The 98,283-nt window shown below is 69.9% G+C and carries 92 protein-coding genes and 1 pseudogene; 59 read left to right on the forward strand and 34 right to left on the reverse strand.

The window, feature by feature from the left end:
• The first annotated feature begins 192 nt into the window (after positions 1 to 192).
• Positions 193 to 1,644 carry a menaquinone biosynthesis decarboxylase gene (locus tag ABT116_RS00005; protein WP_351625460.1) on the forward strand — a complete coding sequence of 484 codons (1,452 nt, stop codon included), beginning with the start codon at positions 193 to 195 and terminating at the stop codon, positions 1,642 to 1,644.
• Positions 1,641 to 2,543, forward strand: a complete 903-nt coding sequence (gene mqnP, locus ABT116_RS00010) for a menaquinone biosynthesis prenyltransferase MqnP (RefSeq protein ID WP_351625463.1) — start codon at positions 1,641 to 1,643, stop codon at positions 2,541 to 2,543. The genes ABT116_RS00005 and mqnP overlap by 4 nt, the downstream gene beginning before the upstream one ends.
• Here the strand turns inward: mqnP and ABT116_RS00015 are convergent.
• On the reverse strand, positions 2,533 to 3,138 hold the full coding sequence (locus tag ABT116_RS00015) for a rhomboid family intramembrane serine protease (RefSeq protein WP_351625466.1): 606 nt from the start codon (positions 3,136 to 3,138) through the stop codon (positions 2,533 to 2,535). The two genes, mqnP and ABT116_RS00015, sit on opposite strands and share 11 nt — an antisense overlap.
• A gap of 115 nt (positions 3,139 to 3,253) precedes the next feature.
• Here ABT116_RS00015 and ABT116_RS00020 point away from each other — a divergent pair, with 115 nt between their 5' ends.
• From ABT116_RS00020 to ABT116_RS00055, 8 genes are all read left to right on the forward strand, one after another.
• On the forward strand, positions 3,254 to 3,916 hold the full coding sequence (locus tag ABT116_RS00020; protein ID WP_351625469.1) for a UbiX family flavin prenyltransferase: 663 nt from the start codon (positions 3,254 to 3,256) through the stop codon (positions 3,914 to 3,916).
• Between the two features lie 57 nt (positions 3,917 to 3,973).
• Positions 3,974 to 4,429: an Lrp/AsnC family transcriptional regulator gene (locus tag ABT116_RS00025; protein ID WP_031141000.1), complete on the forward strand. Its 456-nt coding sequence runs from the start codon at positions 3,974 to 3,976 to the stop codon at positions 4,427 to 4,429.
• Positions 4,430 to 4,474: 45 nt separating this feature from the next.
• Positions 4,475 to 5,638, forward strand: a complete 1,164-nt coding sequence (mqnE, locus tag ABT116_RS00030; RefSeq protein WP_351625473.1) for an aminofutalosine synthase MqnE — start codon at positions 4,475 to 4,477, stop codon at positions 5,636 to 5,638.
• Between the two features lie 69 nt (positions 5,639 to 5,707).
• Positions 5,708 to 6,358, forward strand: a complete 651-nt coding sequence (locus ABT116_RS00035) for a UdgX family uracil-DNA binding protein (RefSeq protein ID WP_351625476.1) — start codon at positions 5,708 to 5,710, stop codon at positions 6,356 to 6,358.
• A gap of 16 nt (positions 6,359 to 6,374) precedes the next feature.
• The gene (locus ABT116_RS00040; RefSeq protein WP_351625479.1) at positions 6,375 to 6,899 is read left to right on the forward strand and encodes a GNAT family N-acetyltransferase; all 525 of its coding nucleotides are present in this window, start codon (positions 6,375 to 6,377) and stop codon (positions 6,897 to 6,899) included.
• A gap of 102 nt (positions 6,900 to 7,001) precedes the next feature.
• Positions 7,002 to 7,301, forward strand: coding sequence for a DUF4229 domain-containing protein (locus ABT116_RS00045; protein WP_351625482.1), 300 nt, complete (start codon positions 7,002 to 7,004; stop codon positions 7,299 to 7,301).
• Between the two features lie 139 nt (positions 7,302 to 7,440).
• Positions 7,441 to 7,542 carry a putative leader peptide gene (locus ABT116_RS00050; protein WP_349636994.1) on the forward strand — a complete coding sequence of 34 codons (102 nt, stop codon included), beginning with the start codon at positions 7,441 to 7,443 and terminating at the stop codon, positions 7,540 to 7,542.
• Between the two features lie 68 nt (positions 7,543 to 7,610).
• Positions 7,611 to 8,921, forward strand: coding sequence for a dicarboxylate/amino acid:cation symporter (locus ABT116_RS00055; RefSeq protein ID WP_351625485.1), 1,311 nt, complete (start codon positions 7,611 to 7,613; stop codon positions 8,919 to 8,921).
• Positions 8,922 to 8,944: 23 nt separating this feature from the next.
• Here the strand turns inward: ABT116_RS00055 and ABT116_RS00060 are convergent, their stop codons facing one another.
• Positions 8,945 to 9,370, reverse strand: coding sequence for a nuclear transport factor 2 family protein (locus tag ABT116_RS00060; protein ID WP_351625487.1), 426 nt, complete (start codon positions 9,368 to 9,370; stop codon positions 8,945 to 8,947).
• Between the two features lie 113 nt (positions 9,371 to 9,483).
• Between ABT116_RS00060 and ABT116_RS00065 the strand changes: the two genes are divergently transcribed.
• Positions 9,484 to 10,149 carry a TetR/AcrR family transcriptional regulator gene (locus ABT116_RS00065; RefSeq protein ID WP_351625490.1) on the forward strand — a complete coding sequence of 222 codons (666 nt, stop codon included), beginning with the start codon at positions 9,484 to 9,486 and terminating at the stop codon, positions 10,147 to 10,149.
• On the opposite strand, the gene ABT116_RS00070 is transcribed toward ABT116_RS00065, so the two are convergent.
• Together ABT116_RS00070 and ABT116_RS00075 are read right to left on the reverse strand one after the other, a co-directional pair.
• Complete coding sequence (locus tag ABT116_RS00070; protein WP_351625493.1) at positions 10,137 to 10,988, reverse strand: MaoC family dehydratase; 852 nt, start codon at positions 10,986 to 10,988, stop codon at positions 10,137 to 10,139. The genes ABT116_RS00065 and ABT116_RS00070 overlap by 13 nt on opposite strands.
• Positions 10,988 to 12,292, reverse strand: coding sequence for a 3-oxoacyl-ACP reductase (locus ABT116_RS00075; RefSeq protein WP_351625496.1), 1,305 nt, complete (start codon positions 12,290 to 12,292; stop codon positions 10,988 to 10,990). Before ABT116_RS00075 ends, ABT116_RS00070 begins: the two co-directional genes overlap by 1 nt.
• A gap of 103 nt (positions 12,293 to 12,395) precedes the next feature.
• On the opposite strand from ABT116_RS00075, the gene ABT116_RS00080 reads away from it, so the two are divergent.
• The 4 genes from ABT116_RS00080 to kstD all read left to right on the forward strand — a co-directional run bounded on the left by ABT116_RS00080 (position 12,396) and on the right by kstD (position 19,138).
• Positions 12,396 to 13,685: an acetyl-CoA C-acetyltransferase gene (locus ABT116_RS00080; protein ID WP_351625499.1), complete on the forward strand. Its 1,290-nt coding sequence runs from the start codon at positions 12,396 to 12,398 to the stop codon at positions 13,683 to 13,685.
• Between the two features lie 242 nt (positions 13,686 to 13,927).
• Complete coding sequence (locus tag ABT116_RS00085) at positions 13,928 to 15,847, forward strand: AMP-dependent synthetase/ligase (RefSeq protein WP_351625502.1); 1,920 nt, start codon at positions 13,928 to 13,930, stop codon at positions 15,845 to 15,847.
• Positions 15,848 to 15,954: 107 nt separating this feature from the next.
• The gene (locus ABT116_RS00090; RefSeq protein ID WP_351625504.1) at positions 15,955 to 17,076 is read left to right on the forward strand and encodes a sugar ABC transporter substrate-binding protein; all 1,122 of its coding nucleotides are present in this window, start codon (positions 15,955 to 15,957) and stop codon (positions 17,074 to 17,076) included.
• A gap of 289 nt (positions 17,077 to 17,365) precedes the next feature.
• Positions 17,366 to 19,138, forward strand: coding sequence for a 3-oxosteroid 1-dehydrogenase (kstD, locus tag ABT116_RS00095; protein WP_351625507.1), 1,773 nt, complete (start codon positions 17,366 to 17,368; stop codon positions 19,136 to 19,138).
• A gap of 133 nt (positions 19,139 to 19,271) precedes the next feature.
• On the opposite strand, the gene ABT116_RS00100 is transcribed toward kstD, so the two are convergent.
• The 3 genes from ABT116_RS00100 to ABT116_RS00110 all read right to left on the reverse strand — a co-directional run bounded on the left by ABT116_RS00100 (position 19,272) and on the right by ABT116_RS00110 (position 20,629).
• Positions 19,272 to 19,922, reverse strand: coding sequence for a class I SAM-dependent methyltransferase (locus tag ABT116_RS00100; RefSeq protein ID WP_351625509.1), 651 nt, complete (start codon positions 19,920 to 19,922; stop codon positions 19,272 to 19,274).
• Between the two features lie 138 nt (positions 19,923 to 20,060).
• Positions 20,061 to 20,315: a glycine zipper domain-containing protein gene (locus ABT116_RS00105; RefSeq protein ID WP_351625512.1), complete on the reverse strand. Its 255-nt coding sequence runs from the start codon at positions 20,313 to 20,315 to the stop codon at positions 20,061 to 20,063.
• 110 nt (positions 20,316 to 20,425) lie between these two features.
• Positions 20,426 to 20,629 (reverse strand): cold-shock protein, encoded by a 204-nt coding sequence (locus tag ABT116_RS00110; protein WP_003992177.1) that lies wholly within the window; start codon positions 20,627 to 20,629, stop codon positions 20,426 to 20,428.
• Between the two features lie 322 nt (positions 20,630 to 20,951).
• On the opposite strand from ABT116_RS00110, the gene ABT116_RS00115 reads away from it, so the two are divergent.
• Entirely contained in the window at positions 20,952 to 21,800 is an 849-nt protein-coding gene (locus ABT116_RS00115; RefSeq protein ID WP_351625515.1) for a menaquinone biosynthetic enzyme MqnA/MqnD family protein, read from the forward strand.
• 93 nt (positions 21,801 to 21,893) lie between these two features.
• Complete coding sequence (locus ABT116_RS00120; protein ID WP_351625518.1) at positions 21,894 to 23,840, forward strand: serine/threonine-protein kinase; 1,947 nt, start codon at positions 21,894 to 21,896, stop codon at positions 23,838 to 23,840.
• Here the strand turns inward: ABT116_RS00120 and ABT116_RS00125 are convergent.
• Positions 23,755 to 24,423: a hypothetical protein gene (locus tag ABT116_RS00125; protein ID WP_351625520.1), complete on the reverse strand. Its 669-nt coding sequence runs from the start codon at positions 24,421 to 24,423 to the stop codon at positions 23,755 to 23,757. The two genes, ABT116_RS00120 and ABT116_RS00125, sit on opposite strands and share 86 nt — an antisense overlap.
• Positions 24,424 to 24,531: 108 nt before the next feature.
• Here ABT116_RS00125 and ABT116_RS00130 point away from each other — a divergent pair, with 108 nt between their 5' ends.
• Both ABT116_RS00130 and ABT116_RS00135 read left to right on the forward strand, forming a co-directional pair.
• Positions 24,532 to 26,979, forward strand: a complete 2,448-nt coding sequence (locus tag ABT116_RS00130) for a serine/threonine-protein kinase (protein ID WP_351625523.1) — start codon at positions 24,532 to 24,534, stop codon at positions 26,977 to 26,979.
• 98 nt (positions 26,980 to 27,077) lie between these two features.
• The gene (locus ABT116_RS00135; protein ID WP_351625525.1) at positions 27,078 to 31,559 is read left to right on the forward strand and encodes a type VII secretion EssC family protein; all 4,482 of its coding nucleotides are present in this window, start codon (positions 27,078 to 27,080) and stop codon (positions 31,557 to 31,559) included.
• Positions 31,560 to 31,613: 54 nt separating this feature from the next.
• On the opposite strand, the gene ABT116_RS00140 is transcribed toward ABT116_RS00135, so the two are convergent.
• The 3 genes from ABT116_RS00140 to ABT116_RS00150 form a co-directional block, all read right to left on the reverse strand.
• Entirely contained in the window at positions 31,614 to 32,093 is a 480-nt protein-coding gene (locus ABT116_RS00140; protein WP_351625535.1) for a DUF3592 domain-containing protein, read from the reverse strand.
• A 147-nt stretch (positions 32,094 to 32,240) separates the two neighbouring features.
• Positions 32,241 to 33,629 carry a hypothetical protein gene (locus ABT116_RS00145; RefSeq protein ID WP_351625538.1) on the reverse strand — a complete coding sequence of 463 codons (1,389 nt, stop codon included), beginning with the start codon at positions 33,627 to 33,629 and terminating at the stop codon, positions 32,241 to 32,243.
• Between the two features lie 34 nt (positions 33,630 to 33,663).
• Positions 33,664 to 33,996: an SAV_915 family protein gene (locus tag ABT116_RS00150; RefSeq protein WP_351625541.1), complete on the reverse strand. Its 333-nt coding sequence runs from the start codon at positions 33,994 to 33,996 to the stop codon at positions 33,664 to 33,666.
• Positions 33,997 to 34,170: 174 nt separating this feature from the next.
• On the opposite strand from ABT116_RS00150, the gene ABT116_RS00155 reads away from it, so the two are divergent.
• Positions 34,171 to 34,482 (forward strand): hypothetical protein, encoded by a 312-nt coding sequence (locus ABT116_RS00155; RefSeq protein WP_351625544.1) that lies wholly within the window; start codon positions 34,171 to 34,173, stop codon positions 34,480 to 34,482.
• Between the two features lie 162 nt (positions 34,483 to 34,644).
• On the opposite strand, the gene ABT116_RS00160 is transcribed toward ABT116_RS00155, so the two are convergent.
• Positions 34,645 to 34,905 carry a WXG100 family type VII secretion target gene (locus tag ABT116_RS00160; protein WP_097218954.1) on the reverse strand — a complete coding sequence of 87 codons (261 nt, stop codon included), beginning with the start codon at positions 34,903 to 34,905 and terminating at the stop codon, positions 34,645 to 34,647.
• Between the two features lie 204 nt (positions 34,906 to 35,109).
• Here ABT116_RS00160 and ABT116_RS00165 point away from each other — a divergent pair, with 204 nt between their 5' ends.
• Entirely contained in the window at positions 35,110 to 35,370 is a 261-nt protein-coding gene (locus ABT116_RS00165) for a hypothetical protein (RefSeq protein WP_351625547.1), read from the forward strand.
• A 40-nt stretch (positions 35,371 to 35,410) separates the two neighbouring features.
• Positions 35,411 to 36,247 (forward strand): hypothetical protein, encoded by an 837-nt coding sequence (locus tag ABT116_RS00170; protein ID WP_351625550.1) that lies wholly within the window; start codon positions 35,411 to 35,413, stop codon positions 36,245 to 36,247.
• Positions 36,248 to 36,298: 51 nt separating this feature from the next.
• On the opposite strand, the gene ABT116_RS00175 is transcribed toward ABT116_RS00170, so the two are convergent.
• The 6 genes from ABT116_RS00175 to ABT116_RS00200 all read right to left on the reverse strand — a co-directional run bounded on the left by ABT116_RS00175 (position 36,299) and on the right by ABT116_RS00200 (position 41,693).
• On the reverse strand, positions 36,299 to 37,735 hold the full coding sequence (locus ABT116_RS00175; protein ID WP_351625553.1) for a PE-PGRS family protein: 1,437 nt from the start codon (positions 37,733 to 37,735) through the stop codon (positions 36,299 to 36,301).
• A 181-nt stretch (positions 37,736 to 37,916) separates the two neighbouring features.
• Positions 37,917 to 38,594, reverse strand: a complete 678-nt coding sequence (locus ABT116_RS00180; protein ID WP_351625556.1) for a hypothetical protein — start codon at positions 38,592 to 38,594, stop codon at positions 37,917 to 37,919.
• A 137-nt stretch (positions 38,595 to 38,731) separates the two neighbouring features.
• Complete coding sequence (locus ABT116_RS00185) at positions 38,732 to 39,517, reverse strand: hypothetical protein (RefSeq protein ID WP_351625565.1); 786 nt, start codon at positions 39,515 to 39,517, stop codon at positions 38,732 to 38,734.
• Complete coding sequence (locus ABT116_RS00190; protein WP_351625568.1) at positions 39,498 to 39,833, reverse strand: DUF6406 domain-containing protein; 336 nt, start codon at positions 39,831 to 39,833, stop codon at positions 39,498 to 39,500. Before ABT116_RS00190 ends, ABT116_RS00185 begins: the two co-directional genes overlap by 20 nt.
• A 10-nt stretch (positions 39,834 to 39,843) precedes the next feature.
• Positions 39,844 to 41,337, reverse strand: coding sequence for a C2 family cysteine protease (locus tag ABT116_RS00195; protein WP_351625571.1), 1,494 nt, complete (start codon positions 41,335 to 41,337; stop codon positions 39,844 to 39,846).
• Positions 41,337 to 41,693 carry a hypothetical protein gene (locus ABT116_RS00200; protein ID WP_351625574.1) on the reverse strand — a complete coding sequence of 119 codons (357 nt, stop codon included), beginning with the start codon at positions 41,691 to 41,693 and terminating at the stop codon, positions 41,337 to 41,339. The genes ABT116_RS00195 and ABT116_RS00200 overlap by 1 nt, the downstream gene beginning before the upstream one ends.
• 451 nt (positions 41,694 to 42,144) lie before the next feature.
• On the opposite strand from ABT116_RS00200, the gene ABT116_RS00205 reads away from it, so the two are divergent.
• The 3 genes from ABT116_RS00205 to ABT116_RS00215 all read left to right on the forward strand — a co-directional run bounded on the left by ABT116_RS00205 (position 42,145) and on the right by ABT116_RS00215 (position 44,894).
• Positions 42,145 to 42,642 (forward strand): hypothetical protein, encoded by a 498-nt coding sequence (locus tag ABT116_RS00205; RefSeq protein WP_351625577.1) that lies wholly within the window; start codon positions 42,145 to 42,147, stop codon positions 42,640 to 42,642.
• A gap of 125 nt (positions 42,643 to 42,767) precedes the next feature.
• Positions 42,768 to 43,532: a hypothetical protein gene (locus ABT116_RS00210; RefSeq protein WP_351625580.1), complete on the forward strand. Its 765-nt coding sequence runs from the start codon at positions 42,768 to 42,770 to the stop codon at positions 43,530 to 43,532.
• Positions 43,533 to 43,655: 123 nt separating this feature from the next.
• The gene (locus tag ABT116_RS00215) at positions 43,656 to 44,894 is read left to right on the forward strand and encodes a mucin-2 (protein ID WP_351625583.1); all 1,239 of its coding nucleotides are present in this window, start codon (positions 43,656 to 43,658) and stop codon (positions 44,892 to 44,894) included.
• A 134-nt stretch (positions 44,895 to 45,028) separates the two neighbouring features.
• On the opposite strand, the gene ABT116_RS00220 is transcribed toward ABT116_RS00215, so the two are convergent.
• Positions 45,029 to 46,063: a hypothetical protein gene (locus ABT116_RS00220; RefSeq protein ID WP_351625586.1), complete on the reverse strand. Its 1,035-nt coding sequence runs from the start codon at positions 46,061 to 46,063 to the stop codon at positions 45,029 to 45,031.
• The gene (locus ABT116_RS00225; RefSeq protein WP_351625589.1) at positions 46,060 to 46,710 is read right to left on the reverse strand and encodes a hypothetical protein; all 651 of its coding nucleotides are present in this window, start codon (positions 46,708 to 46,710) and stop codon (positions 46,060 to 46,062) included. Before ABT116_RS00225 ends, ABT116_RS00220 begins: the two co-directional genes overlap by 4 nt.
• Positions 46,711 to 47,259: 549 nt before the next feature.
• On the opposite strand from ABT116_RS00225, the gene ABT116_RS00230 reads away from it, so the two are divergent.
• Both ABT116_RS00230 and ABT116_RS00235 read left to right on the forward strand, forming a co-directional pair.
• Positions 47,260 to 47,754: a hypothetical protein gene (locus tag ABT116_RS00230; RefSeq protein ID WP_351625592.1), complete on the forward strand. Its 495-nt coding sequence runs from the start codon at positions 47,260 to 47,262 to the stop codon at positions 47,752 to 47,754.
• A gap of 44 nt (positions 47,755 to 47,798) precedes the next feature.
• A pseudogene (locus ABT116_RS00235) lies at positions 47,799 to 48,089 on the forward strand (LCP family glycopolymer transferase); the annotation flags it as partial.
• 64 nt (positions 48,090 to 48,153) lie between these two features.
• Here ABT116_RS00235 and ABT116_RS00240 read toward each other — a convergent pair.
• On the reverse strand, positions 48,154 to 48,858 hold the full coding sequence (locus ABT116_RS00240) for a hypothetical protein (protein ID WP_351625597.1): 705 nt from the start codon (positions 48,856 to 48,858) through the stop codon (positions 48,154 to 48,156).
• A gap of 717 nt (positions 48,859 to 49,575) precedes the next feature.
• Between ABT116_RS00240 and ABT116_RS00245 the strand changes: the two genes are divergently transcribed.
• The 10 genes from ABT116_RS00245 to ABT116_RS00290 all read left to right on the forward strand — a co-directional run bounded on the left by ABT116_RS00245 (position 49,576) and on the right by ABT116_RS00290 (position 56,706).
• Positions 49,576 to 50,298, forward strand: coding sequence for a hypothetical protein (locus ABT116_RS00245; protein ID WP_351625599.1), 723 nt, complete (start codon positions 49,576 to 49,578; stop codon positions 50,296 to 50,298).
• 17 nt (positions 50,299 to 50,315) lie between these two features.
• The gene (locus ABT116_RS00250; RefSeq protein ID WP_351625600.1) at positions 50,316 to 51,197 is read left to right on the forward strand and encodes a hypothetical protein; all 882 of its coding nucleotides are present in this window, start codon (positions 50,316 to 50,318) and stop codon (positions 51,195 to 51,197) included.
• Positions 51,194 to 52,501 carry a TadA family conjugal transfer-associated ATPase gene (locus ABT116_RS00255; protein WP_351625602.1) on the forward strand — a complete coding sequence of 436 codons (1,308 nt, stop codon included), beginning with the start codon at positions 51,194 to 51,196 and terminating at the stop codon, positions 52,499 to 52,501. Before ABT116_RS00250 ends, ABT116_RS00255 begins: the two co-directional genes overlap by 4 nt.
• A 7-nt stretch (positions 52,502 to 52,508) precedes the next feature.
• Positions 52,509 to 53,498: a type II secretion system F family protein gene (locus ABT116_RS00260; RefSeq protein WP_502983797.1), complete on the forward strand. Its 990-nt coding sequence runs from the start codon at positions 52,509 to 52,511 to the stop codon at positions 53,496 to 53,498.
• On the forward strand, positions 53,498 to 54,421 hold the full coding sequence (locus tag ABT116_RS00265) for a type II secretion system F family protein (protein ID WP_033309076.1): 924 nt from the start codon (positions 53,498 to 53,500) through the stop codon (positions 54,419 to 54,421). The genes ABT116_RS00260 and ABT116_RS00265 overlap by 1 nt, the downstream gene beginning before the upstream one ends.
• Positions 54,422 to 54,510: 89 nt before the next feature.
• On the forward strand, positions 54,511 to 54,762 hold the full coding sequence (locus ABT116_RS00270; RefSeq protein ID WP_010041603.1) for a hypothetical protein: 252 nt from the start codon (positions 54,511 to 54,513) through the stop codon (positions 54,760 to 54,762).
• Between the two features lie 44 nt (positions 54,763 to 54,806).
• On the forward strand, positions 54,807 to 55,268 hold the full coding sequence (locus tag ABT116_RS00275; RefSeq protein ID WP_351625606.1) for a TadE family protein: 462 nt from the start codon (positions 54,807 to 54,809) through the stop codon (positions 55,266 to 55,268).
• Positions 55,269 to 55,697: a TadE/TadG family type IV pilus assembly protein gene (locus ABT116_RS00280; protein ID WP_351625607.1), complete on the forward strand. Its 429-nt coding sequence runs from the start codon at positions 55,269 to 55,271 to the stop codon at positions 55,695 to 55,697. It abuts the gene before it with no gap.
• Positions 55,694 to 56,164 carry a pilus assembly protein TadG-related protein gene (locus ABT116_RS00285; protein WP_351625609.1) on the forward strand — a complete coding sequence of 157 codons (471 nt, stop codon included), beginning with the start codon at positions 55,694 to 55,696 and terminating at the stop codon, positions 56,162 to 56,164. The genes ABT116_RS00280 and ABT116_RS00285 overlap by 4 nt, the downstream gene beginning before the upstream one ends.
• Positions 56,165 to 56,475: 311 nt before the next feature.
• Positions 56,476 to 56,706: a hypothetical protein gene (locus ABT116_RS00290; protein WP_351625611.1), complete on the forward strand. Its 231-nt coding sequence runs from the start codon at positions 56,476 to 56,478 to the stop codon at positions 56,704 to 56,706.
• Between the two features lie 91 nt (positions 56,707 to 56,797).
• On the opposite strand, the gene ABT116_RS00295 is transcribed toward ABT116_RS00290, so the two are convergent.
• Positions 56,798 to 57,766: a hypothetical protein gene (locus ABT116_RS00295; RefSeq protein ID WP_351625686.1), complete on the reverse strand. Its 969-nt coding sequence runs from the start codon at positions 57,764 to 57,766 to the stop codon at positions 56,798 to 56,800.
• A gap of 86 nt (positions 57,767 to 57,852) precedes the next feature.
• Positions 57,853 to 58,500, reverse strand: coding sequence for a hypothetical protein (locus ABT116_RS00300; RefSeq protein WP_351625614.1), 648 nt, complete (start codon positions 58,498 to 58,500; stop codon positions 57,853 to 57,855).
• Positions 58,501 to 59,162: 662 nt separating this feature from the next.
• On the opposite strand from ABT116_RS00300, the gene ABT116_RS00305 reads away from it, so the two are divergent.
• From ABT116_RS00305 to ABT116_RS00325, 5 genes are all read left to right on the forward strand, one after another.
• The gene (locus ABT116_RS00305; RefSeq protein WP_351625616.1) at positions 59,163 to 62,138 is read left to right on the forward strand and encodes a BTAD domain-containing putative transcriptional regulator; all 2,976 of its coding nucleotides are present in this window, start codon (positions 59,163 to 59,165) and stop codon (positions 62,136 to 62,138) included.
• Complete coding sequence (locus ABT116_RS00310) at positions 62,135 to 62,863, forward strand: prepilin peptidase (protein ID WP_351625619.1); 729 nt, start codon at positions 62,135 to 62,137, stop codon at positions 62,861 to 62,863. The genes ABT116_RS00305 and ABT116_RS00310 overlap by 4 nt, the downstream gene beginning before the upstream one ends.
• A 101-nt stretch (positions 62,864 to 62,964) precedes the next feature.
• Positions 62,965 to 63,954, forward strand: coding sequence for a CPBP family intramembrane glutamic endopeptidase (locus tag ABT116_RS00315; protein ID WP_351625622.1), 990 nt, complete (start codon positions 62,965 to 62,967; stop codon positions 63,952 to 63,954).
• A gap of 70 nt (positions 63,955 to 64,024) precedes the next feature.
• Complete coding sequence (gene mqnC / locus ABT116_RS00320; RefSeq protein ID WP_351625624.1) at positions 64,025 to 65,224, forward strand: cyclic dehypoxanthinyl futalosine synthase; 1,200 nt, start codon at positions 64,025 to 64,027, stop codon at positions 65,222 to 65,224.
• Between the two features lie 7 nt (positions 65,225 to 65,231).
• The gene (locus ABT116_RS00325; protein ID WP_351625626.1) at positions 65,232 to 65,954 is read left to right on the forward strand and encodes an imidazolonepropionase-like domain-containing protein; all 723 of its coding nucleotides are present in this window, start codon (positions 65,232 to 65,234) and stop codon (positions 65,952 to 65,954) included.
• A gap of 63 nt (positions 65,955 to 66,017) precedes the next feature.
• Here ABT116_RS00325 and ABT116_RS00330 read toward each other — a convergent pair whose 3' ends face one another.
• Complete coding sequence (locus ABT116_RS00330) at positions 66,018 to 67,034, reverse strand: chitinase (protein WP_351625628.1); 1,017 nt, start codon at positions 67,032 to 67,034, stop codon at positions 66,018 to 66,020.
• Positions 67,035 to 67,282: 248 nt separating this feature from the next.
• Here ABT116_RS00330 and ABT116_RS00335 point away from each other — a divergent pair, with 248 nt between their 5' ends.
• Complete coding sequence (locus ABT116_RS00335; protein WP_351625629.1) at positions 67,283 to 67,978, forward strand: demethylmenaquinone methyltransferase; 696 nt, start codon at positions 67,283 to 67,285, stop codon at positions 67,976 to 67,978.
• On the opposite strand, the gene ABT116_RS00340 is transcribed toward ABT116_RS00335, so the two are convergent.
• Together ABT116_RS00340 and ABT116_RS00345 are read right to left on the reverse strand one after the other, a co-directional pair.
• Positions 67,965 to 68,276 carry a PASTA domain-containing protein gene (locus tag ABT116_RS00340; RefSeq protein ID WP_351625632.1) on the reverse strand — a complete coding sequence of 104 codons (312 nt, stop codon included), beginning with the start codon at positions 68,274 to 68,276 and terminating at the stop codon, positions 67,965 to 67,967. The two genes, ABT116_RS00335 and ABT116_RS00340, sit on opposite strands and share 14 nt — an antisense overlap.
• A 110-nt stretch (positions 68,277 to 68,386) precedes the next feature.
• Positions 68,387 to 68,911 (reverse strand): GNAT family N-acetyltransferase, encoded by a 525-nt coding sequence (locus tag ABT116_RS00345; protein WP_351625635.1) that lies wholly within the window; start codon positions 68,909 to 68,911, stop codon positions 68,387 to 68,389.
• Positions 68,912 to 69,008: 97 nt separating this feature from the next.
• On the opposite strand from ABT116_RS00345, the gene ABT116_RS00350 reads away from it, so the two are divergent.
• Positions 69,009 to 70,301 carry a geranylgeranyl reductase family protein gene (locus ABT116_RS00350; protein WP_053669586.1) on the forward strand — a complete coding sequence of 431 codons (1,293 nt, stop codon included), beginning with the start codon at positions 69,009 to 69,011 and terminating at the stop codon, positions 70,299 to 70,301.
• A 507-nt stretch (positions 70,302 to 70,808) separates the two neighbouring features.
• Here the strand turns inward: ABT116_RS00350 and ABT116_RS00355 are convergent.
• Entirely contained in the window at positions 70,809 to 71,648 is an 840-nt protein-coding gene (locus tag ABT116_RS00355) for a C40 family peptidase (protein ID WP_351625638.1), read from the reverse strand.
• 724 nt (positions 71,649 to 72,372) lie between these two features.
• On the opposite strand from ABT116_RS00355, the gene ABT116_RS00360 reads away from it, so the two are divergent.
• The 15 genes from ABT116_RS00360 (at position 72,373) to recQ (ending at position 90,758) form a co-directional block, all read left to right on the forward strand.
• Positions 72,373 to 72,732 (forward strand): NADH-quinone oxidoreductase subunit A, encoded by a 360-nt coding sequence (locus tag ABT116_RS00360; protein WP_003974383.1) that lies wholly within the window; start codon positions 72,373 to 72,375, stop codon positions 72,730 to 72,732.
• 13 nt (positions 72,733 to 72,745) lie between these two features.
• Complete coding sequence (locus tag ABT116_RS00365) at positions 72,746 to 73,300, forward strand: NuoB/complex I 20 kDa subunit family protein (RefSeq protein ID WP_007383964.1); 555 nt, start codon at positions 72,746 to 72,748, stop codon at positions 73,298 to 73,300.
• Complete coding sequence (locus ABT116_RS00370) at positions 73,297 to 74,037, forward strand: NADH-quinone oxidoreductase subunit C (RefSeq protein WP_351625641.1); 741 nt, start codon at positions 73,297 to 73,299, stop codon at positions 74,035 to 74,037. The genes ABT116_RS00365 and ABT116_RS00370 overlap by 4 nt, the downstream gene beginning before the upstream one ends.
• Positions 74,034 to 75,356, forward strand: coding sequence for an NADH-quinone oxidoreductase subunit D (locus tag ABT116_RS00375; protein WP_053669589.1), 1,323 nt, complete (start codon positions 74,034 to 74,036; stop codon positions 75,354 to 75,356). The genes ABT116_RS00370 and ABT116_RS00375 overlap by 4 nt, the downstream gene beginning before the upstream one ends.
• On the forward strand, positions 75,353 to 76,213 hold the full coding sequence (gene nuoE / locus ABT116_RS00380) for an NADH-quinone oxidoreductase subunit NuoE (RefSeq protein ID WP_351625644.1): 861 nt from the start codon (positions 75,353 to 75,355) through the stop codon (positions 76,211 to 76,213). Before ABT116_RS00375 ends, nuoE begins: the two co-directional genes overlap by 4 nt.
• Positions 76,213 to 77,559: an NADH-quinone oxidoreductase subunit NuoF gene (gene nuoF / locus ABT116_RS00385; protein ID WP_390991821.1), complete on the forward strand. Its 1,347-nt coding sequence runs from the start codon at positions 76,213 to 76,215 to the stop codon at positions 77,557 to 77,559. The genes nuoE and nuoF overlap by 1 nt, the downstream gene beginning before the upstream one ends.
• Positions 77,556 to 80,060 carry an NADH-quinone oxidoreductase subunit G gene (locus tag ABT116_RS00390; protein ID WP_351625648.1) on the forward strand — a complete coding sequence of 835 codons (2,505 nt, stop codon included), beginning with the start codon at positions 77,556 to 77,558 and terminating at the stop codon, positions 80,058 to 80,060. Before nuoF ends, ABT116_RS00390 begins: the two co-directional genes overlap by 4 nt.
• Before the next feature lie 20 nt (positions 80,061 to 80,080).
• Positions 80,081 to 81,457 carry an NADH-quinone oxidoreductase subunit NuoH gene (gene nuoH, locus ABT116_RS00395; RefSeq protein WP_351625688.1) on the forward strand — a complete coding sequence of 459 codons (1,377 nt, stop codon included), beginning with the start codon at positions 80,081 to 80,083 and terminating at the stop codon, positions 81,455 to 81,457.
• Positions 81,450 to 82,115 carry an NADH-quinone oxidoreductase subunit NuoI gene (gene nuoI, locus ABT116_RS00400; RefSeq protein WP_351625651.1) on the forward strand — a complete coding sequence of 222 codons (666 nt, stop codon included), beginning with the start codon at positions 81,450 to 81,452 and terminating at the stop codon, positions 82,113 to 82,115. The genes nuoH and nuoI overlap by 8 nt, the downstream gene beginning before the upstream one ends.
• Entirely contained in the window at positions 82,112 to 82,954 is an 843-nt protein-coding gene (locus ABT116_RS00405; RefSeq protein ID WP_351625654.1) for an NADH-quinone oxidoreductase subunit J, read from the forward strand. Before nuoI ends, ABT116_RS00405 begins: the two co-directional genes overlap by 4 nt.
• Complete coding sequence (gene nuoK / locus ABT116_RS00410; RefSeq protein ID WP_003992252.1) at positions 82,951 to 83,250, forward strand: NADH-quinone oxidoreductase subunit NuoK; 300 nt, start codon at positions 82,951 to 82,953, stop codon at positions 83,248 to 83,250. The genes ABT116_RS00405 and nuoK overlap by 4 nt, the downstream gene beginning before the upstream one ends.
• A 15-nt stretch (positions 83,251 to 83,265) precedes the next feature.
• Positions 83,266 to 85,230 (forward strand): NADH-quinone oxidoreductase subunit L, encoded by a 1,965-nt coding sequence (gene nuoL, locus ABT116_RS00415; RefSeq protein WP_351625656.1) that lies wholly within the window; start codon positions 83,266 to 83,268, stop codon positions 85,228 to 85,230.
• Positions 85,231 to 85,235: 5 nt separating this feature from the next.
• Positions 85,236 to 86,807: an NADH-quinone oxidoreductase subunit M gene (locus tag ABT116_RS00420; protein ID WP_351625658.1), complete on the forward strand. Its 1,572-nt coding sequence runs from the start codon at positions 85,236 to 85,238 to the stop codon at positions 86,805 to 86,807.
• Positions 86,804 to 88,453 carry an NADH-quinone oxidoreductase subunit NuoN gene (nuoN, locus tag ABT116_RS00425; protein WP_351625661.1) on the forward strand — a complete coding sequence of 550 codons (1,650 nt, stop codon included), beginning with the start codon at positions 86,804 to 86,806 and terminating at the stop codon, positions 88,451 to 88,453. Before ABT116_RS00420 ends, nuoN begins: the two co-directional genes overlap by 4 nt.
• 205 nt (positions 88,454 to 88,658) lie before the next feature.
• Positions 88,659 to 90,758 carry a DNA helicase RecQ gene (gene recQ, locus ABT116_RS00430; RefSeq protein ID WP_351625664.1) on the forward strand — a complete coding sequence of 700 codons (2,100 nt, stop codon included), beginning with the start codon at positions 88,659 to 88,661 and terminating at the stop codon, positions 90,756 to 90,758.
• Between the two features lie 44 nt (positions 90,759 to 90,802).
• Here the strand turns inward: recQ and ABT116_RS00435 are convergent, their stop codons facing one another.
• The 7 genes from ABT116_RS00435 to ABT116_RS00465 form a co-directional block, all read right to left on the reverse strand.
• Positions 90,803 to 93,619, reverse strand: a complete 2,817-nt coding sequence (locus tag ABT116_RS00435) for a fumarate reductase/succinate dehydrogenase flavoprotein subunit (protein WP_502983798.1) — start codon at positions 93,617 to 93,619, stop codon at positions 90,803 to 90,805.
• 11 nt (positions 93,620 to 93,630) lie between these two features.
• Entirely contained in the window at positions 93,631 to 94,524 is an 894-nt protein-coding gene (locus ABT116_RS00440) for an ABC transporter ATP-binding protein (protein WP_351625673.1), read from the reverse strand.
• Positions 94,508 to 95,386 (reverse strand): ABC transporter permease, encoded by an 879-nt coding sequence (locus ABT116_RS00445; RefSeq protein ID WP_351625676.1) that lies wholly within the window; start codon positions 95,384 to 95,386, stop codon positions 94,508 to 94,510. The genes ABT116_RS00440 and ABT116_RS00445 overlap by 17 nt, the downstream gene beginning before the upstream one ends.
• Entirely contained in the window at positions 95,383 to 96,729 is a 1,347-nt protein-coding gene (locus ABT116_RS00450; RefSeq protein WP_351625678.1) for an ABC transporter substrate-binding protein, read from the reverse strand. Before ABT116_RS00450 ends, ABT116_RS00445 begins: the two co-directional genes overlap by 4 nt.
• 15 nt (positions 96,730 to 96,744) lie before the next feature.
• Positions 96,745 to 96,972 carry a 4Fe-4S dicluster domain-containing protein gene (locus ABT116_RS00455; protein ID WP_003992261.1) on the reverse strand — a complete coding sequence of 76 codons (228 nt, stop codon included), beginning with the start codon at positions 96,970 to 96,972 and terminating at the stop codon, positions 96,745 to 96,747.
• A 33-nt stretch (positions 96,973 to 97,005) separates the two neighbouring features.
• Positions 97,006 to 97,794 carry a GntR family transcriptional regulator gene (locus tag ABT116_RS00460; RefSeq protein ID WP_170320979.1) on the reverse strand — a complete coding sequence of 263 codons (789 nt, stop codon included), beginning with the start codon at positions 97,792 to 97,794 and terminating at the stop codon, positions 97,006 to 97,008.
• Between the two features lie 140 nt (positions 97,795 to 97,934).
• Positions 97,935 to 98,283 (reverse strand): M48 family metalloprotease (locus tag ABT116_RS00465; RefSeq protein ID WP_502983799.1); only part of this gene is annotated, 349 nt, incomplete at its 5' end.

The raw sequence follows: 98,283 nt of genomic DNA on the forward strand, positions 1-98,283 counted from the left end.
AGGACAAGGAGCGCCCACAGCGGCTTGGGCATGTGGCGGATCTCGTCGTCCTTCGTGCTGATGCAGTCGATGAACGCGTACACGCTGAGCGCCAGCGGCACGAGGAACATCAGTACCCGGAGCATGCGGCCTCTCAGCGGAAGCGGGTGGGTGGTTCCAGGCCAGGGTAGCGGCTCGGGGATACTGGACCCCATGGCTTACGACGATCTTCGCTCCCTGCTCAGGGCGCTGGAGCGCGAGGGCGACCTCAAGCGCATCAAGGCCGAGGTGGACCCGTATCTGGAGGTCGGGGAGATCGTCGACCGGGTGCAGAAGTCCGGCGGCCCCGCCCTGCTCTTCGAGAACGTGCGCGGGTCGAGCATGCCGCTGGCGATGAACGTGTTCGGCACGGACCGGCGGCTGCTGAAGGCCCTGGGCCTGAAGTCGTACGCAGAGATCTCCGAGCGGATCGGCGGGCTGCTGAAGCCTGAGCTGCCGCACGGCTTCGTCGGCGTCCGGGAGGCCTTCGGCAAGCTCGGCGCGATGACGCACGTACCGCCGAAGAAGGTGAAGGACGGACCGGTGCAGGACGTCGTTCTGACCGGGGACGACGTCGACCTCGACCAGCTGCCCGCCCTCTTCACCTGGCCGAAGGACGGCGGGTCGTTCTTCAACCTGGGGCTGACCCACACCAAGGACCCGGAGAGCGGCGTCCGCAATCTCGGGCTGTACCGGCTCCAGCGGCACGACAAGCGCACCATCGGCATGCACTGGCAGATCCACAAGGACAGCCGGAACCACTACCAGGTGGCCGCGCGCAGGGGCGAGCGGCTGCCCGTCGCGATCGCCTTCGGGTGTCCGCCCGCCGTGACGTACGCCTCCACCGCCCCGCTGCCGGGGGACATCGACGAGTACCTGTTCGCCGGGTTCCTCGCGGGCAAGCGGATCGAGATGGTCGACTGCAAGACCGTGCCGCTCCAGGTGCCGGCGCAGGCCGAGGTCGTGATCGAGGGCTGGCTGGAGCCGGGCGAGATGCTGCCCGAGGGGCCGTTCGGCGACCACACCGGCTTCTACACGCCGCAGGAGCCCTTCCCGGCACTGAAGATCGACTGCATCACGATGCGGAAGCGGCCGCTGCTCCAGTCGATCGTCGTCGGCCGCCCGCCGACGGAGGACGGGCCCCTGGGCCGGGCGACGGAACGCTTCTTCCTGCCGCTGCTGAAGATCATCGTGCCGGACATCGTGGACTACCACCTGCCGGAGGCGGGCGGCTTCCACAACTGCGCGATCGTCTCGATCGACAAGAAGTACCCCAAGCACGCGCAGAAGGTCATGCACGCGATCTGGGGCGCGCACATGATGTCGCTGACCAAGCTGATCGTGGTCGTCGACTCCGACTGCGACGTGCACGATCTGCACGAGGTCGCCTGGCGGGCGCTCGGCAACACGGACTACGCCCGGGACCTGAGCATCGTCGAGGGCCCGGTCGACCATCTGGACCACGCCTCCTACCAGCAGTTCTGGGGCGGCAAGGCCGGTATCGACGCGACGAAGAAGTGGCCCGAGGAGGGCTACACCCGCGACGGCGGCTGGCCGGACATGGTCGAGTCGGACCCGGAGACGGCGGCGAAGGTGGACCGCCGCTGGAAGGAGTACGGCCTGTGACCTCCGCTTCCGCCGCGATCCCGCAGCCGGGACGCACCAAGGCGTTCCTCCGGCTGGTGATGATCGAGCACTCGGTCTTCGCGCTGCCCTTCGCCTACATCGCCGCGCTCACGGCGATGTTCCAGTGGGACAAGAACATCCACTGGGTCAGGCTGCTGCTGGTCACCGTCTGCATGGTGGGGCTGCGCACCTTCGCGATGGCGGTCAACCGGATCATCGACCGGGAGATCGACGCGCGAAACCCGCGCACGGCGCAGCGCGAGCTGGTGACCGGCGCGATGTCGGTGAAGCACGCCTGGACGGGTGCGCTGATCGCCCTGGCCGTCTTCCTGGGTGCCGCCGCCCTGCTGAACCCCCTGTGCCTGGCGCTGGCCCCCATCGCGGTGATCCCGATGGTGGTCTACCCGTACGGCAAGCGGTTCACGAACTTCCCGCAGGCCATCCTCGGCCTCGCCCAGGCCATGGGGCCGGTGGGCGGCTGGCTGGCGATCTCGGGCCAGTGGTCCTGGGACGCGGTGATCCTCGGGCTCGCCGTCGGCATCTGGATCGGCGGCTTCGACCTGATCTACGCCTGCCAGGACGTGGAGACCGACCGCGAGATCGGCGTCCTGTCCGTCCCGGCCCGCTTCGGCATCCCGGCGGCGATCTGGGGCGCCCGGGTCTGCCACACCCTCACCACGGCCCTCTTCGTCTGGTACGCCCTCGCCACCGGCGCCGGTGCCTTCTTCTGGCTGGGCCTGCTGATCGTCGCCGGAGCGTTCCTCTACGAACACTCGATCGTGCGCCCCCACGACCTCTCCCGAGTGAACCGCGCCTTCTTCAGCGTCAACGGTTTCATCGGCATCGCCCTGTTCGTGTGCGCGCTGCTGGATCTGCTGGTGCGTGGCCTCACGGTGTGAGCGCGGGCGGTGCCGCCGGGGCGCGGCGGAACACGAACGCCGCCGCCACCCCCGCCAGCAGGCCCAGCAGGTGGCCCTGCCAACTGACGCCCGTCTGGGTCGGGGCGAGGCCCGCCAGGATCGAGCCGCCCCAGATCGCGGCGATCAGGACGCCCGCCAGGACGCCCCAGGGGCGGCGCTCGACGAAGCCGCTGACCAGGAGGAAGCCGAACAGGCCGAAGATCACGCCGGAGGCGCCCGCGGTGTTGGTGCGGTCCGGGGCTATGAGCCAGACGCCCAGGCCGTCGACGACGATGATCAGCGCGCAGACGAGCAGGAACCGGCGCAGGCCGGCGAGCGCGGCGAGGAAGCCGAGGACCAGCAGCGGCACGGTGTTCGCCGCCAGATGGGCGAAGCCGAAGTGGATCAAGGACGAGGGGACGACATCGACCAGCTCGGACGGGTCGCGTGGGGTGACGCCGAAGCCGTCCAGCGCGTGGCCCGTGGCCACGTCGACCACTTCCAGCACCCACAGCAGCACGACCCAGGCGAGCATCAGCTTGCCCGCGGCCAGCGCACGGTCGCCGTTCGACCACCCGGCTTGCGGACCCGACATGGCGACCCCCAGTGCTCGCTCGTCCTCTCCGTGCAACGGCCCGCACCCCTTGGCCGGTTCCCACCCTGCGGCGCCGGATAGGCTCGGTGTTGTGAACCCAGTCAAGCCAGGCGAGATGCCGCGTACGCCTTGGATCGTAGGGGTGTCCGGGGCCTCCGGCACCCCGTATGCCGCTGCCGTGCTGCGGGCCCTTCTCGCTGCCGGCGAGAGCGTCGATCTCGTGGTGTCCCGGGCCTCCCGGCTCACCCTGCTGGACGAGACCGGGATCTCCTTCCGGGACGCCCACTGGCAGACCGACCTGCGGGAATGGCTGTCCCGGGGTGCCGACGGCAAGCCGGGCACCTTCTCCGTCGACATCGACGCCGTACGACACTGGAGCGCCGGTGACCTGGCCGCCGGGCCCTCCTCGGGGTCGTACCCCACCAAGGGCATGCTCATCGTGCCCGCCTCGACGGCGAGCGTGGCAGGGGTCGCGCTCGGGCTGTCGAAGGACCTGCTGCAACGGGCGGCGAGCGTGACCCTCAAGGAGGGCCGCAAGCTGATCGTGGCCGTGCGGGAGACCCCGCTGAACGGCCAGACCCTGCGGCATCTGGTCACCCTCGACGACGCGGGCGCGACGGTCGTGCCCGCCTCACCCGCCTTCTACGCGGGCGCGACGCACATCCAGGACCTGGTGGACTTCGTCGCCGGACGCGTACTCGACGCGGCGGGCGTGCCGCACCGGCTCTACCGCCGTTGGCAGGGTGAACTCGGCGGCGGTGCGCACCGCGACGGCTGAGCGGTACCGGAACCTCATCGGACTCAACGACAACTTCAGCGGAAGGCTTCGATCGCAATGGACGCGGTGGACAGGCAGCTCATCCAGGCCCTGAGGGAGAACGGCCGGGCCTCCTACGCGGAGCTGGGACGCCTCGTCGGACTGTCGGGACCCAGTGTCACCGACCGCATCAACCGGCTGGAGGCGGCCGGGGTCATCACCGGCTACCGGGCCACCGTCGACGCCGCCTCGCTCGGCCTCGGCGTCACCGCCCTCATCGGCATCTCGCTCTCCGACGCCACCGACCACGAGGACGTGGCGCAGCGGCTGAAGGACCTCTCGGAGATCGAGGACTGCTGGTTCATCGCGGGCGAGGACTCGTACATGCTCAAGGTGCGGGCGGCGGATGTCGACGGCCTGGAGAAGATGATCCGGCGGCTCAGCGGCATCGAGGGCGTCTCGCGGACGCGTACGACGATCGTGCTCTCCACGAAGTGGGAGAACCGGGTCGGGGAGCTGCCCGAAGAGGAGTAGAGCGGTAGCCGTACGGTTGGGACGTTGTCGTAGAAAGGTGTGGGCATGGATCTCGGGCTCAAGCGCGAGCTGGAGGAGAAGGTCAGGGCGGGTGTCCGTCTGAGCCGTGAGGACGGCATCGCGCTGTACGAGTCGGACGACCTGGCCTGGCTCGGCGGCCTCGCGCACGAGGTGCGGACGCGCAAGAACGGCGACGTCGTGCACTTCAACGTCAACCGGCACCTCAACATGACGAACGTGTGCACGGCCTCCTGCGCGTACTGCTCCTTCCAGCGCAAGCCAGGGGAGAAGGACGCGTACACGATGCGCATCGAGGAGGCCGTCAAGCTCGCGAAGGCGATGGAGTCGGACAACCTCACCGAGCTGCACATCGTCAACGGGCTGCACCCGAACCTGCCGTGGCGGTACTACCCGCGGTCGCTGCGCGAGCTGAAGGCGGCGCTGCCGGACGTCTCGCTGAAGGCGTTCACGGCCACGGAGATCCACCACTTCGAGACCATCTCGGGGATGTCGGCGTCGGAGATCCTCGACGAGCTCATCGACGCCGGCCTGGAGTCCCTCACCGGTGGTGGCGCCGAGATCTTCGACTGGGAGGTCCGGCAGCACATCGTGGACCACCGCACCCACTGGGAGGACTGGTCCCGGATCCACCGGCTCGCGCACGAGAAGGGTCTGAAGACCCCGTGCACGATGCTGTACGGGCACATCGAGGAGCCGCGTCACCGGGTGGACCACGTGCTGCGGCTGCGTGAGCTGCAGGACGAGACCGGCGGCTTCCAGGTCTTCATTCCGCTGCGGTACCAGCACGACTTCGTCGACATGCAGGACGGCAAGGTGCGCAATCGCCTCCAGGCGCGGACGCAGATGGCGACGGGTGCCGAGGCGTTGAAGACCTTCGCGGTGTCGCGGTTGCTGTTCGACAACGTGCCGCACGTGAAGGTGTTCTGGGTGATGCACGGGGTGCAGACGGCGCAGCTCGCGTTGCAGCACGGTGCGGATGACATGGACGGGTCGGTCGTCGAGTACAAGATCACTCATGACGCGGACAACTACGGGACGCCGAACAAGCTGACGCGTGAGGATCTGCTGGATCTGATTCGTGATGCCGGGTTCCGGCCGGTGGAGCGGAACACGCGGTACGAGATCATTCGGGAGTATGAGGGGCCGGACCCTGAGCGACGCGAATCGCCGCAGCCTATGCGGGTGTGATCGCGGCTTTCCGTGCGTGGGGGTTGCTCGCGCAGTTCCCCGCGCCCCTAAGTCGGGTACCCGGGGGGCATGGTCAGGACCAAGGCGTCTGAGGATGCCTATACCGCTGAACCCTTCCTTCCTGAGCGCGGTGGGCTTCCCGCTCTGCGGGAGGCCGCTGCCGACTGTCGGGGATGTCCGCTGCACCGGGACGCCACCCAGACCGTGTTCGGGGCCGGGCACCAGGACGCCCGGGTCATGCTCGTGGGGGAGCAGCCCGGGGATCAGGAGGACCGGCAGGGGAAGCCGTTCGTCGGGCCTGCCGGGAAGCTGCTGGACCGGGCCCTGGAGGAGGCCGGCATCGATCCCTCCGAGGCCTATGTCACCAACGCCGTGAAGCACTTCAAGTTCACGCAGGCCGAGCCCCGGAAGCGGAGGATCCACAAGGCTCCGAACCTGCGGGAGATGACCGCGTGCGGGCCCTGGCTGGCGGCGGAGCTCGCGGTCGTGGAGCCGGAGCTGATCGTCGTGCTGGGGGCCACGGCCGGGAAGGCGCTGCTGGGGTCCTCGTTCCGGGTCACGCAGGTGCGCGGGACGGTGCTGGAGGAGGAGATCCACGGGCGGCCGGAGCGGCTGGTGCCGACCGTGCATCCGTCGTCGGTGCTGCGGTCCGACGACAGGGAGGCGGCCTACCGGGGGCTGGTGTCGGACCTGAAGGTGGCGGCCGACGCGCTGTCGTAATAGCTACAATCCAGTCATGCCCCTTACCTTCACGCTCGGTCCCTCCATCACCCCCGAGTTGCGTGACGGTCTGCTCGACCTGTGGACCGATGTCTCCAACGCCGGAGGGGCCGTCGGGTACGTGCCGCCGGTGACGCGGGAGGAGATCCGCCCCGCGCTCGTGCAGCACTTCGCGTCGATGGCGGACGGGCGGGCCAAACTGCTCGTCGGGCACGACGAGGAGGGACGGGTCGCGGCGACCGCGTTCCTGACCTTCAACACGCACCATCTGATGACGCACTGGCTGTGGCTGTACACGGTGATGGTGCACCCGAGGCATCACGGCAAGGGCTGGGGGCGGGACCTGCTGGGCGCCGCCGCGGACGCGGCCCGGGCGATGGACGGGATCGAGGCGATCCGGCTGACCTGCCGGGGCGGACTCGGTCTTGAGCGGTTCTACGAGGCCTGCGGCTACAAGGAGGTCGGGCGGATCCCCGGAGCGATCCGGGTGGCGCCGGGGGAGGACCGTGACGACGTCGTCATGTTGCTGCCCCTCGCCTGACCGTCGAAGACCCCCCTGCAAGATCGGCCGCTCGGCGTGCTTCACTGGGCGGTGCCCCTTTGGGTGCGTTCCGACCGTTCGAAACCGGAAGAGTGGATTGAGATGCTCCGCTACACGCTGATGCGCCTCGGAATCTTCGTGGGCTGCCTCGTGGTCGTCTGGGGCGCTGTCTACTCCGGCATCGCCCCGCGCGGGCTCGGCAACAGCAACGGGCTGTGGATCGTGGCCCTGGCCCTGCTCATCTCCGCGCCGATCAGCCTGGTCGCGCTGCGCAAGGAGCGGGACCGGGCGTCCGTGCAGGTCGCGCAGCGGGTCGACCGGATGAAGGCCAACCTGGACGCGAACCGCAGCCAGGAGGACGTGGCCGACGACACGGCCCGCACCCAGGGGCAGACCTCGTAGGGACCCCCGCACGCTCAGAGCGCCCCGTTTCCGTACATGCTCGGAAACGGGGCGCATTGCGTTGTATGGGCGTGTGTGCGTCGTCACCTTCCAAAGGAAGGCTTTGGGGTCCTCAAAGTTCAGGTGTTAAGGTCGTGGTATGAAGTCAGCAGTCGCGCCCCATTCGCCCCTGAGCGTTCCGCTCGTGGCGCGGCTGCACGTGGATCTCTGTCGGTGCGCGTCCGCTTTCTGTCGTTCCTGACGTAACGCAACCCCCCGCCGTCCCTCCCACGTCAGCTCCCCTACGCGTCCCCCCAACGGAGTCAGTCCGTGTCCTCACACACGAAGTCCTTCAAGGTGCCCTTCTGGGCCCAGATACTCGCCGGTCTCGTCCTGGGTGTGCTGCTCGGCTGGCTCGCCCGCAACCAGGACCTGTCCTGGCTGACCACGACACTGGAAAAGGTCGGCGACACCTTCATCGGGCTGCTGAAGCTCGCGGTCGCCCCGCTCGTCTTCTTCGCGATCCTGGTCTCGATCACCAACCTGCGGAAGGTGAACAACGCGGCCCGCCTGGCCTCGCGCACCCTCCTCTGGTTCATGATCACCTCGCTGATCGCGGTCAGCATCGGCCTGATCATCGGCCTGCTGACCAACCCCGGCGCCGGCACCGGCCTCACGCCCAAGGACGGCGGGAAGCCCGAGACCACCGGTTCCTGGATCGACTTCCTGACCGGCATCGTCCCGACCGACGTCATCACGCCGTTCACCGAGCTGAACGTGCTGCAGATCGTCTTCATGGCCGCCGTCGCCGGTATCGCCGCCCTCCAGCTCGGCGAGAAGGCCCAGCCGATTCTCACTCTGAGCGAGTCCGTCCTCAGCCTGCTCCAGAAGGCGCTGTGGTGGGTCATCCGGCTCGCCCCGATCGGCACCGTCGGTCTCATCGGCCACGCCATCGCCACCTACGGCTGGGACCTGATCGGCAAGTACGCGACGTTCACCGCCGACATCTACATCGGCTGCCTCATCGTGATGTTCGGCGTCTACCCGACGCTGCTCGCGACCGTCGCCAAGGCCAACCCGGTCCAGTTCTTCAAGGGCGCCTGGCCCGCGATCCAGCTGGCCTTCGTCTCCCGCTCCTCCGTCGGCACCATGCCGCTGACGCAGAAGGTCACCGAGCGGCTCGGCGTGCCGAAGGAGTACGCCTCCTTCGCCGTGCCGTTCGGCGCGACGACCAAGATGGACGGCTGCGCCGCGATCTACCCGGCCATCGCCGCGATCTTCGTCGCCCAGATCTTCGACATCCAGCTGGGCGTCGGCGACTACCTGCTGATCGCGTTCGTCTCGGTGGTCGGCTCCGCCGCCACCGCCGGTCTCACCGGTGCGACGGTCATGCTGACCCTCACCCTCTCCACCCTCGGCCTGCCGATGGAGGGCGTCGGTCTGCTCCTCGCGATCGACCCGATCCTGGACATGATCCGCACCGCGACCAACGTCGCCGGGCAGGCACTGATCCCGGTCCTGGTCTCGGCCCGCGAGAACCTGCTCGACCGCACGGCGTACGCCACGGCCGACGGCTCCTCCCTGGACGAGCCGCTCGACGAGCCCCGCGACAAGGCCGAGCCGGTCCCCGCGACCGCCTGACGTACCACCGGGGGCATCGCCTGCTACTGCGGCAACTCGCCGAAGAGCAAGCGATGCCCCTTTGGTGTGTCCATGTACTCGCGCACCCGGTGGATCAGCCCGCCCCGGAGTTCGAAGACGAAGCAGTAGTCGTTGGCGTAAGGGCTGCCGTCGGCCAGTGTCGCTGTCATGGTCTCCTCGACGACCACCCGCTCGCCGTCCACGTGGAACCCGTGGAAGGTGACGGTGACGTCCCGCGTGAACAGGCGGGGGAAGTCCTCGGTGAGGAACCGCACGATCGCCTCCCGTCCGACCATGTGGCTGGGGGCGTCCAGCGCGACGGCTGTGGCGTTGCCCGCCGGCGCGAGCCATTCCGCGTCCTCGGTGAGGACCGCGGAGATCCGGTCGGCGTCGTGGCTGGCGAAGGCCCTCCAGGCGTTCTGGACGACGCTGCGGCTCTGCGGTGACATGCTCGCGACCCTAGGCCACCGCAGTCGTATGGGCTGGCGAGATTCCGGCAGCACCCCCCGGCCTCTCGGATCACCGCGGGGCGATGACCCGCTCGGCCCGTACGCTAAGCGTCATGGGTGCCGTGAAGACCAAGCGGATGCCGCGCGCGGTCCGTGAACAGCAGATGCTGGACGCCGCCGTGCGGATCTTCGGCCAGCGGGGCTACATGGCCGCGTCGATGGACGAGATCGCCGAACTGGCCGGTGTGTCAAAACCGTTGGTCTACCTGTACCTCAACTCGAAGGAAGACCTCTTCACCACCTGCATCCGCCGCGAGGCGGGAGCCCTCGTCGAGGCGGTACGGGCCGGGGTCCGCCGCGACCTGCCCGCCGACCGGCAACTGTGGGAGGGGCTCGGCGCCTTCTTCGCGCACACCGGCGAGAACCCGGACGCGTGGTCGGTCCTGCACCTCCAGGCCCGGACCCACGGCGAGCCGTTCGCCGCCGAGGTCACCGCGATGCGCGAGGAGATCGTCGCGTTCGTGACCCAGCTGATCCTCGCCGGGGCCCGCGAGGCCCACCGCGACCCGAACCTGCCCGAGCGCGAGGTCGCAGGGCTCGCCGAGGCGCTGGTCGGCGCCGCCGAGTCGCTCGCCGCCTGGGCCAACGCCACCCCGGGCGTCACGGCCCGCCAGGCCGCGGCCACGCTGATGAACTTCGCCTGGGCGGGACTCGGCGACCTGATGGAGGGGCGGCCCTGGGCGCCTCCGGAGGAGCCGCCGGGCCCTCACGTCGGGTAGACGTCCCCCGTCACATGGATGCGGTCCTCACGGCCGCGCAGCTCGAACCGGCCGTCCTGCGCCGCGTACGTCACCGTCCCGGGCAGCAGGACCGGGGCCCGGAACTCCGCGCGCAGATGGCAGGACTGGGGGACGTCCTGCGCGGCGAGGCAGCGGGCCACGGTCCACATGCCGTGCGCGATGGCCCGGGGGAAGCCGAACAGCCGGGCCGTGAGCGGATGCAGATGGATCGGGTTGCGGTCCCCGGAGGCGGCCCCGTAGCGGCGCCCGACATCACCGGCGAGCCGCCACTCGTCGACCCGGGGCAGCGGCCCCCGCGGCTCCGGCTCCCGGGGGACCGCGGTCAGCCGGTGCGTGCGGTGCCGGGCCAGGTACGTGCTGCTCGACTCCCATACGACGGCACCACCGCGGCGCGCCTCGGTGACGACCGTGGCCTCCGTGCCGCGCCGGTGCGGGGCCAACCCCTCGACGTGCACGGAGAGTTCGTACAAGCCGCCGGGCGCCATCCGCTCGTGCCGGGTGACGGTGATCGACGTGTGGACGAGTCCGAGCAGCGGCAGCGGGAAGCCCCGGCCGCTCATCAGCCGCATGGCCAGGGGGAACCCCAGCACGTGCGGATACGTCACCGGCAGCGCGTCCTCCCCGATGGGGAAACCGCAGACCCGCTCGTACGCCGCGAGCCGCGCGAGGTCGATGCGCACGCCGGGCAGGACGAGCCGGGTGCGGGGGAACTCCGCGTCCGGGCCCGGGCGTTTGGAGGGGGACAGGAGGGCGCCGCGGGCCAGGAGCGGGGCGAGGGAGGGGGACCGGGTGAGGGTGAGAGCGGGGGAGTCGGCCATCACGCCCCCAGCAGGCTCTGGCCGCAGACGCGGACGACCTGGCCGTTGACCGCGCCCGAGGCCGGGTGGGCCAGCCAGGCGGTGGTCTCGGCGACGTCGACCGGAAGGCCGCCCTGGGCGAGGGAGTTCATACGGCGGCCCGCCTCGCGGATGAACAGCGGGACGGCCGCCGTCATCTTGGTCTCGATGAAGCCGGGGGCGACCGCGTTGACCGTCACGCCGTGCTGGTCGAGCGCGCGCGGCGCGAGGGAGCGGACCAGGCCGACGACGCCCGCCTTGCTCGCTCCGTAGTTGGTCTGGCCGGCGTTGCCGGCGATCCCCGCGATCGAGGCGGTGGCGACGATCCGGCCGCCGCGCTTCAGCGTGCCCTCCTTCAGCAGGGCGTCGGTGGTGCGCAGCACGCTCGCCAGGTTCACGTCCAGCACGGAGGCCCAGCGTTCGGCGGGCATGTTCACCAGGCGCCGGTCGCGGGTGATGCCCGCGTTGTGGATCAGCACGTCCAGGCCGTCGGGCAGGGCCTCGGCGATCCGGGCGCCCGCGTCGGCGGCCGTCATGTCGAGCAGCAGCGCCGTGCCGCCGAGCCGCTCGGCGACCCGCCGGGCGTCCTGCCCGGCCTGCGGCACATCGAGCACCACGACCCGGGCACCGTCCCGCGCGAGGGTCTCGGCGACCGCCTCGCCGATGCCCCGGGCGGCGCCGGTGACCAGGGCGGTGCGGCCGGCCAGGGGGCGGTCCCCGTCGGGGGGAGCGGTCTCGTGGGGTGCTCCCACCTCGATCACCTGCCCGCTGACGTAGGCCGACTTGGGCGACAGCAGGAAGCGCAGAGTGGACTCCGCGGCGGAGGCGTCCGTGAGCCGGACCAGGTTCACCGTCCTGCCACGGCCGATCTCCTTGCCGAGGGAGCGGGTGAACCCCTCCAGGGCCTGTTGGGCCGCTGCCTGGTGATGGTCGGCGGGGTCGAGGGGCGCGCCGAGCAGGACCACGCGTCCGCTCGCCGCCACCGACCGGACGACCGGGTGCAGGGCCGCGTGCACCTCGGCCAGGCCCTCGACGTCCCGCACGCCGGTCGCGTCCAGGACGACGGCCGCCGCACGGCCTGAGCCGGCCGAGCCGATCCCCGTACGGGCCAGGACCGGCGCCAGGTCCAGGGCGGACCGGCCCGCGGTGAGGTGCAGCAGACCGCCGTCCAGGGCGGGCCGCTCCGCGGACCAGCGGGTCAGCGCCGCGGGCTGCGGCAGCCCGAGCCGGCGGGTGAGGAAGCGGCCGGGCGCGGTACCCGTGAAACGTAGATAGCGGTCGGCCATTCCAACTCCTGGTTCCGGCGAAGCAGTGGCGGGGGCAAGCGTGCTTACTCTGGAGTAAGGTTACCGGAGGTAAGGCTATGGCACGGACGAGGAGAAGGTCGAGATGAGCCCCCAGCAGCTGTCGCCGTCGGTGCGGCGCGTGGCGATCGTCGGCGGAGCGCGCATCCCCTTCGCCCGTTCCGACGGCCCCTACGCCACCGCCTCCAACCAGCAGATGCTCACCGCCGCCCTCGACGGCCTCGTCGAGCGGTACGGGCTGCGGGAGCCGGGCGCCGTCGGCGAGTTCGTCGCCGGGGCCGTGCTCAAGCACGCCCGCGACTTCAACCTCGCCCGCGAGACCGTCCTCGGCTCGCAACTCCACCCGCGCACCCCCGCCTACGACATCCAGCAGGCCTGCGGCACCGGACTCCAGGCCGTCATCGCCGCCGCGAACAAGATCGCCCTCGGCCAGACCGAGTCGGCCGTGGCGGGCGGCGCCGACACGGCCAGCGACGCACCTCTCGGCGTCAACGACTCCCTGCGGCGCATCCTCCTGGAGGTCCGCCGGGCGAAGTCGCCGGGCGCCCGCCTCAAGGCCCTGGCGAAGGTGCGCCCGGGCCACCTCGTCCCCGACATCCCGCGCAACGCCGAGCCGCGCACCGGCCTGTCCATGGGCGAGCACGCCGCCGTCACCGCCCGCGCCCGGGGCATCCCCCGCGAGGCGCAGGACGAACTCGCGGCCACCAGCCACCGGCGACTGGCGGCGGCGTACGAACGCGGCTTCTTCCAGGACCTGGTGGTCCCCTACCGCGGCCTGGCCCGCGACCAGAACCTGCGCCCCGGCTCCACGGTGGAGAAACTGGCCTCCCTGAAGCCGGTGTTCGGGCTCGATCACCCCGATCCGACCATGACAGCCGGGAACTCCACCCCGCTGACGGATGGCGCCGCCACCGTCCTGCTCGCGAGCGAGGACTGGGCCCGCGAGCGCGGGCTGGAGCCGCTGGCGTACCTCACCGCGTACGAGACGGCGGCCGTCGACTTCGTCGGCGGTGACGTGGCCGGCGGTGAGGACGGACTGCTCATGGCGCCCGCCTACGCGGTCCCGCGCATGCTGGAGCGGGCCGGGCTGGGCCTGGACGACTTCGACCTCGTCGAGATCCACGAGGCGTTCGCCTCCCAGGTGCTGGCCACGCTGGCCGCCTGGGAGAAGCGGGGCCTCGGCACGGTGGACCGCGCCCGCCTGAACGTCGCCGGCTCCTCCCTCGCCACCGGCCACCCCTTCGCCGCCACCGGTGCCCGGATCGTCGCCACCCTGGCCAAGCTCCTCACCGAACGGGACGCCCCCGCCCGCGGGCTGATCTCCGTCTGCGCGGCGGGCGGGCAGGGGGTGACCGCGATCCTGGAGCGGGCCTGACCACGAGGGGCCCGCAGAACCTGACAGGCCCTCACGTAACCCCCGACATTGCACAGGCCCGGCTCCGGACCATCCCCGAACCCGCACAAACCCGCCACGTGAGCGCCGTACGATCCCGTTCCTACCGTCAGTAACCCCTTAAGGACCTCTCAGGGGGGATTGAGCCGGTTGAGCGCCTCGGCGTGCGAGGCACGTACGTCATGCAGCAAGCAGTCCCTCGCTGCACGCCCCAGGAGCCGCCCGTGTCCACTGCGTATCCCTCCTCCGCCTACGGCGACGCGTACGGAGGGCCGAGGCTCGTCGAGCCCGAGGTGCGGCGGCTGGACGGGGCGGTACGGGAGGCCTCCGTCCCGCCGCTGGCCCCGCCGTGGGCCCACGGGTCGCTCGCCGACCTGCCGTTCGACAACGCGAGCGCGCACCCGGATGCCGTGGCACTCAGCCGCAAGGGCGCCGACGGCACCTGGGGCGACGTCACGGCGGCGCAGTTCGCCGACCAGGTGAGGGCCGTGGCGAAGGGCCTGATCGCCGAGGGCCTGATGCCGGGCGACCGGATCGCCGTGATGGCCCGCACCATCTACGAGTGGACCGTCCTGGACTTCGCCGCCTGGGCGGCCGGACTGGTCACCGTCCCCGTCTACCCCACCTCCTCCGTCTTCCAGGCCCGCTGGATCCTCCAGGACTCCGGCGCGGTCGCCCTGGTCACCGAGACCGCCGCACAGGCCGCCGCCCTCGGCCCCGAGCGGGAGCGGCTGCCCGACCTCCAGCACATGTGGGTCGTGGAGAAGGGCCACGTGAACCGGCTCGCGGAAGCCGGGGCACACCTGCCCGACCAGGAGGTCGAGGTGCGCCGCGGCATGCTCGGCCCCGACACCCTCGCCACCCTCGTCTACACCTCGGGCACCACGGGCCGCCCCAAGGGCTGCGCGCTCACCCACGGCAACTTCTTCGCCGAGGTCGACAACGCCATCGAGCTGCTCTACCCCGTCTTCCGGGCCAAGACCAGCGAAGAGGCCTCCGTCCTGCTGTTCCTGCCGATGTCCCACATCTTCGGCCGCATGGTGGCCATCGCCTGCATCCGGGCCCGCGTCCGGCTCGGCCACGCGCCGAGCATCAAGGCCGACCGCCTGCTGCCGGACCTGGCCGGCTTCCGGCCGACCTGCCTGATCGCCATCCCGTACATGCTGGAGAAGGTCTTCAACTCGGCCCGCGCCAAAGCCGAGGCGGGCGGCCGGGCCTCGTCGTTCGACCGCGCGGCGGCCGTGGCGCAGCGCTACGGAGAGGCCCTGGAGGCCCAGCAGACGGGCACCGGACCCGGCCCCTCCCGGGCCCTCAAGGCCGCCCGCGCCTTCTACGACCCCTTGGTCTACCGCCGCCTCCGCAACGCCATGGGCGGCAGAGTCCGCTACGCCATCTGCGGCGGCTCCCCGCTCGGCCGCCGCCTCGCCGCGTTCTACGCCGGTGCCGGCATCGAGATCTTCGAGGGCTACGGCCTGACGGAGACCACCGGCGCGAGCACCGTCACCCCGCCCCTGAAACCCCGGCTCGGCACCGTCGGCTGGCCGCTGCCCGGCACCCGCGTCCGCATCGCCACCGACGGGGAGATCCTCGTCGGCGGCGGCCACGTCCTGCGCGGCTACTGGGACCCGCAGGCCGGCGGCGTCGTCCCCGCCGCCCCCGACGGCTGGCTCGCCACCGGCGACCTCGGCGAACTGGACGACGAGGGCTACCTGACGATCACCGGCCGCAAGAAGGAACTGCTGATCACCGCCGGCGGCAAGTCCGTCGCCCCGGCCCCGCTGGAGAACTGGCTGCGCTCGCACCCGCTGATCTCCCAGTGCCTGGTCCTGGGCGACGGCCGGCCCTTCGTCTCGGCCCTGATCACCCTCGACCCGGAGGGCATCACCCACTGGCGCCAGATGAACGGCAAACACCCCGTACCGGCCACCCTCCTCGTCGACGACGAGGAGCTGCGGGCCGTCCTGCAACGCGCCGTCGACGAGGCCAACAAGATGGTCTCCCGCCCGGAGTCGATCCGCCGCTTCGTCATCCTCCCCGAGGACTTCACGGAGGAGGCGGGCCATCTGACCCCGTCGATGAAGCTCCGCCGGGAGGCCGTGCTGCGCGCGTTCGCCTCGGAAGTGGAGGGTCTGTACACCCGGTGAGTCACCTTTGCGATGTCTTCACACGTGGTTCTTGACGACGCACGGCGTGTGCCCGTTGGCTTTCGACCACCTCGTCACGATGCTCCCCCCATCGGAAGGCACCACCAGTGATACCGCGTAACACCCGTCAGGCCGCCGTGCGGCGCGTCTCCATCGCCCTGGCGGTCTCCCTGTCGGCCCTGTCCCTCGCCGCCTGCGGCGGCGGCGGGAGTGACGACGCCGCCGCCAAGAAGGGCAACGACATCACGGTGGGCCTCCTGCTGCCCGACCGGGACACGGCACGCTTCGAGAAGTTCGACTACCCGCTGATCAAGCAGGAGGTCGCGTCCCTCACGGAGAACAAGGGCACGGTCCGCTACGCCAACGCCGAGGCCAGCGTGGCCAGACAGAGCGAGCAGTTCCGGAAGATGATCGCCGACAAGGTGGACGTCATCCTCGTCGACGCGCTGAACTCCAAGAGCATCGCCACCGACGTGCAGAAGGCCAAGGACGCCGGCATCCCGGTCATCGCCTACGACCGGCTCGCCGAGGGCCCCATCGACGCCTACGTCTCCCACGACAACGAACTCGTCGGCCAGGTGCAGGGCCGCGCCATCGTCGGGGAACTCGGCGACAAGGCCGAGAAGAGCAAGGTCGTCATGATGAACGGCGATCCCGGCGACCCGAACACGGCACGGTTCAAGGAGGGCGCGCTGGGCGAACTCCAGGGCCAGGTGAACATCGTCGCGCAGTACGACACCAAGGAGTGGAAGCCCGCGATCGCCAAGGCCAACATGAAGAAGGCGATCCAGAAGGTCGGGCTGAACGACATCGCCGCCGTCTACTCGGCCAACGACGGCATGGCGGGCGCCGTCATCGAGGCGTTGCAGGAGGCCGGGGCCACCAAGATGCCGCCGGTCACCGGGCAGGACGCCAACCTCGACGCGGTGCAGCGGGTCGTCTCCGGCGAGCAGTACATGACCGTGTACAAGTCCTTCCTGCTGGAGGCGACCAACGCCGCGAAGATCGCCGTGGCCAAGGTCCAGGGCCGGGACATCGAGTTCGCCGCGCTGACCCGGGAGACGGTCGACAGCCCGACGCAGAAGAACATCCCGGCGATGCTGGTGCCGGTGGTCGCCCTCACCAAGGACAACATCAAGGAAACGGTGATCACCGACGGCGTGTACACCGTCAAGGACATCTGCACCTCCGAGTACAAGGCGGACTGCGCGGCCATCGGCCTCGAGTAGCGGACGCAACGCGTGTGGCCGTCGGCTTCGGGTGCCGGGCGCGTGTGGTCGTCGGATCCGGGTTGCGGGTTCCTCCTCGTCGGCGGCTGCGGGCTGCCGGTGGCTGATCGCGCAGTTCCCCGCGCCCCTGAAAGAAGGCGTTGCCCCGCCGCAGGGTTCGGGTGGTGGCGGCGCGTGGCCTCGGCTCCGGGTGGCGGACCCGTAGTGGGTGACGCGTGGGTCTTGACTTCGTGAGAGCGCCGCGCGACATTCCCCACCCCTTTCGCGTTCTCGTCGGGCTGGAGCGGCCATGACCACACGCACGGACACCCCGGGCACCGCCGGAGCCCCGTCCCGAAGACGACTGCTGGCCGGAGCGGCCGGTGCCGGTCTCGCGGTCGCCGCGGGAGTTCAACCAGGCGCCCGGGCGGCCGACTTACCCCCGCTCGGCACGTACGACGTCGTCGTCGTCGGCTCCGGCGCCGCCGGCATGACCGCGGCGCTGACGGCCGCCCGCCAGGGCCTGAGCTGCGTCGTCGTGGAGAAGGCCCCGACCTTCGGCGGCTCGGCCGCCCGCTCCGGTGCCGGGATCTGGATCCCCAACAACTCCGTGATCCTCGCGGCCGGGGTCCCGGACACCCCGGCGAAGGCCGCCGCCTACCTCGCCGCGGTCGTCGGCCCGGACGTCCCCGCGGACCGGCAGCGCGCCTTCCTGACCCACGGCCCGGCCACGATCTCCTTCGTCATGGCGAACAGCCCCCTCCGGTTCCGCTGGATGGAGGGCTACAGCGACTACTACCCCGAGCTGCCCGGCGGCCTGCCGAACGGCCGCTCCATCGAGCCCGACCAGCTCGACGGCAACCTCCTGGGCGCCGAGCTCGCGCACCTCAACCCGCCGTACATGGACGTCCCCGCCGGCATGGTCGTCTTCAGCGCCGACTACAAGTGGGTCGCCCTGGCCGCCGTGAACGCCCGGGGCGCGGCGGTCGCCGCCCAGTGTCTCGCCCGCGGCGCGAAGGCGGCGACGCTCGGGCAGAAGCCCCTGACGATGGGCCAGGCGCTGGCGGCGGGCCTGCGGGCGGGCCTGCGCTCGGCCGGGGTCCCGGTCTGGCTGAACACGCCGCTGACGGACCTGCACGTCGAGAACGGCAGGGTGACGGGCGCCGTCGTCACCCGCGACGGCGCCCCCGGACTGCTCCGCGCCCGCCGGGGCGTGATCGTCGGCTCGGGCGGCTTCGAGCACAACGCGGCGATGCGGCAGCGCTTCCAGCGGCAGCCCATCGGCACGGAGTGGACCGTCGGGGCGAAGGAGAACACCGGCGACGGCATCCGCGCGGGGGAGCGGCTGGGCGCCGCGCTCGACCTGATGGACGACGCCTGGTGGGGCCCGGCGATCCCGATCCCCGGACAGCCCTACTTCTGCCTCGCCGAACGCACCCTGCCCGGCGGGCTGCTGGTGAACGGCGCCGGCCGGCGCTTCGTCAACGAGGCCGCGCCCTACAGCGACGTCGTGCACACCATGTACGACGAGCACGAGGCGATCCCGTCCTGGCTGATCACCGACCAGAACTACCGCAACCGGTACCTCTTCAAGGACGTCCTGCCGACCCTGCCCTTCCCCGACGCCTGGTACGACTCCGGGGCCGCGCACAAGGAGTGGACCCTGGACGCGCTGGCGGCCTCGATCGGCGTCCCGGCGGCGGCCCTGCGCACCAGCGTGAACCGCTTCAACGCCCAGGCGCTCCAAGGCGAGGACCCCGACTTCCACCGGGGCGACAGCGCCTACGACCACTACTACACGGACCCGTCGGTCCTGCCCAACTCGTGTCTGGCGCCCCTCTGGCTCCCCCCGTACCACGCCTTCCGCATCGTCCCCGGCGACCTCGGCACCAAGGGCGGCCTCCGCACGGACGCCCGGGCCCGGGTGCTGCGGGAGGACGGCTCGGTGATCCCGGGCCTGTACGCGGCGGGAAACGCGAGCGCGGCCGTGATGGGCCACAGCTACGCGGGCGCGGGGTCGACGATCGGCCCGGCGATGACGTTCGGGTACATCGCGGCGAGGGATGCCGCGGGGGTGCTCTAGTCCGTGCGGTTTCCGGTCGGAGGGCGGTCCGAGGGCTGAGCGTTAGCCGGTCGCGGTGCGCCTGGGGGCATCCGTGGCCGGTGGCGGGGCTCCGGGGCATCGCGCGTGGGGTCACGGCGACGCCCCGGGCGGCTCACTCCGCCGGCTTGCGGGCCACGAGGCTCGCCTGGGCGACCGGCTCGCCCTGTGCCTCGTCCGGCTCCCTCACCGTCGTGGCGCGGACGGTGAAGCCGGCGGTGCCCAGCAGGGCGGCGACGTGCTCCGGCCGGCGCCGGCGGAAGGTCAGGGAGACCGGGTGGCCGAAGGCCTCCTCGTAGCGGCGGGGCTCGTCACCGCACTGGAAGCCGAGCAGCAGATGGCCGCCGGGGCGCAGGACGCGGTGGAAACCGGCGAAGAGGGCGGGCAGGTGCTCCTCGGGCGTGTGGATGATCGAGTACCAGGACACGACACCGTCGAGCGAGCCGTCCGGCAGGTCCAGCTCCAGCATCGAGCCCCGCACGAACCGCAGGCCCGGGTGCTCGCGGCGGGCGATCGCGAGCATCGACTCCGACAGGTCGAGCCCGAACACCGACAGTCCCCGGGACGCCAGGTACGCCGTCACCCGCCCGGGCCCGCACCCCAGGTCCGCGACCTCGCCACCCTCACCCACGAGCTCCGCGAAGCCGTACAGCACGCCCCGGTCCAAGGGCGTCCCCGGGCGCAGGCCGGCGAAGTGGACGGCGTACTCCTCGGCGACGGTGTCGTAGAAGGTGCGGGTCTCGGTCACGAAGTCGGCGTCGGTCATGGCCGCAGACACTAGCGCGGCGTCTGCTTCGGGGGGTGGGGCGGCGCCGGGCCTTCGGGCCGGCCCGGCCCGGTGTCGTCCTTCGGGGGCGGGGCGGGGCGCGGCGTTGTCCTTGGGGAGCGGCCCGGGGCGGTGTCGTCAGGGAGTGGCCCGGGGCGGTGTCGTCGTCCCTCGGGGGCGGCCCCGCCCGGCGCCCATACCCGCCCCCGCTCCGATCGCCGTGCCGAAGCCGAGGCCCAGGGCCAGGCCCAGGGCGAGGTTGTCGAAGACGGTCATGCCGAGCACAAGACCTATGGCCGTGCCCAGGGACAGGCCGACCGACAGGCTCGTGGCGAGGGACTTGTCGGCGGGAGCACCGCCGGCCCCCGCACTGTTCTCCTGATCTTTCCGCATCGGCCCAGCGTCCCACGGCCGGAATTCGCCGGGAATTCATCGGACGGAAGGGGCCGGAAAGGGCAGGAGCCCCGTCGCCTTGCGGCGCGGGGCTCCTTGGGTACTACAAATCAGACCGGCGTGACGTTCTCAGCCTGCGGGCCCTTCGGACCCTGCGTGACGTCGAAAGACACCTGCTGGTTCTCCTCGAGCGAGCGGAAGCCACTCGCGTTGATCGCGGAGTAGTGGACGAAGACGTCGGGGCCGCCGCCCTCCTGGGCGATGAAACCAAAGCCCTTTTCGGCGTTGAACCACTTCACGGTTCCGGTAGCCATAAGCCCTCCTTGGGCTTCAAAAGGGTTGCCCTGCTCCAGAACCAGCAAGTGTGAAGATGAATTCCGCACAAGTGCATATGTCTGAGAATGACGAGAGCCCGCGGTCACATGCTCCGCAGGCTCTGTACTGCAAGGGAAACCAAACTGCAACTTGCGACGAGCCTAGCACGCAGGCCCCGGAATGCAATAGGGGTCAAGATCACGTCACCCGAATGTTTGAACAACCCTCCGCCGACTGGCGGAGAGGGCGCCCGCAACGGGCTCGCACCCCGAGGGCGGGGTCGCGCGCCGGTCCGTACGCCGTGAGGGCTAGCCTCACGATGTGGACAATCCTCGCACCCGGCCGCGTGTCGGCCACATCCAGTTCCTGAACTGCCTGCCCTTGTACTGGGGGCTCGCGAGAACGGGCACGCTCCTCGACTTCGAGCTCTCCAAGGACACCCCGGAGAAGCTCAGCGAGAAGCTGGTGCAGGGCGAACTCGACATCGGTCCGATCACCCTCGTCGAGTTCCTCCGGCACGCCGACGATCTGGTCGCCTTCCCCGACATCGCCGTCGGCTGCGACGGCCCGGTCATGTCCTGCGTGATCGTCTCGCAGGTCCCGCTGGACCGTCTGGACGGCGCCCGCGTCGCCCTCGGGTCGACCTCCCGCACCTCCGTCCGCCTCGCCCAGCTGCTCCTCGCCGAGCGCTACGGCGTCCAGCCGGACTACTACACCTGCCCGCCCGACCTCAGCCTGATGATGCGGGAGGCCGACGCCGCCGTCCTCATCGGCGACGCGGCACTGCGGGCGAACATGCTCGACGGGCCGCGTTTCGGCCTGGAGGTGCACGACCTCGGCGCGCTGTGGAAGGAGTGGACGGGCCTGCCGTTCGTCTTCGCGGTCTGGGCGGCCCGCCGCGACTACCTGGAGCGCGAGCCGGTCATCACCCGCCGGGTGCACGAGGCCTTCCTCGACTCCCGCAACCTCTCCCTGGAGGAGGTCGGCAAGGTCGCCGAGCAGGCCGCCCGCTGGGAGGCCTTCGACGAGGAGACCCTGGCCCGCTACTTCACCACCCTCGACTTCCGTTTCGGCGACCCGCAGCTGGCCGCGGTCGCCGAGTTCGCGCGACGGGTCGGCCCGACGACCGGTTTCCCCGCCGACGTGAAGGTGGACCTGCTCCAGCCGTGAGCGGGACGGTGCTCCCGCACTACTCTGCTGGAGAGTGCAGGCGCACCGGGACCGGGGACGTCCCCGCTTGCCTTCGGGGGAGGGGTGACGCCCATGCGGCCGCTCGACGTCGACGAACCCACCGTCGTCGGGCCCTACCGGCTGCTGGGCCGGCTGGGCTCCGGCGGCATGGGCCGGGTCTACCTGGGCCGCAGCGCCGGCGGCCGTACGGTCGCCGTGAAGATGGTGCACCCGCACTTCGCGCTGGACGAGGAGTTCCGGGCCCGTTTCCGCCGCGAGGTCGAGGCCGCGCGCCGGGTGGGCGGCGCCTGGACGGCACCCGTCCTCGACGCCGACCCGGGGGCGCGGGTGCCGTGGGTGGCGACGGCGTACGCGGCCGGTCCGTCGCTGTCGGCCGCGATCGCCGACGGCGGACCCCTGCCGGCCCACACCGTACGGGCCCTCGGGGCGGGACTGGCCGAGGCGCTGGCGGCGGTGCACGAGCTGGGGCTGGTGCACCGGGACGTGAAGCCGTCGAACGTGCTGCTGACCCTCGACGGCCCCCTGCTGATCGACTTCGGGATCGCCCGGGCCACGAATGGCACCGCGTCCCTCACCTCCACCGGCGTGTCCATCGGCTCGCCCGGCTACATGTCCCCCGAGCAGATCCTGGGCAAGGGCGTCACGGGCGCGGCCGACGTCTTCTCCCTGGGCGCGGTCCTCGCGTACGCGGCGACCGGCGAACCGCCCTTCCCCGGCGACTCCTCCGCCGCCCTGCTCTACAAGGTCGTCCACGAGGAGCCGGAACTCGGTCTGCTGGAGGGCGAGTTGCGGCGCCTGACGGCGGCGTGCCTCGCAAAGGACCCGGGCGCCCGCCCCGCCCCCGCGGAGCTGGCCCGCCGCCTGGCCCCCGAGGGCGCGGTCCGGCTGGTGACGGGCGGGTGGCTGCCCGGGGCGCTGGTGGAGCAGGTGAGCCGCAGTGCCGTGCAGTTGCTGAATCTGGAGGTGACGGGGGCGGGAGAGGGAGCGGGGCCGGGAGCCGGGGGACCGTCGGGGCCGGTCGGCTTCAGCAGCCCTTCGGTGGGGGAGCGGGAAGGGGCAGGGGGACAGGCGCTCGGGACGTTCGGACCACCGCCGCCGATGCAGTCGCCCGCCCCGCCGGCGCCCCCTGTTCCGCCCGCCACCTCTGTGACGGCAGGGGCGCGGGGAGCGCTGCGGGCACTGGCACCCGAAGACGCCGCGGAAGCCGATGCGGCGGCAAGCGCACAGGGAGTGCTGCGGGCGGAATTGGGCGATCGCAACCCCGACGCGATGGAGGCCGCCGTCGCCCGGCACGCACCGGCACCCCAGGACTCGGCCGTACCCGAGCCCCGGGACGGCGACCACCCGCAGGACACGGGGCTGCCGGCCCGCACGGCGAACGACGAGCCGTTCACGGAGGATGCCGCCGCCACCCCGACCTCCGGGCGCCGCCCGGGCAAGGTCACGGTCTCCGTCGCGGCGACCTCCACGCCGGAGGGCGGCGGGCGGGTGCGGAGGCTCAGCTGCTCCGTGGCCCTGGCGGTCGCGGGGGCTATGGCGGCCGTGACGATCGGGTCGGTGTTCGTGTTCGACCTGCTGCCGGACCGGGGTGGCGACCACGACGACGCGGGCTCGAGCAGTGGCTCCGACTCGCCCCCGGCGGCGGAGGCGAGCTCCGCCCCGTCCGGTGCGGTGCCCGCGGCGTACCTCGGCACCTGGGAGGGCCAGGGCGTCGCCCTCGACGGCAGGCTCCCCCTCGGCACGTTCCGCATCACGGTCGAACAGGCCACCGTAGGAAAGGAGTTGGGCAAGCTCCGCCAGACCGACCCGATCGGCGGGGTCTGCGTCGACGTACTCACCCTGAAGCAGGTGACGAAGAAGGAGATCGTCGCGACGTCGGTCGGAGCGAAGACCAACCACAGCGGCTGCAACCCCGCGAAGACGACCGTGCACCTCAAGCCGGTGGGAGATGACCTCCAGTACCGGTCGCAGAGCGAGGAGTCGGGGCGGCCGCAGGCTCGGATGTCGAGGGTTCGATAGAGCCCGACCGGCCGCCGTACTTCAGGAACAGGGTGATCAACAAGGCGGCCGCGCTGAGGGTGGCCATGAGGCCGACGGCCCACAGCCACGGGTAGTGCGCGTGCACCCAGCAGGGGCCGCCCTCGCTGAAGCAGTCACCGTCCCAGTTCCGACGCCGCTTGGGCCGTACGGTCGTCGCGATCACCCCGGCGACCAGGTACCCCGCCGCCAGTCCGGGCAGAGACGCGGCCGCCCAGGCCAGCGAACGGCCCTTGCCGGCCTTCCACTTCATCCGGGTCAACGGCCACACCCAGGCGAGGAAGACCAGGGGTACCAGGACACCGACAAAGGCGGCGAAGGCGTACGCCCCGCCGGGCCACTTGGAAGCGAAGTCGCCCCAGAGCTCGTGGCCCCAGTACATGTCGAAGAGGACCAGTGGCATGATCAGCACGACGAAGCCGGGCAGCACCATGCAGCCGAACAGACGGTCTCCGACACTGGTCTTCACCCGGCTGCGGGACGGCGGACGCCCTGGCCTGTGCTCGTACCGCAGGGCGGGCCCGGCCGCCTTCCTCCGCTTCGGTTTCGCCGACGTTCCGCTCATGGCCCCTAGCCCTCCACCCTGTTCAGGCGCTCACTACTGTGTCTGCGATAGCGAACACCATCAGACGCGACTGACGCGCCACATCGCGTAACGCTGGAAAGGCCCACCATGGAGACACTGCAGCCGGACGATCCAGTGGAGTTGGGCACTTACCGGCTTCTGCGAAGACTCGGTGTCGGCGGCATGGGCCGTGTGTACCTCGCCCGTTCACCCGGTGGCCGTACCGTCGCAGTGAAGGTCGTACGTCCTGATCTCGCCGCGGACGGCGACTTCCGCGACCGCTTCCGGCACGAAGTCGAGATAGCCAAGGCCGTCTCCGGCCGCTTCACCGCCCCGGTCGTGGACGCCGACCCGGACGCGCCGCTGCCCTGGCTGGCGACGTCGTACGTGCTCGGCCCGGACCTCACGGACGTGGTCGCCGCGCACGGCGCGCTGCCGGAGCACACCGTCCGGGCGCTGGCCGCCGGCCTCGCCGCTGCCCTCCAAGAGGTGCACGCGGCCGGACTGATCCACCGCGACATGAAGCCGTCGAACGTCCTGCTGGCGGCAGACGGTCCGCGCGTCATCGACTTCGGAATCGCGCGGGCGGTGGACGGAAACCGTATGACGCAGACGGGAGTCGTGGTCGGCTCACCCGGCTACATGTCACCGGAGCAGGCGCTGGGCGGGGACATCGGCACGGCGAGTGATGTCTTCTCGCTGGGCGCCGTACTCGCGTTCGCCGCGACCGGCCGGGGCACCTTCGGCCATGGAGCCGTCTCGCACGCCTCGTTGCTGTATCAGGTCGTGCACGGCGAACCCGATCTCGAGGGCGTACCGCAGCAACTGCTGGGCCTTGTCCGCGCATGCCTCGCGAAGGACCCGGCGGATCGGCCGGTACCGCCCGAGATCGTGGCGGCACTCGCCCCGCAAGGCGTCGAGGGCGTCCTCAGCGACTGGCTGCCGTCGGCGGTGGCCTCGACGATCGCCACGCATGCGGCCGGCATCCTGGACCTGGAGGCACCGCAGCAGGCTCAGCCCGCGGCCGCCGCGTCCTTCGGGCCCGCACCGGCGATGACGAACGGGACACCGCAGTCACCAGGTACACCGACCCCGGGTTACGGGTATCCGCAGGCTCCGGGATACGGGGGCACCCCCGCGGCTGCCGCCCAGGGAACGCCGGTCCCCGGCTACGCCACACCACCCGGTGGCCTTCCCACCCCCGGGTACGGAACGCTCCCCGGCTACGCCACACCGCCGGGCGGCCTTCCCACTCCCGGGTACGGAACACCCCCGCCGGGCCACGGCGCTCACGGACAGCCCGTTGACTCGGGGCCGGCCTCCACCGTTTCCACCGCCACCGGCCCCGCCCGCCGCCGCGTCCTCGGTCTCGCGCTCGGCGGTGCCGGCGCCGTGGCGCTGGCGGGCGGCGCCGCCGCCTGGTGGCTCGGCCGGGACGGCGACACCACGGACGGGGCGACCGGCACGAACGGCGCCGGTTCCGCCCGGCCCGTCGAGGAGAACTTCACCACCCCGCCGGCGGGAGTCGCCCCCCAACCCCTGTGGCACGAGACAGCGGCGGAGGACAGCACCACCACTGACGTACCGCTCCTCATCCATGACGGCCTGCTCCTGATCAGCGGCGACCCTCTGGTGGCGTACGACGTGAAGACCAGTGAAGCCCGCTGGTCGAAGCCCGACGTCTGCGCCCCCGGCTCCCCGCTTCTGTTCCACGACGGCAACGTGTTCCTCGCCGACAGCGGCGTCGAGGGAGTCCTCGTCGCGCGGGACGTGAAGACCGGCGAGGAGGTTTGGCGCAGCCGCCTCGGCAAGAAACTCGGCATCGAGAGCACCATCGCCATCGACGACAAGAACGTGTACGTCACGGCAACCGACTACGCACAGGCCAAGAGCGCCACCGACTACCGCACCGCCATCGCCGCGATCAGCCACAGCACCGGGAAGCAGGTGTGGCTGCAGCACCGCGACTGGGGCACGAGGGACTACGACGTCCAGGGCACCGTCTCCGGCAAGTACCTCGTCTACGCGGACTCCAACCACAACCTCACCGTGCGCGACACCGCGACCGGTGACCAGTTGTGGACGCAGAAGATCGGTGACGACTGGGCCTGGCAGCCCACGGTCGCGAACGGCCTCGTCTTCCTGCCCGGCGAGAAGCTGACGGCGGTCGACGCGGAGACCGGCCGCACCCGCTGGACGCTCTCCCCCGCGGGCCGCCGCGGCTTCAACAACCCGGCCGTCATCGACGGTGTGCTCTACGTCAGCGACTACGACCGCGGGATCTGGGCCGTCGACGTCAAGACGCACCGGCGGATCTGGCTCTGCGAGGACCAGAACCGCGGCGGGCCAGGGACGTTCGTGAGGGTCGGCACGACGCTGTACTGCGCCGCCGGGCCACTGTCAGGAGGCGTCATCGCCCTCGAGGCCAAGACCGGCACGGTGCGTTGGACCTGGACGGACGACAAGGACTCCGGTGCCCCGTGGCAGTTGGCAACGGCAGGAAACCGACTGTTGGTGACGAACGGGCCGGAGATCTACGCGATGCCGGCGGTGTGACGCCGGGGCGCTGAGGTGCGATGCCGGGGGCTGCCATAGTCTCCGTTAGCTGAAGTTAACGAACGTGGCCACAGGGGCCGACGGGGAGGATGACCATCATGCGGATGCTGGTCACGGTCGTACGCGAAGGCGGTGAGCCGGAGGACGTCGTCGTCACCGCCGACGACACCGCCACGGCAGGCGATGTCGCGGAGGTGCTGGCGCAGGCCGTCGGACGAACCGTCGACCCGCAGGCTGTGGGGTCAGGGAACGTCGTGGCCATGCCCGGGACCTCACTGTCTTCGCTACCCGGCTACGGAACGGCGGTTGCCGGTGCGCCGGCTCTGTGGGCAGACGGTGAGCTGTGCGATCCCGCGGCACCGGCGGCCGGCGTCCTGCGGGACGGCATGCGCGTCTCCGTCGACCGCTCGATAGGCCCGCTGCTGCGCAAGGGCGAGCCGGTCGGGCAGTACGAACTGCGGGTGGCGGGCGGTCCCGGCTCGGGGCGCGTGGTCCGGCTGGGCGTCGGCGCGGCCACCGCCGGATCGGCGCCGACCTGTTCCCTCCCCCTGCCGGACACCTCACTGCCGCCGGTCGCCCTCCGGCTGACCATCGACCTCCAGGGCAACGTCACCCTCACCTCGGAAGCCGGGGCCGGTGTCCAGCTGAACGACGACGCGGTGACGGCCGGGGCACCCTGGCCGCTCGGCGGTGTCGTACGGGTGGGTGACTCGCTGCTGGTCCTCGACAAAGTGGCCGAGCCGGACGCGCACCTGTCCCTGATGAGCGAAGGCGGCCTCGCCTACAACCGCCCCCCTCGGCTGTCGCCGCTGCGGCCTCGGCGGCGGCTGGCCGTGCCGGTACCGCCCAGCAAGGGGGAACGGGCTCGTTTCCAGTTCATCATGGCGTTCATGCCCATGCTGTTCGGGCTGGCCATGTACTTCTTCACCAAGCAGATCTACATGCTGCTGTTCTGCCTGATGAGCCCGCTCATGATGCTGGGCCAGTGGATCAGTGAGAACCGCGAGGGGAAGAAGAAGCACAAGACGTCCCTCAAGCAGTACAGGAAGGACCTCGCGGCTCACGAGTCCGAACTCGTCACCCTCAGCAAGGAAGAGCAGCGCGCCCGCCGCGAGGACAACCCCGACCCGGCAGAGATCCTGCTCTTCGCGACCGGCCCCCGCCGGCGTCTCTGGGAACGCCGGCTCACCGACCCGGACGCGATGCAGCTGCGTATCGGTCTCGGCGCCCTGCCCTCCGACGTCGAACTCGTCTTCGCGCGTGGCGGCTCGTCGCACGACGAGGAGCCCCCGGAGCCCCCGGTCCTTCCCGACGTCCCTGTCACCCTGCCCTTCGCCCGGCTCGGAGTGGTCGGCATCGCGGGCGACCGAGCCCGTGCCCTCGCCACCGCTCGCTGGCTGAGCGTGCAGGCCGCCGTGTTGCACAGCCCCCGCGACCTGTCACTGGTTTCCCTTGCCGCTACGCCCGCCGCCGGCGCCGAGTGGCACTGGGCGCACTGGCTGCCGCACACCAACCCTGACGAGGGGCAGGACTGCGTCGCCCTGGTCGGTTTCGACTCGGAGGGCATCAGCCGCCGGGTCAACGAACTTCTCAACGAGCTGGCTCGACGCAAGGCGGCCCGTGAGCAGCACAACATGACGGGCCAGCTGTATCCGGACGCCAACGTGCTCCTGGTCCTCGACGGGGCACGGCTGCTGCGTCGCGTACCCGGCGTCCCGCAACTCCTCACCGAGGGACCGCAGTACGGCATCTTCGCCCTCTGCATCGACGAGGACGAGCGGCTGCTCCCCGAGGAGTGCAAGGCCGTCGTGGCGTGGTCGCCGGACGCGGCCCACCATGTCCGGGTGCGTGGCTACGGCCTGGAGGCCATCGGTGATGTCCTGGCCGACCAGGTTCCGTACGAATGGTGCGAACTCCTGGCCCGCTCCCTCGCCCCCGTCCGCGATGTCAGTCGCGACGACGCCGATTCCGCACTGCCCACCTCGGCCCGGCTGCTGAACCTGCTGAACATGCCCAACCCGGCGGGCACCGACGTGGAACGCATCTGGCAGGCGGGCGGTTCGACGACGTCCGCACCCATCGGCCTCGCCGCCGACGGCGCTTTCGTCCTGGACATCCGCCGGGACGGGCCGCACGCGCTGGTCGCCGGTACGACGGGTGCCGGCAAGTCGGAACTCCTGCAGACGATCATCGCCTCGCTGGCAGTGGCGAACCGTCCCGACGCCCTCAACTACGTCCTCATCGACTACAAGGGCGGCAGCGCGTTCATGGACTGCGCCCGCCTGCCGCACACCGTCGGCATGGTCAGCGACCTCGACGCCCACCTGACCGAGCGGGCCCTCGCCTCTCTCGCGGCCGAGCTGCACCGCCGGGAACGGATCCTCTTCGACGCCGCCGCCAAAGACATCGAGGACTACAACGACACCCGCAAGCTTCGTCCCGAACTGGAGCCGATGCCACGGCTGGTCCTCGTCATCGACGAGTTCGCCTCCCTCGTGGCGGAACTGCCGGACTTCATCGCGGGACTCGTCGACATCGCACGCCGAGGGCGCTCCCTCGGTGTGCACCTGATCCTCGCGACGCAGCGTCCCGCGGGTGTGGTGAGCGCGGACATCCGCGCCAACACCAACCTCCGCATCGCCCTGCGAGTGACGGACGCCTCCGAGTCGATGGACGTCATCGACGCTCCGGACTCGGGCGCGATCGCCAAGTCGACGCCAGGTCGGATGTACGTCCGTTCGGGTGCCCAGTCCCTGGTCGGAGTGCAGTCGGCCCGTATCGGTGGCCGCCGCCCCGCCACGGGCCGGACGGGCCCGAAGGCCACGCTGATCCCGCTGCCCTGGAACGCCTACGCCCGCCCGCTGCCCAAGCGGGAGGAGGCCGAGGACGACGGCACGATGGTCACCGACCTGGCGGTCCTCGTCGACGCCGTACGCGAAGGCGCGCAGCGGATGGGATTCGGTGAGCAGCGCAGCCCGTGGCTGCCGCCGCTGGCGGAGTCCGTCACGCTCGACGAACTGTCCGGGTACGGCGACACACCGGTCGCCACCCCGGGCGACGACGTGGCCCCGATCCCGTACGGCCTGGTCGACCTGCCGGCGAAGCAGAGCCGTATGCCGGTGTCCCTGGACTTGGTGCACGGCGAGCACACCCTGCTGCTCGGCGGTGCGCGCTCCGGCCGCTCGACGGCGCTGCGTACCCTTGCCGGCTCACTGGCCCGCAACACCTCCCCGCTCGACGTGCACGTCTACGCCATCGACTGCGGCTCGAACGCCCTGCTGCCTCTGGTCCGCCTTCCCCACGTGGGCGCCGTCGTGACCCGAGACGAGCCGGACCGCGTGCGCCGGCTGATTCAGCGCCTGCAGGTGGAGGTCGCCCGTCGCCAGCAACTCCTGGCGATGGAGGGCGCGTCGAGCGCGGCGGAACAGCGCGCTGGAGCTGACCCCGAGGAGCGCCTGCCCTGGATGGTCCTCCTCCTGGACAGCTGGGAGGGCTTCGCGTCGACCTTCGAGAACTACAACTACGGTCAGCTGCTGGAAGCGGCCCAGAGACTCTTCCGCGAGGGTTCGGCAGCGGGCCTGAAGGTCGTCATGACGGCCGACCGCAGTGGCCTCAGCGGTCACGTCTCCTCGGCCTTCTCCGACCGCCTCGTCATGCGCTTCGCCGACCCGAACGACTACTCCACAGCAGGTCTGCAGGCCCGCGAGGTTCCGAAGAACATGCCGCCCGGACGCGCCCTGCGCATCACGGACACGGGCGTGGACGAGACCCAGATCGGTCTGCTGGCGCAGGACCCCGCCGGCCAGGCCCAGGTCCGTGCGCTCCGCGAGATCGCGGAAGAGGCGCGAACCCGCCATGGCCGCGTACCGGCGGGCCGCCGCCCCCTGCGGGTCGACGCCCTGCCGACACGCATCACTGCACCGGAGGCAATGGCTCTGGACCCGGACTTCGTCCCGCCGTCGCCTCTGTGGGCGCTGCTCGCCGTGGGCGGCGACGAACTCCACCCCATCGGTGTCGACCTGGAGGAGAACGGCCCCGGCTTCGTCATCGCGGGCCCGCCGAAGTCCGGCCGCTCGACGGCACTGCTGTGCGCTGCCGAGTCGCTCTTGCAAGCAGGAACGCCCCTTGTGGTCATCACGCCTCGCCGGTCCCCGCTACGGGACCTTGAGGGGCGAGAGGGTGTTCTCGGCATGCTCAATGCCGATAGCTCGGGTGACGACCTGGAGGAGATCCAGGACCAGCTGGACGGACGGCCGTACGTCGTTGTGGTCGACGACGCCGAACTCCTCTACGACGCACCGCTGGACGAGCCGCTGGAAGGGGTCATCCGCAAGGGAGCCGACGGCGGCGTGGGCCTGCTCGCCGCCGGCACGACGGACTCACTGTCCGGCCAGTACCGTGGCTTCGCGGTCGAGGCCCGCAAGTCCCGAAACGGCCTGCTGCTGACGCCGCAGAGCTCCTCGGACGGAGAGCTGTTCGGCATCCGACTTCCTGCGAACAGCGGTGGTGGGGCAGCGGGGAGCGGGTTGTTCGTGGCGGGCGGGGCGTTTGTGCCGGTGCAGGCTGTGATGAACGCGTAGACCGCTTGGGGGCTCCCGCTCAGTGAGCGTTGAGCCCCCACAGCGTCGATTGGGCTAGGGCTTCGGGTCGCGAACGGCCTTGTCACCCGGCTTTGCGCCAACCGTCGACGAGGCGGGCGGTTCCTCCGGTCCGAACGTACGGAGGATCCAGAGACGACGCCAGACCACCGCCGTGGTGAGGCCGAGGAAGACAACGGCCAGAGCCGAAGTGCCGTAGGCCGGCACGTTGGCCGGCGGGTCCTCCACCCAACTTCTGGCGAGGATTCGGGAAGGGTCCTCCGGGTCATACATCACGATGATGGAAGCGCCCGCTTGCGTTTCGGGAAGCATCCCGGCGTAGTCCCAGAGCTTGACCTCGGTGCCTGTTTTGGGACCGCTTACAAGACGAACCTTCACGTACTTCGGCTTCGAGTCGACACCGACGACCGTGGCAGCGGCACTCACCCCACGGGAACGCAGGTCCTGAACCAGGGAACGCGACGGGAGCACGAGGGCGAGAACCATCCCGACGCACAGCAAGAACAGGAAGAACACGGCCAAAACCACGCGGAGTTGAGGGAGCTGCGGCTGCGGCTTCCAGGACCTTGCCTTGGCGGCTTCCTGGCGTGACCTGACATGAGGCGGAAGTTGGTACTGCTCCGCAGGGCGTCTCCTTCTTTTCCTAGTCATGCTTCCGTAGTCCTACGAGAACCATCCGCCCACCGTATTCTTGACACTTGACGCGGTTCCAGTAACTGCGTTGACGGCCTTCCTGCCAGTCTCCGTCTTGATGATATAGGAGGAGGCGTAGCCGACGCCGAATCCCGCTACGACACCTGCTGCGATTCCCCAGCCGACCGGGCCTCCACAGAGTGCAACTGCTACCGTGCCACCCCACGTTCCAGCCATTCCGGCCGCCATGCCGCCGACATTTGCCGCGACGGCGACGTCTTTCTCCTCACCGTTGTTGATGTCCCAGCCGATGGCGCCAATAGTGAGGAGGCTTCCGGCCAGAGGTAGCTTCCCGCCTGTTCGGAGGGTGCGGCCCCAGAGGGAAGTTGTGCTGGGCGGCTCGAGGCCCGGAACCTTGTTGATCAACCAGCTTCCGCCGTCAGCAACCGAGGCCTCCATGAGTCGGGAGAACGAGCCCATGCCGTACTTCGCAAGGATGCGTTCCGCCTCCCGCGCAGACTTGGCCGAAGTCCTTGCGGCCCGACTGGTGGCGTTCTTGAGTTCTCGCTTCTGAGCCTTGCTCATGGCATCAAGGCGCTGCTGCTTCAAGTTAGCTGCTTCACCAGAGAATCTCTGCGCCTTCTCCCAGAAGTGGCTGGCGTACTTCGACTGCACACCGATCACGCTGGCGAGCAGACCGGCACTGTCGGACCACGTGTCTGCCGGGTCGAGCAGCTTCCTCGCGGCGATCTGCGTGTGCTTCCAGGCGAGGTCCCAGAGATCCGGGTCGTCTCCCTGCATGAGTGCCCGGTTGAAGACGGCCGTGGGCTCGTCCTTCGTGAACTGTCCATGGAAGAGCGCGGCCTTCTTGTCGAAGCCCGGTGCGGGTGTTTCAGCATTGACCGCCGTGGTGAACGCGGACCCGAAGACCTTCACGTCGTCCTTGGCTGATGGGGCGTTCGCCGCCGCGACTGTCACCGGCAGGTTCTTGACGAGGTCTGGTTCCATCTTGGCGTAGAACGCCGAAGCAAAGTCGGGATCACCCTTGTGCTTCGCCAGTTCCTCGGCGAGGCGGTGGAATTCAGGCCCTGCTTTGCTCCGATCCAGCTGAGCCGCCTTGTTCACGTCCTCCGCGAGCTTCTTTCCAGCACTGCGCGCCTCACCTATCGTCGCGATGGGCTCGCGAAGCTGCACCATGGTGCCGAGCTTCTGAATCCCCTTTTGATCCAACTCCATCGCCGCGGCGAGCGCCTGACGGCGTCGAAGCATGGGCAACTCGTCATCAACCCATCCAGCGATCTTTCCGATTTCCGTCAGATGGGTTGTTTCGAGTCCGAATTTCTGGAGTCTGCCGGCATAGGAAGATTTGGCACCATGGAGCTTCTTACTGCTGGACTCAAGGTGCTTGATCGTCTTCATGAGGTTGTCCGGATTGATTCCGGAGAAGTTAGGGTCAACCACTGGCGGAACCCCCATCCGTGCTATCGGCCAGTTGAGGGTCGATCAGTACTGCTACAGCGCCCGACCCGCTGAGTGTCTCCCGTACCTGCCGAGTGGGGATGATGACCCAGGGTTGCTTTTCTCCTATGGCCTCGACCAGCGCGGGGACGGATGTGAAAGCCAGAGCCACGAGCTGCTCCTCGCCCCCTTCACCTGCCATGGGTACGAGGACGACGTCCGCGGTGCCGTCGCTGAGCGGTGTCCCGTCAGGGCCCTGAGTCACCTCGGTCATGGTGGGCAATACGAGGGCCTCGGGGGCGTTCTGTGCCGTTTCGGTTGAGGGCATAGCCGCAGATTATGAGCTGATGGAGTGACCGAGCAAAAGTGACCTCCTAGCGGATTAAAAGGGTGCACGGAGTTGACGTTTCCGGCCCGTCACCTCGCGGAGGATTCACTACAGCATGGTCGGAGATCGCTGGTACCGTGAGCATTCGTCGGCCAGAAATTGATGAAAGAGGGAATGAGTATCGTGGCAGATTCGGAGGCCAAGGTCCCCAATCCCCGGAAGGCGGACCTCGAACGGCTGCGGAGCGACCTGGCCAAGGAGGTGGAAAGTCTCAGGAAGGCGCTCAAGGACCCGACCGAAGAGATCGGCGGCGACAGGGTTTGGGTCGGGAAGAACGCGCGAGCATGGCACAGGGAACTGGAGGGACGGCACAGGAAGCTGGGTGAGCAGGTCGACAGGCTGCTCCCCGTCATCGACGCGGCCATCCGCAGCGAACCCGAGAAGGTTTCGCCGAGTGAGGCGAGGGCGTACAACAAGGGCACATGAGCTTCGGATGCGCGGGCTGGACCGCAGGGCCAGCCTCCTGGAGGCTTCCGCCGTCTTCCCCTTGGGGGCCGCCCAAACGCCGCCGGGGGCACCCCGTCCGAGGTTCGATGACCTCGAAGGAATGCCCCGGCAGGCTCCGATGTCCGCGCGATCGGCGTCGGCTCAGGTGGCGCGCTCGATGTTGTCCGCGCTGGTGTTGGCCGACTTGCTGGCGTCGTTCAGCGTGTCGACCCACTTGTCGAACGTCGGCTTGATGTCGTGCCAGTCGTTCCGGAAGCGGTCGGCCTTGGGGCCCTTCCAGTAACCAGAGCTGTGGCTGGTGGCAGACTCCAGCGCCTTGATGAGGCCCTGGAGGTCGGTGGCCTTCTTGCCGAAGAGCTTGGACAGCTCCCGAAGCTGAGTGAGATCTGCACCGCGATCCATGGCGATCCTCCCCGTGTCACACACGTAAACGGACTATCCGTTTGCAACAACGGACGCTACCGCACCAGATGTAGCTGCCGTCCAGCACCTTCGGAGATGGGGGTTTCATGTGAACAAGTGGTGTTGGCCTGCGCCTGGATCCCCGGGAAGGTCTACACGCAGCGCCAGTATGCTGGGGCCCCTGGGACAGCGGGGGAGGCTGCTATGGCAAATCCAGACATTCAGGAACTCAACCAGCGGGCCAGCCAATTGCGGTCGCTGGCCGACCATATCGACTCACTCGTCGATGCGGCCAAGAAGCACAGCACCACCGGTATGAAGACCTGGTCGGGACCGAATGCGGACGACGTGCGCGGGCGCCTCAAGAGCTGGCACACGACGTGCGGCACCGTCGCCAAGGCGCTGCGCGACGAAGCGCACAAGTGCGCGCAGGACGCCAAGGACCTGAAGGACGAGAAGAAGTAGCAGGGGCTGCCCCCTGCTGCAGCGAGAGGAATGCGCGCCAGTGCCCTCGTACGACAGCTCCCGAGCTCGCTTCCGGCTGGCTGACCGTCACATCGCCGTGTTCGCACACCTCCTGGACGGTGAGACGCCCCCTGAGGAGCTGTGGGAGTCACTGGTCGAGCTCCAGCGCATCGGCCTGGTCGGCGAGGAGGGAGAGCTGGCGCCGGTTCTCCGCGAGCCGCTGGGCGCCCTGGCCGACCCGATGGTCATGATTCAGGTGGAGATCACGGGCGAACACGGCGCGGTCAACCACGGGGTGATCGTGGGCCAGGAGGCAGTCATCTCTCATGATGGCTGGCCGGGGGAGGAGGAGTCCGAGTACGTCTCCATCGAGCCGAACACCCTCGTGTGGGAACTCGCCCGCAAGGTCAACCTCCACCGGACGGAGAAGCCGGCAGAAGGCACTCCGGAAGTTCGTGTCGAGACGACCATGGGTGCTTTGGACGCAGCGTTCGTCGCCCTGGAAGAGTCCGGTGCCGACGAGGAGGTGACCCGCGATCTCGTGCGCAAGGCACTGGTCGACGCGGACACCGACCTCGAGGACCCGGCTCTGGGCCAGTTCCTGGACCTGGTCGTCTCCCTGAACGCCACGTGGCGCATCACCACCGCCTGGGACGGTGAACACGAGGGCCGGCGCTCAACGATGATCCGCGCCCTGGCCGCCTGGGACTGTGGTCCCCTCGGCTACTGGATCCGCGAACAGCCCGAAGAGCCCATCATGCCGGGTCAGGTCGGCCCCGACAGTGCACTCGTCCTGGTGAAGTCCAACTCCGCCGAAGTGTGGGAGAAGATCACGGACCTGCTGCCGGACAAGGAAGAGTTGCTGGTCGCGGACTAGTAAGCCATGGGGCGCGGAGTAGTGCGACCCGGTGTATCCGCCCGGGGCCCCTCAGAACCAGTTCATGGGATTCGCCTTGGACTTGGCGATGCTCTTCCCCAAGTCCTTGGCCTTGTCACCGACCCAGCCCGCCGCCCTGCCCGCGCCTTCCTTGATGTCGTCCCAGTGCTGGACGACCTTCGCACCGCCGTAAATGAGACCTGTCCCGACCGCGAGGCCGATGGTGACCGGGTTCGGAGCGACCATGGCCGCCGTGAGGGAGGCGTTGAAACCGACCTCGGCGACGTCGGCGACGTATGCCGCGCCCTTCTTCTTGAAGGCGTCGACGGGGTTGCCCTGCGAAATGACGTTGGCGGCGCTGAAGCCGGTCGACAGGACACCGCCCACGATGCCGGCGCCGCGCAGGAACCCTGCGGTCTTGGCGGCGGCGCCGAGGCCGGTGCGCAGTGCCCCCGCGCCCCGCGCGGCGTTGGTGGCCTCCGCTACGGAGTTGGCGAACCGCTGGCTGTTCGCGGCCTTGGTGAACACCTTGATCAGGCTCGCGTTGCCGGCGCGGGCGACCGCTTGGCCGGAGTGCGTGAAACCGCCGTACATCTTGGCCGCCTGGTCGGAACCGACCAGGAAGTCGATGATCCCGTTGGCGCGGAGCGTGTTCATCAAGGGCGTGGCGCGCACCCAGTTGTAGCCCTGGCCGATCAAGTCTCCCCGGAGACCGCTCGTCAAAGGGATGCGGGAGAGGCTCTGATAGGTGCTGCTCCGCCCGAAGAGGGAGCCGAGTTGTCCGGGCAGCCAACTGCCCGGAGCGCTCAACGACCTGATCTTCGGTGCCCACTTGATCAGACCGTTGCCGGCGGACCGGATGAGGCCGCTCTCGGAGCCCCGCAGGACGACGCCGAGCCGCGTCTTCCAGGTGCGCAGAGCACCTGCCTTCAGGGAGTTGCCCAGCAGCACCTTGGTAAGTGACGTGCCCTGCATGGTGACGACAGCCGTGGCGGCGGTCACGGATCCCCAGTCGCCGTAGAGGCCGATCATGGTGGCGATCGTCTCTTCGTGCGGCTGGAGCTCGGGTATCTGGGCTATGGCATGAGCTTCCAGCCGTTGTATCCAGTCCGCCAGCGACTCATCCGGTTGCCGCTTGAACTCATTGGCGCTCGGATCGTCGCTGGCAGCCACGGAGTTGGCCAGCACAAGGGCGTCGGGGCCGAGGCCTTCGCTCTTGTACTTCTCGATCTCCTTGGGGCTGAATCCAGCCCACATGAGTCCGGCCTGCGGGTCACCGCTTTCCAGTCGTGCGAAGACGGCCCGTTTGCGCAAGTCCGGTGCGGTGTCCTTGACCCAGCCGCGCAGGGGCTTGAGCGTGGTCAACTTGCTTGTCACGCCGAGCCTGGACGCTCTGGTGAATGCTTCATCCACTTTGTCCTGGACCCCGCCGCGCCCGTCGAGCAGCTTCGCGAGCTGGTCCAGATCGTCCGGATTCACATTCCGCATGCCCACGTTTCAAATCCCCAGAGTGTGTGTTCCGGCACCAGCCGGTCAAGGCTGTGGAGTCGCTCACTGATTTTACGGACGAGGGTTCACGCGAGACCGTTGGATCACCGGCTCTTTACCATGTGCAAACGCACTCTTGAGGAAGATCGCCGCGTCGCCGCCGCACGCTCCGGGGTCGTGCTCAACCCGTACGCAGGAGTGCGTATGCGAAGACCAGCCGTCGGTCCAGCCACGCGGCCCGAACCAGGAACCTGACGTCGCCCTCGGAGGTCAGGACGAGTTCGTCGCCGGCTTTCCATTCGAGGACCCGAGACTTGGCCGGTTGGTCACCGCCCTCCGCGCCCATGTCGGCGACGGCCTGAACGACGCCGAGCAGCAGCTTTCCGGCACCGCGCTGGACCATCTCCCTGGGGCCGCCCTTCGCCCACTCCGCGCTGCTGACGATCTCGGGGTGCCCCGGCTGGACGATGCGCCACGTCGGCTTCAAGGCGTGCTTCAGCGGAGCGATGCGCTGAATCGTGCCGATCGCCTCTCCCCGCGCGTCGCGCACCTCGTAGTGGCGCCTGCCCTCGAGGTCCTGAGGCTCGTCGAGGGAGCAGAGCAGCCTGCTGCCCTCGGCGTCCTCGTACAGGCGACGGGCGGCCGGATCCGACGGCTGCGGCGGGAAGAAGGCACACGGGGCGTTGACGCGTTGACCTCCCGAACTCTGCGGGACCCTGAACGCACGGACGCCGAGTGCGGCATGTTTGCGCTGTCCGACGGCAGGCCGTTCCTCGTCGGTGATGGCGAACTCCCAGGCGTCCGTCCACGGGAGGAGGGGGATGGGAGGTTCGTCGACGTGCCTTTTCCTGCCGAACACGGTGTGCCTCTCCGGGTCACTTCGGGGATGGGCTCCGACCATAACCCCAGCCGGTGAAGAGGGCGTGAGGGCGGCCTGGCCGTCGATGCTCGGCCCACGGAACACGGGCTTTCGAAGGGCAGGGCCGCTCCTGCGCGTTACTCGCTCGTCCGGGTGAGGCGTACCGCCTGCTCCGTAAGCCCCGACACTTTGAACTGCACCCCCGAGAATTCGACTGTGTCGCCGACCCTCACGTCTTTGTAGAGGGCCACCGGAACCCCGGCACAGTTCGCGCCGAGGCCGGCCGTGCCCGCCGCGGTGTCGACGTACGAAACCGTGAGGGACGGACCCGTGGGCAGTTGCTTCACGCCGCCGTTGTCGAGGAGGGACAGCGTTTGTCCCTTGGCCGGGAAGCTCTTTGCCGCGGCGGCCAGGACGGCGCGGTTGGTGGTGAAGCACAGGGTGTTGTCGGCGGCGCCGCCCGCGAAATCCATGGACTTGGGAGCAGCGGCGAGAGCGGCCTTGTCCTTGGTGTCCTTCGGTTCCAGGACGACACGGTAGGAGCAGACCTGCCGCACGGTGTAGGCGTGGCCGGAGACGGTGACCCGGGACCCCGGCTTCGCGGTCCACTGCTGTTGCCCCGACGCGTAACCGGCCCCGTCGCGCAGTGTCGCAGTACGCGACGTTCCGTCAGCGCTCGCGGCCGCGTACTGCACGCCTCCACCGCCGGGCAGCCGGAACCCGCCTCCGCGCAGGACGTGCACGCCGTCCGCCGGGGCTTCACCGACGCATTGCGGGCCCTTGTCCTTCGTCACCGCCCTGGTGGTCGTGGGTGCGGTCGTCGGGTCGTCACCGCGGCCGCCGGCCGACCCACCGCAAGCGGTCAGCGCCCACAGGGCCAGGGTGGCGCCCGCGATGCCGTACCTACTCGCCGGCCTGAACACCGGTGTCCTCCTTGCAGCCGTCGATCACGTGCTCCAGCACGATGCGGGTGCGGTAGTCGATCTCCACCACCCGCCACCTGTCCCCGGTGATCTCCAGCGCGTCACCCAGATGCAATCCGTCGAACTCTCCGGCGGGGCGGCCTTCGCAGCCGATCCGGATACGTCCGTGCACGGAGGGTTCGGCGAAGACGGTCGCCAAGACCTGGTACGTCCGGCCGTCGTGTTCGACGGTGTAGGGAGTCTGGTGACGGAGCGCCCAGCGGCCGTCGAACGCGAAGGGGTACTTCACCTGCTCGCCTTCGGACACACTGCTCATCTCCCGGGCGTCATGGGGCATCGAAGGCCTCCGCTCCGCCGAAGTACTTGTTGAACTGCTCCTGCGACACGGTAATCGGCGGATAGCCGGAGACGCCCCAGGGGTTTCCGAGGATGACCTTGCCGTCGTCGGTGAATCCCCGGACGTAGTACGCGTGGTTGCTGTGATACGCGTTGCCCCATTCGGCCGGGTGGTTCTTGTCCAGCTCCTCGTCGGCCGGGGTGGAGACGGTGACGACCTTCCCGGAGCCGTAGGCCTCCTTCAGCGATTCCAGGCTCTTGTCCTCGTGTTCGCCGATGCCCAGGAAGCCGCCGGCGGTCAGGTCCTCGCCTTCCTTGCCGGTCAGGTAGGGAGCGGACTTCTTGGGGTCGTCCCCCTCGATCCCGCCGTATCCACGCTCGTCGTCACCGTCGTCCGAGTAGACCATCGCGAAGGCCTTCTCGTAGTACGCGGGCCAGCTCTCCCCGTTGCCGTATGTGCCGATGGGGTTGCCGTTCTGGTCGGACGGCAGGTCGGCCGTCATCGTCACCCAGTGGTAGTTGCCCTCTTTGTCCCAGACGCGGACGCTTACCGTGCCGTTCGGGTTCTGCTTGATGCCCTCCTGCACGAAGGCGGGGTCCTTCTGCGCCAGGCCGGCCAGCGATGCGACGTACCAGCAGTCGCCGAACTGGCGTTGATTGACGTCATCGGCGGACACCCCGTCCTGGAACAGCGGGTCCGGAGGCGGTGCCCAGTGAATGCCGTTGTTGGTCTGGCCGTTCTGGCTGTTGCCGCCCGCCTCGTACGCGGCGGTGTTCGTAAACGTGGGCTGCACGCCCGGGAAGGCCGCCGTGAACTTGCCTACGTTCTCCGGGCTCACCTTGGACAGCATCAGGCTCATCGTGTCCCGGCGCTTGTCCTCGGGCAGGCCGTTGTCGTCGAACGGGTTCCAGCCGGAGTCGTCGGTGTTGGTGAGCAGCTGGTTGTAGAAGGCCAGGTCCTTGGGCGAGGCCTTCGTCACCAAGGAGTCCAGTTCGGCGGCGGTCAGTCCGTCGAGCTCGCCGGAGATCTGCTCCAGTTCGTCGCGGTTGCCGTCGGTGCCGAAGTCCTTGCCCCGCAGCACGTGGAGATGACGCAGGGCATCGTCGATCTTCTTCGCGTCGGGTGCCTTCTCGTCGAGGAAGACGCTGCTGTCGCTCACGGGGTATCCCCGCTTCTCCAGCTCCTGCAGTCCCTCGATCTGCCTGATGCGGCGTTTCATCGAAAACTGCATGTCGCCGAGTTCGCCGCCGAGGGAACCGGGCAGACGCGGGCGACGGAAGAACGACGGCATCGGGACGACATCGCCGACGAGGTCCTGGAGGTCGGGGTTGCGGGAGGCGTTCTGCCCCGACGGCAGGTTCTGCTGGGCGGTGGTGAGTACGGCGGCCAGCTGTGAATGGAGCTTTCCGGAGTTCTGAGCGAGGGTGTCCAGCCGGCCGGCGAGAGTTGTCAGCTTGGCGGCGTCGAAGCCTCTGAAGCCCATCAGTTGCCACCCGTTCCGGCCTGGGCCTTGTCCTTCTCCCCGGCCTGCCGGTCCAATTCGTCGGCCTGGCTCTCCCAGCGGGTGGCGTCCCCCAGCAGTGCGGTGCCCATGCTGTTCAGCGAGCGCTGTCGTTGCTGGAGTTTGACCGTGCATTCATCGGCGAACGGGCCCTGCCAGATGGCGCCCTCGTCGCCGCCGGTTCGGAAGGCTGCGGCACGCGGGGTGGCCTTCTTCACCGCGTCGTCGAGGTACGGCCCCAGCCTGCGGGCCAGTGCCCTGGCTTCCCGTGCGCAATCCCGCAGCCGGTCGGCCCGCTTCTTCAACTCGGCTGCGCCATCACCCGAGGTGGGCCCCACGTTTGTTTCCTCCCCCGTTTGCTGCTGGTGCCTGCCGCGCCTCACGCATGGATCCACGGCATCGCTGGGGAAGCATACGGGGGTGGTGTTCGGCCATTCGAAGGCCTGAGAAATCTCCCCGAACGACACATGGTCGCCACAATCCCTACGCCCTCTCATTGCAAACACCCGCTGGTCGCCCCAGCAGTGATTGCACCCGCTTGGATCCAAGAACCTCCGCTATGCCCGATAGTCCCTTTATGGCGCCAATGGTCGCCGGGTAACTTGTCTCCAGGCGTTGCGATTGCCTTTGCTTTACAGTGGCTTTGCGTGCGCCCCGTGCGCCGCTCCGGTCGGCCAGGGCAGAAGATCGAGGGAAAGGGGCAGGCGTATGGGTGGGCTCACATTTGAGCTGCAGCGGGCGGCGTCCGTACGAGGCGCCCGTGGTGACGTTCACCTCTGGGCAGGCCGAGTGGACGGCCTCGGCCGTATCGAGCTCGCCTTCCCGACGGAGCACAGCGACTATCCGTCGGAATACTGTGAGGTTGCGGTGAGCGGCGAGGGCTTCCCACTCGTCACCTACCTCGGGCTCCGGTACCTCCGGCGGCCGCTCCTGGCCAGGGGTGAACTGCGGGTGGACTGGGATCCCGCGGATCTCTCCCGAAACGTGTGGTGGCCGGGGAAGAGCGGTCGTGCCCTTCGCATCAGGGTCAAGGGACGGACGTACACGTATGCCGAGCGGGGTGGCAAGCGGCGTCATGAGCTGGTCCGCCCGGGCGCCGAAGTACGCATAACTCGATCGAGTTGGCGGAATCCCAGCACCCTTTCCGGTACTTGGAGCGGCGAGGCGGATGCCCTCGACATCAGTATCGCGCTCGTCCTCGAGGGTGTGTACACACGGAACCTGTCGTTGCCCGGCGCGTTGGTGTCGTTGCCCGGGCGCTTTCTCAATCGGTTCAACGATCTCTAACCGGTTCGACTGTTTTCTCGTCAGCTCAGCAAGATCTGATTCAGTGATTTCCGAATTTCAGGGGGAAAAGAAGAATGCCTTCCGTGGATGCGGCTCGGCGTCGGCTGCGGTTGTCCGATGCCCACGTGAGTGTGCTGGGGCTACTCGTGGAAGAGGGCCAGGTTCCGGACGAGTTGACGGGTGCGCATACCGAGCTCCGGGAGGCGGGCATCCTTGACGTCGACGGCAAGATAATCGCCGACCTCTACCCACTCGTTTCCACGCTCATGGAGCCGCGTGTCATCGCCCGGGTCGAGACCACCGGACCTCAGGGCCTCACGCAGAGTGGGGCCGTCGTGGGTGACGACTTCATCTTCACCCACGAGAACTGGCCCGGCGAGTCCGAGTCCGAGTACGTCCCCGCGGAGCCCGAGACGCTCGTCTGGGCTCTGGCGAGGATGGTGGACCTGCACCGCGACTTCACCTCCGAGGGCGATTCCGGTGAGGTGATCGTCTCGACGATGGGCACGCTCGACCAGGTGCTCGTCTGCATGGAGAACGGCGAGTTCGAAGAGCCTGAGGCCGTTGCGGAGGCGGCCGGTGGCCCGGTGCGGTTGGCCGAGGTGCTGTCCCAGCTGAACTGCATGTGGCGGATGACCGTCGTGTGGAAGGGAGCTGAGGAGCAGCAGGGCGAGGACGGGCTTGGCGTCTCCGCTCTGTCGGTCTGGGACTGCGGCCTGGAGGGGTACTGGTTGCGTGAGATGCCCGCCGAGCCGATCCGCGACGGCCAAGTGGACGCTGACAGCGAGCTCAGGGTCCGGCGCACCTCGGCCAAGGAGCTTTGGCAGCTGATCACTCAACTGCTCCCGGACGGAGCGCAGCTCGCCTCCGCTGAGGCGCAGTCCCGCTGACAGCTGCTCGCGTCCCGAGACACGAGACCCGAGAGACCTGGGCCGGCGCCCAGTGTCCTGCCGGCGCCTTTTCGCCGTCCGGCATGTAGTCCCACCCAGCGCAGCGATCGATCACGGGGAAAAATGAGCGACAGTTCCAAGCGCATGGCCAATCCGGACAGCCTCGAACACCTGGCCAAGCTGTTCGACGGCAGAGGGAATCTGCGGGATCGGCTGGATGAGGCATTCACCCGGGCCTCCCGTCTCGGTGTGACCGACAAGCTTAGCTCGCTGAAGCCGCTGCGGGGTTGGACCGATGACACGGCGGTCGACCTGCGGCGGCGCGCGGCCGTGCTGCGGGCCGAAAACGGGGATCCCAAGGCTGCGGCGCTCTACGCGGGCTTCAAGCCGGAGGAACTCAAAGGCGGGGAGCTGCCGCCGGACGCCATGCTGATCGCCAATGCCGCGGTCGCCAACGGCAGCCAGTTCGACCCTGGTTGGCTCAAGCGCAAGCCGGGCGAGACCTACCAGGACTGGTTGCAGCGCATACCCGGGGACGCTGCTGCAAAGGTCAGTGGCAATGAGAACATCGGTGAAGTCGTCGGCGATTACATCGAGTTGACCGCACTGGCTTCGACCGTCCCGGGCGCCTTCAAGATGGCGGCCGCGGGAACGATGCACCTGATCAAGTACTTCAAGAACGGCACGTTCCTCAAGGCGCCGGGCACGACACTCGCTCAGATCCTCAAGGGACGGCCGCCTTCCTACATTCCGGCGCGCATCGCCCAGTTGGGCGCGCAGATCGGTAGGACTACCCCGACCGCTGTCCTGGACGTCCTGACCGGGTCCGACAAACTTGCCCAGATTCATGGCGGAAAGCTGTGGGCCTGGGAGGCCAATCTCCTCAAGACCGGCAAGAACGCCGGCACAGCCGCGCGGGTGGCCGGGGCGAGTCGTCTGGGTGCCTTCGCCTCCGGGGCCGGGACAGCTCTGCGCACGGCCGGTTGGTGGCGTGCGGCCGGCGTCGGCGGGAGCGCCGTGGCAACGGTGGTCGGTGCTGTCGACGTCATTCAGGAAGGCAACCCCGTTGATGCCTTCAAGCGGGACAAGGCGGGATACGTAGCAAAGGTGTCCGGTGTGGCCTTCAACGCCTCGCTCACCGCCGCCATGGTCGCGCCCAACCCCGTGACGATCGGTGCCGCCGTTGTCACGGGCGCGGTCTACGGCGTCGCAACGATCGTCGACAACTGGGACACCGTGAGGCAGTTCCCCGGCAAGGTGGCCGACGCCGGACGCTGGGCAGGGAAGAAGATCGGCGAGGGGGCGGGGAAGCTCGTCGACGGGGCGAAGCAGCTGGGAAGTGCCCTCAATCCCTTCGACTAGAGGGAGTGGTCACGGGCGGCGGCACGGACGGTTCCGGAGAGGATGCATCGACTGCTGCGTACGGGCAGGCCGCTCCAGTAAGTCGTTGGGGCGTGGCCGTGCCTCCCACGCCCCTTTGCCTCACGTCCGCTCCGTCACCTGTTGACGGCTTGGATCTCCTCGACGGTTACGTTCTGCTCAGTTCCGAAGGTCCCATTGGGGAGGTCCCCGCCGGCGCCGCCCGTCCCAGTCCAGGACACTTCCCACGTGATGGTCGCTCGCAGTTTGAACGAGCCGTCACCGGAAGAACGCAGGTACCTGATTCCGCAAGGCGGCGTCCGGTCGGCTTTTCCCTTTGCGTATGGTTCACCGATCGAACCGTCGTCGTTGAAGGTGCACTCGCCCGAGGAGGGGTACACCTCGGCGTCCGACGTCCCTGGCTCCAGCTTGAGCGCGATGGGCTTGGCGGTGGTTGTGGCCTGGAGGTTCACACCGCCGACGTCCAGTGAGGCGGTGACTGAGACGTCCTGGAACTTGGCCCGGTCGAGCCAGGCCCAAGTGGGAAGGTTGACCTTGGTGGTGTTCGCCGGGGCGAGGGTTACCTCGGTGTCGGGCACCTTGATGCGGCTGTAGGCGAGATCAGCGAGAATCTTCGGGGTCACGGCGTTCTCCACCGTAGGGGTCTCGCCGTTCTCCACCCAGAATGTCTTCGTGTCGCAGGAAAAGGCGGCCGGGTCTCCCGATTCCTCTCGGCTCTTGTCCCGAACCGCGTCCCACCACAGGCCCTTGCCCGTTTCGGACTTGTTGAAGTCCTTGTACGGTTCCCCGTTGACGTAGTAGTCCTTGGACAAGGCGTAGGCCTCTCCCACACCACTGGCGTGCGGGATGTTCCATTGCTTCTGAAATTCCTTGGAGAATTCGGCGGGAGTCCACTTCGGCTCGTACCAGCAAGCCGGTGGAGTCCAGTCGCCGACGGGCTTGAACTGCCCGGTTTCCTTCGCCCCAGTTTTGCCGGTAGATCCACGGAAGACGATCCGCGACTCGAGAGTCTGGCCACTGTCCGTCTCGTTACTCCCCGAGACGTCGAACTGAGATCCGCCGGGATCCTTGGCGAAGGCTGCGCTGGACGTCAGAAGTGTGCAGGCGATCACGAGCGTACCTACTGCGGCAGCGGAACCGACCTTGGTCACTGAACGCATCCCTTGCTCCCGCGCACGGACGTCCCACTGGTCGTCTGCCACACTCCCTGAGTGGTCCGCTCCAAGCGGGTGTTGTACAGCACGTAGGAATCGTCCGAGGCCGGGGACCTGTCGATCTTTCCTGACTTTCGGTCCTTGTTGTATGCCTTGGTCTCATCGGCGCAGAAGGAGACTCCTGCGGACGTGTCGTTGAACAACTCGATCCTGGGGTTGTAGTACCGGGTGGTGCCCGTGTACGTCAGTCCGGCGTCCACCCACTTCTGGACCCACTTCACGGACGTCGTGAGGGCCTCGCCCTGGTAGTAGAAGGTGAGGCCGGGGGTGTCCGTCTTGCCCTTGAGGATGGCGTCATTGATCGCGGTCTGTGCTCGCGCGGCGTCCGCCAGCACTGCGTCCTTCGTGGCGTTGCCCGTCTCCCAGCCCTCGAAGACGTCTTCCACGCCGCCGGTCAGCTTGATGTCGGGCCGCCCGGCGGAGTCCGACGCGCTTGGGCTCGAAGTCGCCTCCTGGGATCCGGTGTCGGAGCCCGCGATCTTGTCGTTGTCCTTCGAGCCGGCATCACTGCTACCGCACGCGGTGAGCAGTAGGGCTGTGGACGCAGCGAGCGCGACAGCAACGGGCAAAGAGCGGCGCTTCACAGTGGACTCCCCGTGAGACATGAGATCAGTCAAGTGCACTGAAGCTATCGGGGAAGTTGCAGTTTTCGCCAGAGCGAACTTGCATAAGAACTGGGTCAATTCGGGCGAACGATGCTTGCTGGTGTGAGGTTGTGTCCTGCTCGTGCTCAGGTGGGCGGCGTCCGCGGAGGCAGGTTCACTGCCCTCTCGGACCGTAGATTCCTCAGGGATTTCGTTAGCCCCGCGTTACATGTCGGGCAGTCGCTTGGCGGGTATATCGGGGGTCGGCCCTTCAAGTGATTGACTTGGCCGACCCAGAGGCCCATCGCAGCCGCCGCCGGACGGGTTGTCCAGTCGAGCAGTCGTGACCGTAGCGGAGGCCAAGGCCGTGAACCGCGCGTGTGGGGGAGTGCATGTATGAGGGCCTTCTGCGGACAAGACGAAGGGGTCAAGGCGTGATGGCGCACCGACTTGGCCCGGTGGGCGGTGTTCAGCTCCTTGTGCACAGGCGGTTCGCTGGGGCTCGCCTGGCTCAGTCCCGTCGTGCCGTTGTGGAGCCCGGTTCGTGGGGTGGCCCTGCTCCTCGCCTGGATCGTGCTGCCGCTGGCATCGGTTCTCGTGCCGGTGCTGATGTTGCGGAGGGTTCCTCGCAAGCAGAGGAAAGTCGCCTGGCAATCTGTCGTGCCCGTCGTCGCGGGGGTCGCGTTGGGCATGTTCGGTAACGGGGGCGGTGATCAGGTTGCCCTGGCGGAGCGGGGTGAGTGGGCCGACGTCGAGGTCGTGCGCAAGGACAGCGCCAAGACCAATTCCTGTGACCTGCGGACAGTCGGCGGTCGTGTGATCTCACCCTCGCTCAGGGAAGGCGGAGGGTGCAGGAACCCGGTGGAGGTGGGCGACACGCTGCGTGTCCGGTTCGACCCGGCAGGAGTTGCCAGCCCGACCAGCGATGTGGAGCAGAGCTCAAACGCCGTCTTCCTCGCGGTTCTCTTCGTCCTCGCCGTCGCGATGGGCACCTGGGGAGGTGTGCGGCAGAGCCGGTGGGACAGGGAATACATCCCTGGGTGAGTGGACGGACGTGCTCAGAACATCGCTTCCTTCGGCACATCTGTGACCTGTGCCTGGACAAGGCCGCACGGGACGAGACTCCGGCTCGAACCTGTCCGCCGGCTGCCAGCGCCTCGACGGTGCCGAGGCGCTGGCCTTCGTACGGCAGCGCAAGCAGGAGTGCACAGGGCGATCTGGGCCGCCCCCGCAACCAGCAGAGATTCCTCGCCGCTCTCGCCCGCAAGGCAGCCGCCCCGTCCGACCTGCGCACCTCCAAGGGCAGCGCCGTGAAGTGGGACGAGCGGCGGGCCCGCGCCCTGTTCACGGCCCTGCGGGAGGACCGGTCACCTGGCTGATCAGGGGGGGGGCGGCGCGGGCCCCGCGGGCGACCCTGGGTTCACCGCTCCGGTGAATCCCGGCTCACTTCGCGAGCTTGGAGTTCTGCGCCCTCACCACGTTCGCGGGCATCTTGGCGTCGCTGGGCCGCGTGCTGTCGGCGATGGCGAAGCCGTTCACCGAGAAGTAGACGGCGAGCACGTCGCCGTTGCGGACGGCTTCGGTGTGCAGGGTGTGGGTGATGCCCTGGAACGTCATCGTGGAGCGGAAGGCGACGGCGCCGGTCGTCGTGCCCTTCTCGGCGGTGACCGACTCGTAGACCGTGGTGTTCTTGCCCGCCTTCGCGGTGAACCCGTCCGCGCACTCCGGTACGGCCTTCGCCAACTCTGCCAGCGCCGACTCGGCCTCGGCCGCCGGCTCGTACAAGGCGAGAGTGATGTACGTGCTCGCCTTGCCGTAGCCCGCCCCGGCACTGCGTGTGAGGTCGGCCTGCGGTTCGCCGAGCGGGAGTTGGTTCATCGCGTAGGCCAGCGGAGCGCAGCCGGACCTGTCGACCGTGACCTCGTCCGAGGACTTGGCGAAGGCGTACTCGGCTTCCGGCTCGGACACGTTGTGGCCGGGCAGGTCGCCCTTCGTCACGATGACCTTCGCCAGCCGCTGTGCCGGAGTGATCTGCTTGGCTTTCGGCGCCGACGGCGAAGCAGAAGGCGTGGCCTCACCGCCCGAGCAGGCGGTCAGTGCGGAGGTCAGGGCCAGGACGGAGACGACGGCCAGGGCGGCGCGCTTCAATGGGGGGCTCCTCGGTCGCTGATTCGAGCGAAGATCATGGCATGGCGGCTCGGGGGGCTGGGTCGCGCGCTACGGGAGCCGGTCGTGACCGTTCCCGCCAGTACGGCGGAGTCGCCGTCGAGGGCGTCGCCTTGGTGAGGGGCGTCCGCGACGCGCTGCCCGGCGCTCGGGGCATCGCCGTCCGCGGCGGTGGCGGGGCAGCCCGGGCGAATGGCGAATCACCCCGCAGACTCCCCCCACTACGTCGCCTGATCTCGGTACCCCCAAGAGTGCGGCGACGCTCAAGGCCATCACCCTCGCGAGGGCATGACCGTGGGGCGTCTCACTCCGACTTCGTGAGTGAATCGTGCAGGCATCATGGCCGGTAGGTGACGAACCCGGCGGTCGGCCCGGGCTGTTGGGGGTGGTGGCGATTCGCTGGCGCACAGGTGAGGGTGCCATGTGGGGTCGGTCCCAGCCGGGTTGAGCGGGGGCGACGTTGCAGATGGATAACAGGCCGCAGCCTGCGGCCCATGGGGCCGGACGCGCCTTGAGGGGCTTATGTGCGGCTGATACGGTGCGATGGCTTGACACTCACCCCCAGTGCTGGCTATTCGCCCAGGTCGGGCGAGTACGTCCGGCCCGTCCCGTACCTTTCCGTGCGGGTCGACGCGGGTGAAGTGTCCGAATTTGAAGGCACATGACAGACATCTTCTTGGGTGTACGGGGAGCGGTTGCGTGAAGATCCAAGAGCGTACGGGGGCGGGCGCAGGTCGTTCTGCCGCTCCGGCTCAGCCGTCGATCGGCGACCGGCTTCCCACCCCGCCTCGCGAGCGCAAACCGGCACTGGCCGCACTCGCCGTGCTGCTCATCCTGGTGGGTGCGCTGGGCGCGACCATGCTCGTTCTGCAGGCTGGTGACCGCATCGAGGTCGTCAAGGTGACGAAGGAGATCCAGGCCGGGGAGGCCGTCACCAAAGACAACGCGACGTCGGTGATGGTCGCCGCCGATGACAGCATCAACTACGTCAAGTGGTCCCAGCTGGACACGCTCAAGACGCTCAAGGCCAAAACGACGATCTACCCCGACACGGTAGTGATGGGCCAGATGTTCGCCAAGAAGGCGAGCCTGCCCGCCGGCAAGGCCGCCGTCGGACTCGCCCTCAAGGAGGGCACGTACCCCGCGGACATCAAGGCCGGCGACATCGTGTCCGCCTACCGCGTCGGCTCCACCGGCTCCGGTTCGAGCAACTCCGAGGGCAACAGCGCTTCCAGCGGCACCTCCTCCGGTGGCGCCCTCGTCGACAACGCGCGCGTGAACGGCGTCGAGGCGGACGACGACGCCACCGTGAGCACGGGCAACCTGTCGCTCACCCTCCTCGTCGATCAGGCCGACGCGGCCGCGCTCGCCTCCGCGGCGGCCGCGAACGAAGTCGCCATCGTGCACGTCCCCGGCAACTAGAAGGCGGCACCCGACCCATGGCGCTCATCGCTCTCGCCGCCGACAAGGGTTCCCCCGGCGTCACCACCGCGGCCGTCGCCCTCGCGGCGGTCTGGCCGCGGCGTGTCCTGCTCGCCGAGGCGGACCCGGCGGGCGGTGACCTCGTCTACCGCAGTGCCGCCGCGCACGGCGGACCGCTCAACCCCAACACCGGCATGCTGTCCATCGCCGCCACCGCACGCCGCGGCCTCGTGCCCGACCAGCTCTGGGACCACGTACAGCCGCTGAGCGGCGGGCTCGAGGTCCTCGTCGGGCTCGGGATCGCCGAACAGGCCGCCGGGCTGGCGGGGTTGTGGCCGACCCTCGGGCACGCTTTCAACTCCCTCGCCGACTCCCCGCACGCCGCCGCCGACGTCATAGCCGACTGCGGACGCATCAGTGGCGACACCCCGGCCGTCGAACTCTTCCCGCACGCCGCGCTCGTGCTGCTCGTCTCGCGCACCGAGCCCGAGGCCATCGCCCGTGTCCGTGACCGCGCCGCCGCCCTCGCGGGCAAGCTGCACGGCGGATCGCGTGGCGTCGCGAGTCTCGGCACTCCGATGATCGGCGTCGTCCTGATCGCCGACACCGGCACCGCCGGCAAGCTCGCCTCGCAGGTCAACGACATGCTGGTGCACGCCCAGACCGGTGCCCGCGTGGTCGGGACCATCGCCGACGACCCGGCCGGCGCCGACCAGCTGGCCGGCCGTAAGCGCGGCCGTCTCGACAAGTCGCTGCTGATCCGCTCGGCCCGCAAGGTCGCCGCCGACCTCTACCAGCAGTACGGCGCCGCCTGGGCCGCCTCGGCGCAGGCCGACCAGGCCCGCCACGCCCCGCACGGTCCGGGCCAGATGCAGGGCCACGCGGGGGCCGGCGCATGACCGCTGTCGACCACCAGTTGGTCAAGCGGTTCCGCCAGGACGCCGGCGACCGCATCGCCGAGCAGCGCCGGCAGGACCAGGTCGCGGGCGTCACGCCGATGTCCGCGGAGGACGAACGGCAGTACGCCCGTGCCGTCATAGCCCAGATCCTGGAGGAGTACGCCCGCGCCGAGATCAACGCGGGCCGTACGCCGCTGGACGCCGAGACCGAGGAGCAGTACGCGGCCGCCGTGCACGCCGCGCTGTTCGGCGTCGGCCGGCTCCAGCCGCTGCTGGACAACCCCGAGGTCGAGAACATCGACATCAACGGCTGCGACCAGGTGTTCATCGGGTACGCCGACGGCCGCGAGGTGCAGGGCGACCCCGTCGCCGAGACCGACGAGGAGCTCATCGAGCTCATCCAGGTGCTGGGTGCCTACTCGGGTCTGTCCTCGCGTCCCTTCGACTCCGCCAACCCGCAGCTCGACCTGCGCCTGCCCGACGGTTCGCGTCTGTCGGCCGTCATGGACGTCACCCGGCGCCCCGCGCTGTCCATCCGCCGGGCGCGCATGGGCAAGGTGTTCATCTCCGACCTCGTCGGCAACGGCACACTGTCGCCCGAGGTCGCCCACTTCATGGCCTGCGCGGTCCGCGCCCGCAAGAACATCATGATCGCCGGCGCGACCAACGCCGGTAAGACCACGCTCCTTCGGGCCCTCGCCAACGAGATTCCGCCGCACGAGCGCCTCATCACCGTCGAACGGGCCCTGGAGCTCGGCCTCGACACCTTCCCCGACCTGCACCCCAACGTCGTCGCGTTCGAGGAGCGCCTGCCCAACTCCGAGGGCCAGGGCACCATTTCGATGGCGGAACTGGTGCGACGCTCGCTGCGTATGAACCCCTCCCGCGTCATCGTGGGTGAGGTCCTCGGCGACGAGATCGTCACCATGCTCAACGCGATGTCACAGGGCAACGACGGCTCCCTGTCCACGATCCACGCCAACAGCTCGCACGAGGTCTTCAACCGTATTTCCACCTACGCGCTGCAGGCCACGGAACGGCTGCCCATCGAGGCCAGCCAGATGCTGATCGCGGGCGCGGTCAACTTCGTCGTCTTCATCCAGCGACGCAACAACTACGGCAACGGCGGCCGCCTCCAGCGCATGGTCACCTCGGTCCGCGAGGTCAACGGCGTCGACGGACGCGTGCTGTCGAGCGAGGTGTTCGCGGAGGCCCCCGACGGCCGGATCGTGCCGCACGCCCCCATAGCCTGCCTGGAGGAACTGATGGCACACGGCTACCGGCCGACCGGGACCTGGGGGTGAGCCGGGGATGACCACGAATCTCGCGGCAATCGGCTCGCTCGGCGCCATGGGCGGCCTGTTCTCCACCACCGTCCTGTACTCGATAGGCAGCGGTGTCGCCGTCGGAGGCGGGCTCGCCCTGCTCCTCATCGCGATCCGCGGGCTGCCCGCCAAGCCCGACCACGAGAAGCAGAAGGCCGCCGAGCGGGCGAGCGAACTGATCCGCTTCGCCGGGCAACGCGGCTCGCTCGCCGCCATCGTCGGCCTGGTCGTCCTCGTCCTGACCCGCTGGGCCGTCGCGGGCATCGCGGCCGGTGTCCTCGTCTTCTTCTGGGACCGCCTGTTCGGCGGGGCCGGCGAGGAGCGGGCCGCCATGCGCCGCGTGGAGGCCCTGGCCTCCTGGACGGAGTCCCTGCGCGACACCATCGCCGGCGCCGTGGGCCTGGAGCAGGCCATCCCGGCCTCCGCCCGCGCCGCGGCCCCCGTCCTGCGGCCCCACCTCGACGCCCTCGTCGACCGGCTGCGCGCCCGCACCCCGCTGCCCGAGGCGCTCCAGCAGCTCGCCGACGAGATCGACGACGCGTCCGCCGACATCATCGTCGCGGCCCTCATCCTCAACGCCCGGCTGCGCGGCCCGGGTCTGCGCCAAGTGCTGGGCGCCCTGGCCAAGTCGGCCCGCGAGGAGGTCGACATGCGCCAGCGGGTCATGGCCCAGCGCGCCTCGACCCGCAGGTCGGTTCAGATCGTCGTCGCGGTCTCCATCGCCTTCGTGCTCGGCCTGTCCATCTTCAACCGCGACTTCGTGGCGCCGTACGGAACGGCCGTCGGGCAGCTCGTCCTGGCCTGTGTCTGCGGCCTGTTCGCGCTCGGCTTCTGGTGGCTGCGCAAGCTGTCCACCATCGAGACGCCCGAGCGCTTCCTCGTCCGCGACGAGGCATCCGTCCAGTTCGTCCGCCCGAGGACGCCGTCGGGGGCGCAGTCGCAGCAGCGGCTGCCGCAGGAAGAGGGGGCACGCTGATGGATCTCACGATGCCGCTCGTCGTGGGCGCCGTCATCGGCCTGGGCATCTACGCCCTCGTCCGTGCCCTCATGCCCAGCAAGCGCAGCGCGATCTCGCAGGTCGCGCGGATCGACGCGATGCGCGCCCGCGGCTCGGCCTACGAGTCGGCCCGGGTCGAGCGGGAGAAGGGCCGCCTGGGCGCGCTGCGCGCGGAAGTGGGCCTGCGCGTCTCGGAGTTCTACCTCCAGCAGGGCTGGGAGCAGCGCTCGCTGCGCGCGGATCTGGCGGTGCTGGACCGCAGCTGGGAGAAGTTCCTGGCGACGAAGGTGCTGCTGGGTGTGGCCGGCCTGTTCTTCGGTCCGTTCCTGTTCGCCATCGTCTACACCCTGGGCTTCGGCAGGAGCCCGATCATCCCGGTCTGGCTGGCGCTGCTCTTCGCGGTCGTCTTCTTCTTCCTGCCCGACCTGGAGGTACGGCGGGACGCCGCCGAGAAGCGGCGCGACCTGCGGCGCGTGATCGGTGCCTACCTCGACCTGGTGTCGATGAGCCTCGCCGGCGGACGCGGGCTGCCCGAGGCGCTGATGGCCGCGGCCGAGGTCTCCGACGGCTGGGCCAACCAGCGCATCCGCAACGCCCTGTCCGACGCCCGCATCACCGGCGTCAGCCAGTGGCAGGCACTCGGCGCGCTCGGCGAGGAGATCGGCGTTGAGGAGCTGAAGGACCTCTCCGCCTCCCTGGCCCTGGTCGCGGACGACGGTGCCAAGGTCCGCGAGTCCCTCGCCTCCCGCGCCGAGACCATGCGCCACCGTGAACTCGCCGAGATCGAGGGCAGCGCGGGCGAGAAGTCCCAGTCGATGCTCGTGGCGCAGCTGCTGCTGTGCGCCGGGTTCCTGGTGTTCCTGATCTTTCCGGCGGCGATGCGGGTGTTCCAGGTGCAGTGAGCCGTGCATGAGCCTTGCGTTGAGCTCGCAGTGAGCGACCTTCACAACTCCAGAACCTCCGTGACCTGATTTCGAAAGGACAAGACGTCATGAACGGACGTAACTTCCACACCGGCATTCCCGCCGTGGACTTCCTCGTCACCTTCCTCCAGGCGCGCACCGAGCGGGCCCGCTCGGGCGAGCTGGACCGCGGTGCCTCCGCGGTCGAGTGGGTCATCATCTCCGCGGTCGTCGTGGCGATCGTGGGTGTCGTGGCCGCCATCATCAACGCCGCGCTCAGCGAGGGCGCCAACAAGGTCGGCGACTGCATCAAGGGTGCGGACGCGGGCAAGACCTGCTGATCGCCTCAAGAGCATCTGGAGCAGGAGCAACGGGGTTCACGGGGATGCCGGCAGACGTCAGCAGACGGGTACGCCGCTGGGCGCGGGCCGCACGGGAACGGGCGGCCACCCGCGGCGATTCAGGCATGACCGCGATCGAGTTCGTGCTGCTCACCCCGGTCCTGTTCTTCATGATCTTCGCTACGGTGCAGTTCGCCCTGTACTTCTTCGCGGATCACGTCGCCCAGGCGGCGGCCCAGGCCGGAGCCCGCAAGGCCCGTGCCACGGCCGACGAACAGCCGGGCGCGTGGCGGGGCGAGGCGCGGGACGTGGTGGACAGCTACATCCAGCAGCTGGGACCGCAGTTGGTGCTGTCCCCGGACGTGACGATGCTGCAGCCGGAGCAGAACACCGTGGGCGTGGAGATCGCGGCCCGGGTCCCGACGGTGTTTCCCGGGCTGGATCTGACGGTGCACGCCCAGTCGGCGGGGCCGGTGGAGCGTTTCGTGCAGGAAGAGGGCAACTGAATGTCCGTCCCTTCCCTCCCCGAGGACCGCTGGTCCGCGGACGACAGTGGCCTGTCCACCGTCGAAGTCGTGATCCTCGCACCGGTGATGATCCTGTTCATCCTGGTCCTGGTGGCCTTCGGCCAGCTCGTGGACGGCCGGGGAGCGCTCGACGGCGCGGCCAGGGACGCGGCCCGCGCGGGTTCGATCCAGAAGGACCACGCGACGGCCATGGCCGAGGCCAAGAAGGCCGCCGAGGCCAACCTGGCGGACGTCTGCTCGGGACCGGTGAACGTCACGCAGACCAGCCAGGGCTTCGAACCGGACACCATCTTCACGGTAGAGGTGAGCTGCCAGGTGCGGGGTCTGGCCATGCTCGGCCTCGACGTTCCGACGACGCTGTCGGCGAGCTTCAGCTCCCCGCTCGACCCGTTCCGGAGGTCGGTGTGAGGCACCTCCGGTGCTCCTGGCTGTCGTGGTGGACGGCCCGTGGCGCGCGTCTGGACGACCGCGGCTCCGGTGCCGGCGCGGTCATCATCTTCACGCTGGTCTTCCTCTCGCTGTCCGCGTTCGTCATCGACGGCGGCCTGTCCATCTCCAAGCGGGAACGCGCCGCCGACATCGCCGAACAGGCCGCCCGCTACGCGGCCCAGGACATCGACCGCGACGCCCTCTACGAGAACGAGGGCGGCCCCGCCCCCATCAACTTCGAGAACTGCAACGCCCGCGTGAAGGCGTTCGCCCGCGAGATGGACATGACGGGCGCGGACATCGGCGCGACCCACTGCGTGGCGGCGAACGCCGAGCAGGTCGAGGTCGAGGTGCAGCTCACGTACTCCCCGGTCTTCACGGGAATGTTCTACGGCGGTGACGTGGTGGTCCACGGGCAGGCGGTGGCGGAGAACGAGGTCGGCTGAGCCGATCCCGATCCCGAACATCCCGCGAATCTGCACACCGTTCACTGTGAGGCCGGGATGGAGTGGGGAAGCAGCCCGGCCCGAACCGTTTTCCGTGCCGCGGACCGCATTCCTGTATCGCGAAACGGCAGAAGGTGTGAAGGCCGCGAGGCCCCCGGTGACCGAATGGTCACACCGATGAATTCACTCCCTCCTTTCCGTCCGCTTTCCCATCCGCGGACTGGGCACTGACTGGCCGCCCCTACTCCGGCGTGCTTTGATCGGTCGCGCTCGAGCAATTGAAGTGAATGAAACGAAGGGAACCGCCCCCCATGGCCTTCACCCCGCAGATCGAGACCGCCCAGATGTCCGACGCCGAGCTGGACACCATCGCCGGCGGCCAGGCGGGCGGTGCCACCGCGGGTGCCGGCGCCGCTGCCGGTCTCTACGTCGAGACCACGGCCGCGGGCCTCACCACCGGCGTCGGCGGCGGCGTGGGCCTCTCCGTCTCGCCGCAGGGCATCGCGGCGGACCTGCACCTCAACGCGGCCGTCGCTCACTGACGAACGCATGAAAAGGCCCCGGGACTTCGAACCCGGGGCCTTTTCACTGACGGCCTGCGCCTGACGATCATGGGCACGAGCGTGCGGTGCGTCAGCGGTTGATCGACTGGATCTCCTGGACGTTCATGTCCTGGGTGGTCTCGAAGGTGCCGTCGGGGAGGTCGCCGTCGGTGCCGTCGGATCCTTGCCAGGTGATCTTCCAGGTGATGCTGGCGGAGAGCTGGTAGGGGGTGCCGTCGGTGGCGCGCAGGTAGCGGATGCCGCACGGTGGGGTCGTGTCGGCGTTGTCCTTGGCGTACGGCGTGCCGATGGAACCGTCGTCGTTGATCGCGCAGTCGCCGGAGGCGGGGAAGATCTCGGCGTCCTCGGTGCCCGGGTCCAGGTGGAGCGCGACCGGCTTGGCGGTGGTCTCCGCCCACAGGCCCGTACCGGGGAGTTCCGCGCGGACCTTGACCTCCTTGAAGGTGCCCTTGTCGAGCCAGGCCCAGGTCGGGAGGTTCACCGTCGACCTGGCCGCCGGTTTCAGCTCCACCTCGGTCTCGGGGACCTTGACCTTGTCGTAGGCGTACTCGGCGAGGATCTTCGGGGTGGGTGCCTTCGGCACGTCGGGGATCTCGCCCGCGTCCTGCCAGAACATCAGCCGGCTGCACAGGGACGTGTCGTCGAGTCCGGTCACGTTGGGCGCGACTCCTCGCCAGAAGTAGCCCTTCTTGCCGAGGTTGTAGTTCTTGTACCCCTTCACGGTCGCCGGCTTCGTGAAGATGGTGGTGGCGTCCTTCTCGTCCCGGAAGTGGTCGGTCCAGAGCTTCGACCCGTACCAGCCGTCACGCAGACCGACATCGCCGCTGCCGTCGTTCTCCGAGAAGTTCTTCAGCTGCTCAGGGGTGAAGACGGGCTCGTACCAGCACGGCGGCGGCTTCCAGTTCACGTCCGTCGAAGCGACGGTGCCCTGCTTGCCGCCGGTGGGGCCGCTGGTCTGGGTGACCTTGATGCGGGAGTGCGAGGCTGAGGCGGACAGTTCACCGCTGTCGTTGGAGCCGCCTCGCACGCCGCTTCCCATGCCTCCGAACGCGCCGGCCGGCGACGAGCTCAGAAGTGCCACGACAAGGGACGTGGTGATCAGGGGTATTGCTCGGTACGGCGCCCTCACCTGGAGCACTTCCCTCGTTCGCCGCGCACCGACGAGTTCTGCCACACGCCCTGCTCGCTCTTCGCCAGGGAGACCGAGTAGCGGACGTAGGGGTTGGTGCCCGCAGGATTCCCCTCGACCTTGTTGGTCTTGCGGTTCCTGGTCTTCGCGTCGGTCTCGTCCGTGCAGTAGGTGAGCGAGGCTCCCCTGCCGTTCTCGGCCATGACGAGCTTGGGGTCGAAGGCGGGCAGCTCACCGATGACGGTGAGGTCCTTGTCCGTGTAGGACTTGATCCACTCCTTGGTCAGCCCGCGGATTCCTTTGGTGTCGTAGAAGGTCACGGCTGCGCTGTCCGGGTCGTTCGCGATGATCGCCGCGTATCCGGCCCGGACCTCTTCCTTGGCGTCGTCGAGCACGGCCTGCTCCTCGGGATCGCTGCTCGTCCAGTTCTCGAAGGTCAGCTGGAAGCTGCTGGGGAGCTTGATGACCGGGCGCTTCACGCCGGGTGTCGTGGACGACTTCGAGGCCGTTGGGCTGGGTGAGCTGTTGTCCGCGCCCTTGATGTCGTCCGATGCCGAGTCGTCGCCCCCGCCACAGGCGGTCAGAAGCAGCGCCGCCGCCGTGGCGAACGCTGCGGCAGTCGTGGTCAGTGCGCGGCGGGCCACAGTTGATCTCCCCGTTGTTTCGGTGTACGCGACAGGGAACGAAGCTATCAGGGGTGGATCACGGCTCCATGGGAGGCAGTGGGGGATTGTGTGGGGAAGGTGAGGAGTGTGGCGTGGCGGTTGCGAACAGTGCGTTTCACGCCTGGGGAGCGGTGAAGTCGCTGCCTGCGTCGAGGGGGCTTCGGCTGAGCAGGGCGACGATCCTCCGCGCACCGGACGGCGAACTGGCCCGACGAGTAGAACTGGAAGGCGGGATCGTCCGGGGCCTGCTTGGTGATGCCGTGGTTCAGCGCGCGAATGCAGTTGGTGGCGTCCTCGAGGGCTGCCGCGCTGTCCTGGTCCGATGGCTTCTCCCCCGAAGCTCGACGTGTGCGACGGGGAACGAAGCTGTCAGGGGGGCGTGTTGGGCCCTCGGCCCACCTTGGGTGATTGTGTGGAGAGTGTGAGGGGCGGGGGTGGCGCTCGCGAAGAAGAGTGATCGTTGCGTTCGGCCGCCGGGTCGACGCCCGTGGCTACAAGGGCAAATCGGACGGCAGTGAGGTTCCTTGCCGCTGCCCTTCGACGACCCCGATAAGAGTCCATAAGATCTCTGTAGGCTCAGCACACCCCCACCCCACAGCTCAGCCCCACCCCACTCCACACACGACCCCAGGACACCCGCCATGCCGCGACGCCGCACCTCAAGCTCGTCAAGCTCGACGGGAGCGACGGGAGCCACGGCCGCCCCCAGGAACCGGACCCCGCAGCCGGTGAGGATCCGGCGGCGGTCGTTCGGGGACTTCGTCAAGGCGTTCTTCGCCTTCGTCGCCCTGGCCGTGCTGCTCGTCGGCGTGCCGGGCGCACTGGCCACGCAGATCGGGTGGCCGCTGCCGAGCGGGGTGCCCAGTTTCGACTGGCTGCAGCAAGAGATCACCGTTCACACGTTCCTGAACATCCTCACCGTCATCGTGTGGCTGGCGTGGGCGCAGTTCACGGCGTGCGTGCTCGTGGAGATGAAGGCCGCGCTGTCGGGTGTCGGCGTGCCGGGGCGGGTGCCCGGCGCAGGGCCGAGTCAGCTGCTCGCACGTCAGCTCGTCGCCGCGCTGCTGCTCGTCGGCGCCACCGCCGCCAGCTTCACGCCGGGCCTGTCGCAGCTCGGGAACGGCTACGACGCCAACCAGAAGCCGACCGTCGCCGCCGCCCAGGCCACCCCGGGCATCTTCGCCCAGCAGCAGGAGCAGGCCTCCGGCGCCGCGGCCGCCCTCGCCGAGCAGGCCTCGCACGCCGCCGCCCACGCCGACGCCGGCGGCAGCACCGCCAAGCAGGGCGACACGAAGTACTACCGGATCCAGCCGCCCGAGGGCCGTCACCACGACTCCCTCTGGGAGATAGCCCAGCGTCACCTCGGCGACGGGCGCCGCTACAAGGAGATCTTCGAGCTCAACAAGGACCGCGTGCAGCCGGACGGGTCCAAGCTCTCCGAGGCCAGCCTCATCCGGCCCGGCTGGATCATGGAGATGCCGGGCGACGCCCGCGGCGGCGACCTCGTCGAGATGCCCGACGAGGCACCCAGCGTGTCGCCCGACGTGCAGCAGCAGATCAGCGACTACGCCCGGACCGGCGACCACGCCCAGGGCGGAGGCGGCGCCCAGGGCGGAAGCGACCAGGCACACGGCGGCGGCGCCACCCAGGTGTCCGTACCCGACCAGCAGCGGCCCGCCCACGACACCGGGCACCAGCAGGCCACCGCCGTCGGCGCCGAGTCCGACAGCTCCTTCGGCCTCCCCGAAGCCCTCCTCACCGCGCCCCTCCTCGCCGCCGGTCTCCTCGGCGCCCTGGGGCGGCGGCGCCGGCAGGCCCTGTGGCAGTCGGCGTTCGGCTCCATCGGCGGGCGGCGCGGCATGGAGCCGCCCACGCCGAGCGGTGACGCGCAGGACGTCCAGGACGCGCTGCTCGTCGGCGCCGACCCCGAGGGCGTACGGCTGCTCGACCGGTCCCTGCGCGGTCTCGCCGCCTCCCTTGCCGAGGAGTCACGCGCGCTGCCGGTCGTCTACGCGGCCTGGCTCAGCAACGGCGACCTGCACCTCCAGCTCGCCCAGCCCGCCGGGAAGCCCCCGACCCCCTGGCAGCAGGGGCAGGACCAGACGTTCTGGATGCTCTCCCGCACCGACGCCGAGCGCTACGAGGATGTCGACACGGCCGCGCCCTACCCCGGCCTGGTCAGCCTCGGCACCATGGACGACTCGCGGCTGCTGCTCAACCTGGAGGCCGTGCCCGGCATCGTCTCGCTGAGCGGCCGGGAGGCCGACCGGGCCGCCGTCTTCGCGTCCGTGGCCGCCGAGTTGGCGACCAACGGCTGGTCGGACCGCATGACCATCACCCTCGTCGGCTTCGGTGAGGACCTCACGCCCCTCGCCCCGAACCGGATCCGGCACCTGGACGACATCGAGGCCCTCGTCGAGACCATGGAGGCCGAGACGCGGCAGCGGCGCGGAGCGCTGGGCGCCGCCGGGCACGACTCCGTCCTCACCGGGCGCACCGGGCCCGCCCAGCACACCCGCTGGGCCCCGCACCTGGTCCTGCTCGCCGCCCAGCCGTCCGCCGAGGACGCCGTCAAGCTCGCCGAACTCGCCGCCGACGCGAGCCGTCTCGGCATCGGCTACCTCGTCGGCACCGAGACCGGCGATCTGCCGGGCGCCGCCTGGGAGATGGAGATCACCGGCCAGGGCAAGCTGCTCGCGCCCCTCCTCGGGCTCGAACTCGACGCCCAGTTGCTGCCCGTCGCACAGCAGCGGGCCGTGGTCGAGCTGTTCGTCGAGGCCGACCCGGAGCGCGAGACCGACGGGCCGGCGACCGCTCCGCCGTTCCTCGTCGACATCAGCGAGCAGGGGCGGCCGGCGGTGTACGCCCGGCTCGTTGGGCCGTACGAGATCATCGGGCTGGACAACCCGGACGGGGAGCGCAGCGCGCTGCTGCACGAGGCGCTCGCCCTGCTGCTCCTGCACCGCGAGGGCGTGCATCCGCGCGTGCTGTCCTCGGCGCTGTGGCCGCGGGGTGTCACCGACGACGTGCGCAGCGCGCTGCTCGACCGGCTGCGCGACTGGCTCGGCACCGACCCCGACGGCACGCCCCGCCTCGCCACCGACGGCTCCGGCCGGCTCACGCTCGCCAAGACGGTCGTCTCCGACCTGGACGTGCTGCGGTCCCTGTACCACGAGGCCACGCAGGGCCGGGGCGTCGGCAGCCGGGCCGTGCGCGGGCGACTGCTCACCGACGCGCTGGTGCTGGTGCGCGGGCCGCTGCTCGCCGACCGGCCCGAGGGCCGTTACCAGTGGCTCTCCCACGAGATCGTCGACGCCCAGCTGCCGCTGCTCGTCGCGGACACGGGGCTCGCGCTGTGTGCGTTCCACATGGAGAAGGACCGCGCGGAGAAGGCCATCGAGGCGCTCGACGCGGCCCTGCGCACCGCTCCGGCGGACGAGCGCCTGTGGCACGAGCTGCTGCGCGCCACCCACGCCACCGGTGACACGGAACGGCTGACCGGACTCGCCACCGACCTCATCGGCCGCAGCGGTGCCCGCGGGCTGCCGCCGCGCACCGAGGCACTGCTCGACGAGCTGCTGCCGACGTGGCGTGACGCGATCGCCGCGGTGGGATGAGCACCGGGCTGCTGGTCCTCGTCGCCGCGCTGTGGGGCGCGGCGGCGGGAGCGTTGCTGCCGCGCGCGGCCTACCGGTTCTCGGCGCCGTCGGGGGAGGAGTGGCGCAAGGAGTGTCCCGGCGGGCACCCCGTCGAGGGCTGGCTGGGGCGGGCGGCATGCCCGGAGTGTGCGGAGCCCGGATACGGACCGCGTACGACGCCCCTGGTGATCGCCACCGCCCTGGTCTGCGCGGTCCTCGCCGCCGCGACCGGCACCCGCCCCGAGCTCGGGGTCTGGCTGCTGCTCGCCCCGGCCGGCGTGCTGCTCACGGTCGTCGACTTCCGGGTACGGCGTCTGCCCGACCCGCTCACCCTCCCCTTCGCCGCGGCCGCCTTGGCCCTGCTCGGCCTCACCGCTCTCGTCCCCGAACACGCGGGCCACTGGACGACCGCCCTGCTCGGCTCCCTCGCCCTGGGCGGCGGCTACTTCGTCCTGTTCCTCGTCAACCCCGCCGGCATGGGCTTCGGCGACGTCAAACTCGCCCTCGGTACCGGCGCCGCCCTCGGCTGGTACGGCTGGCCGACGGTCATGCTCGGCACGTTCGCCGGTTTCCTCCTGGGCGCGCTGTACGGCGCCGCCCTGGTGATCACCCGCCGAGCCACCCGCAAAACGGCCATCCCCTTCGGCCCGTTCCTGATCGCGGGCGCGTTCCTGGGCCTTCTGGTGGGCGCGTACACGGCCTGACAGCGGGCGGCGCGTACCCGCTCACCCGGCACGCGGACACGCGCCCGAGAGCCCGCCGAACGCCTGTGATCCACGCAACCGGCGCTGTCATGATGCTGATCATGACAAACGCAACTCCCTACCCTGCCTATCCGACCGCGCACCCCGTCGGGCCGTTCCCGGACCCCGGCCCTCACCCGTACCACCGCATGGACCGCACCACCGGTCGTCACCGCTGGTGGCGGCCGGTGGTCGGCACGGTGCTGTTGGCCTTCGCCTATTTCGTGATCCTGCTCGTGCTGCTGGCCGTCTCCTACGGGCTCGGCACGGCGCTCGGTGCCCCCGAACTGACCGACGGCGGTGCCGACTTAGGGCCGCTCGGGAACACCGCGATGGATCTCGTGTCCCTCGCGATAGCCCTGCCCCTGGTGCTGCTGGCCACGCTGTGGCCGGCGAGACGGGCCGCCGGGACCGTCACGTCGGTCACCGGGCGGCTGCGGATCGGCTGGTTCGGGTGGTGCCTGCTGGCCGGGCTGCCGCCCATCCTCATGCTCACGGTGATCTCCTTCTTCCTGCCGGGCGACTCGGGCGAGTCCGACACCTGGGTGGGCTGGCGCTCCTTCCTCGCGGCGCTGGCCGTGCTGGCCGTCCTCGTCCCGCTGCAGGCCGCGGCCGAGGAGTACGTCTTCCGCGGCTGGCTGCTTCAGGCGGTCGGGGCGTTCCTGCGCTCCCCGTGGCTCGCCGTGATCCCGCAGGCCGTACTGTTCGCCGCGGCCCACGGCTGGGGGACCAGGTGGGGCTTCCTCGGGCTGCTGGTGAACGGTCTTGTGATGGGTCTGCTCACGATTCGCACCGGCGGACTCGAAGCGGCCATCGTCCTGCACGTGCTGAACAACCTGCTGGCCTTCGGTGTCTCCGCCGCGGTCGTCGGCGGACTGTCGTCGGACGAGACCGCGGCCGACGCGCCCTGGCCGCTCGCCCTCACCGCCATGGCCACCGACCTGCTCTACGCCGCGCTCGTGCTGTGGCTCGCCCGGCGTCGCGAGCCGCAGCGCCTCTCGGCACCGAGCACCCCGCCCGCCCCCGCCCCGCACCCCGCCCGCACGGCCTGACGTCCAGTCGACCGAACCCCTGGCGTACGCTGGGCTGGTCCGTCCACAACCCTTACGAAAGGGACGCCCGGTGACCGAGAAGGCCGACCTTCAGCCCATCCTCGACCGTGCAGCCGCCGGTGGGCGGATCACCCCGGACGAGGCGCTCGTGCTGTACCGGGACGCCCCGCTGCACGCCCTGGGCGCCGCCGCCGACGCCGTACGCCGCCGCCGGTACGCGGGGACCGAGCACATCGCGACGTACATCATCGAGCGCAACATCAACTACACGAACGTCTGCGTCACGGCGTGCCGCTTCTGCGCGTTCTACGCCGCCCCCAAGGACACCGCCAAGGGCTGGACCCGGGACCTGGACGACATCCTGCGCAGGTGCGCGGAGACCGTCGAGCTCGGCGGCACGCAGATCATGTTCCAGGGCGGACACCACCCGGACTACGGCGTCGAGTACTACGAGAAGCACTTCAAGGCGATCAAGGACGCGTTCCCGCAGCTGGTGATCCACTCGCTGGGCGCGTCCGAGGTCGAGCACATGGCCCGGATCTCCAAGGTGAGCGTGGAGGAGGCCATCCAGCGCATCCACGCCGCCGGCCTCGACTCCTTCGCCGGTGCCGGCGCCGAACTGCTGCCCGAGCGGCCCCGCAAGGCCATCGCCCCGCTGAAGGAGTCCGGCGAGCGCTGGCTGGAGATCATGGAGATCGCGCACAACCTGGGCGTGGAGTCCACCTCCACCATGCTCATGGGCACCGGCGAGACCAACGCCGAGCGCATCGAGCACCTGCGGATGATCCGGGACGTCCAGGACCGCACGGGCGGCTTCCGCGCCTTCATCCCGTACACCTACCAGCCGGAGAACAACCATCTGAAGGGCCGCACGCAGGCGACGCTCTTCGAGTACCTGCGGATGATCGCCATCGCGCGGCTGTTCATGGACAACATCGCCCACATCCAGGGCTCCTGGCTGACCACGGGCAAGGAGGTCGGCCAGCTCTCCCTGCACTACGGAGCCGACGACCTCGGCTCGATCATGCTGGAGGAGAACGTGGTGTCGTCGGCCGGTGCCAAGCACCGGTCCAACCGGATGGAGATCATCGATCTGATCCGGAAGGCGGGCCGGGTGCCCGCCCAGCGCGCCACCACCTACGAGCACCTCGTCGTCCACGACGACCCGGCGAACGACCCGGTCGACGACCGCGTGGTCTCGCACATCTCCTCCACGGCCATCGCGGGCGGCACGGCTCACCCCGAGCTGAAGCTGCTGGCCCCCAACTGACCCCACCGTGCTGACGATCCACGCCGCCCCGCTGGTCCTCCCGGCGGGCGCGGCACCCGGCATGGACGCACCCGGCGCGGACGTACCCGGCACGGACGCGCCCGCCATGGACGCGACCGTCGCGGACGGAGCCGTCCTGGTGGACGGCGACCGGATCGCGGCTGTCGGGCCGTACGAGGACCTCGTCGAAGAGGCACCGGGCGCGCGGGTGCGGCGCTGGCCGGGCGTGCTCACCCCCGGGCTGCGCCAGTGGCACCCGCTGTGGCTGCTGCGCCACTGCTACCACCCCGACCCGCGCGAAGCCGACGAGCTGGGCGAAGAGCCCTTGTGGGGCGAGGAGTTGGCCGCCCTGGGCGACCTCACCGAGACCCGCTGGTCGGGCAGCGTACGGCGCGGAGTGCAGCGGATGCTGCGGTACGGCACCACGGCCGTCGCCTCACCCGGTGCCCGTTTCCGCGATCCGCTGGTGGCCACGGCCGTCGCCCGGTCCGGGCTGACCGTCGTGGGGACCACGGGGGCTCCCGGCACGCTCCTCGGTGAGCGGCCCGACCTCGACCCGTTCGCGGAGGGGTACGACCTGCGCGGCACGGTCCACGCCCCGCTGTCCGTCGGCGGCCGGGCCGACCTGGCCGTGTTCGACGTACCCGACGAGACGGTCCTGCGCGAGCGCGGCGCGGTGACCTGCGTGGCGACCGTGCTGGCCGGCCGCCTGGTGTACCGGGCCCGCTGACCCCGGCGCTGCCCGGCGGCCGAGGACCGTGTCGCCGGTGAGGACCGCCCCGGTCGGCCGTCGTCAGCCCGCGAACGCCTTCCCGAACGCCCCGGGGTCCTGTGCCACCCCGCTGCAATCGGTCGCCGCCTCGGCCTGCCCGGCACCGTCCGGGCACTGCCGGTCCCGGGCCGTCGACCACATCGACACCCAGGCGATGCCCTTCTCCTCGGCGAACGCGCGGACCTCGGCGGCGTCCGCGAGCGTGAACGTCTCGCCCTCGACGTCGTTGACGCCGATCATCGAGGTGAGCGCCATGCCCCGCCAGGCGGTCGCGTCCGAGGTGCCGAACATCTTCCGCAGCTGGGCGTGCGCGGCCTCGGCGGCCGTGAGGGCGTAGCCGCCCATGTCACCGTCGTACGACGGGCCGTAGTTCATCGTCATGAGGTTGACGGTGGAGACCTGCACAGCGTGGTCGTTGGCGGAGGCGAGGAGCGCCAGGCTGTCCTTGACGAGACCCGAGGGCATCACCGGCAGGGTGAACGAGACCTCCAGGCCGGGCCGTTCCTTCTGCAACTGCGCGATCGCCTTCGAACGCACGGCGACGGACGCGGAGTCGCCCAGCTCGTCGCCCTCGATGTCGAAGTCGGCGAGGGCCGTACCGGCCGCGTCGAGCGCCTTGCCGTAGGCCGCTGCCAATTCCGGCGCGCTGTCGCAGCTCGCCGCGAGTTCCTTGCCGGAGGCGCCGCCGAAGGAGACCCGGACCCGGCCGCCGTCCTCCTTGAGCTTCGCGATACGGGACACGACCCCCGCGTCGCCGATGGCGTGGGAGCCGTCCCACCGGGGGACGCAGTCGTCGCCGTCGGCTATGACGAACGCGAGGTTGTACGTCGTGGGGGAGCCGGCCGAGTCGGTGGCGGCGGGCTCCCCGGCGATGACGTACGGGGCGTACGAGGTGCCCCTCCCCGCAGGGGCCGAGGTGTCGGGCGCCGCTGTCACGGAGGGTGCCGCGCGGTCCGGTCCGCCCTGGCCCGAACAGCCCGTTGCTGCGAAGGCGATCAGACATCCGATCCCGGCGGCCGGCCTCCGCAAACTCCTCATGACGTGCGCTCCCGTTCTCGCAAGAGGTCAGGGGTCAAGCCGATACGTTTCCCGGCCGCAAACGCGTTCGTTCCCGAAAACTCTCAGAGAAGAGACAGCCTGGGTCGTTTCTCATGGGTCTTTCACATCAAAACCCCAGTTTAAGTCACATAAAGGCGCTCTACTGTCCGAGACGTACCTGGCCCCGGCCAGCCAGTGGGGAAGCAGCCGCGGCCCCTGCCCGGAGGGCGTGCTGCAAGAATGGGCCCGTGACCCGCGCATCCCTGGACAAGCAGCCGCACGAAGTCGCCTCGATGTTCGACGACGTGGCGGAACGGTACGACCTGACCAACGACGTGCTGTCCCTCGGCCAGGACCGGCGATGGCGCAAGGAGGTCGCCAAGGCGGTCGACGCGCGCCCCGCGCAGAAGATCCTCGACCTCGCGGCGGGCACCGGCACCTCCTCGCTGCCCTTCGCCCGCACCGGCGCCTACGTCGTCCCGTGCGACTTCTCCCAGGGCATGCTCCAGGTCGGCAAGCAGCGGCAGCCCTGGCTGCCGTACACCGCCGGCGACGCGACGAGGCTCCCCTTCAAGGACGACACCTTCGACGCCGTCACCATCTCCTTCGGCCTGCGCAACGTGCAGGACACGGACGCCGGCCTGCGCGAGATGCTCCGGGTGACCCGGCCCGGCGGGCGGATCGTGATCTGCGAGTTCTCGCACCCGACCTGGGCGCCGTTCCGCACGGTCTACACCGAGTACCTGATGCGCGCCCTGCCGCCGGTCGCCCGGGCCGTGTCCTCCAGCCCCGACGCCTACGTCTACCTCGCCGAGTCCATCCGCGTCTGGCCCGACCAGCCCGCGCTGGCCGAGCGGCTGGGCAAGGCCGGCTGGTCGCGGGTGGCCTGGCGCAACCTGAGCGGCGGGATCGTCGCCCTGCACCGGGGCTTCAAGGCGAGCTGAGGACCATGCAGGGGTCGCCCGGCTCGTCCAGCTCGCGCTGGAGACCGCCCCGGGGCGGACGCGGGACCCGCGGTTCGTGCACACCCCCACCGCCCTCACCGGGTCCGAAGTCGAACCACACGTAGACCATCGAGTCCCGCGGCACCTCGGCACCGGGCTGCGGGTACTGGCGTACGACGTAGTCGACGACGGCGAGCGGGGGCGCGGGCCGGTCCGGCGTGGTGAGGAGGAGACCCTGCGCCCGGGCCGTCTCCCGCGCGTCCACGGCCATCAGGCCGACCAGACGCGGTACACGCACATCGGGTGTCTTGCGGGATATGTGCACAGATGTCACCCCCAGCGGTACAGGAAGGGTAACTCCCGCTCCGTACCGGCCGGAAGCGACAGGTGTCGTGCTGTGACAGTCGACTACTCTCCGTCAACGGCCCCGAGTTCGAGCCGGTAGCAGTGCCCCGCCCGCCGCGAGGCCCGAGTCGTGAAGGTCTCGGCGAGGCGCATGCCTAGTCGCTGCGTCACGGCGATGGACCGGCTGTTGCGGGCGTCGACCATCGCGACCACAGCCGGCACGCCGGCCGCCCGCACCCGGGCCAGCGTCTGCCGCGCGGCCGCCGTCACATAGCCCTTGCCCCAGTGCTCCCGGCCCAGCCGCCAGCCGATCTCGATCATGCCGACCGGGCCCCAGTCCCGCTCCCACGGCTGGGCGCCGGTGAAGCCGATGACCTGCCCCGACTCGTCCAGCACGGTCCACAGGCAGAAGCCGAGCTCGGCGTCGTGCCGGCGCTGGCGGGCGGTGAGCTCCTCGTAGACCGAGAGTTCCGCGGCCCTGCCGCCCTGGAACTCCATGACGTCCGGGTCGTCGAAGAGCCCGTGCCAGGCGAACGCGTCCTCGTGGGTGGGGACTCGCAGCCGCACGGCGGGGAGAACTCGGTTCACGGGCAGCCCTTCAGCCGGGTGATCAACGCCGCTGCATAGACTGCCCATGTCCCGTGCCGGTCGGCACGTCAATTCCGAACCTTGGGGAGATCCCGCCGTGAGTGTCGTGACCGAGCCCCTCTCGGAGAACACCGCCGATGTGATCGTCGTGGGCGCGGGGCCGGCGGGCTCCACCACCGCCTACCACCTCGCCAAGGCGGGGCTCGACGTCCTCCTGCTGGAAAAGACCGCGTTCCCGCGCGAGAAGGTCTGCGGCGACGGCCTCACCCCGCGTGCCGTCAAGCAGCTGGTGGCCATGGGCATCGACATCTCGGAGGAAGCCGGCTGGCTGCGCAACAAGGGCCTGCGCATCATCGGCGGCGGCGTGCGGCTCCAGCTCGACTGGCCGGATCTCGCCTCCTTCCCCGACTACGGTCTCGTCCGCAAGCGCGACGACTTCGACGAGCAGCTCGCCCGGCAGGCCCAGAAGGCCGGAGCCCGGCTCTTCGAGCGGTGCAACGTGGGCGCGCCGATCGTCGACGACCGCACGGGCCGCATCACGGGGGTGCACGCCAAGCTCGGTGAGGAGAAGCGTGAGGTCACCTTCCACGCGCCGCTCGTCGTCGCCGCCGACGGCAACTCCACCCGGCTGTCCCTCGCGATGGGGCTGCACCGCCGCGAGGACCGGCCGATGGGGGTGGCGGTGCGCACGTACTTCACCAGCCCGCGCCACGAGGACGACTACCTGGAGTCCTGGCTGGAGCTGTGGGACCGCCGCGGCGCCGAGGACCGCCTCCTGCCCGGCTACGGCTGGATCTTCGGGATGGGTGACGGCACCTCGAACGTGGGCCTGGGCGTGCTCAACACCTCCGACTCCTTCAAGGAGCTGGACTGGCGCGAGGTCCTGAAGGCATGGTGCGCGTCGATGCCGGAGGACTGGGGTTACACGCCGGACAACATGACCGGCCCGATCCGGGGCGCCGCCCTGCCGATGGCCTTCAACCGCCAACCGCACTACACCAAGGGCCTGCTGCTCGTCGGTGACGCCGGCGGCCTGGTCAACCCCTTCAACGGCGAGGGCATCGCCTACGCCATGGAGTCCGGCCAGATCGCCGCCGACGTCATCGTCCAGGCCCACGCCCGGCCGACGCCCGCGAGCCGCGAACTGGCCCTCCAGCGCTACCCGCGCGTCCTGAAGGACACCTACGGCGGCTACTACACGCTCGGCCGCGCCTTCGTGAAGCTCATCGGCAACCCGAAGGTCATGCAGATCGCGGCCCAGCGCGGTCTGACGCACCCGATGCTGATGAAGTTCACGCTGAAGCTCCTCGCGAACCTCACCGACCCCACGGGCGGCGACGCCATGGACCGCATCATCAACGGACTGAGCCGGGTGGCACCCAAGGCCTGAGCGGACGGACGGCATGTGGCCCCGGCGACGGACACCGTCGCCGGGGCCGTCGTGCCGTCAGGTGCGATGGAGGCCGGTCCGGCGCAACGCCTCGATGTCGACCGAATCCGGTGACGTCCCGGCACGGCTTGTGCAAAGCGGAACACCCGGGCCGGTCCCGGGAGCAGTCCGGCCACACGCGGCCATCGGGACGGTTCATTTCGGGGCGTACGGGACTTCCGGTTCGTCAGGGGGGCGAGGGTGCCGACGCCGTCGCACGAGTCGGCGTCAACACCCTGTCAGATTGGGACAATTCGGACGCGCGATGCGGGAGTGGCGGAAGCGCATGGGCGGGCCGCGATGACGGGTGCCCCTCAGAACGACCCTGAGGGCCCCTGGAGCGCCCCGGGGGGCGGGGTGAGGGTGCCGGGAAGCCAGGCGGCCCCGGACAGGCCGGGAGGGCCGTCGCCTTGGAGCGGCAACGGCCCTCGAGCCCGTATGTGCGGAGGTTTCGGTCGGCGAGCGACGTCAGAGGACGCGCACGGCGCCCGACGCCGGGTAGCCCGACAGGTCCTGGATGACGACGCCCTTGGACGGGTTGGCCGCGTCCAGGTACTGGCCGTTCCCGATGTAGACACCCACGTGGTACGCGGAGCCCTTGCCGCCCCAGTACAGGATGTCGCCGACCTGGACGCTGGACAGCGGGACGTCCGTGCCGGCCATCGACTGGTCCTGCGAGACGCGCGGCAGGTCCACACCAACCTGCTTGTAAGCGGCCTGCACGAGGGAGGAGCAGTCCCAGGCGTTGGGACCGGTGGCGCCCATGACGTAGGCGTCGCCCACCTGGGCCTTGAGGAACGCGATGACCGTCGCGACGCTGCCGCTGGAGGGCGCCGACACGGACGTGGAGGCGGACGTGGACGCGGACGCGGAGAGGGTGGCGCGCTCGGTGCTGCGGTTGGCGCGCTCGGCGGCGGCCTTGCGGGCGGCCTCGGCGGCCTTCTTCTTGGCCTCCGCCTTCTCCTTCGCCTCGGCGAGGTCCTTCTTGGCCTCCGCGGCGGCCTCGGCGGCGGCGGCGTCACGCTCGGCGCGCAGCTCGTAGTTCGCTGCGGCCTGCTGGGTGGCGGCGGCGGACTGGGCGACCTGGGCGGACATGTCGGCCGTCAGGGTGGGCAGTTCGATGGTCTGCGTCACCGGCTCGGCGGCGTTCGCCGAAGCCGACGCACCCGCCGCTGTCATGCTGAGAACGCCACCGGCAACGCCGGCGCGCAGGGCGATCGAAGAGGTCGCGCTGCGGCGGGGTTTCCGGTGGCTGCGTATGTGAGCGGTGTGGGACATGGGAATAACCGGTACCAGGGGCTCCTTCATATCTTCAAGAAACGTGTGCTGCGCCACAGTTACTCAACCGGGCCCGTAAAAACCCCGAACGAGACCCTTTATTGACGCCGTAACGGACATTGCGGGCGCCCCGTGACCGGCCTGTGATCACGGTGTTTGATCAATACGCCCGAATTGCCCCGCGCCTACCATCGGTTGGCTTGATTGGCCAAGCCCCGTTCTCATGGACCTCTCATCAATGTGATGGAGGTCACGGAACGGCCGTCCCGCCGGTCGCGTCCCGGCGCGTAGATCACGGCGGTGTCACGACCTCGCGAAGATCGTGAACGCGTGCACGCGTCCACATCTCACCCCGAGTGCCCCCTGACGTGTGAACGCGCCTCTACCAAGAGATCAAGTCCATCGCGAATTTGCATGCAAGAGAACCCTCTTGATATTGAGACGACCCCTCCGGCCTGCGCTGACGAGCCAAAATGTCACCTCTCGTGATCACACGGACGCTTCGCGTGTGAAGATCACCGCTCATCCGACTTCATGATCGATCGTCAGGTGGTGGAGATCACAAAGCTTGTGCAATACCCCGTGTCGCAGATCACAGAGCGTCGGGCATAAGATGCACGCGGTTGGGCTTGTGACCTGCTTCACATGTTCCCGATCTTCGCCGGGGCGGGCGGGGTTCGAGGAACGGGTGGGGCGGATGTGAGCCCGACGCAATCCGCCAGCAGTCAGTGCCGACTGAGAGGAGCGAGGAGCGGTGAACGCTTATGCGCCCATCCTCGTACTGGGAGCCCTCGGGGCAGGCTTTGCGATCTTCTCCGTGGTCATGGCCACGTTGATCGGGCCCAAGCGGTACAACCGAGCCAAGCTCGAGGCCTACGAGTGCGGCATCGAGCCGACCCCCACGCCGGCCGGCGGCGGGCGCTTCCCGATCAAGTACTACCTGACGGCGATGCTCTTCATCATCTTCGATATCGAGATCGTCTTCCTTTACCCCTGGGCCGTCACCTTCGACGCCCTGGGGATCTTCGGGCTCGTGGAGATGCTGCTCTTCGTGCTCACCGTCTTCGTCGCGTACGCGTACGTATGGCGGCGCGGCGGCCTGGAATGGGACTGAGGGGCCACACGTCATGGGACTCGAAGAAAAGCTGCCGAGCGGCTTCCTGCTGACCACCGTCGAGCAGGCCGCGGGCTGGGTGCGCAAGGCCTCGGTCTTCCCCGCCACCTTCGGCCTCGCCTGCTGTGCCATCGAGATGATGACCACCGGCGCCGGCCGCTACGACCTGGCGCGCTTCGGCATGGAGGTCTTCCGCGGTTCGCCCCGCCAGGCGGACCTGATGATCGTCGCCGGCCGGGTCAGCCAGAAGATGGCGCCGGTGCTCCGGCAGGTCTACGACCAGATGCCGAACCCCAAGTGGGTGATCTCCATGGGGGTCTGCGCCTCCTCGGGCGGCATGTTCAACAACTACGCCATCGTCCAGGGCGTCGACCACATCGTGCCGGTCGACATCTACCTCCCCGGCTGCCCGCCCCGGCCGGAGATGCTGATGGACGCGATCCTCAAGCTCCACCAGAAGATCCAGAGCTCCAAGCTCGGCGTGAACGCCGAGGAAGCGGCCCGCGAGGCGGAGGAAGCGGCGCTCAAGGCGCTGCCCACCATCGAGATGAAGGGGCTGCTGCGGTGAGCGACGCGAACGGCAACGGTGCCAACCCCGAGAAGGACCTCAGCGCGTCCAACCTCCCCGGGCAGCGCGGCCAGGGCGGCGAGGAGATCCGCGTCCAGCGCGGCATGTTCGGCGCGAACAACGGCGGCGACACCACCGGCTACGGCGGCCTGGTCCGCTCGGTCCGGCTCCCGGGACCGGCGACCCGCCCCTACGGCGGGTGGTTCGACGAGGTCGCCGACGAGCTGGAGGGCGCCCTGGAGGAACAGGGCCTGCTCCCGGACAACGCCATCGAGAGGACGGTCGTCGACCGGGACGAGCTGACCTTCCACATCGAACGCGAGCACCTCGTCCTCGTCGCCCGCACCCTGCGCGACGACCCGGCCCTGCGCTTCGAGCTGTGCACCGGCGTCAGCGGCGTGCACTACCCGAACGACAAGGGCCGCGAGCTGCACGCCGTCTACCACCTGCGCTCGATCACCCACAACCGGGTGATCCGCCTGGAGGTCAGCGCCCCCGACAGCGACCCGCACATCCCGTCGCTGTTCTCCGTCTACCCGACGAACGACTGGCACGAGCGCGAGACGTACGACTTCTTCGGAATCGTCTTCGACGGCCACCCGGCCCTGACGCGGATCATGATGCCGGACGACTGGCAGGGCTTTCCGCAGCGCAAGGACTATCCCCTCGGCGGCATCCCCGTCGAGTACAAGGGCGCCCAGATCCCGGCTCCGGACCAGCGGAGGTCGTACTCATGAGCACTTCGCACGCCTCCCCTCGCGAGACCACCGAGGGCACCGTCTACACGGTCACCGGCGGCGACTGGGACGAGGTCGTCGAGACCGCGGCCCGCGCCGACGACGAGCGCATCGTCGTCAACATGGGCCCGCAGCACCCGTCCACCCACGGTGTGCTCCGCCTGATCCTGGAGATCGACGGCGAGACCGTCACCGAAGCCCGCTGCGGAATCGGTTATCTGCACACCGGCATCGAGAAGAACCTCGAGTACCGGACGTGGACGCAGGGCACCACGTTCGTGACGCGCATGGACTACCTGACGCCGTTCTTCAACGAGACGGCGTACTGCCTCGGCGTCGAGAAGCTCCTCGGCATCGAGGACCAGATCCCGGACCGCGCCTCGATCATCCGCGTGCTCCTGATGGAGCTGAACCGGCTCTCCTCGCACCTGGTGTGCATCGCCACCGGCGGCATGGAGCTGGGCGCGACCACGATCATGATCTACGGCTTTCGTGATCGTGAACTCATTCTCGATATCTACGAGCTGATCACCGGCCTGCGGATGAACCACGCGTACATCCGCCCCGGTGGACTCGCCCAGGACCTGCCGCCCGGCGCGGTGGACCAGATCCGCGAGTTCGTGAAGAAGATGAAGAAGAACCTCCCGGAGTACGACAAGCTCGCCACCGGGAACCCCATCTTCAAGGCCCGTATGCAGGACGTCGGCTACCTCGACCTGGCCGGCTGCATGGCCCTCGGCGCGACGGGCCCGATCCTGCGCTCCACCGGCCTGCCGCACGACCTGCGCAAGGCCCAGCCGTACTGCGGCTACGAGACCTACGACTTCGAGATCCCGACCGCCGACACCTGCGACTCCTACGGCCGCTTCCTCATCCGGCTGGAGGAGATGCGCCAGTCCCTGAGGATCGTGGAGCAGTGCCTGGACCGGCTCCAGCCCGGCCCGGTCATGGTCGCCGACAAGAAGATCGCCTGGCCCGCGCAGCTCGCGCTGGGCCCCGACGGCCTCGGCAACTCCCTCGACCACATCAAGAAGATCATGGGCACCTCCATGGAGGCCCTGATCCACCACTTCAAGCTGGTCACCGAGGGCTTCCGCGTCCCGCCGGGACAGGCCTACGCGGCGGTCGAGTCGCCCAAGGGCGAACTCGGGGTGCACGTCGTCTCCGACGGCGGCACCCGCCCCTACCGGGTCCACTTCCGGGACCCGTCCTTCACCAACCTGCAGGCCATGGCGGCGATGTGCGAGGGCGGCCAGGTCGCCGACGTCATCGTCGCGGTGGCGTCCATCGACCCCGTGATGGGAGGCGTCGACCGGTGACCACATCGTCTTCCGAGCGGGGCGTCAGCCTGGGCATGCCCGAACTGCCCGCACCCGCCTACCCGGACGACGTCCGGGCCCGTCTGGAGACGGACGCGCGCGAGGTCATCGCCCGCTACCCGGACTCCCGGTCCGCCCTGCTGCCGCTGCTGCACCTCGTGCAGTCCGAGGAGGGTCATGTCACGCGCACCGGCATGCGGTTCTGCGCGGACGTACTCGGCCTGACCACGGCCGAGGTCACCGCCGTCGCCACCTTCTACACCATGTACCGCCGCCGCCCCAGCGGTGACTACCAGGTCGGGGTGTGCACCAACACCCTGTGCGCCGTGATGGGCGGGGACGCGATCTTCGAGGAACTCCAGGAGCACCTCGGCGTCGGCAACGGCGAGACCACCGGCGACGGCAAGGTCACCCTGGAGCACATCGAGTGCAACGCGGCCTGCGACTTCGCGCCGGTCGTGATGGTCAACTGGGAGTTCTTCGACAACCAGACCCCGGACAGCGCCAAGAGCCTCGTCGACGACCTGCGCGCCGGGCGGCCGGTGACGCCCACCCGCGGGGCCCGCATGTGCACCTTCAAGGAGACCGCCCGGGTCCTGGCCGGCTTCCCCGACGAGCGGGAGGGGGCCGTGGAGTCCGGGGGGAGCGCGGGGCCCGCCTCCCTGGTCGGCCTGAAGCTCGCCAAGGGCGAGGCGTCCTCCGCGCGCGTGGTGCACCCGCGCGGCGAGGCGGCCCGCACCGGCGCACCGCACGAGCCGTCGCCGACGGAGCACTTGAGCTCGCACGACGCGCCGCAGGACACATCGGCCTCCGACCCGGCCCACCCGGCCGGGCCCACCGCCGAGGAGGGGGAGTGATGACCTTGGCACCCGAGCTGAAAGACACGAGCCCCGAGAAGCTGCTCGCACCGGTGCTGTCGGCCTTCTGGGACGAGGACAGGTCCTGGACGCTGGACGTGTACCGGCGGCACGACGGCTACGAGGGGCTGCGCAAGGCGCTCGCCATGTCGCCGGACGACCTGATCGCGTACGTCAAGGACTCCGGTCTGCGCGGGCGCGGCGGCGCGGGATTCCCCACCGGGATGAAGTGGCAGTTCATTCCCCAGGGGGACGGCAAGCCGCACTATCTTGTTGTCAACGCCGACGAGTCGGAGCCGGGGACGTGCAAGGACATCCCGCTCCTCTTCGCGAACCCGCACAGCCTCATCGAGGGCATGATCATCGCGTGTTACGCCATCAGGTCGTCGCACGCCTTCATCTATCTGCGTGGTGAAGTCGTCCCCGTGCTGCGGCGGTTGCACTCCGCCGTGCGCGAGGCGTACGAGGCCGGCTTCCTCGGCGAGAACATCCTGGACAGCGGACTCGACCTCGACATCACCGTGCACGCGGGCGCGGGCGCGTACATCTGCGGTGAGGAGACCGCACTGCTCGACTCGCTCGAAGGCCGCCGGGGCCAGCCGCGGCTTCGTCCCCCCTTCCCTGCCGTCGCGGGCCTCTATGCGTGCCCGACTGTGGTGAACAACGTCGAATCGATCGCGTCGGTTCCCGCGATCCTGCAGCGGGGCAAGGAATGGTTCCGGTCGATGGGGAGTGAGAAGTCGCCCGGCTTCACGCTCTACTCCCTGTCCGGCCATGTCGCCAGCCCCGGCCAGTACGAGGCGCCGCTCGGGATCACGCTCCGCCAGCTGCTCGACATGAGCGGCGGGATGCGCCCCGGGCACCGCCTCAAGTTCTGGACGCCGGGCGGCTCCTCGACCCCGATGTTCACCGACGAGCATCTCGACGTCCCCCTTGATTACGAAGGAGTGGGCGCCGCGGGTTCCATGCTCGGCACCAAAGCCCTCCAGTGCTTCGACGAGACGACCTGCGTGGTCCGTGCCGTCACCCGCTGGACGGAGTTCTACGCCCACGAGTCCTGCGGCAAATGCACGCCCTGCCGCGAAGGGACCTACTGGCTCGTGCAGTTGCTGCGCGACATCGAGGCCGGCAAGGGACAGATGTCCGACCTCGACAAGCTGAACGACATCGCCGACAACATCAACGGCAAGTCCTTCTGCGCCCTCGGCGACGGCGCCGCCTCGCCGATCTTCTCCTCGCTCAAGTACTTCCGCGAGGAGTACGAGCAGCACATCACGGGCCGGGGATGCCCCTTCGACCCGGCCAAGTCGACGGCCTGGGCCGACCGCACGGAGGTGAACGCATGACCGTGACCACCAGCTCTCCCTCCGGCGGGGGAGCGGCGGCGGTCCCGCCGGAGGACCTCGTGTCACTGACGATCGACGGCGCCGAGATCAGCGTGCCCAAGGGCACCCTGGTCATCCGTGCCGCCGAACAGCTCGGCATCGAGATCCCCCGGTTCTGCGACCACCCCCTGCTCGACCCGGCCGGCGCCTGCCGCCAGTGCATCGTCGAGGTCGAGGGCCAGCGCAAGCCCATGGCGTCCTGCACCATCACCTGCACCGACGGGATGGTGGTGAAGACCCACCTCACCTCCCCGGTCGCCGAGAAGGCCCAGAAGGGTGTGATGGAGCTCCTGCTCATCAACCACCCGCTGGACTGCCCGGTCTGCGACAAGGGCGGCGAGTGCCCGCTGCAGAACCAGGCCATGTCGCACGGCGACGCCGACTCCCGCTTCGAGGGCCGCAAGCGGACCTACGAGAAGCCCGTCCCGATCTCCACGCAGGTGCTGCTCGACCGCGAGCGGTGCGTGCTGTGCGCCCGCTGCACCCGGTTCTCCAACCAGGTCGCGGGCGACCCGATGATCGAGCTGGTGGAGCGGGGCGCGCTCCAGCAGGTCGGCACCGGCGAGGGCGACCCGTTCGAGTCGTACTTCTCCGGCAACACCATCCAGATCTGCCCGGTCGGCGCGCTGACCTCGGCGGCGTACCGATTCCGCTCCCGCCCCTTCGACCTGGTCTCCTCCCCGTCGGTGTGCGAGCACTGCTCCGGCGGCTGTGCCACGCGCACCGACCACCGGCGCGGCAAGGTCATGCGGCGGCTCGCCGCCGAGGACCCGGAGGTCAACGAGGAGTGGATCTGCGACAAGGGGCGGTTCGGGTTCCGGTACGCGCAGCAGCGCGACCGGCTCGACACGCCGCTCGTGCGCAACGCCGAGGGTGAGCTGGAACCGGCTTCCTGGCCGGAGGCGCTGCAGATCGCGGCCCAGGGGCTGCTGGCCTCCCGGGGCCGCACCGGTGTCCTGACCGGCGGCCGCCTCACCGTCGAGGACGCCTACGCCTACAGCAAGTTCACGCGCGTGGCGCTCGACACCAACGACATCGACTTCCGCGCCCGGGTGCACAGCAGCGAGGAGGCCGACTTCCTCGCCGCGCAGATCGCCGGGCGGGGCCGGGACCTCGACGGCACGGGTGTCACGTACACCGCGCTGGAGAAGGCCCCGGCTGTCCTGTTGGTCGGGTTCGAGGCGGAGGAGGAGGCGCCCGGCGTCTTCCTGCGGCTGCGCAAGGCCTGGCGTAAGCACGGGCAGAAGGTCTACTCCCTGGCCACGCACGCCACGCGCGGTCTGGAGAAGGCCGGCGGCACGCTGCTGCCGGCGGCCCCCGGCACCGAGACCGAGTGGCTGGACGCGCTCGCGAGCGGTGCCGGCCTGGAGGACGACGGTGCGCTCGCCGCCGATGCGTTGCGCGCCGAGGGCGCGGTGATCGTCGTCGGCGAGCGGCTGGCGGCCGTGGCCGGCGGGCTCACCGCCGCCGCCCGTACGGCCTCCGCGACCGGTGCCCGGCTGGTGTGGATCCCGCGCCGGGCCGGGGAACGGGGTGCGATCGAGGCGGGCGCGCTGCCGTCGCTGCTGCCGGGCGGGCGCCCGGCGACCGACCCGCGCGCGCGGGACGAGGTCGCCGCCGTCTGGGGCGTCGCGGGGCTTCCGCACCGCTACGGCCGTGACACCGGCCAGATCGTGGAAGCAGCCGCGACCGGCGAACTCCAGGCCCTGCTGGTGGCGGGCGTGGAGATCGCCGACCTGCCCGACCCGGCACGCGCGCGTGCGGCGCTGGACGAGGTGGGCTTCCTGGTCTCGCTGGAACTGCGGCCGAGCGAGATCAGCCGCAAGGCCGACGTCGTCCTGCCCGTCGCGGCGGTCGCCGAGAAGGCCGGCACCTTCCTCAACTGGGAAGGCCGGATCCGCTTCTTCGAGGCGGCGCTCAAGCCCGACCAGATGACCCGCCGCTCCGCGCCCACCGACGCGCGCGTGCTGCAGATGCTGGCCGACGCCATGGACGTCCACCTCGGACTGCCGGACCTGCGCACCGTGCGCGGCGAGATCGACCGGCTCGGCGCCTGGGACGGACCGCGGGCCGGCGAACCCCTGGAGACCGCGGCCGCGCTGCCGCGGCCGGCCGCCGGGGAAGCCGTACTCGCGGGGCACCGGCTGCTCCTCGACCAGGGCCTCCTCCAGCAGGGCGACGAGGCGCTCGCCGGAACCCGGCACGCCGCACGCGCGCGCGTGTCGGCCCCGACGGCCGCCGAGGCGGGCGTCAAGGACGGCGACCTGCTCGCGGTGACCGGTCCGCGAGGAGTCGTGGAACTCCCGCTCCAGATCAGTGACATGCCCGACCGGGTGGTGTGGCTGCCGCTCAACTCCACCGGCGGCGGCGTCGCCTCCGACACCGGGGCGCGGCCCGGCTCCCTCGTCCGCATCGGCCCGGCGACGCTCGCCGGCGAGGCCCCCAAGGAGGTGGAGGCATGAGCCCCCAAGGAGGCGGCGGCATGAGCCCGTACCTCGCCGCTGAAGACCTCTCGATGTTCGGCACCGACCCCTGGTGGCTGGTCGTCATCAAGGCGGTGTTCTGCTTCGCCTTCCTGATGGTGACCGTGCTGGTCTCCATCGTCATGGAGCGCAAGGTCGTCGCCTGGATGCAGTTGCGCATCGGCCCCAACCGGCACGGCCCCTGGGGCATGCTCCAGTCGCTCGCCGACGGCATCAAGCTGATGCTGAAGGAAGACGTGATCGTCAAGCGCGCGGACAAGGCGGTGTACGTCCTCGCGCCGGTCATCGCGGCGATCCCGGCCTTCATGGCGATCGCGGTGATCCCCTTCGGCCCGGCCGGCAACGAGATCTCGATCTTCGGCCAGCGCACCACGATGCAGCTCACCGACCTGCCGATCGCGATGCTCTACATCCTCGCGGTCGCCTCGGTCGGCATCTACGGCATCGTCCTGGCGGGCTGGAGCTCCGGCTCGACCTACCCGCTGCTGGGCGGCCTGCGCTCCTGTGCGCAGATGATCTCCTACGAGATCGCGATGGGCGCCGCCTTCGCCTCCGTCTTCCTCTACTCGGGGTCGATGTCGACGTCGACGATCGTCGAGCAGCAGGCCGACCGCTGGTACATCGTGCTGCTGCCGGTCTCGTTCATCATCTACATCGTGACGATGGTCGGCGAGACCAACCGCGCCCCCTTCGACATGCCGGAGTCCGAGGGCGACCTGGTCGGCGGCTTCAACACCGAGTACTCGTCGATCAAGTTCGCGATGTTCATGCTCGCCGAGTACGTCAACATGGTCACCGTCTCGGCCGTCGCCACCACGCTGTTCCTCGGCGGCTGGCGCGCCCCCTGGCCGATCAGCACCTTCTGGGAGGGCGCCAACCACGGCTGGTGGCCGCTGCTCTGGTTCACGGTCAAGGTCCAGCTGCTGCTGTTCATGTTCATCTGGATCCGCGGCACCCTCCCGCGCGTCCGCTACGACCAGCTGATGAAGCTCGGCTGGAAGGTCCTCATCCCGGTCTCGCTGGTGTGGCTGATGCTCGTCGCGAGTGTGCGGGCCTTCCGGAACGAGGGCTACGACTTCGCCGACATCGCCCTGTACGTGGGCGGCGGCGTCCTCGCCCTGCTGCTGCTCTCCTTCGTCGCCGACATGTTCCGCGAGAAGGCCAAGAAGGCCGAAGTGCCGGCCGAGACCCCGGCCGCCTTCGACCCGATGGCGGGCGGATTCCCCGTACCGCCGCTGCCCGGACAGGAACTACCGCCGGTCCCGCGCCGCCGCTCGCGCCGTGAGCGGGAGCTGATTGTCAGTGGCGGGCCCGATACTCACAGTGACGGATCTGTGGGCGGATCTACGGATGGAAAGGAGGCGTCCGATGGCTGAGGAACTCGAGCGTTCGAAGGCTGAGGAACCGAAGGACACCAAGCCCGGTTTCCAGAACCCCGTGGCCGGCTTCGGCGTGACCTTCAAGGCCATGTTCAAGAAGCGGCTGACCGAGCAGTACCCGGAGCAGCAGAAGACCACGGCTCCGCGCTTCCACGGCCGGCACCAGCTCAACCGCCATCCGGACGGCCTGGAGAAGTGCGTCGGCTGTGAACTGTGCGCCTGGGCCTGCCCCGCCGACGCGATCTACGTGGAGGGCGCGGACAACACCGACGAGGAGCGCTACTCGCCGGGCGAGCGGTACGGCCGCGTCTACCAGATCAACTACGCCCGCTGCATCCTGTGCGGCCTGTGCATCGAGGCCTGCCCCACCCGGGCGCTCACGATGACCAACGAGTTCGAGCTGGCCGACTCCAGCCGGGCCAACCTCATCTATACCAAGGAGCAGCTGCTCGCCGGTCTCGAGGACGGCATGGTCGACTCGCCCCACGCCATCTACCCGGGTACGGACGAACAGGACTACTACCGGGGTCTGGTGACGGAGGCCGCGCCCGGCACCGAGCGGCAGGTCGCCCACTCCAAGGGCGAGGTCGTGCAGGAGGCCGACTCGACCTTCGGCGGGGCGGAACCGGCGTCGGAGGGAGTGATCGGCCGATGACCGCCCAGCTCGCCGCCTACTCCACCTCCACCGGAGAGGCCGTCCAGTTCTGGATCCTCGGCACCGTCGCGGTGATCGGCGCCCTGTGCACCATCCTGATGAAGAGGGCCGTGCACAGCGCGCTCTGCCTCGCCGGGACCATGATCATCCTGGCGGTGTTCTACCTCGCCAACGGCGCCTACTTCCTGGGCGTCGTCCAGATCGTCGTCTACACCGGCGCGATCATGATGCTGTTCCTGTTCGTGGTGATGCTCGTCGGCGTCACGGCGGCGGACTCCCTGAAGGAGACCATCAAGGGCCAGCGCTGGCTGGCCGCCCTGTGCGGGCTCGGCTTCGGTGTCCTGCTGATCGGCGGCATCGGCAACGCGTCCCTGACGGAGTTCAACGGCATTGGCCAGGCGAACGCCGGGGGCAACGTGGAGGGCCTCGCCGCCCTTCTCTTCACCAAGTACGTCTTCGCGTTCGAGATCACCGGCGCCCTGCTCATCACGGCCGCCGTCGGCGCCATGGTGCTCACCCACCGCGAGCGCACCGAGCGGGCCAAGACGCAGCGGGAGCTCGCCGAGGAGCGCGTGCGCGAGGGCAAGTACCTGCCGCCGCTGCCGGCGCCCGGTGTGTACGCCCGGCACAACGCGGTCGACATCGCGGGCCTGCTGCCCGACGGCACCCCGTCCGACCTCACCGTCAGCAAGACCCTGCGCGAGCGCGGCCAGATCCGCGACGTGTCGCGGGAGGCGCTCAACGACCTCAAGGCCCTGGAGCAGCGGTCCGAGGAGCGTCTCGAGCGCAGGGCGGTCGGGCCGGCGAAGTTCCAGCGGTCCGAGGAGGCGTCGAAGTGAACCCCGTCAACTACCTGTACCTCGCGGCCCTGTTGTTCACGATCGGCGCCACCGGCGTGCTGATCAGGCGCAACGCGATCGTCGTGTTCATGTGCATCGAGCTCATGCTCAACGCCTGCAACCTCGCGTTCGTCGCCTTCTCCCGGATGCACGGCAACCTCGACGGCCAGATCATCGCCTTCTTCACGATGGTCGTCGCCGCCGCCGAGGTCGTGGTCGGGCTCGCGATCATCGTGTCCCTGTTCCGTGCCCGCCACTCGGCCTCGGTCGACGACGCCAGCCTGATGAAGCTGTAAGGGGTCGGAAGAATCGTGGAGAACCTCATTGCGCTGCTGGTGGCGGCGCCCCTGCTCGGAGCGGCGGTCCTGCTGTGCGGCGGGCGGCGGCTGGACGCCGTCGGCCACTGGCTCGGCACCGCGCTCGCGGCCGTCTCCTTCGTGCTCGGCCTGGTGCTGTTCACCGACATGCTGGGCCGGGACGCCGAGAGCCGCGTCCTGAGCCAGCACCTGTTCAGCTGGATCCCGGTCGAGGGCTTCCAGGCGGACGTCGCCTTCCAGCTCGACCAGCTGTCCATGACGTTCGTGCTGCTGATCACGGGCGTCGGATCGCTGATCCACCTGTACTCCGTCGGGTACATGGAGCACGACGAGCGGCGCCGCCGCTTCTTCGGCTATCTGAACCTGTTCCTCGCGGCGATGCTGATCCTCGTCCTCGCCGACAACTACCTGCTGCTGTACGTCGGCTGGGAGGGCGTCGGTCTCGCCTCCTACCTGCTGATCGGCTTCTGGCAGCACAAGCCCAGCGCCGCCACGGCCGCGAAGAAGGCCTTCCTGGTCAACCGCGTCGGCGACATGGGCCTGTCCATCGCGATCATGCTGATGTTCCTGTGGTTCGGCTCCTTCGCCTTCGGGCCGGTGCTCGGCAGCCACGGTGAGGCCGGGCTCGCCGGTGCCGCCGGTGAGGACAAGCTGACCGCGATCGCGCTGATGCTGCTCCTCGCCGCCTGCGGCAAGTCCGCCCAGGTGCCGCTGCAGTCCTGGCTCGGGGACGCGATGGAGGGCCCGACCCCGGTCTCGGCCCTCATCCACGCCGCGACGATGGTGACGGCGGGCGTCTATCTGATCGTCCGCTCCGCAGCCGTCTTCAACGGCGCCCCGGACGCGCAGCTGGTCGTCACCATCGTCGGCGCGGTCACGCTGCTGTTCGGTGCGATCGTCGGTTGCGCGAAGGACGACATCAAGAAGGCCCTGGCCGGCTCGACCATGTCGCAGATCGGCTACATGATCCTCGCCGCCGGCCTCGGCCCCATCGGCTACGTCTTCGCGATCATGCACCTGGTGACGCACGGCTTCTTCAAGGCCGGGCTGTTCCTCGGCGCCGGCTCGGTCATGCACGGCATGAACGACGAGGTCGACATGCGCCGCTACGGCGGACTGCGCAAGTACATGCCGGTCACCTTCGTCACCTTCGGCCTCGGCTACCTGGCGATCATCGGCTTCCCGGGCCTGTCCGGGTTCTTCTCCAAGGACAAGATCATCGAGGCGGCGTTCGCCAAGGGCGGCACCGAGGGCTGGATCCTCGGCGCCTGCGCCCTGCTCGGCGCGGCCATCACCGCGTTCTACATGACGCGCGTGATGCTGATGACGTTCTTCGGCGAGGAGCGCTGGCGCAACGCCCCGACGCCGTCCCCGGCCACGCCGGACGTGGAGCCCGCCGCCGAGACGCGCGGCGAGTACACCCCGCCGCATCCGCACGAGTCGCCGAAGGTCATGACGGTCCCGATGATCGTGCTGGCCGTCGGGTCGGTGGCCGGAGGCGCGTTCTTCAGCATCGGCGACCGGTTCATGCACTGGCTGGAGCCGATCACCGGACACAGCCACGGCAACCCGCCGATCAGCGCGGGCGTGGTCACCGGCGCGACCGTCGCCTGCATGATCATCGGCGTGGCCATCGCCTGGGCCCAGTACGGCCGCCGCCCGGTCCCGGCCGTCGCCCCACGCGGCTCGCTGCTCACCCGGGCCGCCCGGCGCGACCTGCTCCAGGACGACTTCAACCACGTCGTCCTGGTCCGCGGCGGCGAGCACCTCACGCGGTCCCTGGTCTACGTCGACCACACCCTGGTCGACGGCGTCGTCAACGGCACGGCGGCCTCGGTCGGCGGCCTCTCCGGGCGGATGCGCAGGCTGCAGAACGGCTTCGCCCGCTCCTACGCGGTCTCGATGTTCGGGGGTGCGGCGGTCATCGTCGCCGCGACCCTGCTGATGAGGGCGGTCTGATACCGATGTCCTTTCCTCTGCTGACAGTGACAGCGGCACTCCCGGCCGTCGGGGCGATCGCCACCGCCGCCGTACCGGCCGCGAAGCGCACCGCGGCCAAGTGGCTGGCGCTGATCTTCTCGCTCGCCACGCTCGCCCTGGCGGTCACCGTCCTGGTGCGCTTCGACCCGGGCGGCGACCGCTACCAGCTCACCGAGTCCCACGCCTGGATCGCCGACTTCGGCGTCCGCTACGAACTGGGTGTGGACGGCATCGGGGTGGCGCTGATCGCGCTGACCGCCCTGCTGATCCCGTTCATCATCCTCGCGGGCTGGCACGACGCCGACCCCTTGGAGACCGGCAGCAGCCGGTGGCGGCCGACGCAGGGCTTCTTCGCCCTGATCCTGGCCGTCGAGGCGATGGTGATCCTCTCCTTCGAGGCCACCGACGTCTTCCTCTTCTACATCTTCTTCGAAGCCATGCTGATCCCGATGTACTTCCTCATCGGCGGCTTCGGGGACCGTGCCCACGAGCACGGCGAGAAGGCGGCGGCGACACAACGCTCGTACGCGGCCGTCAAGTTCCTCCTCTACAACCTGGTCGGCGGTCTGATCATGCTGGCCGCGGTGATCGGCCTGTACGTGGTCGCCGGGAACTTCTCGCTCCAGGAGATCGCCGAGGCCCGCGCCAACGGCACGCTCGACATGGCGACCAACACCGAACGCTGGCTGTTCCTCGGCTTCTTCTTCGCCTTCGCGGTGAAGGCGCCGCTGTGGCCGCTGCACACCTGGCTGCCCAACGCCATGCAGGAGTCCACCGCACCGGTCGCCGTGCTCATCACGGCGGTCGTCGACAAGGTCGGCACCTTCGCGATGCTCCGCTTCTGCCTCCAGCTCTTCCCGGAGGCCAGCAAGTGGGCCACGCCCGCGATCCTCGTCCTCGCCCTGATCAGCATCATCTACGGGGCGCTGCTCGCGGTCGGCCAGCGGGACATCAAGCGGCTGGTGGCGTACGCGTCGATCTCCCACTTCGGCTTCATCATCATGGGCATCTTCGCGATGACCAGCCAGGGCCAGTCCGGCGCGACGCTCTACATGATCAACCACGGCATCTCGACGGCCGCGCTGATGCTGGTGGCGGGCTTCCTGATCTCCCGGCGCGGCTCGCGGCTCATCGCCGACTACGGCGGAGTGCAGAAGGTCGCCCCGGTGCTCGCCGGCACGTTCCTGATCGGCAGCCTCGCGACGCTGTCGCTGCCGGGGCTGGCGCCGTTCGTCAGTGAGTTCCTGGTCCTGGTCGGCACCTTCACGCGCTATCCGGTGATCGGCATCATCGCCACCTTCGGCATCGTCCTCGCCGCGCTCTACACCCTCGTCCTCTACCAGCGGACGATGACGGGCCCGGTGAAACCGGAGGTCTCCGCGATGCCGGACCTGCGGGTCCGTGAGCTCGTGGTCGTCGCCCCGCTGGTCGTCCTGCTGATCTTCCTGGGCGTCTACCCGAAGCCCGTCACGGAGATCATCGATCCGGCGGTCAAACAGACCATGTCCGACGTACAGAAGAAGGACCCCCAGCCCGAGGTGGAGGCGGCCAAGTGAGCGCAACAGCCGTCCACAGCCTGTGGACAACCGCGGCCGATCCGATCACCAAGATCGACGCACCGAAGTTCGAGTACGGCCAGCTGTCGCCGACCCTGATCGTCGTCGGTGCGGCGATCATCGGCATCCTCATCGAGGCGTTCGTCCCGCGGAAATCGCGCTACTACGCCCAGATGTTCGTGTCCGTCGTCGCCCTCGTGGCCGCCTTCGCCGCGGTCGTGGCGCTCGCGGCCGACGGGTACGGCACGACCAAGGCGCGCATCGCGGCCATGGGCGCGATCGCCGTCGACGGACCCGCCTTGTTCCTCCAGGGCACGATCCTGCTCGCGGCCCTGGTGGGCCTGTTCACCTTCGCCGAGCGGCGCCTGGACCCGGAGGCGCACGGCAACCGCGTCGACTCCTTCGCCGCGCAGGCCGCGTCCGTGCCGGGCAGCGACAGCGAGAAGGCCGCGGTCAAGGCCGGGTTCACCACCACCGAGGTGTTCCCGCTGCTGATGTTCGCGGTCGCCGGCATGCTGATCTTCCCGGCGGCCAACGACCTGCTGACGCTGTTCGTGGCGCTGGAGGTCCTCTCCCTCCCGCTGTACCTGCTGTGCGCGCTGGCCCGCCGCAAGCGGCTCATGTCACAGGAGGCGGCGGTCAAGTACTTCCTGCTCGGCGCCTTCGCCTCCGCGTTCACCCTGTTCGGCATCGCGCTGCTCTACGGCTACGCGGGCTCGATGTCGTACGCGACGATCGCGCAGGTCGTCGACGGCACCGTGCAGGACGTCAACCCGGCGCTCGCCGGCACCATGGGCAACGACGCGCTGCTGCTGATCGGCGCCGCCCTGCTGGTGATGGGCCTGCTGTTCAAGGTGGGCGCGGTGCCGTTCCACATGTGGACGCCGGACGTGTACCAGGGCGCTCCCACGCCGGTGACCGGCTTCATGGCGGCGGCGACGAAGGTGGCGGCGTTCGGCGCGCTGCTGCGGCTGCTCTACGTCGTCCTGCCGGGCCTGCGCTGGGACTGGCGGCCGGTCATGTGGGCCGTGGCCATCGTCACCATGCTGGGCGGCGCGATCGTCGCCATCACGCAGACCGACATCAAGCGGCTGCTGGCGTACTCGTCGATCGCGCACGCCGGGTTCATCCTCGCCGGTGTCATCGCGACCACGCCCGACGGTGTCTCGTCCGTCCTCTTCTACCTGGCCGCGTACTCGTTCGTGACGATCGGTGCCTTCGCGGTGGTGACCCTGGTCCGTGACGCGGGGGGCGAGGCGACGCACCTGTCCAAGTGGGCGGGGCTCGGGCGCAGGTCCCCGCTGGTGGCGGCGGTGTTCGCGGTGTTCCTGCTGGCCTTCGCGGGCATTCCGCTGACGTCCGGCTTCGCCGGGAAGTTCGCCGTGTTCAAGGCGGCGGCGGAGGGCGGGGCCGCCCCGCTCGTCGTCATCGGTGTGATCTCGTCGGCGATCGCGGCGTTCTTCTACATCCGCGTCATCGTGCTGATGTTCTTCAGCGAGCCTCGGCCGGAGGGACCGACGGTGGCGGTGCCGTCGCCCCTGACGATGACGGCGATCGGGGTCGGCGTGGCCGTCACGCTGGTGCTCGGTGTGGCGCCGCAGTACTTCCTGGATCTGGCGGGGCAGGCGGGGGTGTTCGTGCGCTGACCGCCCCGTAACGCCTGGGTGGGACCCGGTCTCCTTCGGGAGCCGGGTCCCACGGCGTTTCCGGGCGGGCTGCCACCGGGCTCAGTCGAACGCATGTCTGGGTGTCGTATCCGTCGGGCGGGACCTGTGGATAACTCCGGGGCTGTCGGTGCGGGCGCCTATGGTGGACGCAGTGGTCGAGGCGCGACGCACGGGGGACGCAACGATGGGCGCTACGGGCGGGACGGGTGTGATGACGGAACTGGACGCGGTGACCGGAGCCGGGGTGACCGGGGCCGGGATCGGCGCGGGCGGCGGCCCCGCCGGGCCCCTCGGCGCCGACGCGAGCGAGGCGCTGGCCGCGCTGCACCGGGTCTTCGGTTACGACGCCTTCCGTGACGAGCAGGAAGCCGTCATCGACCATGTCGTGGCGGGCGGCGACGCCGTCGTGCTCATGCCGACCGGTGGCGGCAAGTCGCTGTGCTATCAGATCCCGTCCCTGGTCAGGCCGGGTACGGGTGTGGTCGTCTCCCCGCTGATCGCCCTGATGCAGGACCAGGTGGACGCGCTGCGGGCGCTCGGCGTGCGGGCCGGGTTCATGAACTCCACGCAGGACTTCGACGAGCGGCGGATGGTCGAGGCCGAGTTCCTCGCCGGTGAGCTGGACCTGCTGTACCTGGCACCGGAGCGGCTGCGGCTGGAGAGCATGCTCGATCTGCTCTCCCGCGGCAAGATCTCCCTCTTCGCGATCGACGAGGCGCACTGCGTCTCCCAGTGGGGCCACGACTTCCGGCCCGACTACCTGGCGCTGTCCCTGCTCGGCGAGCGCTGGCCGGACGTGCCGCGGATCGCGCTGACGGCGACGGCCACGCACGCGACACACCAGGAGATCACCCAGCGGCTGAACATGCCGACGGCCCGCCACTTCGTGGCGAGCTTCGACCGGCCCAACATCCAGTACCGGATCGTGCCCAAGGCGGATCCGAAGAAGCAGCTGCTGAGCTTCCTGCGCGAGGAGCACGCGGGCGACGCGGGCATCGTCTACTGCCTGTCGCGCAACTCGGTCGAGAAGACCGCCGAGTTCCTCAGCCGCAACGGCATCGAGGCGGTGCCGTACCACGCGGGCCTGGACGCGGGCACGCGTGCGGCCCACCAGTCCCGCTTCCTGCGCGAGGAGGGCCTGGTCGTGGTGGCGACCATCGCCTTCGGCATGGGCATCGACAAGCCGGACGTCCGCTTCGTCGCCCACCTCGACCTGCCCAAGTCGGTCGAGGGCTACTACCAGGAGACGGGCCGGGCCGGCCGCGACGGGCTGCCCTCGACGGCCTGGATGGCCTACGGGCTGAACGACGTCATCCAGCAGCGCAAGCTGATCCAGTCCGGCGAGGGCGACGAGGCCTTCCGGCGCCGGGCCCAGGCCCACCTGGACTCGATGCTGGCGCTGTGCGAGACGGCCCAGTGCCGCCGGGGCCAGCTCCTCGCCTACTTCGGCCAGGACCCGGACGCGTCCGGCTGCGGCAACTGCGACACGTGCCTGACCCCGCCGGAGACCTGGGACGGCACGATCGCGGCGCAGAAGGCCCTGTCGACGGTCGTCCGGCTGCAGCGGGAGCGCGGACAGAAGTTCGGCGCGGTGCAGATCGTCGACATCCTGCTGGGGAAGCGGACCGGCAAGGTCATCCAGTTCGACCACGACCAGCTGTCCGTGTTCGGCATCGGCGAGGAGCTGTCCGAGGCCGAATGGCGGGGCGTCATAAGGCAGTTGCTCGCCCAGGGGCTGCTCGCGGTGGAGGGCGAGTACGGCACGCTGGTGCTGACCGAGGCCAGCGGGGCGGTGCTGCGGCGGGAGCGGGACGTACCGCTGCGCAAGGAGCCGAAGAAGCCGGTGACCTCCCGGTCGGGGTCCTCGTCCTCCGGCTCCGGGCGGGGCGAGCGCAAGGGCAAGGCGGTCGCCGCCGAGCTGCCCGAGGAGCTGCAGCCGGCGTTCGAGGCGCTGCGCGCCTGGCGCGCCGAACAGGCCCGTGAACAGGGCGTCCCGGCTTACGTGATCTTCCACGACGCCACCCTGCGGGAGATCGCCACGGTCTGGCCGACGTCGGTGGGGGAGCTCGGCGGGATCAGCGGGGTCGGCGAGAAGAAGCTGGCGACGTACGGGGAGGGCGTGCTCGGGGTTCTGGCGACCCTGGGCGGACCGGTTCCGGCAGCGGGCCCGGCCCCGGCCCAGGACCCCGGCCCGGCTCCGGCTCACGCCCCCGGCCGTGGCGCGGGCGAGCCGGACCACTGGCCGGAGATGGACGAGGAGCCGGAGCCCGACGACTGGATATAGGGCCGGGCTCCTGCCGGGTCAGACCGGTCTTCGGGCCAGCCCGGTCACAGCGCCCGTCCCGCGTACGCCCTGACATCCGCGTCGGAGTCCGTCGTCGCCGTGGCGAGGGCCGCCCGGGCCTCCTCGGTGGTGCGGTGCCGGGTCAGCGCCAGGACGGCGGCCTTGCGGACATCGGCGTTGGTGTCGGCCAGGGCCTTGGCGAGGGCGGGGACCGCCACGTCGGGGTCGGCGACGGACAGGGCCGTCGCGGCTCCGGCCCGCACCTGCCAGGCCGACTCGGACAGGGCGGCCACGGCGCGTGCGGTGAGGGGCGCCGGGCAGCCGGTGGTGCCCAGTGCTCCGTAGGCCGCTGCCCGCACCAGGGCGTCGGGGTCGTCGAGGAGGCCGGTGAGGGCCGCTTCGATCGCGCCCGCGGTGGGATCGGTGCCGACAGGGACATCACTCGCCGGCCGCTCGGCACTCACCGTGGCCAGGCCCTTGGCGATCGCGACCCGTACCTCGCGGGAGGGGTCGGTGCCCGCCGCACCGGCCAGTTCGCCGGCGGCGTCCACCGACACCAGGGCGCGTACGGCCTCGATGCGGACGGCGATGTCGGAGTCGGCGAGGGAGTCCGCGAACAGGGCCGCGTCGCCGAGGCGCAGGGCGCGCAGGACGTCCAGGGCCGCCGCGCGGACCACCGGGTCCGGCTCGGCCAGGGCGGCGGCGAGGCCGTCACGCAGATCGGGCTCGGCAGGGAGCGTCTCCACGAGCTCACGCAGTGACGCGGCAGCGGCGGCACGCACCTCGGCGGCGGTGTCGCGCAGTGCGGCGGCGAGCGCGGTGCCCGTCCCGGGCGGCAGCGTCTCGGTGAGCACGGCGACGGCCTCGCGGCGGACGGCGGGCGCGGGGTCCGTCAAGTACGGCTGGAGGGCGTCGAGTTCGGGCTCCTCCTCGGCGAGGGCGACGAGTTCGAGCAGGCGGGCGGAGGACTCCTCACCGGAAGGGGCGGTGACCGAAGTCTGCGGCGCCGGAGTGGGCTCCGGATCCGCCGTTCCCACCGGGGCCGCGACCGGCGCCACGTCCCGCGAGCCTGCCATGGCCACATCCTCGGCGTGCACCTCGCCGAGGACACGAGACGGACCGCCGACGGGGTCGAAACCGTCGACGGGCACGAGATAGGGAGCCACGGGCCGTGCCGTGAACTCCATCGCACCGGAGGGGGACTTGTGCAGATCGAGGTGGTGGAACCAGGACGCGTCGTCACGCTGGGGGTGGTCGAGGCGCTCGTGATAGAGGCCCCAGCGGGACTCCGTGCGGGCCAGGGAGGAGCGCGCGGCCATCTCCGCGCAGTCGCGGATGAAGGTGACCTCGGCGCAGCGCATCAGCTCGTGCGCGGTGCGGGCGCCCATCTCGGCGATGTCGCTGTGCATCCGCTGGAACGCCTCCAGGGCCAGCGAGAGCCGGGCACCGGACTTGGGCGGGGCCACGTAGTCGTTCACGAAGCGGCGCAGCTTGTACTCGACCTGGGGCTGCGGCGGGCCGTCGGGGTTGCGCAGCGGGCGGTAGATCAGCTCGTGCGCCTCGCGCAGCTGGTCACCCGGCAACTCCCCTTCGTACGGCGAGTACTGGGAGGCGTCCGCGCCCGCCAGGTCACCGAAGACGAACGCGCCGATCATGTAGTTGTGCGGCACGCAGGCCAGGTCGCCGGCCGCGTACAGGCGGGGCACGGTCGTGCGGGCGTGGTCGTCCACGCGGACGCCCGAGGCGGAGTGGCCGCCGCACAGGCCGATCTCGGAGATGTGCATCTCGATGTCGTGGGTGCGGTAGTCGTGGCCGCGGCCGGAGTGGAAGGTGCCGCGGGTGGGGCGCTCGGTGGAGTGCAGGATCGTCTCCAGGGCCGAGACCGACTCCTCGGGGAGATGGCTCAGCTTCAGGTAGACGGGGCCCCGGTCGGAGGCGACCTCCGCCGCGAACTCGGCCATCATCTGGCCCGACCAGTAGTCGGAGTCGACGAAGCGTTCGCCGTGCCGGTTGACCTGGTAGCCGCCGAAGGGGTTGGCGACGTAGGCGCAGGCCGGGCCGTTGTAGTCCTTGATCAGCGGGTTGATCTGGAAGCACTCGATGCCGGTGAGCTCGGCGCCCGCGTGGTAGGCCATGGCGTAGCCGTCGCCCGCGTTGGTGGGGTTCTCGTAGGTGCCGTAGAGGTAGCCGGAGGCCGGCAGGCCGAGGCGGCCGCAGGCGCCGGTCGCGAGGATCACCGCGCCCGCGCGGACCTGGACGAACTGCCCGGTGCGGGTGTTGAAGCCGGCCGCCCCCACGGCCTGCCCCCCGGCGGTGAGGACACGCACCGGCATGACCCGGTTCTCGATGCGGATCCTCTCCCGCATCTCGCGCCGCCGCAGCTGCCGGTACAGGACCTTCTTGACGTCCTTGCCCTCCGGCATCGGCAGCACGTAGGAGCCGGAGCGGTGCACCTGGCGGACGGAGTAGTCGCCGTGCTCGTCCTTCTCGAACTTCACGCCGTAGGACTCCAGCCGCTGCACCATGTCGAAGCCGCGGGTGGCGGTCTGGCGGACGGTGGACTGGTCGACGATGCCGTCGTTGGCGCGGGTGATCTCGGCGACGTAGTCGTCGGGTTCGGCCCGGCCCGGGATGACCGCGTTGTTCACGCCGTCCATGCCCATGGCGAGCGCGCCGGAGTGGCGGACGTGCGCCTTCTCCAGCAGCAGCACGTCCGCGCCGTGCTCGGCGGCGGTCAGGGCGGCCATGGTGCCGGCGGTGCCGCCGCCGATGACGAGGACGTCGCAGGTCAGTTCCTCGGCGTCGGCGAGGGACGGGACGGCCAGGGGGGTGTCCGCAGGGGGGTTCACGGAGGTGGTCACCGGGGTGCCTTTCACGTACCGAGCGAGGTGAGGACGTCGCGCCGCAGGGCCACGCGCGCCGGGTCGTCGTGCGCGCCGCGCTCGCGCGGGCGGGGGATGTCCCGGACGGCGACGAGGCCGCCCGCGCCGAGCAGGGCCACGCGGTCGCCGAGGAACAGGGCCTCGTCCACGTCGTGGGTGACGAAGACGACGGTGGCGCCCGTGCCCTGGAGCACCTCCACCAGCAGGTCCTGCATCCCCGCGCGGGTCTGCGCGTCGAGCGCGCCGAACGGCTCGTCCATCAGGACGGCGCGCGGGCGTCCGGACAGGGCGCGGGCCAGCTGGACGCGCTGGCGCTGCCCGCCGGAGACCCGGTGCGGCAACTGCCGTGCCTGCGAGCCGAGTCCGACCCGCTCCAGCCAGGCCTGGGCCTGCTCCCGGCGCTCGGCGCGGGGCATGCCGCGGATGGCGAGGGGGAGTTCGACATTGGCGCGCAGGGTGCGCCAGGGGAGCAGGGCGTCCTCCTGGAAGACCAGGGCCCGGTCGGCCGACGGGCCGGTCAGCGGCTGCCCGTCCTGGGCGATCTCGCCGGCGAGCGGCGACAGCAGGCCGGCCAGGGTGCGCAGCAGGGTCGACTTGCCGCAGCCCGAAGGGCCGACGACGGTGAGGATCTCGCCGGGGGCGATGTCCAGGTCGACCTGGTCCAGGGCGGTCGCGCCCGGGCGGCCGAGGGAGGCGCCGGTGAGGCTGAGGCGGGTGCCGCGCACGGGGGCGGCGTCGGCGACGGTCTCGGACGAGGCGTTCCGGACGGCCCCGGACGAGGTGTTCCGGTCGGTCCCGGACGAGGCGTTCCGGTCGGTCCCGGACGAGGTGCCCGGGGCAGCCCCGGGCGGGGTGTTCGGGACGGTCTCAGACGAGGTGCTCATCGCGTGCCTCCTCGGATCGGACCCCGCCGGGGACGGCGGCGGGGGCGGCCGGTGCCGTCTTCACGGACCGGTTGGGCCGTGGCGGCCGGGCACCGGGCACGTACGCGGTGCGGGGCAGCCAGCGGGTGAGCCGGCGGCCCAGGAGTTCCACGGCCGTGGAGGTGAGCCAGCCGAGCACGCCGATGGTGACCATGCCGACGAACACGCCGGGGTAGTCGACGACGGTGTAGTCCTGCCAGGTGCGGTAGCCGACGCCGTACTGGCCGGAGATCATCTCGGCGGAGATCACACAGATCCACGAGACGCCGATGCCGACGGACAAGCCGCCGAACACGCCGGGCAGGGCGCCCGGCAGGACGACCGAGCCGAGGATCCGCCACCGGCCGCCGCCCATGGTGCGCACGGCCTCCTCCCACACGGGCGTCAGGGCGCGCACCGCGTGCCGGGTGGAGACCAGGACCGGGAAGAAGGCGGCGGTGCAGGTGATGAAGACGATGCCCTGCTCGTTGGAGGGGAACAGCAGGATCGCGACGGGCACCAGGGCGATGGCCGGGATCGGGCGGATCACCTCCAGCACCGGGCCGAGCAGGTCCTCGGCGAGACGCGAGCGCGCCACGAGCACGCCCGTGGCGACACCGAGGACGGCGGCCAGCAGGAAGCCGGTGAGGATCCGGGTGAGGCTGTCGGTGAGGTCCGTCCAGTAGTCCGGCCCGGACACCCGGGCGGCGAAGGCCCGGGCGACGTCGGTGACCGTCGGGAACTGCGAGAAGCGCAGCCACAGGTCGATGTTCCAGCTGGTCAGCGCCTGCCACAGGCCGAGGGCGGCGACCAGCGACAGGACGCGGAGCGCATACCGCCTCACGATGCCTGCTCCAGAGCGTCGGCGTAGGAGACGACCCGTGCTCCGCCGTGCCCGGCGATGTACGCCTGCGCGGTGTCGGGGGCGACAAAGGGCAGCAGCTTGTCGCCGTCGGCCACCCACACGGCCTTGTCGGCGAACCAGAGGGTGCCGGTGGTGGTGTCGGGGACGTAGGCGGCGCGCAGGTCGTCACGGTGCCCGGCGACGTAACGCAGCAGCTTGGAGGGGGAGTCGAAGGTGACGGTCTTGGAGGCGCCCTTGGGCCAGGCCTCGCTCGCGGCCGGTGCGGGCTTCGTGGCGAGATGCCTGGTGTACGCCGCCGTGCCGAGGGCCTTCTTCACGTACTGGTCGTCGACGAAGGAGTCGACGTCCACGTCCCCGGTGAGCTTCGCCGACTTGAGGATCGAGACGTCCTGCTTCAGGGCGGAGACGAGCTGGGGCTTGATGGCCGGGTCGAAGGTGGCGATGCCGTGATCGCCGTTGTAGAGGTAGACGACCTCGGCGGGCAGGCCCGTCGCCTTCGCGACCTTCTCGGCGGCCTCCACCGGGTGCTCGTTCAGGTAGTCGGTCGCCTCCGCCTGGGCCTTCAGGAACGCCTCCAGCACGGCCGGACGCTTCTTCGCGAAGTCCTCGCGGGCGGTGACCCCGTGGAAGGTGGGCAGGTTCAGCCGGGCGCCGTCGTAGATCGCCTTCGCCTTGCCCTGGAAGGCGAGCAGGCCGGGCCAGGCGACGAACTGGGACAGGGCGTCCGTGCTGCCCGCCGCGAGGGCGGAGGCGCCGACGGAGGGCTGCTGGTTGAGCTTCTCGATGCCGCTGTTCGGATCGATGCCGGCCCGCTGCAGGGCCCGGACGAGCGTGCCGTCGGCGGCCGAGCCGACACTCGTGGAGACCTTCTCGCCCTTCAGGTCCTTCAGGGAGCTCAGCTTGGAATCCGGCGCGGTGACGATGGTGTTGAGGCCGCCGCGGAGGTTGTAGCCGGTGACCGAGACCAGGCGGGTGGGGCTGTTCAGCTGCTTGCCGCGGGCCGCGTTGATGAGGAGCGGGAAGTCTCCCATCGAGCCGATGTCGATCTTCCCGGCGGTCATCTGGGCGGTGATGGGGGCGCCGGTGGCGTAGTCCTGCCAGTCGACCTTGTAGTGGACGCCGTCGTGCAGGGCGTTGAGCTGCTTCTCGAAGGAGCCGAGGGAGCGGAGCAGGGTGCCCGCCGTGACGGTGTTGATCGTTCTGGACTGGTAGCCGACGGTGACGGTGACCGTGGAGCCGCTGCCCGCCTCCGCGTCACCTCCGCAGGCGCTGAGCGGGAGCAGGAGGACGACGGCGGATATAGCGACGACTGTGCGCTTCATGATGGTTCGGGCCTCTCACCGGAGCAGATAGGGCATGTTGACCGTGACGGCTCCGGTGGGGCAGCGAGCCGCGCACGGGCCGCAGTACCAGCACTCGTCGACATGCATGTACGCCTTGCCGTTGCGCTCGTCGATGGCGAGGGAGTCCAGCGGGCACATGTCCACGCAGAGCGTGCAGCCGTCGATGCACTTCGACTCGTCGATGGTCACGGGCACGTCGGCCCGCTGGGGCGCCAAGGGCATGGCTGTCTCCAGGGATGTGCGCGAGCGGGTTGGTTACCGGTTCCGGTGCAGCAGGCCGCTCATGGTGATGCGGTCGCCGCGGAAACGGATGAACTCCAGGTCGACCGGGCGGCCGTCCGCGAGGTGGGTGAGGCGTTCCAGCATGAGGACGGCGGCGCCGCGCGGGGCCTCGAGCACGGCGGCCGAGTGGGTGTCCGCGCTGACCGCTTCCAGGGTGATCTCGGCGTGGCCGAGGCGCTGGCCGGTGACGGCTTCCAGGAGGCGGAAGACGTCGGTGTTCTCCAGATCGGCGCCGAGCAGCTCGGTGCCGATGTCGAGGGGGATGTAGGTGAGGTCGAGGGACAGGGGCAGTCCGCCGAGCCTGCGCAGGCGTTCGATGTAGAGGACGTCGGTGCCGGGTGCGAGCCCGAGGCGGTCGGCGACCGGGGCGGGTGCCGGGGCGGGGCCCATGGTGCGGACCTCGTTGGTGACCCGGCCGTGTTCGCGGAGGGTCTCCGCGAGGCCCATCAGGCGGTCGAGGCCGTGGGGGTACTTGTGGGCCACGACCACGGTGCCGACACCGGGCTGACGCTCCACGAGGCCCTCGGCCCGCAGCAGGTCGAGTGCCTCGCGGACCGTGTTGCGGCTCGCGCCGTACTCGGTGGCGAGGGTCGACTCGTGGGGGAGGACCCCGTCGGGGAAGGCACCGGTGAGCAGCAGTCGCCGGAGCAGGTCCGCCAGCTGCCGTGCCCGGTCGGCGCGCAGCCGTCGCCGCGCGCGGTGGGCGGCGACGGTGGTCGCGGCTCCCTGTCCGGCGTGGTCTCGGATGCGGTCACTGGGCATGGTTCGGACCATACCTATCCGATAGGAAAAGTGGTGTTGCAGGAATGTTGCGCCACCGGGAATGTGACGCGCCCGACGAATGAGCTGGCCGTTTGGCCGTCCCCCGACCGGATCCGCCACCGACCGCCCGGCCGGTGCGGCTACGACAGCGCCGTCAGGCCCGGCGCGAACGCGATCAGCAGGGGCAGCAGCGGCACGAGCGCCGCCGTCGTGGTGGTCAGGGCCCGGTGCCGGCGGCCCAGCCGGGGCGGCGGTTCCAGGAGCCGGTCGACCCGCTCGCCCAGCAGGCGGTGGCTGGAGGCGCAGGACAGGACACCGCGGTGTTGGTTGAGCTCGATCAGGGCCAGGGCCGTGGTCAGGTGGCCGCAGCGGCGGGAGGCCGTGTCGTCGGCGGCCAGTTCGACCAGGCGGTGGGTCTGGTCGCAGAAGTGGGCGAACAGCGGGATGCGGGGGAAGCCGGTGGCCAGGGCGGTGGACAGGTGCAGCAGC

It is taken from the genome of Streptomyces sp. NPDC002130, assembly GCF_040296465.1.
Taxonomy (GTDB): Bacteria; Actinomycetota; Actinomycetes; order Streptomycetales; family Streptomycetaceae; genus Streptomyces.

Coding starts and splice junctions, on each gene's coding strand:
- ABT116_RS00005 (WP_351625460.1), top strand. CDS start 193: ATGGCTTACGACGATCTTCGCTCCCTGCTCAGGGCGCTGGAGCGCGAG.
- ABT116_RS00015 (WP_351625466.1), bottom strand. CDS start 3,138: ATGTCGGGTCCGCAAGCCGGGTGGTCGAACGGCGACCGTGCGCTGGCC.
- ABT116_RS00020 (WP_351625469.1), top strand. CDS start 3,254: ATGCCGCGTACGCCTTGGATCGTAGGGGTGTCCGGGGCCTCCGGCACC.
- ABT116_RS00025 (WP_031141000.1), top strand. CDS start 3,974: ATGGACGCGGTGGACAGGCAGCTCATCCAGGCCCTGAGGGAGAACGGC.
- mqnE (WP_351625473.1), top strand. CDS start 4,475: ATGGATCTCGGGCTCAAGCGCGAGCTGGAGGAGAAGGTCAGGGCGGGT.
- ABT116_RS00035 (WP_351625476.1), top strand. CDS start 5,708: ATGGTCAGGACCAAGGCGTCTGAGGATGCCTATACCGCTGAACCCTTC.
- ABT116_RS00040 (WP_351625479.1), top strand. CDS start 6,375: ATGCCCCTTACCTTCACGCTCGGTCCCTCCATCACCCCCGAGTTGCGT.
- ABT116_RS00045 (WP_351625482.1), top strand. CDS start 7,002: ATGCTCCGCTACACGCTGATGCGCCTCGGAATCTTCGTGGGCTGCCTC.
- ABT116_RS00050 (WP_349636994.1), top strand. CDS start 7,441: ATGAAGTCAGCAGTCGCGCCCCATTCGCCCCTGAGCGTTCCGCTCGTG.
- ABT116_RS00060 (WP_351625487.1), bottom strand. CDS start 9,370: ATGTCACCGCAGAGCCGCAGCGTCGTCCAGAACGCCTGGAGGGCCTTC.
- ABT116_RS00065 (WP_351625490.1), top strand. CDS start 9,484: ATGGGTGCCGTGAAGACCAAGCGGATGCCGCGCGCGGTCCGTGAACAG.
- ABT116_RS00070 (WP_351625493.1), bottom strand. CDS start 10,988: ATGGCCGACTCCCCCGCTCTCACCCTCACCCGGTCCCCCTCCCTCGCC.
- ABT116_RS00075 (WP_351625496.1), bottom strand. CDS start 12,292: ATGGCCGACCGCTATCTACGTTTCACGGGTACCGCGCCCGGCCGCTTC.
- ABT116_RS00080 (WP_351625499.1), top strand. CDS start 12,396: ATGAGCCCCCAGCAGCTGTCGCCGTCGGTGCGGCGCGTGGCGATCGTC.
- kstD (WP_351625507.1), top strand. CDS start 17,366: ATGACCACACGCACGGACACCCCGGGCACCGCCGGAGCCCCGTCCCGA.
- ABT116_RS00100 (WP_351625509.1), bottom strand. CDS start 19,922: ATGACCGACGCCGACTTCGTGACCGAGACCCGCACCTTCTACGACACC.
- ABT116_RS00105 (WP_351625512.1), bottom strand. CDS start 20,315: ATGCGGAAAGATCAGGAGAACAGTGCGGGGGCCGGCGGTGCTCCCGCC.
- ABT116_RS00110 (WP_003992177.1), bottom strand. CDS start 20,629: ATGGCTACCGGAACCGTGAAGTGGTTCAACGCCGAAAAGGGCTTTGGT.
- ABT116_RS00120 (WP_351625518.1), top strand. CDS start 21,894: ATGCGGCCGCTCGACGTCGACGAACCCACCGTCGTCGGGCCCTACCGG.
- ABT116_RS00125 (WP_351625520.1), bottom strand. CDS start 24,423: ATGAGCGGAACGTCGGCGAAACCGAAGCGGAGGAAGGCGGCCGGGCCC.
- ABT116_RS00130 (WP_351625523.1), top strand. CDS start 24,532: ATGGAGACACTGCAGCCGGACGATCCAGTGGAGTTGGGCACTTACCGG.
- ABT116_RS00135 (WP_351625525.1), top strand. CDS start 27,078: ATGCGGATGCTGGTCACGGTCGTACGCGAAGGCGGTGAGCCGGAGGAC.
- ABT116_RS00145 (WP_351625538.1), bottom strand. CDS start 33,629: ATGAAGACGATCAAGCACCTTGAGTCCAGCAGTAAGAAGCTCCATGGT.
- ABT116_RS00150 (WP_351625541.1), bottom strand. CDS start 33,996: ATGCCCTCAACCGAAACGGCACAGAACGCCCCCGAGGCCCTCGTATTG.
- ABT116_RS00155 (WP_351625544.1), top strand. CDS start 34,171: ATGAGTATCGTGGCAGATTCGGAGGCCAAGGTCCCCAATCCCCGGAAG.
- ABT116_RS00160 (WP_097218954.1), bottom strand. CDS start 34,905: ATGGATCGCGGTGCAGATCTCACTCAGCTTCGGGAGCTGTCCAAGCTC.
- ABT116_RS00165 (WP_351625547.1), top strand. CDS start 35,110: ATGGCAAATCCAGACATTCAGGAACTCAACCAGCGGGCCAGCCAATTG.
- ABT116_RS00175 (WP_351625553.1), bottom strand. CDS start 37,735: ATGCGGAATGTGAATCCGGACGATCTGGACCAGCTCGCGAAGCTGCTC.
- ABT116_RS00190 (WP_351625568.1), bottom strand. CDS start 39,833: ATGAGCAGTGTGTCCGAAGGCGAGCAGGTGAAGTACCCCTTCGCGTTC.
- ABT116_RS00195 (WP_351625571.1), bottom strand. CDS start 41,337: ATGGGCTTCAGAGGCTTCGACGCCGCCAAGCTGACAACTCTCGCCGGC.
- ABT116_RS00215 (WP_351625583.1), top strand. CDS start 43,656: ATGAGCGACAGTTCCAAGCGCATGGCCAATCCGGACAGCCTCGAACAC.
- ABT116_RS00250 (WP_351625600.1), top strand. CDS start 50,316: ATGGCGCTCATCGCTCTCGCCGCCGACAAGGGTTCCCCCGGCGTCACC.
- ABT116_RS00255 (WP_351625602.1), top strand. CDS start 51,194: ATGACCGCTGTCGACCACCAGTTGGTCAAGCGGTTCCGCCAGGACGCC.
- ABT116_RS00260 (WP_502983797.1), top strand. CDS start 52,509: ATGACCACGAATCTCGCGGCAATCGGCTCGCTCGGCGCCATGGGCGGC.
- ABT116_RS00265 (WP_033309076.1), top strand. CDS start 53,498: ATGGATCTCACGATGCCGCTCGTCGTGGGCGCCGTCATCGGCCTGGGC.
- ABT116_RS00270 (WP_010041603.1), top strand. CDS start 54,511: ATGAACGGACGTAACTTCCACACCGGCATTCCCGCCGTGGACTTCCTC.
- ABT116_RS00275 (WP_351625606.1), top strand. CDS start 54,807: ATGCCGGCAGACGTCAGCAGACGGGTACGCCGCTGGGCGCGGGCCGCA.
- ABT116_RS00280 (WP_351625607.1), top strand. CDS start 55,269: ATGTCCGTCCCTTCCCTCCCCGAGGACCGCTGGTCCGCGGACGACAGT.
- ABT116_RS00290 (WP_351625611.1), top strand. CDS start 56,476: ATGGCCTTCACCCCGCAGATCGAGACCGCCCAGATGTCCGACGCCGAG.
- ABT116_RS00295 (WP_351625686.1), bottom strand. CDS start 57,766: ATGGGAAGCGGCGTGCGAGGCGGCTCCAACGACAGCGGTGAACTGTCC.
- ABT116_RS00305 (WP_351625616.1), top strand. CDS start 59,163: ATGCCGCGACGCCGCACCTCAAGCTCGTCAAGCTCGACGGGAGCGACG.
- ABT116_RS00310 (WP_351625619.1), top strand. CDS start 62,135: ATGAGCACCGGGCTGCTGGTCCTCGTCGCCGCGCTGTGGGGCGCGGCG.
- ABT116_RS00315 (WP_351625622.1), top strand. CDS start 62,965: ATGACAAACGCAACTCCCTACCCTGCCTATCCGACCGCGCACCCCGTC.
- ABT116_RS00330 (WP_351625628.1), bottom strand. CDS start 67,034: ATGAGGAGTTTGCGGAGGCCGGCCGCCGGGATCGGATGTCTGATCGCC.
- ABT116_RS00355 (WP_351625638.1), bottom strand. CDS start 71,648: ATGAAGGAGCCCCTGGTACCGGTTATTCCCATGTCCCACACCGCTCAC.
- ABT116_RS00365 (WP_007383964.1), top strand. CDS start 72,746: ATGGGACTCGAAGAAAAGCTGCCGAGCGGCTTCCTGCTGACCACCGTC.
- ABT116_RS00375 (WP_053669589.1), top strand. CDS start 74,034: ATGAGCACTTCGCACGCCTCCCCTCGCGAGACCACCGAGGGCACCGTC.
- nuoF (WP_390991821.1), top strand. CDS start 76,213: ATGACCTTGGCACCCGAGCTGAAAGACACGAGCCCCGAGAAGCTGCTC.
- ABT116_RS00390 (WP_351625648.1), top strand. CDS start 77,556: ATGACCGTGACCACCAGCTCTCCCTCCGGCGGGGGAGCGGCGGCGGTC.
- nuoH (WP_351625688.1), top strand. CDS start 80,081: ATGAGCCCGTACCTCGCCGCTGAAGACCTCTCGATGTTCGGCACCGAC.
- nuoI (WP_351625651.1), top strand. CDS start 81,450: ATGGCTGAGGAACTCGAGCGTTCGAAGGCTGAGGAACCGAAGGACACC.
- ABT116_RS00405 (WP_351625654.1), top strand. CDS start 82,112: ATGACCGCCCAGCTCGCCGCCTACTCCACCTCCACCGGAGAGGCCGTC.
- ABT116_RS00420 (WP_351625658.1), top strand. CDS start 85,236: ATGTCCTTTCCTCTGCTGACAGTGACAGCGGCACTCCCGGCCGTCGGG.
- recQ (WP_351625664.1), top strand. CDS start 88,659: ATGGGCGCTACGGGCGGGACGGGTGTGATGACGGAACTGGACGCGGTG.
- ABT116_RS00440 (WP_351625673.1), bottom strand. CDS start 94,524: ATGAGCACCTCGTCTGAGACCGTCCCGAACACCCCGCCCGGGGCTGCC.
- ABT116_RS00450 (WP_351625678.1), bottom strand. CDS start 96,729: ATGAAGCGCACAGTCGTCGCTATATCCGCCGTCGTCCTCCTGCTCCCG.
- ABT116_RS00455 (WP_003992261.1), bottom strand. CDS start 96,972: ATGCCCTTGGCGCCCCAGCGGGCCGACGTGCCCGTGACCATCGACGAG.
- ABT116_RS00460 (WP_170320979.1), bottom strand. CDS start 97,794: ATGCCCAGTGACCGCATCCGAGACCACGCCGGACAGGGAGCCGCGACC.